An 88,470-nucleotide genomic window follows, 5' to 3' on the forward strand; every position below is an offset into this window, starting at 1 on the left:
ATCGCTCATGCGGCCGCGGCCCCACTGCCTGCTGAGATCGTCGCGCTCCGTGATGCAACCGGCCGGGTGACTGCCGTGCCCGTCACCGCGCGCATGGACCTGCCAGGATTCGACACAGCGGCCATGGATGGGTACGCGGTTGCCGGCCCAGGCCCGTGGAACATCGACGGCAGGGTCATGGCAGGTGGAGAAGCATGGACCACCCACCTGGTCCGGGGGCACTGCGTGGAGATCATGACCGGAGCAGCGGTGCCGGCAGGAGCCGACGCGGTGATCCCCTACGAGCAGAGCACCGTCGATGAAGCGGCGCACCTGACGGTGTCGGGGCAGGTCAGCACACGCACACATATCCGGCGCGCCGGCGAGGATTCCCGGCTGGGCGACCCGCTCGTCCCGGCCGGAAGGCTCCTGACGCCGGCGGTCTGTGGCCTTCTCGCCCAGGGCGGCGCCGACACGGTCCCGGTCCACCGGAGGCCCCGGGTGCGGTTACTCGTCACGGGCGACGAGGTGATTGCGGCCGGCGTTCCGGGGACCGGCGAAGTGCGAGACGTGTTCGGCCCGATGATCACGGCCCTCGTGGCCGCATGGGGCGGAAGCGTCACCGACCACCGGATCCTGCGCGACGATCCCGCCCTGCTCGCCGAGTCGCTCCTGGCCGCGGACGCCGAGGTCATAGCGGTCAGCGGCTCGTCGTCCGCGGGCCGGGCAGATCACCTGCGCCCGGTCCTCGACAAGATCGGCGCGCGACTGCTGGTCGACCAGGTGGCATGCCGCCCAGGGCACCCTCAGGTCCTCGCCTCGCTGCCCGGCGGGCGATGGCTCGTCGGGCTCCCAGGCAACCCGTTCGCGGGCCTTGTCGCCGCCATGACTCTGCTCCGACCGCTGTTAGGCGCGATGACCGGCTCCCCCATCGAGCCCGCGGGCCCGCCCACCCGGCCGGGCACCATCAGCCAGGCTGACGCCTCTGATCCAGCGGAGGGCCGCCGGGGTTCCACCCTTCTCCGGCTGCCCGTGATCGGTGACGTCCCGCTGATACCCGGCGTGACACGGCTCGTCCCTGTCGTGGCAGACGGTGACCGCGTCATCGTGGTGCCCGGCGCGCGTCCAGCCAGTCTCGCCGGCGCGGCTGCGGCGGACGCTCTCGCCATCCTCGAGTACGGCTGGACGACCGGCACGCCTGCCGACCTGCTGCCCTTGACCGGGCTCCTGTGACAACAAGCGAGGACACCGTGGACGACATCAGACAGTTACTCCGAGGCATTCCGGTCTTCGACGGCGAGCTTCCGTCGTTCGACGTAGACAGCGCACCCGAGCGTCCCGGCGAACTCTTCGTCGAGTGGCTCACGGCCGCGCTGGACGCCGGGGTCCGGGAGCCCCACGCGATGACCGTGTCGACCATCGGTTCGCACGGCACACCGGACGCCCGGATGCTGATCCTGAAGAACCTCGACGCGCGAGGCTGGCAGTTCGCCGCCCACGCCGACAGCCCCAAGGGCCGCGACCTGATCGCTACCCCCACGGCGGCACTGACCTTCTACTGGCCGCTGCAAGCCCGCCAGATCCGGGTACGAGGCCCGGTCACCCCCGAACCGGCCGAGCGCAGCGCCGCCGACTTCCTGGCCCGGCCCGCCGGCTCCCGGGCAGAGGCCTCCATCGGCAAGCAGAGCCAGACACTCCCCGACCGCAACGACCTGGAGACAGCGACAAAACAGGCACTCGCCACCATCGAGGCGACGCCCGGCCACGTGGTGCCGGAGTGGACCCTCTTCACCCTCGACGCGACGACGGTCGAGTTCTGGCAGGGCGACAAAGCTCGCAAACACACCCGCCTGCGCTACACCGCTACCGGCGAAGACCTATGGACCCGGGAGGAACTCTGGCCATAGCCAACTCCGCCGAAGGCGCAGGCTCCGGCACCTGGATACAAGGCGGCCAGACCCAGCAGCGGCCAGACCCAGCAGCGCACGGCACGGTGCCTGAGTGCGGTGGGCGGGCGCGGCGGGCCGGCGGGACGCGGCGCCGGGCGTTGCGGTGCGCGGGTGCGGGAGCGCGGTGCGGTGCGGGGGTGCAGGGGTGCGCGGGTGCGAGAGCGCGGTGCGGGGGTGCGGGAGCGCGGTGCGGTGCGGTGCGGGGGGCGGGAGCGCGGTGCGGTGCGGGGGTGCGCGGGTGCGGGAGCGCGGTGCGGGGGTGCGGGGGTGCGCGGGTGCGCGACGTGGGGCTATCCGGGATGAGGCCACACGACGGTGAGTCGCTCCCAGAGTGGGGAGGTCCGAGTGAGGCGGCCAGGGAGGGGCGGGGCGGGCGGGGCGGCCCGGGTGGGGCGCGCAGGGGCGTTCGTTAGGCTTTCGTGGTGAAGGTCCGGCGGTGGCGAATGGGAAGTGCACTTACCGCTGTGCTGGCTGTCGGGTTGGCTGGTGTGTTGTCGCTGCATCGGCTGGTGCCGGGGTGGCTGGGGACGGCTGTCGACAGTGGACTTCCCTGGCTCGGGGTGGCGCTGCCGGTGCTGATCGCGGTGTCGGCGGTGCGGAGGTCTGTGCGGGCGCTTGCTGTGTGCCTTGTGCCCTGTGTGGTGTGGGTGGTCATGTTCGGGCCGGTGCTGCTGCCTCGGTCGGGGGCCGATCATCATGATCTGCGCGTGGCGACGCTGAATCTCGGGGCGGGTAACGTCGAGCCGGAGGAGACGTTGCTGGCCGTTACGGCGACGGACCCTGACGTTCTTGTGCTGCAGGAGCTGACCGGTGTCAACCAGCTCGCCGCTACGAAGGCGCTCAAGCATGCGTGGCCTCATTACACGGTGTCCGGCACGGTCGGTGTGTGGAGCAAGGTGCCGCTGTCCGATGCCGCGCCGGTCGACATCGGGATCGGGTGGACGCGGGCGTTGCGGGTCACGGTGCCGACTGCGGACGGGCCCGTACGGATCTATGCGGCGCACCTTGCCTCGGCCAGGCCGGCGGCGACCAGCGCGAGGGACCGGACGCTGAGCGCGCTCGCCAAGGTCGTGGCTGCCGATGACAGTCCGCGGTTGCTGCTCGCCGGGGATCTGAACACGACGACGACCGATCGGGAGTTCCGCGAGCTCGCGCCGCTGAAGGACACCCAGGAGGAGGCGGGTTCGGGCTTCGGCTTCACGTGGCCGTCCAGGATTCCCCTCATCCGCCCGGACCACATCCTGCAGCGCGGCATGGCCACCGAACGTTCCTGGGTGGTCCGCGCCCCCGGCAGCGACCACCGCGCCGCGCTCGCCGAACTCGACACCGCCTGACAACGCGCTCACCGGCACCGCCACCGAGACCACGCCCACCCGAAACACAAGCCCCCAGCCCAGCCCAGCCCGAAAGTTTACGGTCGCAGCTGGGCGATGCGATGGCTGAGGAAAGCCCGTTCGGCCTCGTTGTCGGTGAGTGCCAGCGCCTCCGAATAGGCCGCGACGGCCGCTTCGGACTGCCCCAGGTCCCGCAGAAAGGAGCCCCGGGCGGCGCTCAGATATCCGTACGTTGCCAGGGCCGGTTCCTCCAGCAGAGGCTCCAGCGCCGCCAGTCCGGCAGCGGCGCCGTCGCGCATCCCGATCGCTATGGCGCGGTTGAGTTCCACCACCGGGTTCGGCCACAGGGTGCGCAGTACGTCGTACAGTCCGCAGATCTCGGGCCAGTCGGTTTCCGCATAGGAGACGGCGGACGTGTGAACGGCGGCGATCGCTGCTTGGACTGCGTACCGTGTGGGTGGCCGGCTGCTCAATGCCTTTATCAGCAGTGCGGTTCCTTCGGCGATCAGAGCGGCGTCCCATAGTTGCCGATTTTGTGCCTCCAGCAGCACCAGGGCGCCGTTCGCGTCCAGCCGGGAGGCGGATCGGGCCTCGGTGAGCAGCAGTAACGCGAGCAGACCCAGCACCGCTGGGTCGTGGGGCAGCAATGTGTGCAGCATGCGGGTCAGGACGATCGCGCTGCCGGTCAGGTCCTGACGGACGAGCTGGGAGCCGGCCGGCGCGACGTGGCCGGTGGTGTAGACTAGGTGGAGGACTTCGAGGACGGCTCCGACGCGTACCGGGAGATCGTCCGGAGCCGGCACCCGATAGGGGATCCGGGCCACCGCGATCTTTTTCTTGGCGCGGGTGATGCGGGCGGCCATTGTGCTTTCCTGCACCAGGAATGCTCGCGCCACGTCGGCTGTCGACAGCCCGCACAGCAGTCGCAGCGTCAATGCCACCTGCGCTTCGCGCCCGAGCGCGGGGTGACAGCACGTGAAGATCAGCCGAAGCCGATCGTCATTGACAACAGTGGGTGATGCCACCACGAGCAACGGCAGCGTCCGTTGCAGCACCGTTTCCCGGCGCAGCAGGTCGAGGGCACGATTGCGCGCGACGGTGGTGAGCCACGCTCCCGGGCGTACCGGAATGCCGTCCCTTTCCCAGACCTCCAGAGCTTTTGCGTACGCGTCCTGAGCGCATTCCTCGGCGAGGTCGATATCGCGCGTGACGCGCACCGTGGCAGCGAGCACGTGTGCCCATTCCCGGCGGTGCGCATCCGCGACGGCGTCAGCGATGCTCAAGACTTTCGGGAGACGATCGGCCGGATCTCGACTCCGCCGCCGCTCTCCGCGATCTCCGGGAGCATTCCGGCGAGGGCGACCGCCGCGTCGAGGTCGGGGGCCTCGAGCACGTAATACCCGCCGAGGACCTCTTTGCTCTCCGGGAAAGGCCCGTCGGTGGGCACCGCTCTACCGTCGGACAGCGTTCGCAAGGTCGTCGCAGTCGAGGCTGCCTGCAACTGTTCTCCGCCCAGGATCGCCGGGCCCGCGGCCGCCGCGAACGCACCGTGCGCCGCGTGTTTCGCGGTCAGTTCGGCCGGTGACGCCGAGTCCCATTCCTGCTCGTCGCCGTAGATGAGGACCAGGTACTTCGCCATGTCGGTGTCCATTCGTCCGGGGGCCTCGAGCGGCCCGTCCGCCTTCTCGACGAGCGAGCCGCCCCCGGAATCGACACTAACCTCGGAACTTATCTCCGGGCGTACCATCTCAGTAGCGCAGCGCCCACCGACATGCCGCCGCCGAAACCGGCGAGCAGGACCAGTTCTCCGTCGGAAAGGGCGCCCTCGCGGGCTGCCGCATCCAGAGCCACCGCGGCCGACGCACTGCCGGTGTTGCCAAATCTTTCCAGGACCAGATGGGTACGCGCTGAGCTCAGCCCCGCCGCCTCCACCAGTTCCTGAATCATCACGCCGTTCGCCTGGTGCGGGACGAAATGGTCGACCTGCCCGGGCGTGATCCCGGCCCGCCCGAGCAGATCGGCCAGCACGGGAGGCACACCGGCGATGACGAAATCGCGCACGCCGCGGCCGTTCATGCGGAAGAAGTGGTCGCCGTTCGCCACCGTTTCCGACGATGCGGGTAGCCGGCTGCCACCCGCCTTGATGTGGATCAGATCCTGGGCGTCGCCGCGGGTGACCAGTTCGCTGTCGATCAGGCCGTACGGCTCGGGAACCTCACCGATCACCGCGGCACCCGCTCCGTCGCCGAACAGGATCGCCGTGCGGCGGTCGTCGAAGTCGAGCACACGCGAGTAGATGTCGGCCGCGACCACCAGCACTTTCGCGCCGGGACGGACCGCGACAAGGCTCTGCGCGAGGGTGAGTCCGAAGACGAACCCGGCGCAGACCACGTTGATGTCGAAGCACGCTGCCCGGTGCGCGCCGAGGGCGTGCTGCACCAGCGACGACGTGGGCGGCTGGGGAGAGTCGGGCGTCGAGGTCGACACGATGAGGTAGTCGAGGTCGGCTGCGCTGAGCCCGGCGCTCTGCAGGGCGGCACCGGCCGCCTTCGCGGCCAGGTCGGAGGTCGCCTCGTCGGGGGCGGCGAAGCGGCGGGCCTCGATCAGGGTCTTGGTGGAGATCCACTCGGGGGTGGTGTCGGTGACCCGTTCGACGAGTGCCTCGTTCGTCACCTCATGCTCGGGCACGTAAGAGCCCGTGCCAAGGATCCCGGCGCGCGGTATCGGCTGCATGACCGCTCAGATCGGCGTCGCGGCGGCCCGGTTGAGGAAACGCGGAGGGTGGTGCCCCTGTGACGCATGTGCCCGGCGAGGCTCAGTGGAAGGGTCAGCCCGATACAGCGATAATCATGACTGTGACCAACTGGGAATACGCACGCCTCGAATACCGCGCGGCCGGCACGTTCGGCTCCGACCGGTACATGGACTGGACCGCCACCTTCAACCACCCCGGCGGGGTGTTGCGCTGGGGAACCGACGAGCGTTTCGACGACCTGCGTCATCTCAACCGCGCGGGAGCGGCGGGCTGGCAGGCGTACGACCGCGCCGCGATACATGTGGTCAACGAACCGCACCGGCTGCACGGGGTCACGTACTCCATGCGGAGGCCCATCCCGTAGACCGTCCCGCGCGCCCGCGCCGGTATCGGGCGGATGCCGCGGCGCGATCTCCTGGATCCCCCACGGCATCCCCGATACCTCAGCCGGCGACGTAGTCCTCCAGGAGCGCCGGGGTCAGCCCGGCCTTGCGGATGGCGCGCAGGGCAGCGAGGAAGTCCTCGACGAACGACGTCCGGAAATGCATCAGGATGATGTCCCCGGGCTGCACGCGGTGCCCCTCCTGATAGCGCACCTTGCCCTTGTTCACGGTCTCCTTCCACATGAACGCGGCCGTCATCCCGCAGTCGTGCGCCGCCCGCAGCGTCGTCTCGTCCTTGTCCCCGAAGGGCGGCCGGAAGAGCACGGGCCGGCGCGTGTACCACTTGCCGAGCTGGTCCGCCGAGCCGCAGATCTGATGCTTCTGGAACGCATAGGACTTGCCCCGCAGCTCGGGGTGGCTGATGGTGTGCGCCTCCACCACGGCCCCGGCGTCGATCAGCGGCCGGAAGTAGTCCGGGTCCTCCTTCACGGCGTCGGTCGTGAGGAAGAGCGTCACCGGTACGTGCGCGGCCGCGAGCAGTCCCGCCGCCTCCTTGTGCTTCACGTAGCCGTCGTCGATCGTGATGAACGCGACCTTCTGCTGCGTGGGCACCTGCTTCAGATAGATCACCTCACCGGGCTCCCCCGGCCCGACGACCCGCTCGGGCACGGGAGCCGGCGGGAAGACCGGGATGTCCGCCTGACTCCACCCCTTCCCCTTCGCGGCGGGCGCGAGGGAAACGGCCGGCCCGGGGCCCACGGGTGAAGCAACCACACCGGGTACGCCGGATTCCGAGGCCACCGGCCTCGGCCCGGCAGTCTGCGCCGCGCACCCCGCCGTCAGCAGGACAACGCCGGCCACCAGACATCGCAAGATCGACATGGTCCGACATCCTTGCCCACACCACGTCAGCCCAGTGTGAAGTGGCCCAGCGTGAAGGGGCCCGGTGTGAAGTGGCCCGGTGTGCGATCCGGAACCTCGGCGGTGGTCAGGTCAGCCGTGCTAGTGGGAGCACTCGCAGGAGTTTTTCCCGTTGCGGCCGGCGGACATCACCGCGCGGCGGGAACGCCAGGACATCACCGACACCAGGGAGGCAGCGGACAGCAGCGAGCCCACGCACAGCGTGGACCCGACCGACAAGATCGACGCGAACGACCCCACCGAGCCGATCGACAGCGCCGACCCCACCGAGCCGATGGACAGGACGGAATTCTTCGAGCCGATGCTGAGTACGGAGTTCTCCGAGCGGATGGACCACTTCGATCTCATGGCCCGATTCTGCCCTAACCACGCGCCCGTGGCACGGGGTCCGGCGGGAAGGTCAGGGAAGGTCAGAAGGTGATGGCGATGCCGATGAGGGGGTTGCGCTTGAGGTGGAGAACCCGGCTGAACCAGTTGCCGAGGCGCGAGGTCACGTAGCGGCGGGCCAGGAGGTCGCGGGCGGTCCGGGTTTCCGCGTCGTCGAGGAGGCGGGCCGTGCCGGGCAGGGGCTGGGCGCCCGGCGTGATCCGGCCGCGGATGTCGCAGGCGGTGACCTCGACGCCGGGGTTGTTGCGGATGCGTTTGACCTTCCAGGCCTCGGCCTCCGAGACGATGGTCATGGTGTCGCCCTCGGTCACCTGCCAGACCGGTGTGGAGACCGGGGTGCCGTCCTTGCGGTAGGTGGTGAGGCTTACCTGCTTGCTTCGCGCGATCTCCGCGGTGACGGTCATGGGTCTGATTCTATGACGGCCGGCGGGGGCGCAAGGCGCTGCACGCCGCAGCACGGGAAAGAACGGGGCGCGCGGACAAGGCGAGTCCGCGCGCCCCGCGGACGAGCGTGCGGATCAGCTGCTGAAGACCTGGAACTCGGAGGCGATCGCGTTGGTGGCGGCGGCGGAACCTGTTGCGCAGTCGGAGTTGCTGCGGGGGTCGTTCTCCTGATCGCCGGCGTAGAGCGGGTTGCCGATGCACTGGTTGGAAACGATGCGGAGTTTGACGTGGGTGGCCAGACCCGGGCGCACCGGGAAGGACTTGAGGATCAGGCTCGGGACCTTCGGGCGGAACTGGGCGGTGTCGAAGGCGTTGGCCGCGCTGGTGTAGGCGACCTTGTAGCCCGCGTCGGAGGCGCAGTCGGCGCCCGTGGCGGCGTTGCAGGTGAGGATCTCGAACTGGCGGACCGTGGAGTACATGGCCGAAGTGGTGGCGCCCGCGCCGGGGAAGGCGCTGACCTGCACCCGGGAGACGAGTTTGGCCGTGGTGCCGGGCAGGTCGACGGTGACCTGGCGGCCGGGAGCTCCGCCGGAGGCGGTCCAGGCCGTTCCCTCGGCGTCGTCGATGAGGCGGGACACCGTGGTGGCGCCGTCGCCGGTGATGGTGGCACCTGCCGTGGCCGAGGCCAGGTTGGCGGGCAGGACCGCGCCGACCTGGGTGGTGACGCCGGGGTAGATGGTCTGGGTGAAGCGCTTGTGGCCGAAGCCCGCGCCGATGGCGAGGAACTTGTAGGTGCCGGGGGCGAGCGTGACGGTTTCCGGGAGGGCGGTCGCCGGGTCGGTGTCCGCGATCGGGGTGGCGCCGAAGTCGTAGTCACCGATGTAGAGCCGGACCGGTTTGCCGGCTGCCTCGCCGAGCGCGCGGAACGTGATCTCGGAGTTCTCCGCGTACGGGCTGGCGAAGCTGGGCACCGGGTCGATGTCACTGACGCCGCTGGAGGCTCCGGCGCCCATGCCGCGGGCCGCGAACGCGTTCCACATGATGTCCTGGTCGGCGCCGTCAAAGCGCAGGGCGTCGGCGGTCAGCATGTTGTCGCGCATGTCGAGCATGCTGATCGAGCCGGTGGCGGCGAGCAGGAACGAGTCGAAGGTGAGCTGGGCCCAGCGGCGGTTGCCGGGGCACTCGGTGACCGGCGTGGTGCCCGCCGCGCAGGCTTCCTGCTGGGCCCGGGTGCCGGAGCCGTACCTCGTGACGAACGCGCGGCGGAGGTCGAAGTTCGTCGCGCTCCAGATCTCGCCGTCGGAGTGCACCGCCGAGCCGCGGTCGTAGCCGTAGTCGGAGTAGTTGAGCGGGCTCGTGCTCATGTCGTAGTTGCGGATACCTGTGGCGAGGTCGCCGGTGACGTACGCGCCGGTGACGTACGGCGTGTTGCCGCGCGGGGTGTAGCCGCTCTCGAACAGGTATTCCATGGCGACCAGGTCGGACCAGCTCTCACCCATGGCGCCACCCTGGGTGGAGCCGATGTTGCTGTCCGGGCCGGCGATCATGCGGTTGCTGATGGCGTGGGTGTACTCGTGACCGATGACCGTCATGTCGAAGTCACCGTCGACGCACGGCGGGTAGGCCGCGCCCGCGAACGGCTGCCACATGTACATGTTGGTCACCGGCTGGACGCCGTCCGGGCCGGTCGACTGGTTGGCGTTGTTGCGGGTGGTCGCGGTGGCCGCACCCTGCTGGGCGTTGCCGCGCTCGGCGTCGCCGCCCTTGCCGTACGGCAGCGTGTTGGTCTTCTGCAGGTTCCACGTGGCCTCGGTGAAGCCCAGTTCGTAGGACCAGTCGTGCATGCGGTTGTGCATCGCGAACAGGTTCGCGGTCGCCGCGTCGACGTCGGCCTGCTGCGGCGAGGCCAGTGATGCGGGGTCGCACTTGCTGGTGTTCCACTGGTTCGTGAACGGGTAGACGTACTCGCGGTCGGTTTTTGCCGTCGCGGGCGTGGCCGGGGAGCCGTCGCCCCAGAGGCGTACGGATTCCGCGGAGTTGCCGGTGGTCGTGAACGTCGGCAGCCCGGTGGTGGCGTCGACGTCCCAGGGCTTGCCGGTGGCCGGGTCGAGGACCTGCCGCGAGCAGCCGGTGGCGGCGACGGCGCACCAGGTCTGGCGGGTGTCGGTGCCGGCCGCGGTGGGCGTGGCCGGGAAGACCTTCCAGTGCGGGTCGTCCTCGGCGAAGTTGACGAGGTTCTCGCGCAGCAGCACCTTGCCGTCGATCGCGTCGACGTACGTGGTGTAGCCGAGGGGGTGCTCGGTGTCGTTGTTGAGCGCGACGACCTCGTACGCGGCGCGGGGTGCGGCGCCCGGCATGGGCACGGCGACGAGCCGGACACGCTGGTCGGAGACGTCGGCGCGGTCGATCTTCGCGTCGGCGAGCGCGGTCTGCACGGCGGCGTCGGCGCCGAGCGTGCTGGCGGCGGGTGCGTCGGTGCGCGGGCTGAGCGAGGACGTGACCCGAAGGACCTCGCCGCCCTTGACCGCGACGGCGACCAGGCCGTCGTGCGCGGCGGGCAGGTTGCCGTACTTCTGGCGCAGCAGCACGACCGAGCCGGCGCCGATCGGCGTGGACGCCACCAAATCAAGATCGTCAACAGAGAGAGCGGAGGAGAGGTACGCGCGAGCGACCGCCTCCGCGTCCCCCTTGAGGCCCTTGGCCAGCGAGGACCGCACCGGGGTGAGCGAAGCGGGCATACCCAGCTTGTTCCACCGCGTGACGACGTTGTCATCAGCAACGAGGGACGACCGGGGAGCGGCAGCGGGACCCCGGTTGTCGACGAACTCATATTCCCCGGAGAGCGGATCACCCGAAACGGGAGAGACGGGAGCGGCCTGGGCGCCGAGCGGCGCGGTGGCGATGAGAGTGGTAGCGGCGAGGAATCCGGCGACGGCGGACCGTCTGCGTATACGCACGCAAGCCTCCTGTGGACAGTCCGGAGGATCTCCCCGGGCTGCCCGCGACCTTACGGGAGGATAGACGACCGTGGATGAACTTTATGTTTCGGCCAAAGCTCGACGCAGAGCGACCGCCGGGTTACGTTGAGCCGGTGACGACACTGAAGTCGCTGGCCACCGCGTTGCGCGCCGACCTGGGCGCAGACCGGGTGATCGACGACCGGCAGGAGCTGCGCACGTACGAGTGCGACGGCCTCGCCCACTACAAGGTCACCCCGGGCCTGGTGGTGCTCGCGCGCGACACGGCGGACTGTGTGCGTACGGTCCAGGCCTGTTGTGAGGCCCGCGTGCCGTTCGTGGCCCGTGGAAGCGGGACCGGCCTCTCGGGTGGCGCCCTCCCCCGCGCCGACGGGGTGCTGATCGTGACCGCGAAGATGCGCGAGATCGTCGAGGTCTCCCCCGCGGACGAGCGTGCGGTCGTGCAGCCCGGCGTGATCAACCTGGACGTCAGCAAGGCCTCGGCCGCGCACGGCTACTACTACGCGCCGGATCCGTCGAGCCAGCAGATCTGCTCGATCGGGGGCAACGTCGCGGAGAACTCCGGTGGCGCGCACTGCCTGAAGTACGGCTTCACGACCAATCATGTGCTCGGCGCGCGGGTGGTCACCCCGGACGGCGAGGTGGTCGAGCTGGGCGGGCGGGCGCCGGATTCTCCGGGGTACGACCTGCTCGGCGCGTTCGTCGGCGCAGAGGGCACGCTGGGCGTCGCGACCGAGGTCACGGTACGGCTGACCCGGCTGCCGGAGTCCGTGCGTACGCTGCTGGCGGGTTTCGGGAGCCCGCAGCAGGCCGGCGCCGCGACCTCCGCGATCATCGCCGCCGGGGTGGTGCCGGCCGCCGTCGAGATGATGGACGCACTCGCCATCGAGGCCGCAGAGGCCGCCGTGGCGTGCGGCTACCCGCCGGGTGCGGGCGCGGTGCTGATCGTGGAGCTGGACGGCCCGGCCGCCGAGGTCGCCGCCCAGTTCGCCCAGGTGACGGCGCTGTGCGAGGCGAACGGCGCGACCGAGCTGCGGATCGCGCAGACCCCGGCTGAGCGGGCGCTGTTCTGGAAGGGCCGCAAGTCGGCGTTCGCGGCGGTCGGGCGGATCAGCCCGGACTACATCGTGCAGGACGGCGTGATCCCGCGGACGGCACTGCCCGAGGTGTTGCGGCGCATCGACGAGATCGCGGCCGTGCACGGCGTACGCGTAGCCAATGTCTTTCATGCCGGTGACGGCAACCTGCACCCGCTGGTCCTGTTCGACGCCGCGGTGCCGGGCGCGGACCTGCACGCCGAGGAGGCGTCGGGGGCGATCATCGACCTGTGCATCGAGTACGGCGGGTCGATCACCGGGGAGCACGGCGTCGGCGCGGACAAGGCGAAGTACATGCCGCGGATGTTCACCGACGACGACCTGCAGACGATGCAGCTGCTGCGCTGCGCGTTCGACCCGCTCGGGCTCGCCAACCCCGGCAAGATCTTCCCCACGCCCCGGCTCTGCGGCGAGGTCCCCCGCAGGCACAGCGCGAGCGAACCGCCGGCCGGAGCGGAGATCTTCTGATGTCCCTGCGGGCCACCGACGACGAGATCGCAGGGGTACGCGCACGGTTCGTCGCGGCGCCGGCCACGACCGAGGAGGCCGCCGCGGTCCTCCGTGAGGCGGCGGCGTCAGGTCTGACCGTGGCCATCCGTGGCGCCGGAACGAAGATCGATTGGGGCAACCCACCGCGCAGCGCCGACCTCATCGTCGACACGACCCGGCTGACCGGAGTCGTCGAGCACGCCGCCGGAGACCTGATCACCGTCGTCCGGGCCGGGACGCCCCTCGACTCCCTGGACTTCGGAACGCAGCAGCTCGCCCTGGACTCGCCGCTGCCCGGTGCCACGGTCGGCGGCACGGTCGCGGTGAACACCAGCGGGCCACGGCGCCTGCTCTACGGGACGGCTCGGGACCTGCTGATCGGGATCACGGTGATCCGGCCCGACGCCACGATCACCCGCTCGGGGGGCAAGGTCGTGAAGAACGTCGCCGGGTACGACCTGGGCAAGCTCTACACCGGCTCGTACGGCACTCTCGGCCTGATCACCGAATGCGTGTTCCGCCTGCACCCCGTCCCCGCCGCGCGGGCCTTCGTCACCGCCACCGTGCCCGCCCGGGACCTCGCCGCGCAGCTGGCCGCGATCCGGGCCGAGCAGGTGGTGCCGTCAGCCGTGGAGATCGACGCACCCGCCGACGGTCCCATCACGGTCGCCGTCCTGATCGAGGGCACCGCCGAGGGCGTCCACGACCGGGCGGCGCGGCTCGAGAAACTGCTCGGGGGCACGGTCTCCGGCGAGCCGCCGGCCTGGTTCGGGACATACCCCTGGCCCGCGGACGGGGTCGGGGTCAAGGTGGGCGTCGCGCTCTCCCGGGTGGCCGAGCTGCCTTCCGGCGTACGCGGCTCAGCAGCCACCGGTGTCCTCCACACCCACCTGACCGGTGACATCCCCGCGCGACTCGCCGCACTTCGGGCGGCAGCCGAGTACGCCGTCGTGCTGACCGCTCCCCCGTCCGTGCGCGACGAGCTCGACATGTGGGGACCGGTCCCCGGGATCGAGCTGATGCGCCGGGTCAAGGACCAGTTCGACCCGGACCACCGCTTCGCACCCGGCCGATTCGCAGGAGGCATCTGATGAGCGGGGCTTTCTGATGGATGGCGCGTTCGACGACGACCGGCCCCCGCGGCGCGAGCTCGTCGACGACTGCGTGCACTGCGGCTTCTGCCTCACGACCTGCCCGACGTACGTGCTGTGGGGCGAGGAGGCGGACTCGCCACGCGGGCGGATCCACCTCATGAAACAGGGACTCGACGGCGAACCGATGACCGATTCCCTGGTCAAGCATGTCGACCAGTGCCTCGGCTGCATGGCGTGCGTGACGGCGTGCCCGTCCGGCGTGCGCTACAACCTGCTGATCGAGGACACCCGGGCGCAGGTCGAGCGGCAGGCCACGCGGAGCCTCGCCGAGCGGGCACGGCGGGCGGCGATCTTCGCTCTGTTCCCGTACCCACGGCGGTTGCGGCTGTTGCGGGGGCCGCTCCGGGCGTACCAGAAGACCGGTCTTCGCAAGGTCGTGGCGCGAGTGCTCCCGCCCACCCTGGCCACCCTCGATGCCCTCGCCCCGACGCTGCGCAGCGTGCCGCGCCCGCCCAGGCTGATCCCTGCCCGCGGCAGGCGACGGGCAACCGTCGGCGTCCTGACCGGCTGCGTGCAGAGCGCGTTCTTCCCCGAGGTCAACGCCGCCACGATCCGCGTCCTGGCCGCCGAGGGCTGCGATGTCATCGTGCCACCGTCGCAGGGCTGCTGCGGCGCGCTGAGCGTGCACAACGGCCGCAGGGCGGAGGCCCAGGAATTCGCCCGCCGGACGATCGACGCCTTCGCCCGGGCCGCGGTCGACTACGTGGTGGTCAACGCCGCCGGCTGCGGATCATCCATGAAGGAGTACGGCGAGCTGCTGCCGTGGGATCCCCGCGCGACGCTGTTCGCCGAGAAGGTGCGCGACCTGTCGGAAATCCTGGTCGCGCTCGGCCCGGTCGCGAAACGCCACCCGCTGCCGATGACGATCGCCTACCACGACGCCTGCCACCTCGCGCATGCCCAGGGAATCCGCGCGCAGCCCCGCGCCCTGCTCGACGCCATCCCGTCCCTGGACGTCCGCGAGATCGCCGACCCGGACATCTGCTGCGGCTCGGCCGGCGTCTGGAACATCCTCAACCCCGAACCGGCCGCCGCCCTCGGCGAACGCAAGGCCCGCACGGTCCTGGACACCGGCGCGTCACTGCTGGTCACCGCCAACCCGGGCTGCCTGATGCAGATCGCCGCCGCCGCCCGCAAACTCGGCACCCCCATCGACGTCGCCCACACCGCCACCGTCCTCGACGCCTCGATCCGCGGCATCACCCTGTCGTGACGCACCATCCGGGGCCGCGACTCCGCGGGATCCGTTCTTCTAGTTGACGCTTGATAAAGCGGATGGTTGAGTAAGCGTCATGCAGAAGCAGCAGCTCGACGCGGTGTTCACCGCGCTCAGCGACAGCACCCGGCGGGACATCGTGGCGCGACTGAGCACGGGCGAGGCGACGGTCAAAGAGCTCGCCGAGCCGTACGCCATGAGCATGCAGGCCGTCTCCCAGCACATCCGGGTGCTCGAGCGGTCCGGGCTGATCAGCCAGGGCCGGCACCGCCAGACCCGGCCGTGCCGGCTCGAGCCCGCAGCGCTCGACGCCGCGCTCTCATGGATCGAGGAGAGCCGGCGCACCTGGTCGGAGCGCGTCGACCGGCTGGAGACCCGCCTCGCCGACCTGCAGCAGGAGGCAGACCAGTGATCATCTCCAGGAGGATCCTGCGCGCACCCCGCGACCTGGTGTGGCGGTGCCTCACCGAGCCCGCCGAGCTCGCGCACTTCTGGGGCCCGGCCGGCATGCACACGCCGGTCGACGGCATCGTCGTCGAGCTGCGTCCCGGCGGCCGCTTCGAGACGCTGATGATCGGCGAGCACGGCACCCACCGCATGGTCGCGACCTTCACCGAGGTCGTCGCCCCTTCCACGCTCGCCTGGATCGAGCCGGCGTCCGGGATGCACACCACGAGCACCCTGGCCGACCTCGGCGACGGCACCACCGAGCTCGTGATCCAGCAACGCCACGTGCCCGAAGCGATGCGTACGCCCGAAGCCCGCGCCGGGTTCCTCACCTCGCTCGACAAGCTCGAACAACACCTCGTCACCCGGCAGTGGGTCGCGGAGACCTACCAGGGCCTCGCCGAACTGCTCACCGCCGACGACGTCTGGGACAGGCCGTCGCTGTGCGAGAAGTGGCTCGTACGCCACGTCGTCGCGCATGTGACGATGCCGGTGCGGCTGACTCCGGCGCTGTTCGGAGCGAAGATGGCAGCAGCCCGCGGCGACTTCACCGTCCTCTCCGACACCGTGGCCGTCCGCGACGGCTCGCTGCCCGCCGCCGATCTCCTCGCCCAGCTCCGGTCACCGGACCTGCACGCCTGGCAGCCGCCGGGCGGGGGCGCGGCCGGCGCCCTCAGCCACGCCGTCATCCACTCCCTGGACGTGACGATCGCCCTCGGCCGGCCACCGGTCGCCCCGGCCGAAGCCGTCACCGCCGTCCTCGACCAGCTCACCGCCGCCAACGGCACGCTGTTCGGCGTCGACCTGACCGACACCCGCCTCGAAGCCACCGACATCACCTGGACCTGGGGAGACGGCCGCGTCACCCGCGCGGACAGCGGTTCCCTGGTGGCGCTCCTGAGCGGACGGACGCTGTGATCACGCCAGCATGGCCTTCGCGGTGCGGGCAGCCTTGCCGGAGCCGCGCAGGGTTCCGAGCCACGCGTGCAGGGCCGGGTCGTCGGCGGGGCGGACGTGCAGCCGCAACGATTCCTCGTGCAGTACCGTGACCAGCGCATGCAGGCCGGCGTACCCATTGTCCAGGCGTGGCAGCAGCAGCGTGAGCACCTCCACCACCTTGGGGGCAGTGTCCTGACCCGCGATCGCGGCGTCACGCAGCGACGTCGCCCAGCGGGTGGGTTTGCACGGCCCGCTCAGCTGGGCCATCGCCGCCGCCAGCTGCTCGTTCGTGATCCGGCCCGCGACGAGGACGTCGACGGCCCGGGTCCTGCCGACCGGGTCGCCGCAGGACAGACCCGACGCCAGGGTCGCCGCCGCCATCGGGCCCAGGCGGCCGGGGTGGGTCAGCAGGGCGTCGAGGACCGCGACGGTGTTGTGCTCGACCTCGGTCCCGATCGCGTCGAGCGTGGAACGCACGCCGCGGGCGAAGAACGGCTCGGCGTCGTGCGGCCAGGTCAGCGCGGCCCAGGCGACCCAGTCGGGGCCGCCGGTCCAGGAATCGTCGGGTGCCCCGTCGCTCCAGGGCCGGACCACTGTGGGCTGGTCGCCGGGGGTGAGCCGGTGCTTCCACGGCGGGTCGGTGGTCAGGCTCGCGCGCCAGTGCACGCCGAACTCGTAGCGGTCGGGGCGCAGGGCCAGCTCGTACGTCGCCGCCCGGCCCTGCCCCGGGCCGTCGAGACCGGCGGCGATCAGGTGCGGGTCGTCCGCGTACGGTGCACGGGCCCGGGCGGCGGCCACCCACCAGGCGTCCGTGCCGATCGGGGCCGGCGGGCCGCCCAGGGCGTACCGGACGACCTGGCCCATCTCGCCCGGAAGATCCCCCGCCGCTCGCAGGGCCTCGTCGCGTCCCTCGGGGGCGATCCGCAGCAGCGCGGCGACCAGGTCGTGGTGGCCGGGGGTCCGGTCCCGCAGCCGCCGCACCAGCGCCATCGGCGCGATCCAGCCCGCGGCGTCGGTCGGCGTGGCCACGGTCGGGCCCTGCTCCAACCGGGCGTGCAGCAGCGCCTGGGCCGGCATGCCGTACCGCGGATGCTCGATCCCACCGGCGGTCAGGACCAGCGACGCGAGATGCCCGCGCAGTTCCCAGCTGCTCTGATCTCCGCGCGCCACCGTCGACGCCCGCTTGACAATCGGACGCAACAGGTCTGACATTTCGGAAATGGCCGCGAGAAACAGCTCGACCTCGACCGGGTCCCGGGCATCCTCCATCAACGCCGCGGCGCGTTCCGTGAAGTCGTCAGCCGTCATAGCCACCAGCTCCCGGGCAGGCTCCTGGTACGCCGCCACCTCCCCGCCCGCCGCAGGGATCGCCGCAGGGATCGCCGCACCGAGCCACTCCGCCGCCACGCGCTGCACTGACGGCTCCAGGGCTTCCAGCCGACCGGCCACAACGTCCCTGGCGTCCAGCGACCGCAGCAACTCCAGGGCCTTGAGCTGCACGTCACCGTGGGCATGCGCGAGACCCCAACCAGCGGCCTCCGCAACCTCCCCCGGATGCCGTTTCGCCACAGCGGCAAGAAGCCGCAAGACTCCGAGAGCGGTCTTCTTGACCGGTACGCCCAACGCGGGCACACACGCCACCACGAACTCCGCGTCATCGAGCCGCCCAGCCTTGTCCAGCGTGGCCAGACAGCGCACCGCCATCCCGACCGTGGCGGTCACCTGACTCCGCAACAGGTCGAGCAGCAGCGCCTGATCCGCGGCCAGCTCGTCCACAGTGGGTGACAAGCTCTCGTACGTCGCCGAGAACCACCCGGCCCGGAACGCGCTGAAGCCCCGCCCCAGCGCCAGCAGACAGCTCCGCAGCACCCGCGCCCGGTCCAGCACGCCGTCCTCGATCAGGTCGGCGAACGCCAGGCGCCACCCCGCTCCCACCGCGACGTACTTGTCCAGCGCCGCGAGGCTCACCTCACCGCCGCCCTCGACCTCGAAGACGCGCCACAACGCCCGCTCGACCAGCTCCGGGTCGTCGCGCAGCAGGCCCCGCCGCCGCTGATCACCCCAGCGGTCACCGAGACCGGAGACCATCGCCAGCACATAGTCGTCGTCGGGCTCGAGCGTGACCAGGCCGAGGCGTTCCAGCGTGCGGATCTCGGTGAACGTGTCGCTCCCGATCGTGGAGGTGGCCAGCACCCGGACCCGCTCCCGGACCAGCCGCCCCACCCACGCGGGCGCCGCCGCCCCGAAAGGCGTCCCTCCCCCGCCGTCCTTCACAAGATCCGTGAAGGCCTCGAACAACGCCGGCCAGGTGCGCCGCTCCGGCTCCCACCGGGCAAGATCACGAACGAGATCTCCGCCGGGTACGCCCGACAGCTCCGCAAACGACGGAAGGTGATACGCCGTCACGGCCTCGCCCCGCGGATGAACTGGTCAACGGCGGTCTCGAGGAGCCCGTCGAGCAGCTCCGGCACGAGCAGACTACCGTTGATCAGCGACGCGATCCCGTGCAGCGTCGCCAGCAGCACGACCCCCACCCGCTGCGAGTCCCCGGCGGCGAGCACCCCCTGCTCCTGCCCCTGCACGATCAGGGCATCCATCAGCCCGAACGGCGCGGAGGCGGCCACGGCGATCCGCTCGGCACCCTCGCGATGCTTCCCGGCGAACATCAGCTCCAGCAACGCGGCATCATCGGTCGCAAACTTCAGGTACGCCGCGGCGATCGCATGCAGCCGCGGCACGAACTCCGTCCCGGCAACGTTCAGCGCCACCCGCAACGTCGCATCCAGCCGCGCGAACCCGGCCTCGACCAGCGCATCCAGCAACGCCTGCCGATCCGCAAAATGCCGCCGCGGCGCGGCATGACTGACCCCGGCCTCCCGAGCCAGCTCCCGCAACGACAGCTGCTCCGCCCCATCCTCCCGCAACCTGCGCTCAGCGGCATCCAGCAACGTCGTCCGAAGATTCCCATGGTGATAAGCAGGCACCCGACCACCCTAGTCCAATGTTGCCGCTGCCACCATTGTTGTCATCGCATACATCGTCGCTCATGCCAACGTTCTCCCCGCCTCCCTCACCGGCCGGACCGCCATCATCACCGGCGCCACCAGCGGCATCGGCCGAGCAGCAGCCCGCGCCCTCGCCACCCAGGGCGCCCACGTCGTACTAGCCGTCCGAACCCCCGCCAAAGGCCAGGCCGCCGCAGGAACCGCAGGCGAAATCGGCGGGACGCGGATGCATGACTTGCTCTATCGTCTGGCCGGATGCCGAACGTCGAACACCCCACCAGCCTCTTCGCCGGCTGCACCCAACGGGCCTATCTGTATTTCGCACGGAGTGTCGGCGCCGACGGCCCGCCGTACAACGCCAACGAGTTGGAGCTGATGGCGTTCGACCCGGGCGACGTCACTCTCATGGTGGGACTACAGCCGACGGACTCGTGGCAGCGCGGTGATCGACACCCCAGTCGACCGGAACCACGGCGTTTCAGCAGCTGGCAGTACGGACTGCCCAAGGTTCGAACGTTCTGCACCGAGGACGGGAGCATCCATGTCTCCATCGCCGCCATCACGTACACAGCCGAAACCGTCAAGCGTCTGGCGCGGCTCAACGCATCAGTTGATCACGACCAATACGTCTACCTGCCTGACTAAATGCCTCCGATACCGCCGATCGGCAGTGCCGCCTGGGACCGGGAGCTGACAACGCTCGGCATCGATCGCCCGACCGTCGACCGGGAGTTGCACAGCGCCGTCGAGGACGCCATCGCCGAAGGAACCGCCGAGCCCGACGGCCACGACGTGTACCTCAACGACGCGTCACCCGAGACCGCGGCCGTACTGGTCCTGTTCCATCAGAGCCACCCGTCGTACTCCGCGCTGATGTATCTGAGCTTCGCCTGGCACAACGCAGACGGCCGGCTCCGCGACTGGATCGTGCGCCAGTACGCCGCCATGCTCGTCCACGGCCCCCGGCCGGTCACCGACTCGGCCACGTACGGCCTGGCCATCGACTACTTCGAGGACCGCAAAGCGGCACCCGGCTTCTTCGCCGCCCTCCTGCCCCAGATCCCGACCGGCAACTGGGGCGGACTCCTGCGCGCCGCGGGCCCTCTGACATGGCCGATCAAGCGGCAGCTCTTCCTGACCGCCGCAGAGCACCCGGATCTCCACGAAGCCCTGGCAGAGGGAATGGCCGCGTCCTTCTTCGGCGTCTACGGCGACATCTCCGCCCCCGAGGCAGCCGACCTGCTGCAACACATCACCGTCGCCGACGACCAGACCCGAGCGGCCCTGACCGAAGCCACCACCCAACCGCTCCTGATGCAATCCGGCTCAGCGATCGTGGTGACCGACCCCCGCTGGACCCACCCCGACAGCTTCCTCCTGGAAATGACCGTCACCCACGGCCACCGACGATGGTCCCCTCGATCCGAACTGGTCATCAACGGCCAGGCCCACGGCCGGCTCGCCCACTGGTCCTTCCCGTTCCACCACGCATGGGACCACCTGACCCTCCCCGGGCGAACATTGAACAAGCCGCACCTGCACCGCATCGAAGGCACCCCCAGCGATGCCGCAGACCTCGTGGACCGGGAAATAGAGCTGTGGCTGCCCGGGTTACGCACCTACCTCGCCCAGCAACGCTGACCGGTCAGCTGGCGCCAGTCGGCGTGGGAAGGCCCAACTTCACGCTCGTCAACTGACCGTGAACGCGGGCGATCAGGGTTACGCGTAGCCCGTTGGCGAGCGTTTGCCATCGTATGTCCATGCTGAACAGTCGCATCGAAGAGTTTCGCGCCAGCCTGGCCGTGCACGACATCACCGGCCAAGAGCTGGACAACTGGCTGGAGTACGCACGTTTCTATGTCGTCCTGCCCGTGGTCCCGGAAGGCCCACCGCCGATCGACGGCCCCGTGGCGGGTCGCAAGGGTGGCCTCCCCCTGCTGCCGCCGGACATGCCCTGGCCCGTCGGCCCGTCCGGCCCGCTGCCGTTCCACGGACTGGTCGACTGTGCCGCCCTGCCGCGCAGTGAGCACCTCGACCTCCAGCTACCCGCAGACGGCTACTTCCTGTTCTTCGTCAACTTCGATGACACCATGATCAACTTTGAGGACTATGAGGGTACGGGTGACGGGTTCGGGCGCGAGCAGGAAGCCGCCCGCCTGATCTACGTGCCCGGCGGCACACCGGTGGAGGAGCGGGACGGCGAGGCGTTTCCGATCGTGGAGCTGCGGGCGACGATCAGCATTGATCCGCCGAGCTGGTCGAGCGGCGAGCCCAGTGCCGAGTTCGCCGAGCGGGTCCCGAACCACGAAAAGCTGGAGCGGCTGGCGGGAGAGTTCTGGCGGGGCTGGTACGGCGACCGCGACATCCGGCTCGGTGGCTTCACGCTCACCCCGCAGACCGAGCCCACCGACGTCATCGCCGAGCACCAGCAGCAGGTGACGGGTGGCGACCTGGACGAGTTGCGGCAGCAGGCGGAGCGCGAGTGGGTGCCGCTGGCTCAGCTCGGCTCCGAGGAGCCGGTCGAGTCGGCGACCCTCGCGCGCTTCATGGTCAAGCGGGCCGCGGTGGCAGCGGGCGACTTCAGCGAGGTCGTCTCGGTCGCCGAGTTCATGGAGTGACGCCGGTGGGCGTCAGTTGACGGTCATCTCGCCGAGCAAGGACCAGTCGTCCTGGTCGATCGACTGGCTGATGATGCGGGGCGTGGCCTGCAGGTGGGGCGGGAGGTCCCGCCGGGCCTGCTCGAAGTGGGCCGAGCCGACGTGTGCCCCGCCCGCGTCGCCGTCGCGGAAGGCCTCGACGAGGACGTATTCGTTCGGGTCGTCGAGGCAGCGGGACCAGTCGAACCAGAGGCAGCCCGGTTCGGCGCGGGTGGCGCGGGTGAAGGGGCCGGAGATCTCGGGCCACTGGTTGGCGTACTCCGGCTTGATCAGGAATTTGGCGGTAATGAAGATCATGGTGGACCTCTCCGGGTGGCCTAAACTGGGGCGGTGACCGAGTACGACGCGTCCATGATCCAGGTGCTGACCTTGGACGCCTCGGTGCGGAAACGGCCGGGGATGTATTTCCGGTTCGCCCAGGATAATCCGCTGCTGCCCACCCAGGTCCTCGCGGACGTGCTCGGCTCCGTCGATCATCCGCCGACCGCCGTGGCGCCGGTGCACTCCGCGGACGCCGTCGCCGAGATCACCGGTGACCTGGCCTTCACGGTCACGGACAACCTGCGCGCGCAGCCCGGGAAGAGCGGCTACTTCGACTCGCTGATCACACCGGACCGTCTCTGGTTCGCGGCGGCCGCGGCGCTCAGCACCGCGGTCCTGGTCGAGATCTGGCAGGACGGCCAGGCCTACCGCCAGCACCTCGCGGGCCTGCATCCGACCGGCCCCGCCGAGGAGTTCCCCGCCCCGCCCGGCGCGGGCGCCCGGTTCGCGTTCACCCTGGACACGACCTACTTCGCCCCGGGCGCTGCCATCACCACCGACCTGGCCACGATCGACCTGCACGGCCCCGACTGCGAAAAAGGCCACCGCACCGGTTCGGTCACCGTCCGGGACCTCCGCGGCCCTCAAGCGCCTCGAGAATTTCAGTACGCGTAAAGCTGTCGCGGATCCGACATAGTCCCCTCGTTCGCCGGCGTACCGTCGCCCGGGCGGCAGTGGCACGGGAGGAGCGGTGATGCGCACCACCCCCATGCGGCTGCTCGGCTTCCTGACCGCGTTCTCCGACGGCCGGCTGCCCGGCATCGGTGGCTCCTCGCTCGCCCGATGCCATCATCCCGGTTGTCGCTGGCGCGACTTCGTCTATCGCGTCGACGCCATGACCGGCTGCCGACTCCATCCCGGCGAATCACGCAAGGTCCGCAGCGGAACGCGCCTGTCGGTTCGATGTTTCGGCTCGCCGTCCTGCCAGCGCAAGTCGGTTGACGTCGTCTACAGCCGCGACCTGCACACCCGCGAGGACTTTCGCTGCTCTACCCACAGACAGGACCTCTGAGTGAGTACCGATGTCCTCGCTGACCTGCCCACCCGCTTCAAACTGGTCAACGCCCTGCCGGCCACGTTCTTTGCCGTTCTCACCGGGGCTCTGCTGCTGGCCGGAGCACCTGGGGAAGCACCCGGCTGGGACAACCTCGTGGAGCACGGGCGGCGTTACGGCTGGGTCGGTGCTGTAGGGGCAATGGCGCTGGTCACCGTGACCGCGTTGCTGCTGGAGCCGCTGGAACTGGCCTCGATCCGGTTGCTCGAAGGCTACTGGTCGGCCCGGGGTCCCCTGGGCCGTGCCGCCGAGTTCGGCCGCTGGATTCAGCGGCAACGCAGGGACAGAGTCGAGTTCCTCCTCGACGCCGCCCTTGTGCAGGGCATGCCGACCGAGGACCTGCAACTGCAGCTCGCCCTGATGCCGCAGGGCGAACTACTGCCGACGGCACTCGGCAATCGGCTCCGGTCCTTCGAGGAGAAAGCCGGTCGGGCGTACGGCTTGGAGTCCACCGAGCTGTGGCCACGGCTCTACTACGTGCTGCCCGAACCCGTCCTCGCGTACGTGGGCAAGGCCCGCAATCAGCTCGATACTGCGAGCCGCCTCTGCCTGACCTTCATCCTCAGTGCGCTCGTTTCGGCCGTGCTCTTGGCCGGTCACCCGCTCTGGTACGCACTCCCCGCTGGTTCAGCGCTCGCCGCCGCCGCGTCCTACCGGTCCGCGTTGGCCGCTGCCGACAGTTTCGGCATCGCGGTGACTGCCGCGATCGATGTATACCGGCTCCGGCTGCTCCAGGAGATGCGGGTCGACATGCCCGCTGACACCGCCGCGGAACGCCTGATCAACGAGACGTTGCGTGACCTCTGGACGGGCGACACGACAGCATCCGTGCGCTATGCACCCGCCGACAGCGACATTTTGGTCATCTTCAAAAATCTGAGATCCGGCAGGCGCCCTAGACCACGTTCCTGACCCGGAGCGAACTGTACGCGGACAGCACAACGATGCGTAAAGTAGGCGCCGACGCCGCCGTGGCAGCAACAATGACGTCTTGGCTCAGACCTGGGCCACGCGCATCGACCTGGACGGCGACCCCACGGGGAACTTCGACGTCGATACCCGAGAGCGCCCCGCGAATGTCCACCCGAGCCTGATCCGCCGTGGGGGTGGCGAGCACCTTCACTCGGTACCCGCCGATCAGGGTCCGCAGCACCAGCAGCGGCTGGACTCCCGGGTCCCAGTTGACCGGCCGAGTGAAACCCACCAGAGTCTCCCGGCGAACGATCGCGGCAGGGCCGGTCCGCACTACCGGCGCCGCCTTGCCGATCATGAGCAAGCCCATCCCGGCGGCAAGCAGCGCCAACGGCAACAGAAGAGGTCGCGCCCATTGCGGTAGAGGGTTGAGCGTGAACACCAGCGCCATAGTCCCCACCGAGAGCAACGCGACCGGCCCGATCAGCGTGTTCGCAGCGGGGAGCAGTCTGATGCCACCTGCGATGCCCAGACAGATCAGAGCAAGCGGCCACCAGCGCGCTGCGGTCCGGCTCAGCTCGGCACCGGGCACTGTCCGCTCGATGAGCAGAACCGTGCCACCCACCGCCAGCGCGGCCGCGAACACCCGCCGGGCCGGGCTCACTCCCCCGCCCACCCACGGCCGCACTGCAATGTCATGCGCGCATCCAATCATGCGCCGGCATCCGGTATTCCGACCACCGACCGGCAATAGAGCTCCGCGACCGACGGAGCTGATCGCTAGGCTCAGCGGATCAGCATGACGGTACGGTGGTGGGAGGGGGCGGGAGTGGCGAAGGAGACCGGGCGTAAGGCCATTGCGTCGAACAAGAAGGCGCGGCACGAGTACGAGGTGCTGCGGACGTTCGAGGCGGGGCTGGTGCTGGCGGGCACCGAGGTGAAGTCGTTGCGGGCCGGGTATGTGTCGATCGTGGACGCCTTTGCCGCGGAGCACGAGGGCGAGCTGCTTCTCTACAACCTGCACATCGCGGAGTACGGGTTCGGTTCGTGGACGAATCACGCTCCCCGGCGTACCCGTAAATTGTTGCTGCACAAGGTCGAGATCGCGCGCATCCTCGACAAGCTCAATGAGAACGGTATCGCCCTGGTGCCCTTGTCCCTGTATTTCAACGACGGCTGGGCGAAGGTCGAGCTGGCGCTGGCGCGGGGCAAGAAGGAGTACGACAAACGCCAGACGCTCGCCAAGCGGGACGCCGAGCGGGAGATCTCCCGGGCGATGGGACGCCACCTCAAGGGTCACCCGAGAGGGTGAATCCGTGAGATCCTGTGCTGCATGCTGGCAGCGGATCTCTGGCAACGGGCGGTCGCGGGCGGTGGGCCGGTGGTCTCGCCGGTGGATGCGCGGGGCCTGGTCGAGGTCAGCTTCGTGTGGCGCGGCGAGGCGGAGCGCACCTCGGTCGGGTGGGGTTCGCAGGAGCCGATGGAGCGAGCGCCCGGCACGGACATCTGGCATCGCACGTTCCGGTTGCCGGCGACGATGCGCACCATCTACTACTACTCGCACATAGCGGTCGAGGAGCATCGCACCCCGCCAGACGACAGCGGCTCCGGTCCCACCCACGTCGACCCGCTGAACCCCGACCGGATGCTGTTCCCCGGCGACCCCGGCGATCCCACCGACCGTGACGGCTGGGTGTCGGTGCTGACCCTGCCACGGGCCGCGCCCCAGACCTGGTGCCTGCCGCGGCCGGGAGTTCCTGCTGGGACGGTCGAGCGGGCGGAGCTGGACGGCGGCCATCGGGTCGCGGTCTACCGGCCCGCCGGCGAGCGGCGCACCGGGCTGCCCGCGGTGGTCGTCTTCGACGGTTATCTCGCGCGCACGATGATGGCGATGCCGGTGACCATCGACAACCTGATCGCCGCCGGGGAGATACCGCCGCTCGTGGCCATCTTCGTGGACGGCACCGACGAGACCCGGCTCGAGGACCTGGCGCCGTCATCGGAAAAGACGACCCGGTTCATGATCCGCGAGCTGATGCCGTGGGCGCGCCGGGTGCACGGGATCAGCCCGTACCCGCAGGATGTTGCCCTGGCCGGGATGTCGCTCGGTGGTCTCGCCGCCGCGGCGCTGGCGCTGCGGGCACCGGAGGTGTTCGGCGCGGTGATCAGCCATTCGGGCAGCTTCTGGTGGCCGGCGCCCGCCGACGGCGACCCGGAGTGGCTGACCCGCGAGGTCGCCCGCCGCCCCCGCGCCGGCGTGCGGTTCTATCTCGACATCGGCGACCGGGAGCGGCAGATCTTCCTGCCCGGCGTGCCCGACCAGGTGACGGTCAACCGGCGGATGCGTGACGCGCTGCGGGCGAAGGGCTACCCGGTCACGTACGCGGAATACCCGGGCGAGCACGACTACGTGAACTGGCGAAACACGTTCGCCGACGGCCTCCGCGCGGTGTTCGGGCATACCCCCACCGGATAGACGTCAGCCCACCAGATAGGAGCGCAGCACCCAGTCGTCCTCGACGTAGTAGATGCGGCCGTCCGTGACGACCGGATGGGTCCGGGGCCGCCCGACGACCGGGACGTCGAGCCGCCGATTGCCGGTGTCCGGGTCCACGAACGTCGTGCCGACGTAGAGCTGGTCGCGCGCGTAGACGGGCTGCTGCGCGGCCGCCGGTAACCCGTGGTAGACCTTGACCAGCTGCCCGGTGACCTCGCGGACCTCGACCTTGCCGCTGCGGGAGACGAAGAGCTGGTTCCCGCTGATCGTGAACGGTCCTGCGGGGAAGCCGCTGCCCGCGTACGCCTTGCCGGTGCCGGACCGCACCCGCACGATCCGGTCGCCTGCCCGGGCGTAGAACACGGACGGGCTCCCAGCGAGCACCGACCACTTCTTCGCCGTACGCCACAGGATCCTGCCTGTCGTCATGGCCAGCGCATACGCACCCCGCCCGTCACGCCGCGTCACCAGGATCGTCCCGAGGGCTGCCACCGAGCGGGTCCAGCCGTCGGTGCGCCGCCACAGCTTCGTGCCATCACTGATCCGGTACGCGGTGACGTTGCTCTGCTTCGCCGCCCACCCGCTGACCAGGGCGATCCCCCGATCGGCGACCAGCTCGAACGTCGACACGGGGAGCCGTACCCGCCACCTGCGCGCGCCGGTCAGCTCGTTCACCGCGGTCAGGTACGACGGTGAACTCCCGGCCTTGCGGCAGGTCGTGGTGAGCGTCAGCAGCATCCCGCCGGCGACCACCATCGCCCCGGCCCGCTCCCGGTCGACCGCCCGCGGCCCCCAGTGCCCGAGCCGCCAGCTCCACAGTTTCTTCCCGGTGCCCCCGTCGTACGAGTCGACGCTGTGCCCGGTCCGCACGAACATCCGGCCCGCATGCACGACGGGCGCGCCGAACTGGGTGCAGACCTCGTTGTCGGGCGCCAGCTGCACTGACCAGCTCAGGCTCATCCCGGTGAAGCGGGGCGGCTGCTCGTAAGGGTTGTAGAAGTTCGCGTACGGGCTGCCGCCGTCATGGGTCCAGTCCGCCTGTGCGGGCCCGGCCAGCAGGCTCGTCGCGAGGATTCCGGTCAGCGCCGCCCTGATGATCTTCACACCAGGCACAACGACCGGCTCGCTATTCCGGCATCGGCAGCTCGGCGGCCTCGCCGGTCGCGGGCGCGGCGGAATGCTCGGGCGCCGCGAGCAGGCTGCGGGTGTAACGGCCCTGCTGACGCGTCACGGGCAGCGTGATGAGGTGAATCGGCGGCGGCGGCTCGACGAACCGTCCCGTCCCCCACCGGATCCAGAACGGCAGCCGCCCCTCCTCCGCCTCGGCGAGCAGCTTGTCGACGGTCCGCTGCCGATGCGTATGGTCGACCTCGACCACGATCGGCGGCCCGTCCTCCCGCGCCAGCGCGACATCCAGCACCGAATGCTGCCGCTCCATCGGCGGCGGCAACGTCACCACACTCGCCGCCCGCCGGTAGACCCGCCACCCGTGCGCCTCACCCCACTCACCGACCGTATCGATGATCAGGGCGGTCACCTGCTCCTGGGTGAGCCCGGTGAACGTCAGCGCGGCGAGCCGGGGCGCCAGGTCGTCCATGCCCGGAATCGTAGTTCGCCCCCTCCCCGCCCTTGCGGCCAGCCTTCGGGACGAGAGACGCAGCCTTACGGGACGAGATCGGCCGGTCTGCGTGACGGGTTCAGTCGGCGGGTGTGAGAACGGCGCCGGTGATGACGATTGTGCCGTTGGGGTCGCTGCACTGCACCCGGAGCGTGAGCTTCTCGGCGTCGTCGATCGTCGCGGTCAACTGCTGTGCCCGGGCGGCGGTGGCCTGCTGCTGCTTGCCGACCTCGGCGGTGACCAGGTCACCGTCCCGCTGCAGCGTCCCTGTGAGAGCGGTCACGTAGGTGGCCGACCGTTGATCGGCGTCCGGCGGATAGTACGGCCGGACATCGGCCCGGAACTCCGTATAGCGGCCCCTCACCGGATAGGTGATGCTGTGCTCCTGGTCGCCGGTCTCGTTCGACGGGCAGCTGATCGCGATGGGCCGGTCGGTCCAGCCATCCCTGCCCCGCACCGGTCGCGGCACCGCGACGAGGAACGCGGCGCCGGATTCCGCGGTGAAGTCGAACAGATATTCCCCGCTCGCAGCCGGCGTCGGCCCGCTCGGGCTTTGTGGCACGCTGGACGTCCCCGGTCGGGGGGCCGTCCCATGAGCCGCGGACGGCGCGGACCCGGCGTCGGCGGACCCGGCGTCGGCGGTGACTGCGTCGGCGGGCCCGGGGCCCGGCGGGGACTTCGGCCACTGCCAGGCCACGAATGCCACGAGAAGGCTGAGGATGCCCGCGACGGTGCCCAGCACGGTCGCCCGGACTCCCGTGTCCCAGCCGCGCCAGCCACGCGGCTCGGGGACATTGCGGGCCTCCGGGGTGGAAGTGGTGCTCACGATGTGCCACCCGAGGTTCAATACCGCCACATTGGCGGGGGTACATCATTCCGCATCAATTCATGATCGGAATTCAGATCGTCTGACACATTCACGACACACGCGAGCCAATTCCGGCGTACTAAGGTGCGGCCGGTGAGTCCAAAGATTACCGTCCGCAAAACCATGTCGATCATTTCCGTGATCGCTTTGATCCTTTTCGCCTTCACCGCTTTCTTCTCCTGGCGCGCACTGGGCAGGGCTGACGACGCCCTCGCTCAGGTGAATGCCCTCGCGTCCGCCCGGGCAGCCGAGACTCCCCCGCAGGTGGCCGCCGACCCGACCGTTGCCACTACAACCACCGATCCACCGACGTCCGTAGCTTCGGACGATCCCACCGCAGAACCGGCCGCGACGGTGCCGAGCCTCGACGCCCAGACGCAATACAAGACCCGGTACACCGGCCAGACACTGCGTATCCCGCCCAGCTGCAACAGTTCCGTCTACATCGATCTCGACGAGCCCCGGGTGCAGACGGAATCGAACGTGGCTGAACTGATCTACAACAATCCGTGCGGTGTAGGCACCGCACAGTTCAGCCTCCGCAACGACGTGACCGCGAGCGCCGTCCCCTCCGAGGCCGTGACCCCGATCGAATGCGCCGAGCAGATCCGTACGAGCCCCCTGGGCACCGCGGACGAGCCGATCCGCCGCGGCTCGGTCTACTGCGTCAAGACCTCGCCGAACGACGCCCAGGCCACCGGCATCACCTGGAAGATGGTCATCCTTGCCGTGACCGCGACAGCGCAGGACGGGACGGTCACGCTGAAGGCGTCAGCCTGGGACATTCCCCAGTAGAGGCCGGCCACGACGATCCGGGTGCGTCGTGGTGTCGCCGGACAGCCGCTCAGACCCACTGCACCACGTCGTCGTGCTCCAGGCGCGGCAGCCTGCCGAACCAGGGATTCTCACCGGGGTGGCCGATGTTGACGACCAGGATCGATCGGTAGCGCCCGTCGGGGAAGAACTCGGCGTCGACGCCCGCCGGGTCGAATCCCGCCATCGGCCCGGCGGCCAGGCCGTGGGCGCGGACGGCGAGAATGAAGTAGCCGGCCTGCAGGGTGGCGTTGAAGATGGCGGTCCCGGTGCGTTTCGCGTCGTCCGCGGCGAAGACGTCCTTCAGCTCCGGCCGGAACGGCAGCACCGTCGGGATGTGCTCGTGGAACCGGGTGTCCATGGCGAGAACAGCCACCGCGGGAGCAGCCGCCGTCTTGGCCCGGTTGCCTTCGCTCATGTGCTTGAGCAGCCGGTCGCGGCCCTCGCCCGGCCGGACGTAGAGCACGCGCAGGGGCTGGGAGTTGGCCGACGTCGGCGCCCATTTGGCCAGCTCCCAGATGTCCGACAGCTCCGCGTCGGTCACCGGCGTGTCCGCGAAGGTGTTCGCGGTCCGCGCCCCGGTGAACAGCAGGTCCTTTGCCTTGGCGTCCAGAAGGTCGAGCGAGCGATCCATGTCCGGTTCCTCACGACAGCACTTGGTTAACGTGTGAACCAAACGTACGACGCCACTGGTTCACACGTCAACCAAAGGTAGAGTGACGCCCATGACAGAGGTGCCGTGGCTGGACGACGAGGAACAGCGAGCCTGGCGCGCCGTGATGACGATGCAGGACGACCTGGCAGAGTTCCTCGACCGGCAGATGCGTAACCGCGACGGGCTCTCCAAAGCCGATTACGAGGTCCTGGTCCATCTGTCCGAGGCACCCGGGGGCCGGCTCCGCTCGTTCAGGCTCGGCGAGCTGCTGCGCTGGGAGAAGAGCCGCCTCTCGCAGCACCTCGGGCGGATGGAGAACCGCGGCCTGGTGATCCGCGAACGCTCGCTCGCCGACCAGCGAGGCGCGGACGTCACCATCTCCCGCCGCGGCACCGACCTCATCACCGCCGCCGCCCCGAGGCACGTCGCCGACGTCCGCGCCGCGTTCTTCGACCATCTCACCGCGGCGGAGCTGCAGACCATCACCACCATCGCCGCCAAGGTGAAGGAAGGGCTCGCGAAGCTACAGCCCTGAGCGTGGTCTCAGGCGAGCGGGACCACATAGGAGTCGACCCGCGCGATGAGGCCGTCGCGGAACGTGAAGAGGTCGTTGAAGCCGAACCGGAACGGGCCGTGCTCGACGGTGACACCCCGGCCCTCGCCCGTCGTGACGACGACGGGGCCGTCCTCGTAGACACGCTGGACGTCGAGGTCGGGGCTGCCGGTGAAGGCCGGGTTCTCGATCTCGCCGTCGAAGTCCGCCTTACCTCGCGTGGTCCGGTGGCCATGGATGACCCATTCCACGTCATCGGTCAGCGTCGCGAGGATGCGAGGGTGGTCACTCGCCCGGAAGCCGGCGAAGTACTGGTCGACGAGTTCGCGCTGCGTCGGTGCGGTCATGGTGTGCTCCTGTCGAGCTGCAGGTAGATGCCGAGGGCGTCGAGGATCGAGCCGAGCCCGGTGGCCGCCCGGGCCGTGCGGAGCTCGGGGGGAAGCCGGCGCTGGTGCACCGTCAGATGGGTGCCGTCACCGGAGCTCCGGACCGTGACGGTGGTCCGCAGACCGGTGACGGGCTCGTCGAACACCAGCTCGTGCGGCGCGGTGACGCTCACGTAGACGAACGTGAGCCGACGGGTGGCGCCGTCCGGCGCGCGGGTGTCGAGGGCGAACTCACCGCCGGGGCGAAGATCGAGGGTCACGGATCCCGGGGGAACCGTGGCGTGCGCGCCGCCCCAGAAGCTCGCGATGCTCACCGGCGAGGTGAAGGCGGCCCAGACCCGTCCGGGGTCGGCGGCGTAGTGCCGCTCGGCGATCAGCTCGTCGCCGCGCAGCTCCGCGGCCCCGCTCACGGCGCCTCCTCGGACTCGGCCTCCAGGGGGAAGCCGGCGCCGGGCTCGGGCTCAGCCGCCAGCGGGAAGCCGGCGCCGGGCTCGGTGAGGTGCTTGCCGAGGGCGTCGAGGCGGTCGTCCCAGGCGCGGCGCTGCTCGTCGACCCACGTGCCGATCAGGGCGAGCTGATCGGCACGGAGCCGGCAGGGGCGGCGGGTCCCTTCGCGGCGCTGCTCGACGAGACCGCATCGCCGCAGGACGCCGACGTGGTGGGAGATCGCCTGCGGGGTCAGGTCGAACGGCCCGGCGAGCTCCCCCACCGTCGCGTCCCCGTGCGCGAGCCTGGTGACCAGGGCCCGGCGCACGGGGTCACCGAGGGCGGCGAAGGCCATATCGAGATCGGGTGGCATGACACCACCCTAACGCAAACGTACGCTTGCACAAGCGTGTGTTTGCGAATACTTCAGGACGTGCAGGTCAGGGTGCCGGCGCGCAGGGCGTGGCCGGCGTCGTTGGTGTCGTCGGACCAGAGGACCGGCTTGAGGCCGCCGGTGCAGGCCGACTGGGGTGCGATGGCGAAGCCCTCGTTGTTGTAGTTGGGCATGCCGGAGGGGCGGTCGGCGGTGCGGGTGACGGCGAACGTGCCCTGGACGTTGAGGTCGAGCGTCGCGGTGCGGCCCTGGCAGGTGTCGTCGCAGGCGGCCCACAGGTGACCGGTGGCCGGCTCGAACTCCAGGTCCATGACGGCGGGGAAGCCACTGCTGAACGTGGCGACGCGGGTGTAGGCGCTGCCGCTCTGGGTGAGGGCGTACGCGTACACCATGCCGTTGTTCTCGACCCCCGCGAAGAACAACCCGCTCCCGTGCCCGGGGTAGCTCGCCGGGGCGTACGCGGCGCCGGTGTGCTCGTCGCGGAAGCCGTGCGCGGTCAGGAACGTGTCCGGGATCCAGGAGACGGCTTCGGGCCCGGCGTTGGCGGGCAGGCCGGGAAGATCGGCGGTGAGGTTCCACTCGGCGGCCGCGTTCAGCGTCGCCGCCGTGGACGTGGTGTCGAAACGCAGGATCTTCGGTGCACTGGACGAGCCGTTGTTGTCGCGTTCGGTGATGACGAAGGTGCCGTCGGGCGTGACGACCACCCCTTCGGCGTCGGGGTCGCCGCTGCCGCCGGCGAAGCGCAGGGTCTTGCCGGACGCCCAGCCCCCGGCCGGGTCCGGGCGCCACGTCGCGCCGTTGGGCACCAGGCGGTACAGCGTGCCGGGTCCGTTGCGCACGGCCCACAGCACGGTCGCGCTCTCGTAGGACAGTCCGCTGAGGTTGGTGCCGAAGACGTTCGACCCGTCCGCGACGGTGACAGCGGTGCCACCCGGCCAGGTGGCGCTCGACGGGCTGCTACACGCGTTCGCGGCACCCCTGGTCGCGGCGACGGTGGTCGTGAACGCGCCGGTTCCGTCGGCGCACCGTCCGTACGTGGTGGTGGCGTGGCTGGTCCAGGCGTAGGAGTCCACGAGCGTCGAGCCGTCCGCGGCGTACAACCGTGCGGAATCCGCGCTGCCCAGCCCGTACGCCGATTCGACGTCCAGTGCCAGGAACGCACCCGGTCCCAGCGACGTCCCGGAAGCAATCTTGTACGAGTGGGAGTTGTCGTCGTCCTTGACGATCCACTTCGACACGTCGACCGCGACGGTCCCCGTGTTGACGAGCTCGACCCAGTCCCCGGGGCTGCCCCCGCTCGACTCGACCTCGTTGATCCGGACCGTGGACGTGTCCTGCGCCGAGGCGGGCGCGCACGCCAGCCCGAGGCCGAGCACAGCAAGGGCAGCAACGACAGAGGCATTTCTACGCGTACGCAATGTGGCCGGTCCTTCGTCCAGAGGGTCTCTCTGCGAAGCGTCAGCCACCCGGGCAGCCACGAATTGAACACCTCACCAACGGCGCGGTAACTCACCGCCGTGACTGGGGAGCGGAGCGTCAAGCCGCCAGCGAACCCAGTGGGTGCAGGCGGGACGGGCCGGGCGGGCATTCCAGGACGCGCAGCGCGCCGCCGGGGTGATCGCGGCTTAGTACGCTCAGCCTCCACATCGCCGCCGCGTCGGCGAGCGGCCCGCCGGAGATCTGCTAGAGCAGGGTCTCGATCGCGCCGAGGATCTCGGCGTCCGCGCCGAGGGAGGTGGGGACGACGGTCAGGCCGGCGGTGGCGCTCGGGGAGCAGTGCCGCAGCAGGGCCTCGCGGACGCCGTCCACCACGAACGGGCCGGCCGTGGCGAAGCCGCCGCCGACGACGACCACCGCCGGGTTGAGCACGTTGCAGACCGAGGCCACCGAGCGGCCGATCAGGCGGCCGGCGTCGGCGAGGGCGCGCTGGACCGGGCGGTGGTCGGCCGCGGCGAGGGCGAGCAGATCGGCTTCCGTCGGGCGGGTGGTGGCGGCGCCGTTGTCGAGCAGCGCGGCGAAGTAGGCCGGGGACAGATAGACCGAGAGGCATCCTCGGCTGCCGCAGACGCAGAAGGGGCCGACCTCGCGGACATTGAGATGACCGACCTCGCCCGCGTAGCCGATCGCGCCGCGGTGCATGCGGCCGCCGGCGATGATGCCGGCTCCCGTGTACTGGTCGGCGCGCAGGTAGAGGAGGTCGCGGGCACCTTTCGCGGCGCCGTGGCGGGTTTCGGCCAGTGCGGCGAGGTCGGCGTTGTTCTCGACGGTGACGGGTACGCCGAGCACGGCCGTGATCTCGTCGCCCGGGTTGAAGCCCGCGAACATGGGGAGCACGCCGCGCGCGCCGAAGCGGCCGGTCGTGGGGTCGACGGGCGACGGGACGCTCACCGCCGCCGCCCGTAACTCCGACAGGTCATGACCGTGGCGCAGCAGCAGGTCACGGCCGAATTCGGCGGCGCGGCGCAGGTGGGTGGCGCCGGACAGTCCGATGGGTACGGCGTCCGTGTCGTCATGGCGTACGGTGCCGGCGCCGTCCGTGACGACCGCCCGGATGCCGGAAGCGGTCAGCGCGAGTCCCATCAGCAGTCCGGGTGGCGCGGCGATCCGGAAGTGGGGCGACGGACGGCCGGCGCGGCGTTCCCCGACCGGCGCGGTGGTCTCGACGATGCCGTCGTGGTCGAGCTCGGCGAGCAGTTCGATCACCGCCGCGCGGGGCAGCCGGGTGAGCTTGACGATGTCACTGCGTTCGACCGTTCCCCGCGCACGCAACAGATCCGTGATCATGCGTCGCCGGACAGCGCGCTCCCGCACGGTGGGGGACGCGCCATCGGGGGCAGCGTCGAAAACGCGGCTGCCGCGGGCGGCAGGGGTGGCGTCGACCGCCGCGGAGACGGCGCCGAGGATCGGGGCGCGGCCGTCGAGAGCGCTGGCCCGGACCACCGTGGTGTCGGCGACCTCCGGCTGGGCGTAGCGGCGCAGCGACTCCCGGACGCCCTGGATGATGGTGCCCTCGGGTTCGATCAGCGGGCCGTCCAGCACCACCAGCGACGGGTTGATCGTGTTGGCGAGGTCGGCGACCACCCGGCCGATCATGCGCCCGGCGTCGGCGAGGACCCGCTCGGCGGTGGCGTCGTGCCGGGCGATCTCCGTGACCCGCTCCGCGGTGAGGTTCTCGCCGTACGTCACGGCCAGCATCGCGAGGATCTCGCGGGGTGAGGCGATCGTCTCGAGGCAGCCCCGGTTGCCGCAGCGGCACAGCGCGCCGGTCTCGTCGACCTGGACGTGGCCGATCTCGCCGGCGGCACCGGTCGCGCCGTGGTGCACGTGCCCGTCGAGCAGCAGCCCACAGCCGATGCCGGTGGAGATGCGCAGGTAACAGACGTTGCGATGGCCGCCGGCCGCGCCGTGGGCGACCTCGCCGATCAGGCTCAGGTCGGCGTCGTTGCGCACGGTGACGCGGTGCCCGAGGCGTTGCTGCAGCTCGGTAGCGGGGACCACGCCGCCCCAGCCGGGCAGGACGCTGCTCGCGACGATCGCGCCGGTCGAGGTGCCGATGGGTGCCGAGAAGCCGACGACCGTGGACCAGATGCGGCCCCGTTCGGTGCCCGCCTCCGCGACGCAGTCCCGGATCAGGGCGGCGACCGCGTCGAGGGAGCCGGTGACGTCGGAGGTGTCGAGGTCACGGTCGTGCTCCACGAGGATCGCGCCGGTCAGGTCGGCGACTGCCACCCGTACGCCGGGACCGCCGACCACCGCACCCACGACGCAGCCGGCGGCGGGCCCCAGGGTGAGCATCCGGGCGGGCCGCCCCGGACCCGCCGCGACGGTCGCCGCGCCCTCCGCGAGCAGCCCGGCGGTGAGGAGCTCCGCGACCATGCCGTTGACGGTGACCCGGGCCATGCCGGTGCGCCGGACGAGCTCGGCGCGGCTCAGCTCCCCCGCCCCGCGGACGATGGAGAGCAGGTAGTCGCGGCTCACGACGTGCACACGCCGGCCGCCCGGGCGGGGCGTCATGGCTCCACCCTACGCCTGGGTTATTGACGTAAACAGACTTAATCCTGCTGGCATGTAACGCGCAAACCACCCAGGAAGCAGGAAAAGGAGGCTCGGATACGAAACGCATAGCTAATTCAAAGGAAACTCAGCCGTCATTTGGGCTTGGTTTAGCGTCAATCCGATCGATAACTTCGAGGGACGAGGTCGCCGGTGGGAGGCGTCCCGTCCACGTCACATCGAGGTGCGCCATGACCACACTGAACCCCGCGACAGCGGTCCGAACCGTCCCCACGGACACCCCCGCCCCCAAGCCGGACGCGCCGGCCCGGCTGATCGCCGCGATGGCGCTCGCCCAGCTGGGCACGTATGTCGCGGTGCTCACCCCGGTTGTCGTGACGCTGTCCATCCGCGTCGCCGAGATCGCCCCGGACAACCGCAACTCGGCGCTGAGCTCGGTGCTGTCGGTCGGCGCGCTGCTCGCCCTGATCGGCAACCCGTTCTTCGGCGCGATGTCCGACCGCACGACGTCGAAGTTCGGCAAGCGCCGCCCGTGGCTGATCGGCGGCATCCTGCTCGGCGCGATCGGACTGCTGATCGTCGCGACCGGCAGCAGCGTGCTGGTGCTGACCGCGGGCTGGGCGCTCGCGCAGCTCGGCATCAACGCCACACTCGCCACCGTCACCGCCCTGCTGCCCGATCAGATCCCCGCGCATCAGCGGGGCCGGGTCGGCGGCATCCTCGGCCTGATGACCTCGATCGCCATCCTGATCGGCACGGGGCTCGCGTCGCTGCTGTCCGGCAACACGTTCCTGATGTTCATGGTCCCGGCGGTGATCGGGGTGCTGTCGGTCGGCACGCTCGTGGTCATCCTCAAGGACAAGCCCGCCGTGAAGGGCACGTTCGGCAGGTACACGTTCCACGAGTTCCTGCGGACGTTCTACATCAGCCCGCGCCGGCACCCCGACTTCGCGTGGAACGTCCTCAGCCGCTTCCTGGTCTGGATGGGCATCGCGTCGCTCACGTCGTACCAGGCGTACCTGCTGATCGACCGGTTCGGCTACACGACGGACAACGTCGCCGACGCCATCCTGGTCGCCACCGTGCTCACCACCGCCGGCATGCTGATCGGCTCGACCTTCGGCGGCTGGCTCTCCGACCGCACCGGGCGCCGCCGTCCCTTCGTGTTCGCCGCCGGCGCCGTGATCGTCGTCGCGCTGCTGATCATCGGATTCAGCCACAGCTACGGCGTGTTCCTCTTCGCGGCTGCGGTGTTCGGTCTCGGTGAGGGCCTCTACCTCGCCGTCGACCTGGCGCTGGCCACCGACGTGCTGCCCAACCCCGACGACGCGGCCAAGGACATGGGCGTCATGAACATCGCCAACGCCCTGCCGCAGTCACTCGTCCCCATCATCGCCGCCCCGATCCTCGCGATCGGCGCCGGCTCCGGCAGCAACTACGCCGCGCTGTTCCTGTTCGGCGCGATCGTGGCGGCCGTCGGCTCCACCCTGGTCCACTTCATCCGCGGCGTTCGCTGAAAGGCCCGGCCATGTACCCGTACGAGAATCCCGAACTGACCGTCGACCAGCGCGTCGACGACCTGCTGGACCGGCTCACCCTGGCCGAGAAGGCCGGGCTGATGTTCCACACGATGGCCGCGGTCGACCCGGACGGCACCCTGCACGAGCCGGACGGGCCCGGCGAGATGTTCCCGTCGACGTCCTGGCTGGTCACCGAGAAGCTGATCAACCACGTCAACATCCTGACGCTGCGGCCCACGCCGCCGACGCTGATCGCCGAGTGGCACAACCGCATCCAGGAGCTCGCCCGCGGGACCCGGCTCGGCATCCCCGTCACAGTCTCCACCGATCCGCGGCACGGCGTGCTCGACAACCCGGCGACCAGCGCGGCGGCGGGCGGCTTCTCGCTGTGGCCCGAGCCGATCGGGTTCGGCGCGATCAAGGACCCCGAGGTGATGCGGCGCTTCGCCGACGTCGCCCGGCGCGAATACCTCGCCGTCGGCATCCGGGTCGCGCTGCACCCGATGGCCGACCTGGCCACCGAGCCGCGCTGGGCCCGCACGAGCGGCACCCTCGGCTCCGACGCCGACGTGGTGTCCTCGCTGATCAAGGCGTATGTCGAGGGTTTCCAGGGCGCTTGTCTCGGAGATGACAGCGTCGCCGCGATGGTCAAGCACTTCCCCGGTGCCGGGCCGCAGATGAACGGCGAGGACGCACACTTCCCGTACGGGCGGGAGCAGATCTATCCCGGTGGTCAGTGGGACCTGCACCTCAAGCCGTTCGAGGCGGCGTTCGCCTCGGGGGTCGCGCAGGTCATGCCCTACTACGGGATGCCGGTCGGCACCGAGTACGAGGAGGTCGGCTTCGGCTTCAACCGCGAGGTCATCCAGGGCCTGCTGCGCGACCACTACGGCTTCGACGGCGTGGTCTGCACCGACTGGGGCCTGGTCACCGACGCCGACAACGTCATGGGCTCCCCGATGCCCGCCCGCGCCTGGGGCGTCGAGAGCCTCTCCCGCGTCCAGCGCGTCGAGAAGATCATCAACGCCGGTGCCGACCAACTCGGCGGCGAATACTGCCCGGAACTGATCATCGAGCTCGTCCAGGACGGCCGCATCTCCACCTCACGCATCGATCTTTCGGTACGCCGGATCCTGCGCGACAAGTTCCGACTGGGCCTGTTCGACGACCGCCGGTTCGTCGACGCCACCGCCGTCGCGGGCAGCGTCGGCACTCCCGAGTTCCTCGACGCCGGTCTCGATGCCCAGCGCAAGTCGGTCGTCGTCCTGCAGAACGAGTCGCTGCTCCCGCTCGCCGAGGGCACCACCGTCTACCTCGACGGCGTCGACCCCGCCGTCGCCGCCCGCTACGCCAAGGTCGTCGACACCCCGGCGGAGGCGGACGTCGCGATCGTGCGGCGCACCGCACCGTACGAGCAGCGCGGCGGCGGTTTCGAAGCGTTCTTCCACGCCGGCCGTCTCGACTGGACCGCCGACGAGCTCGCCCCGGTGCTGTCCGTCGCGGCCGAGGTGCCCACCGTGGTCGACGTGATGCTGGACCGCCCGGCGGTGCTCACCGCGCTGCTCCCGGCGACCCGGGCGCTGACCGGTACGTTCGGCGCGAGCGACGAGGCCCTGCTGGACATCCTGTTCGGCCGCTTCCCCGCCACGGGCACGCTGCCGTTCGAGCTCCCGTCGTCGATGGCGGCCGTCGAGGCCTCCCGCGAGGACGTGCCGAACGACACCGTGGACCCGCTCTTCGCGTACGGTCACGGCCTCCCGAACCAGTAGCTCAACGCCTCCTGGAGCCCGTCGGTGGTGTCGCCCTGCCAGGCGACATAGCCGTCGGGCCGCACCAGCATCCCCGCCGGGGCCGCTCCCGCCCCTTCTCCCGCCCCGACCGTGTCCACCCGGCCGGCGAACGGTCCCGGCGTCAGGTTCCCGGCCGGGTCGATCAACAGGGGGCGACCCGGCCGGGTCAGCTCCCGCAACCCGGGAAAATCGGGGGCGAGCCGGCCGACCAGGGGACCTTCCGCCGGGCCCATGTCGTAGACGACATCGGTCCCGGCCATCAGGTCCGCGATGTGTTTGCGGGTCGACGGCATCGTCATCAGCTCACCGAACAACTCCCGCAGCGCGGTCACCTCGGCACCGGGTCCGATCAGGACGGACTGCGCCTGGGTGTGCATGGTCACCCTCGCAGCGGCAGGCCGGCGCTCCGACTCGTACGTGTCGAGCAGTCCTTCCCTGGCCTTACCCAGCACCGCCGCCGCGAGTTTCCAGCCGAGATTGACCGCGTCCTGCAGCCCCAGATTGAGCCCCGGCCCCCCGATCGCGGAATGCACGTGCGCGGCATCCCCGAGCAGCAGCACCCGCCCTTCCCGGTACCGCTCCGCCAGCCGCGTGTTACCCCCTTCGAGCCGGCGCATCAGATGCGGCCCCGGCCCGGCCGGCGGCCCGAGCGTCACCGGCACCCCGACAACCCGGCTCGCACTGGCCGCCAGCTCCCCGAGCGACGCCTCCGGCTTGTCGGTGCGATCCCACTCCGCGGTGTTGAGCATCGGCACCTGCCCCGGCGCCCACGTGATCACCCCATGATCGGTACGCGTGTGCTGGAACGGCGGCACCTTTCCGTACCCCTCGATGATCAGCCCGCCATCCTGCGCGACCATCCCGTCGGGAACGCTCACATGCCCGGACAACCACACCGACGTATCGGTGGTCACCCCGGGGAACCCGATCCCCGCGAGCTTCCGCACGGCACTGCGCCCACCATCCGCCCCCACCAGGTACGCGGCCTCGATCGGCTCACGGCCCATGATGTGTACGACGACGGACTTCTCGCCCTGCTCCAGCCCCACCACCTCGTGGTCCCGCAGGATCTCGACGCCCAGCTCAGCCGCCCGCCCGGTCAGCATCGCCTCGATCCGCCGCTGCGGCACCATCACCGTGAACACATCGTTCTTCGGTACGCCACGCAGGTCCAGCGGGAACGCCCCGAAGATGAAACCCTCCGCCGGGGTAGGCGGGCCGTCTGCCTGCACCAGGCGCTCGTAAAGACCCCGGCGATCCAGCACGCGGACCACCTGGCCGACGAGGCCGTTCGCGCGCTGCTCGGTGGTCGGGCCGGTCAGTCGTTCCAGGACCACGGGGCGGACGCCGGCCAGGGCAAGCTCGCAGGCCAGCATCAGACCGTTCGGTCCGGCGCCGGCAATCACTACGTCAATCATGACAAAACCCCTTTCGGAGGGCATGGGTCATCGGCCCGGCACCAGCCGGGCGGCAGTTACTGGTCAGATCGGTCCGGGGACAGCGCGGCGTGGCCGCTGATCGAGCCCCCGCCCGGGCTTCGCCGGTCGAGCCCGGGCCTTGGGCGGTCGGTGCGAGGAGCTGGTCGGTGCGAATGGCCTGAGTGGATGCGGGATCGGCCGGAGATTGTGTGTTTCAGGCGCGGAAATGATTGACCGCGTTTGACAGCCGAGGACTTGAGAAATTGCGGCATCCCGGGCTTGGGCGCAACATCCCACCACTGCTCGCGACCTCGGTGCCACGCTGGTCACTCTTGGTTACGCACGATTTGTTGTGCCTGCAGTCTTTCGCTCTCAGGCAGGCGGCGGCGAGCTCTGGTCAGACGGGCACGCAACGGGAGGTCAGCTGCGGCGTACTCAGTTCGGGTGGGCGGCGGAAGGTCGGCTGCGCCGTTCTCAAGGTCAGGCGAGCGGCGGCTTCGGGGGTCAGGTGGGTGGTGGGAGGCCGGCTGCGGCTCGGGTGAAGGCTTCGGGGAGCAGGGTGTCCATGCGGACCGGTGGGTCGGCGCGGAGGTAGAAGGCCACGGTGGCCGCGTTGATCGCTGTGACGGTGGCCGCGACGAGGTTCGGGTAGAAGTCGTGTTTGACGTCGGTGCCGGTGCGCTCGGCGATGGCGGCGGCCAGCTCGGCCTCCGCGACGGCGCCGGCGCGCAGGAGCTCGCCCTGCAGGACCGGCTCGGCCATCATCAGGCGCAGGCCGACGGTCCATTGGAGCTGGTCGGGCACGGGATGTGCGAGCACCTCGGGGCCCGGCTGGAACTGGGCCATCGCCGCCGCCGTGATCGCCGTCCAGAGTGACTCCCCCGGCGGCCGGCGCCGCAGCTCGGCGGAGACCTCCAGGAACCGGTCGAGCTGACGGGCCGCGATCGCCTCCGCCTTGCTCGAAAAATAATTGTTGAACGTACGCGGAGACACCCCCGCCGCCGCCGCGATGTCCTCCACTTTGACCTCGTCGTACCCGCGCTCCACGGTGAGCCGGATCGCCGCCCAACTCAGCGCCGCCCGCGTCGCCACCTTCTTGGATTCCCGCAGCCCCATGCCCCCACCCTACCCGAACTTGCGCGCCCCGCAAAGATGCATGCCCCGCAATTTTCCGCCGGAACCCGACCGCTGAGCGCTCCCGCCCGTACCCGTGGTTGGCACCCGACCTGGAGGCAACACCATGCCTGCACTTCCCGAGTCCGACCCGCACCCCGACTGGCCCCCGGCCGACACCCCCCGCCCGGAGGAGGAACCCACCGCCGAACTCCCCGTCATCAAGGCCCGCAAGCCCGGCTGGAACGGCCCCACCCTGGCCCAGGCCGCCCTCTCCATGGCCTTGACCAATCACAGGTCCTCCACCCCGGATCCCCAGGAGGCAGACCCTCCCCTTGCCGACCGGACGCCGGCGCCGGAGCGCTCGGTGGACGGACACCCTGACGATCCCCGGGCCGGAAGACCCCCCGCCGCCAGGAACCCCACCACGCCGGCTGCCACACAACCCGCAGCCACCGGGCAAGGCGGATTCGGCTCACCCGACGGGCAAGACCGGCTCGGGTCAGCCGACGGGAGAGACGGGTCTGAGGCGGTCGGCGGGTCTGAGGCGGTCGGCGGGGAAAGTGGGTCTGCAGTGGCCGGCGGAGAACCCGGAGCCGGGGCTGCCGGCGGGGAACGCGGATCCGGGTCAGCTGGGACATCACGAGAAGCCGGGTCGGCTGAGGCCACGGTCGGGGAGAGCGCTCCCCCGGCGGCCGGGACGACCGAATCGGCCGGAACGTCCGGGACAGCCTGGGCGACCGGGGCAGCTGGGGCGGCCGGGGGAATGGCTGGTCTTCCGATGGAACCACCGCCTGCCGCCGGGCCGCTGATGTCGTCGGGTGCCTGGCCGTCGTGGACCGAGGCGTCACAGACCGAGGCGTCGCGGACGGGGCAGGCGTCACGGACGGGGCAGGCGTCACGGACGGGGCAGGCGTCGCGGCTTGTCGCTGCGGCCTCCGCGTTCGGCGACGACCTTGACGCGTCATCGTCGGGTTCCTTGGGTGAGCCGGGCGCAGTCCCCTACGCGGAGACGGGCAGGCCGGACGGCGGAACGGGAACGGCTGCGTCGCCTCATGCGGGAACCGGCGCAGCGGCACGCGTCGGTGAGTCCGTGGATGTCGAGGCGGCGAGGTGGGAGGCCACGCCGGTGTTCGTCAGTGGTCGGGCGGCCGGTGACGCGAACGGCAGCCTCGACGCCGCGGACAGCGAGCTCGCGGGCCGCGACAGCACAAGGGCGATCGGTATCAACCCGCGGCCGCTGGACGGTGCGGGGACGTTTGATCGTGAGGGTGACGGCGGGGATGGGGACGCCGGGTGGCTTCTGCCGGGGACGCCGCATGCGGATGATGGCCGGGTGGTGGACCGGAGCGAGGAGGCTGCCGGGGACGGCGGGCCGGGGCGGCGGTGGCTGGTCGGGGCGGGTGTTGTGGCTGTTGCGCTGGTGCTGGCCGGGGTTGCGGTTGTCGTGGTGGGGCACGGCGGGGAGGGCTCCGGGGCGGACAGCAGGCAGTGGGCTCCGCCTGCTGCGGCTGGTGGGGGCAGGCAGGGTGCCGCGGGCCAGCAGAACGGCGCGGGCCAGCCGGGGGCGGGAAGCCAGAGCGGGCAGCAAGCCGGGCAGCAGAGCGACCAGCAAGCCGGACAGCAGGCAGGGCAGCAGAGCGGGCAGCAGCGGGGGGACGGTGCGGGCGGGCAGCCTGGCAACGTGGCTGGGGCGCATGTGGTGGAAGGGGTGCGCTCCGGGCGTACCGTGGCGGGATTTGATCTGGTGGATGGGGCTCGGAGTGTGACGCTTCGGACGGCTGATCTCGGGGATGGGCTCTATCGGGTCAGTACGCCTGTGGGGCAGGCGGCTGTGCCGCTCAGTGAGGAGCGGGACGGGCGGGTTCAGGTGCGGATGGCCGGGGATGCGGAGGCGGTCGACATCACGCTGAGTTCGCGGGTGCGGTGGGATCTGCGGGTCGGTGGGGGTGCTGACAGCAGCGTCATCGATCTCAGTGGAGGGCGGGTCGGCGGGGTGGATCTCAGCGGTGGGGCCACCCGGATCAGTCTGGTGCTGCCGCCGCCGGACGGGACGCTGAACGTGCGGATGTCGGGTGGGGTCAGTCTGCTGGATGTGCGGACCGCGGCGGACGTGCCGGTGCGGGTGCGGGTGGGGCGTGGGGCCGGGCAGGTGGTGCTGGACGGGTTGACGCATTCCGGGGTGGCGGCGGGTGGGACGTTCAGTTCGCCGAGCTGGGACACCGCGGCGGATCGGGTCGATCTTGACGCGGTGGCGGGGCTCGCGGCGCTGACGGTGGCGGCCGGCGGGCTCTGAGGGGGGGTGGAATACCTCAAGAGAAGGTCAAGGGCGCCGAACAGCAGGACTGTGCGGAGAATCGCGGACCGATGGTGGGCGATCTGGCCGGTGCTGGGTCTGGCCGGCTGCCTCGTCTATCTGACGCTGCCATCGGGGGCGGTTCCGGCCGCGTTCTCGGCTGCGGTCGGCTATCTGGCCGCTCTGGTGACAATTCTCGGGGTACGCCGTAACAGGCCGCCCGATCCCCTGGCGTGGCTCGTGTTCGCGGCGGGTCACGTGTTCTGGGCGACCGGGGACATCGCGTACGCCGCGAACTCGCATCTGCTGGGCTATCAGCCGTACCCGTCGTGGGCGGACGCCTCGTACCTGTGCGCGTACCCCTTCTTCGTCTTCGCCCTGTTCCGGCTCGCCCGCGGCCGGCGGGCCGGCTGGTCGCGGCTGATCGACGCCGGGGTGAGCATCACCGGGCTGGGGCTGGTCTACTGGGTGTTCGTGATCGGGCCCATCGCCGGTGACACCTCGCTGCCGCTGCTGGGCCGGATCGCGACGATCGGGTACCCGACGGCCAGCGTGCTGATGCTCGCCGCGGTGCTGCCGCTGATCGTCCGGGCCGGGCGGCGCAGCCCGAGCGGGTGGATGCTCGCCATGGGCTGCGTGACGGTCCTGCCGGGCAATGTCGTGTACACGCTCTTCCCCGGGTTGCTGGCCCAGTACGGCGCTCTTGTCTACGGGGCGTTCGTCTGCACGTACATCTGCTGGGCGGGTGCGGCTGTGCACTCCTCGTCGCGTACGCCCGATGCCGGCCCGGAGCGCACCGGATCCCGCAGGCTGGCGATGCCCGCGGCGGCGACGATGCTCGTGCCCGTGGTCCTGTTCGTCGAGGGTGGGCGGGCACCGGACCACGTGGACTGGCTCGCGGTCGGGATCGGCTCGACGCTGCTGGTGCTGCTGGTGATGGCGCGGCTCGTCGGCTTCGTGTCGCAGGTGCAGTCCCAGGCCGTGCAGCTGGAGGATCTCGCGTTGCACGACGCGCTGACCGGGCTGCCGAACCGGCGGGTCTTCGAGGAACGGCTCGAAGTGGCGGTGGCCACCGGGAGCCCGCAGGTCGCGATGCTCGACCTGGACGGCTTCAAGGACGTCAACGACCGGCTCGGGCATGCGATCGGTGACCGGCTGCTGACTGTGGTGGCGCAGCGGCTGGCGGCGGCGCTCGGCAACGACGGTGGTCTCGTCGCACGGATGGGCGGTGACGAGTTCGCCGTGCTGGTGGGCAACGGCATGGACGGTGTCGTCGCGCGGATCTGCGCGGAACTGGACCGGCCGATCGAGGTCGCCGGGCACGAGCTGCTCATCGGTGCGAGCATCGGCACCGCCGACGGCGCGGACACCGGCGACGCGGGCGAGGTGCTGCGGCGCGCGGACGTCGCGATGTACGCGGCGAAGCACGCCGGGGTGCGGCACCGCCGTCATCACAGCGAGCTGGACGTGGTCGCGGGCGAGCACGCGCTGCTCGCGGCGGAGCTGCGCGCCGCTCTGGACACCGGTCAGTTCCGGGTCGTCTACCAGCCCATCGTCTCGCTTCCCGACGGGCGGATCGTGTCGGTGGAGGCGCTGGTCCGATGGGATCATCCGACGCGCGGCTTCGTCAGTCCGGTCGAGTTCATCCCGGTCGCCGAGCAGAACGGGCTGATCGTGGAGCTGGGTGCGTGGGTTCTGCGTACGGCGTGTGCGCAGGCCGTCATGTGGCGTAACGAGCTGGGCGAGGCAGCGCCGGAACGTATGTCTGTCAACGTTTCCGCGCGCCAGCTGGCCGAGCCGGGCTTCGCCGACGTGGTCGCCTCGGTGCTGGCGTGGACCGGTCTCGGCGCCCGGCACCTGATCGTCGAGGTGACCGAGACCGCGGTGTTCGGCGGCGGTCAGACCGTGCAGACGGTCAAGGACCTGCACGAGCTGGGCGTGAAGATCGCGCTCGACGACTTCGGCACGGGACACTCGTCGCTGGGGCTGTTGCAGACGATCCCGGTCGACATGCTCAAAGTGGATAAATCATTCGTGGACGGGATCACGATGGCCGGTCGGCACGCGGTCATCGCCACCGCATTGATCCAAGTCAGTAACGGTTTGGGGTTGATGGCGGTCGCCGAGGGGGTAGAGACAGCGGAACAGGCAGCGGAGCTCCACCGGCTCGGGTACCGGCTCGCGCAGGGCTACCATTTCGGCCGACCGGTGGCCGAACCGGACTTCACCGGAACCCGGGTCGCTGTGGTGTGACACAACGGATCGGCGGTGCGTGAACGTGGCGACGCAGCTCTCCCCTATGATGCGCGCTACAACTTCACCCGAAGCCGTCCGGAGGCATGCCGTGGCATCAGTCCTTTCCCTCGTCGGCGGGCTCGTGGTCGGGGTGATCGCCGGCTGGCTCATCTGGGGCAGGAAATCCGCCCCGGCCGTTCCCGCCGGCACGTCGGCACCGGCGACCCCGCCGGCCGCCGAGCCGATCCCCGACCCGAGTCCCGCCGCCGACGCCGCCGTCTCCGACCCGGAGCCGGCCGCCGAGCCCTTCGCCGAGCCCCTCAGCACGACCGCACCGGTCGCCGGGGAGCCCATCGTGGAGCCCGTCGCCGCCGGTCAGCCGGCACCGGCCGACGTCACGGAACCGGAGCCGGCCTTCGAGCCGGAGCCGGACCCGGTTGTCGTCGCGGAGACGGACACGGTCACCCTCGTGGAGACCGGGTCCGAGCCGATTCTGGTAGCGGAGACGGAAACCGTCTCCGTGGTGGAGACCGAGACGGAGCCGGTTCTCATCGTCGAGACCGAAACCGTCGCGATCACGGAGGCCGAGCCGGTCGCGCCCATCGCCGCGACCGAACCCGAGCAGGTTGCCGAGCCGGTTGCCGAGCCCGCGCTGTTCACGGAGCCGGCACCGGAGCCGTTCGCGGAGCCCGAGCCGGTCGTGATCCCCGCCCAGGCCGCTGCCCCCGCCGTGGAGCAGACGACCGGCGAGCCGCACGAGATCCTCACGCACGAGCCCGACGATCTGACCAAGATCGCCGGCATCGGCCCGAAGATGGCGATGGCCCTGGCGGCCGGCGGCATCACGACGTTCGCGGAGCTCGCGAACACCGACGTGGCCACCCTGCGCACGATGATCTCAACGGCCGGCATGCGGCTCGCCCCGACCATCAACACCTGGCCGGAGCGCGCCCAGGCCCTCGTGGGCACCAAGTAACCAGCACCACCCGCAGGGCCCGGTCGTCGTCGACGACCGGGCCTCTGCTTTGTGCCCGGCAAGTGCGGTCCACCGCGACCGGCGATGAGCACGCGGTGCTGCGCCTGATGACCGGGGAGCCGTGGCACGACTCGGGGTTGCCGATCACCGACGACCCGCGCCGGAGCCGGTTCGAGCGGCGGCTGGAGATGATCATCACTTCGTGAATCCCGCGCGCCGTCGCAGAAGCGGCTCAATTGCCAATACTGTGCAACTACACACGTTGGCCAATATGCTGCGAGGGACCGTGGCGCGTTCCTGGGGAGGAATCGATGGACGACGTTCAGGCGATGCACATCGCCAACGGGATCGTGGACGGGCCGGTGTCGGCACTGTTCGCCGTCCTCGCCGTGCTGGCGCTCGCGTTCTGCGTGTGGCGGGCGCGGGCCGACCTCGACGACCGGCTGGCGCCGATGGCGGGGCTGGTCGCCGCGTTCATCTTCGCGGTGCAGATGCTCAACTTCCAGGTTCTGCCGGGCGTGTCCGGGCACCTGCTCGGCGGCGCGCTCGCCGTGGTCCTGGTCGGGCCGTGGGTCGGTGCGCTCTGCGTCTCCACCGTGCTGATCGTGCAGTGCCTGCTGTTCGCGGACGGCGGGCTCACCGCCCTGGGGCTGAACATCACCAACATGGCGCTGATCGGCACCGCCGCCGGTTACCTGCTGGTCGCCGCGCTGATGCGGTTCCTGCCGAAGACGCCGGGCGGCGTCGGCGCGACCGCGTTCATCGCGTCGGTGGTCGGCGTGGTCGTCGCGTCGCAGGGCTTCGTCCTCGAGTACTGGCTGGGCGGCACGACCCAGCTGTCGATGACCACGATCGCCGGGACGATGGCCGGCGTACACGTGCTGATCGGTCTCGGTGAGGGCCTGATCGCCGCGACAACGGTCGCCACCGTCGCCCGGGTCCGCCCCGACCTGGTGTACGCGCTGCGCCGCTACCGCAAGACCGTTCCCGCAGTAGAGATGGCTGATGCCTCATGAGCAAGCGACTCGGATGGTTCCTCGCCGGCGGGCTGCTGGTCGCGCTGCTGCTGGCCGGGGTGGTCAGCAACTTCGCCTCGGGCAGCCCGGACGGGCTCGACGCGACGGCGCGGCAGGGCTGCACGTTCGATGCCGATGACGAGATCACCGGCGGCACCTGCATGCTCCAGCAGGAGCAGGGCCATCAGATGGACGGCAGCCCGCTCGCCGGTTACGGCATCCGGGGCATCGACAACGAATGGCTGTCGACCGGACTCTCCGGGGTTCTGGGTGTGCTGCTCACCTTCGGCATCGGCGGCGGCGTGTTCTGGCTCGCCCGCAAACGTAAGAGCCCCGAGGAAGCAAACACCTGATGGGAGCCGGGCACGCACATCCGCTGTATCTCGACCGGTCCGGTCCGGTGCACCGGCTCGCGCCGGAGGTGAAGATCCTCGCGACGTTGCTGTTCACCGTCGTGGTGGTGGCGACCCCGCGCGAGGAGTTGTGGGCCTTCGGCGGGTATGCGGTGCTGCTGGCGGTGGTTGCCGGCGCGGCGGGCGTACCGATGAAATGGCTGGCCAAGCGCGCCTCGATCGAGCTTCCGTTTGTCCTTCTCGCCGTTGCCCTGCCGTTCGCGGGGCACGGCGAGCGGGTCGGCTGGCTGGGGATGTCGCTGTCGGTGGACGGGCTCTACGGCGCGTGGAACATCGTCGCGAAGGGCACGCTCGGGGTGGTGGCGTCGCTGCTGCTCGCCGCGTCGACCACGATGCGTGACCTGATCGTCGGGCTCGACCGGTTGCGCTGCCCGGCGGTGTTCACCCAGATCGCGACGTTCATGCTGCGCTATCTCGACATCCTCGCCGACGACGCGCGGCGGATGCGGATCGCGCGGCTGTCGCGGGGCTACGATCCGAGGTTCCTGTGGCAGGTCAGGGCGTTCGCGGTGAGCGTCGGGTCGCTGTTCCTGCGGGCGTACGAACGTGGTGAAAGGGTTTACCTGGCAATGGTGTCGCGTGGCTACGACGGGCGGTTGCCCCGGCCCGACGCGGGCGGCGCGACGGCCGCGCAATGGGCGCAGTCGGCGGTGCTCCCGGTGGCGGCCGCGGCCATCGCGGTGACAGCGGTCCTGCGGTGAGCCTGTCCATCAGCGGGCTGACGTTCGCCTACCCCGACGGCAGTGTGGCGCTGCGCGGCGTCGACCTGTCCGTCGCCGAGGGTGAGCGGGTGGCGCTGCTCGGGCCGAACGGCGCCGGCAAGACCACCCTGGTGCTGCATCTGAACGGCATCCTGCACGGCGGTGCGGGCAGCGTCGAGGTCGGCGGGTTACTGGTGGACGGCGGTGACCGGGCCCGGCTGAGCGAGATCCGCCGCCGGGTCGGGATCGTCTTCCAGGACCCTGACGACCAGCTCTTCATGCCCACGGTCGCGGAGGACGTGGCTTTCGGCCCGGCCAACCTGGGCGTACGCGGTGCGGAGCTCACCACCCGCGTCGACGAGGCCCTCGAGGCTGTCGGCATGGCCGCGCACCGCGATCAGGTGCCCCACCACCTTTCGTTCGGCCAGCGCCGACGGGTCGCGGTGGCAACGGTGCTCGCGATGCGGCCCGATCTGCTGGTGCTCGACGAACCGTCGTCCAACCTGGACCCCGCGAGCCGGCGGGAGCTCGCCGAGATCCTGCGGACGCTGCCCGTGACGGTGCTGATGGTCACGCACGACCTGCCGTACGCCATGCAGCTGTGTGCCCGTTCGGTGATCCTGGACGGTGGCCGGATCGTCGCCGACGGTCCCACCGCCGAGATCCTGGCGGACGAGACCCTGCTGCACGCGCATCGCCTGGAGCTCCCCTTCGGATTCCATCCGGTCCACCCTTAACGACGCGCGACGATGGCGTCGTACCAGGCGTCGGCGATCTTGTGGTAGCCGTGGTCCGTCGGGTGGACCTGGTCGCTGAGATCGGCGGCGGTCATCACGGCGTGCTGGTCGACGTAGACCACGCCGTAGTGACCGGCCACCAGCGCGGGCAGCCGGGCGTTGAAGGCGTCGATGCGGGCGTTCACCGCCGGGACGGAGCTGCAGACCAGCGACGACACGTAGACGGTCACGCCCGGGTCGGCGGCCACGATGTGGTCGGCGAGCGCGACGACGCGATCGGGGGCCGTCGCCGACCGGTAGTCCTGGATCATGTCGTTGGTGCCGAGATGCATGACCACGATGTCCGGGTGATAGGTGGCCAGCCAGCCGTCGGCCCGGGCCGCGATCTGGTCGATGCGCCAGCCCGGATGGCCCTCGTGGTCGGGGTCCGGGGCGGTGCCGGAGCGCTGCGAGCCGACGAAGTCGACGCTGAGGCCGGCCTCCCGGGTGAGCCGCTCGTAGAGGACCCCGCGGTAGCCGTTGCCGTCCGTCGAGCCGTACCCGTGGGTGATCGACGCCCCCAGGGGCAGGAGCACCACCGGCTCGGACGCTGACGCGGGCGTCATCCCCGCGGCAACCGCCACCACGCCCAGCAATCCTGCCGCCACCCATCGCCCTGTTCGCACGGTGTTCTTTCTAGCGCCCCTGCGCAAGCAACCGGGAGAGGCGTACCACTAGATACTTGGCCAGCCACACATCTCCGTTACGTTAGGTGTCTAGCCACATAAATGGTGTGGCAGGCTGAGGAGTCATCGTGAGAGCAATCGTTTTTGACCGGTTCGGCGGCCCGGACGTACTGCACGAGGCGAATGTTGAGGTCCCGCAGCCCGGCCCCGGCCAGGTCCGGATCCGGGTGAAGGCCGTCGGGCTGAACGCGCTGGACGGCAAGATCCGCTCTGGAGCGATGGCGGCCGTCCGCGCGACGGCCTTCCCCGCCGTCCCCGGTGCCGAGCTCGCAGGTGTGGTGGACGCCCTCGGTGAGGGTGTGAGCGAGGTGGGGGTCGGCGATGAGGTGCTGGGCTGGTCGGACACCGGCTCGGGGTGACTGCCGGCGAGACCGTGCTGATGCACGGCGCGTCCGGAGCGGTCGGAACCCTGGCGATCCAGCTCGCCACGGCCCGCGGCGCACGGGTGATCGCCACCGCGGGCACCGCCAACCAGGACTACCTCACATCGCTCGGCGCCTCCGCGACTCTTTACGGCGATGGCCTGGTCGAGCGGGTGCGGGCGCTGGCCCCGGACGGTGTGGACGCGGTGTTCGACCTGGCCGGGAAGGGAGCTCTCGAGGACTCCATCACTCTGCGGGGCGGTACCGGGCGCATCGTCACCATCGCCGACTTCGGTGCACGGCAACTGGGCATCACCTTCTCCCAGGGGTCCCCGCAACACTCCGCCGTCCAGCTGGCCGCCGTGGCCCAGGACGCCGCGGCCGGCAAGCTCGTCGTCACCGTCACCGCCTATCCGCTCGGTGAGGCGGCCACCGCCCAACTGGTCAGCGATGCCGGACACGTGCGGGGCAAGCTCGTCCTGACCGTCGACTGAGCACGCCCGCCGCCGCCTCCCCGACCACCTGCCGCCTCATGAGGAACCGAACCATGGCCACCCCCGAACCCCGCATCCCCACGACGGCCGGCGCAGGACCGATGAGCTACGCGATCTTCCAACTCGCCCGCGCCCACCGCTCCTACGCCGCCACCCTGCTGCGCGCGATGGACCTGCATCCCGGGCAGGAGCTGCTGCTGATGCACCTTTTTGACCGGGACGGCCAGTCCCAGTCCGAACTGCTCGAACGCCTCGGCGTGGACCACTCCACCATTTCCAAGGCGCTGCGCCGCATGCAGGACGCCGGCCTGGTCATCCGCGAGCCGGCCGCCCATGACCGGCGCGTCATGGTGGTCCACCTCACCGACAAGGGCCGGGCGATGCGCGAGCCCGTCACGGCCCTGTGGCAGTCCCTGGAACAGACCTCCGTCCGGAACCTGTCGCAGCAGCAGGCAGAGTCCTTCGTCGAGACCGCCCACGCCATCACCGAGGCGATCGGCAGCCGCGTACTTCCCGGCGAACATGGCAATCGGTTGCCAGGAAAAGCGGGGCTTTGACCGGAGAAAAGTGGTCTCGACCGGTTTCCGAAAAACGAAGACTGCTCGTATAAGTCCGTCTTAGGGTTCGCTCGTGGCGACACCCGTGCTCAAAATGATGAAAAAGGTGGCCTTAGCGGCCGTCGTGCTGCTGCTTGTCGCCCTGGCCGGGCCCCCGATCGCCGCCTACGCGGCCGTCGGCCCGATCAACACGACCGCGCAGGCCGCGAACATCACCGTGAAGGTGCTGGGCGGGCTGATCCCGGTGACGATCGCGCTGCCCGACCCGGCGAAGACCTGGTCGACCGGTGGCGCGGCGAGCACCAGCAGCACCCTGGGCACGACCATCCCCGGGGTGCTGAACCTCGGCGCGGTCAACACCTCGGTGGGCCCGGTCACCGGTGGTGGCACGGCGTCGGCGGGTACTGCCGGGCTCGGGGTGCTGAGCGCCCTGTCGGTGGGCGCGGTCCAGACGAGCTGCACGATGAGCGCGTCGACCATCAGCACGACCACGGACATCGCCAACCTCAACGTCGGCGGGACCGCGATCAACCCGCAGGTCAACCTGCCGCTCAACGTGGCCGGCGTCCTCACTCTGACCGTCGACCACCGCATCGCCACGTACAACGCGGGCACCGGGCGGCTGAACTACACCGTCCGCGCTCTGGACATCGGGCTGCTTCCGGGCGGCGCGGTGCTGGAGGGCTCGGTCATCGTCGGCCAGTCCACCTGCTCGGGCATCGTCAAGCTCGGCGCGGTGAACCTCGCCCCCGCCACCCTCGCACCGGGCGAGAACGGCACGCCGAAGGTCACCGTGACCAACACCGGTGACGTGGCGGCGCCGAGCACCACGATCCGGATCCCGATGCCGCCGACCGGCTACACCCTGGGCACGCCGACGGTGACCGGTGGTGGCACGTGCACGACCAGCGCCACGTTCATCACGTGCACGGGTGTGACCGTGCCCGGCTCCGGCAACGCCGTCGTGTCGCTGCCGGTGTCGCTCGCCGCGTCGGCGACCTCCGCCGCGGACTGGGCGCCCGCCGCGAGCACGATCACCGCGGTCAGCACCCCGATCCCCGGGGTCACCGACACCACGATCAGCGTGAACGGCGGTGGCACCCTGGTGAACCGGGCCGCGCCGAAGAGCACCGGCGGCTCGATCACCGTGACGCCGATGAGCCTCGCGGCCGGCAAGGCGGCCACCACCCCGGTGACGGTGTCCAACGACGGCCCCTCGGACGCGACCACGACGGTGACCATCCCGCTCGCGGACAAGCCCGCCGGTGTCTCGATCGTCTCCGCGACCGTCGCCGGCAACCCCTGTTCGGTCAACGCCAGTGCGATCACCTGCACCGGCGTCGTCGTCCCGGGCGGTGGCACGTCGACGATCAGCCTGCGGGCCGCCGCCACGACCACGACGGCCCCCGGGACCGTCTGGAACGTCACCGGCATGGCGGCCACGCTCAACGGGACCGCGATCAGCGGCGCGGGCCGGGTGCTCACGGTCAGCGATCCCGACGTCAACCTCGACACCGGCGTCAGCATCACCCCGGCCACCGCCGTGCCGGGTGACGGCGTGGCGACGCCGACAGTCCGGGTCCGGAACCTCGGCATCATCCCCGCGACCGGCACCACCATCACGCTGCCCGCTCCCCCGGCCGGCTACACCGTCGGCACCGTCACCACGACCGGCGGCGGCACCTGCACGACGACGAACGGCATCCGCTGCACCGGTGTCACCGTGCCCGCCACCGGGACCGTCACGGTCTCCGTCCCGGTCACGCTCGGCGCGGGGGTCACGGCCGGGTGGTCGGCCGCGGCGGGTGAGCCGGTGACGGCCACGAGCGGAGATTCCACGGGTACGGCGACCGGTACGATCGTCACCGCCGATCCCCAGTGGACACTCGGAGTGACGGCGACGGGACCGGCGGCGCGCACCGTGCGCCCCGGGCAGACCGCCACGATGTCGGTGACGGTCTCCGACAACGGCCCGTCCGACGCCCGCGCCGCGAGCTATGTGGTGGTGGCGCCGCAGGGCACCACGTTCGGGACGCTGACCGGCACCGCTGCGGCGTGCACGCAGCTGTCCCCGACCACGCTGCGCTGCACGAACGACATCCCGGTGGCCGGGCCCGCGGTGACGCTGACCCTGCCGCTGGTCGTCTCCGCGCAGGCCGATCCGGCGACGCCGCTGACCGGTGGCTGTGTGAGTCTCAACAACGACACGAGTTGCGGTGACCCGGTCGACAAGCCACTGCCGGCGATCGAGTTGCGTACGCCCATCGCGAACCGCCTCACCGTGACGACCACCCCCGCGACGATCGTGCCCGGCGAGAACGGCACCGGGCGGGTGCGCCTGACCTCCACGCAGTCCGAGGACGACCTGTCCGTCACGATCCCCGTCACCGGGCTGCCGACCGGCTTCACGGCCACCGGCGCCACGGGCCCGGCCGGGTCCACGTGCACCTTGGGCGCCGCCGCGATCACGTGCGAGGGCGTCGACCTGAGCGCGGGACAGGCGGACAGCATCGCGGTGGCGGTCGCGGTCGCCTCCTCGGTGACCCCGCCGGTGACCTGGAACGTCAGCCCGATCACCGTCTCGGACGGCGGCGAGCAGATGACCTCCAGCGGTCCCCTGGCGAATGCAGGCACTCCCGCGTACCAGCTGACGGCCACGGTCACCGGCCCGCCCGACAACACCGTCGAGCCGGGGCAGACCACCGACCTTTCTTTGACCGTACGCAACACGGGCCCCTCCGACGCGCCGGCGACCCCGTTCGGCGTGATCCCGCCGACCGGCACGACGTTCGGCACACCCACCGGCCCGGCAGCCACCGCCTGCACGGTCGCCCCGGACGGCACCAGCGCCTCCTGCACCGTCACCCTCGCCGCCGGGGTGAGCAGCCCGCAGCTGACCCTGCCGGTGAGCATCCCGGCCGGCGCGGACGTGAACACCCCGCTCGGCGGCGCCTGCGTGGACCTGAACAACAACGGCAGCTGCGGCGGCGCGCCGGACAAGCGCTTCGACCCGATCCTCCTGAAGGTGCCGTTCGCGCAGCGGGTCACGATCACGGCGACCCCGGTGACGGTCACGCCCGGCTCGTCCGGCAGCGCCACGGTCAGCGTCAACGCCGTACACGGCGCGGTGAGCGGGCTGACGGTGACCGTGCCGCTGATGCTGCCGACCGGGCTGTCGGTGACCAGCGCGACCCTGACCGGGACGACGTGCACCATCGGCGGCGGGAACATCACCTGCCCGAACGTCAGCATCGGCAACGGCGGCACCGCCGCGATCAGCGTCGTCGTCGCCGCGACCGCCGGCACCGCGCAGGGGACGGACTGGACCGCGACCGGCATCACCGTCTCGGACGGCACCGATCAGATCACCGCGGACAAGCAGCTCGCGACCGTGGGCGCCGCCAGTTACCGGCTCGCCACCACGATGACCGTGCCGGACGAGGGCGAGCTCGAACCCGGCGACACCGGTGACCTGGGTGTGGAGGTCGACAACCTGGGCCCGTCCGACGCCACGGGTGCCCGCATCGGCGTCCTCGCGCCGTCCGGGGTGACGTTCGAGCCGCTGGCCGACCCCGACACCGTGGCTGCCTGCACGCTGACGGACGCGACCCACGCGACCTGCCTGTTCGACCTGGCCGAGGCCGCGACGCCGCTGAACTTCCTCTTCCCGATCAAGATCGACGCCGGCGCGGACCCCGACCAGCCCGTCGACGGCGGCTGCGCCGACCTGGACAACGACGGCGTCTGCGGGCCGGGCGATCCCGGGATCCCCGACATCTATCTGGCGACCCCGCTGGCCCAGGTCGTCACCGTCGGCACCAGCCCCGGCACGATCGTGCCCGGTCGCGCCGGCACCGGCCAGGTCGCCCTGCGCTCCACCCGGCCCGAGACCGGGCTGACCGTCAGCATCCCGCTCGCCGACCTGCCCGCCGGGTTCACCGCGAGCGCCGCGGCCGTCGACGGCGGCACCTGCACCGTCAACGGGACCACGGCGATCACCTGCACCGGCGTGGCCCTCAGCACCGGGGTGACGAAGACCGTGGACGTCCAGGTCGCCGTCGCGTCGTCGGTCGTGCCGCCGCAGACGTGGAGCACCACCGTCACGGTCACCGACGGCACGGACAGCGTCGACGGCACCGGCCCGATCGCCACCGCCGGTACGCCCGCCGACGCGGTCACCGTCACCGTCACCGGCCCCGCCGACGGCACGGTCACGGCGGGCAGCACCACGAACCTCACCGTCGTCGCCACCAATGCGGGGCCGTCCGACGCGACCGGCCGTACGTTTGTCGTCACCGCCCCCACCAGCACGACCTTCGGCACCCTGACCGATGCCGCCGCCGTGGCCCGCTGCACCCGCGCCGCTGACGGGCTGTCGGTCTCCTGCACGGTCACGCTGCCCGCCGGGACCAGCACCCCGGATCTGCTGCTGCCGCTGGTCGTCGACGCGAACGCCGACCCGTTCACGCCGGTCACCGGGGGCTGCGTCAATCTGTCCGGCACCGCGGGCTGCTCCGGCACCGGCGACCGGCCCGTGCCGGCGATCGTGCTCAAGGTGCCGTTCGACCAGCGCGCGCAGCTCGTCACCGCCGCCGCGACCGTCACGCCCGGCACCCAGGAGACCGCGACCGTGGGCGTCAGGGCGCTGCACGGAGCGCTCAGCAACCTGACGCTGACCGTGCCGCTGGGTGCCGTACCGGCCTCGCTCACCGTCACGCCCGCCGACGCGGGCTGCACGGCGGCCGCGGGGCAGATCCGGTGCACCGGGATCAATGTCGCCGACCAGCAGACGACGAGCGTGACTCTGCGCGTACGGGCGAATGCCGGAGCTGCCGAGGGCACCACCTGGACCGCCACCGGGGTCACCGTCGACGCCGGCGGTGGCAACCAGATCAGCGGCGACCCGCAGCTCGCCGTCGTCGGGCCGCCGCAGGCAGCGCTCGATGCCGTCGTGACGCTGCCGCAGCCGGCGATCCTGCCCGGCGGTTCGGGCACGCTCACCGTCGACGTCGACAACCTCGGCCCGTCCGACCTGGCGACCGCCACGATCGGCATCGCCGTCCCGACGGGCGCCACCCTGGGTACGCTCACCGCCCCCACCTCGACCCTGTGCACCGCGAACGCCGCCCGCACCCGGTTGACCTGCACGTTCGGGCTGACCGCCGACGCGACCCCGCTGCGGTTCCCGGTGCCGCTGAACGTGCCCGCCGGGACGAATCCGCGTACCCCGCTGCCCGGTGGTTGTGTCGACCTGAACAACGACGGCACCTGTGCCAACCCGCCCGACCGGCCGATCCCGCCGATGCCGCTGTCGACGCCGTTCAACCAGCAGCTGACCATCAGCACCACGCCGGCCACGGTGACGCCCGGCCGGAACGGGATCGCCCGGGTGACCGTCGCGACCGATCCGGCGCAGAGCAGCCTGACCATCAGGGTTCCGCTGAACGACAAGCCCGGTGACGTGTTCGCCGGCGCGCCCAGCGTGGCCCCGAGCGGTTCGTGCACGGTGCAGTCCGCGTTCATCGAGTGCACCGGCGTCGACATCGCCGCGGGTACGGCGGCCACCGTCACCATCCCGCTGTCGGTCACCGCCGCCGCGGCGAACGGGACCTGGACCGCGACCGGCATCACCGTCACGAACCCGGGCGGCGACACCGCGACCGCGAACGGCGTCCTGCTGACCACCGGCACCGCGAGCTACACGCTCACCGCCACGACCAGCGGCCCGGCACCCGGGACCGTGCTGCCGGGCGAGACCACGTCCGTGACGATGACCCTCGACAACACCGGGCCGTCCGACGCCGTCAACGCGCCGGTCACGCTCAACGCCCCGGTCGGAACGTCCTTCGCCACCCTCGACGGCGCGATCGCCCAGTCCTGCACCGCCGCGTCGGCGAGCACGCTGACCTGCCGGGTCACCCTCGCCGCTGACGACCAGCCCCTGGTCTGGGCGCTGCCGATCGTCATCCCCGCGAACGCCGACCCGGCCGACGCGGTCACCGGTGGCTGCGCGGACCTCGGCGGCGACGGGGCCTGCGGCGGCACCGGCGACGTGGTCCTGCCCGACATCACGCTGCGCGCGCCGCTCGGCACCGTACTCACCGTGAGCGCCGACAACCCGTCCCTCACTCCGGGTACCAGCGGGACGGCCACGGTGAGTGTTGCCGCTTCCGCTACCCGGACCGCTCTGACCGTACGTGTCGACACGGGTTCCCTTCCCGCCGGCCTGACCCTCACCGGGGCCACGACCTGCGCCGTGCAGACCGGATTCGTCGAGTGCGCCGGGGTGGACATCGCCGCGGGCGGGACCTACGGAATTCCGCTCGCGCTGAGTGCAGACGCGGGGGCCGCCCAGGCCGTCTGGACACCCGCGGTCACCGTCACGCAAGGCTCGGAGACCGTTACGCGTACGCCGGGAACCGCCACGATCGGCGCCCCCGTCCACCCGCTCAGCGTCGCCGTGACCGTCCCCGCCCCCGGCACCCTGCTGCCCGGCGCGACCGGTGACCTCGGCGTGACCGTCACCAACGCCGGCCCCTCGCTCTACCGCCAGGCCCGCGTGCAGTTCAAGGCCCCGAGCGGCACCACGTTCGCCGCGCTGACCACTCCCGCCGACGGCTTCTGCACCGCGACCGCCACCGTGGTCACCTGCGTGCGCGACCTGCCCAAGGGCGACCTCGCGTTCCCGCTGCGGATCGTCGTCCCGGGCACCGCCGACCCGGACGTCGTGCTCGACGACGGCTGCTACGACGCCAACCTCGACGGCGACTGCACCAACCCGCCCGACGGCTACTTCCCGCCGATCACCCTGGACTCGCCGCTGAGCGCCGACGCCCGGATCAGCACCGAACCCGGCACCGCCGTCCCGGGTGGCCCCGGCGCCCCGGGGTACGTGGTCGTCGACGCCGACCGCGCGATCTCCGGCCTCACCGCCACCATCCCAACGAACACGCTGCCGGCCGGCCTCACCATCACCGGCGCCACCGGCCCGAGCGGCTCGGCCTGCACGTTCACGACCGATGTCGTCTGCACCGGCGTCAGCCTCACCACCGGCAGCCGCCGGGTCATCACCGTCACCGTCACGGCGGCGTCCGACCTGGGCACCGGGATCAGCTGGACACCCGGACCGATCACGATGACCGACGGCTCGGGGCAGAGCACCCAGGCCCCCAACGGCACGCTGATCACCACCGGCGACCCGATCGCGGCGGTCACCTACGAGACCTCGCTCCCGCCCGGTCCCGTCGAGGTCGGCGGTACGACCACCCTGACGGTCACCGCGACCAATGCCGGCCCGTCCGACGCCATGCACGTCGTGACCAGCATCCTGGCGCCGCCGTACACGACGTTCGGCCCGCTCACCGGCCGGGCCGACGACGACTGCATCCTCGCCGACGGCAACGTCCGGATCGACTGCGACTTCTCCGTGCCGATGACGGCGCCCCAGGTCGTCTGGTCGGTGCCGGTGCAGGTCGCCCCCGACGCCCCGCCGGCGATCGTCCTCACCGGCGGCTGCGTCGACAAGGGCTCCGACGGCGCCTGCACCACCGGCGACCCGGCGCTGCCCGACATCCCGACGACCCGCACCCTGGACCAGGCCGTCACCGTCAGCGCCGACAACAAGACCATCACCGCGGGGAGTACGGGCACCGCGACCATCACCGTCGAGTCCGCCGATGCTCGTACCGGCCTGACCGTCACTGTCCCCCGCGCCGGGCTGCCCGCCGGAAGCGCTGTGGTCTCGGCCCGTCAGGGTGGCACCACCGACTGCGTCATCAGCACCGACGCCGTCACGTGCTCCGGGGTGGACCTCACCGCCGACGGCAGCACCGACATCGCGCTGGCCCTGACCCCCGTCTCGTCCGCGACCCCGGGCACCTGGACCCCGGCGATCGTGGTCGCCCAGGCCGCCAGGACCATCACCCGCAACGTCCCCACCGCGACGATCGTGACCGCCGCCAATGCGTTCACCGTCACGGTCGTCGCGCCCGCCGCCGGCACGGTCCTGCCCGGCAGCACCGCCAACCTGGCGGTCACCGTCACCAACACCGGACCGGCCACCACCAGGAGCCTGGCCTTCACGGCCCCGAGCGGCACCACCTTCGGCACGCCCTCGCTCGCCGGCTGCAGCATCGACACCCCGACCGCGGTGACCTGCCCGGTCGCCGTGGCCGCCGGCGGAACCCTGCGGTTCACCCTCCCGGTCGCCGTCCCGCTCGGTGCGACGTCCCCGGTCGGCGGCGGCTGCGTCACCGTCTCCACGACCTGCCAGCCGCTCCCCGCCATCGAGCTGGCGACCCCGCTGAGCAGCCGGGTCACCCTCGCGACGGTGCCGGTCACGATCACACCCGGCCAGAGCGGTACAGCTGTCGTCCGGGCCACCGCCACCAGCGCGATCCCCGGCACCACGGTGACCGTCCCGCTCACCCTCCCGTCCGGGCTCGTCGTCACCGGCGCCTCCGGCCCCACGGGTTCCACCTGCACCCTGGCCTCCACTCAGGTGACCTGCACCGGCGTGAACCTCGCCCAGGGCACGACCAGCGCGGTCTCGCTCGTCGTACGCGCCGCCTCCGCCCTGCGCAACGGCGTCACCTGGACCGCGAGCGGCATCACCCTCACGGTCAACGGCGAGTCGGTCCCCGGCGGCGGTCAGCTCGCCACCACGGGTACGCCGTCGAGCCAGCTCGCCGTGGCCGTCAGCGGCCCGTCCGGCAACGTCGAGGTGGCCGGCACCACCACGATGTCGGTGACGGTCACCAACCCGGGCCCGTCCGACGCGATCGGCGTCACCGCGACGGTCTCGGCCCCGACCAACAGCACGTTCGGCGCGCTGTCCGGCCAGGCCGCCCTCGACTGCAACCCGTCCAGCACCGTCCTGCTGAGCTGCACGATCACCCAGGCCGTAGGCGCCCCCGCGAAGATCTGGAACCTGCCGGTACTGGTCTCCAGCACCGCCGTGGACGGCGACATCGTCGGCAACGGATGCTTCACCCGCGACGGCGTCAGCACCTGCGGTAGCTCGGCGACGGTCGTCGCGTTCGCCTCGGACCGCCCGCTCAAGGACACCGCCACGCTCACGATCAGCCCGAAGACGATCCCGGCGGGCACCACCGGCAACGCCACGATCAGCGTGGTCTCGACCGCCGACAAGACCGGGGTGACGCTGACGGTGCCGCTCACCGGCCTCCCTGCGGGTATGACCGTCACCAGCGCCACGGTCGGCGACGCGGACTGCACGGTCACGGCGGGAACCGCTGTAGCCTGCCGCGGCTTCAACCTCATCGCCAACCAGGCGGTGACCGTGACCCTCGCGGTGACGGTGGACGGCTCGGTCACCACCGGCACCCTGTGGAGCGTCACGGGCGTCACGCTCAGCAACGACGCCGACAACACCGACGTCCTGACCGCCCAGGGCACCGTGGTCACGACCACGACGGCCGACTACACGGTCACCGTGAACGTCGGGACCCCGTCGGTGCCGCGCCCCGCGCCGGGTCAGACCACGATCCTGCCGATCACGCTGACCAACAGCGGGCCGCAGGACGCGGACCCGTACACGGCGACGTTCGTCCTGCCCACCGGCACCACCCACGGCACCCTGCCCACGGGCTGCTCCGAAGGGTCCACGGCCCGCATCGTGACCTGCACCCTGGCGATCGCCGACGGCGAGACCACCGAACTGGACCTCCCGCTGATCATCGACCAGGGCGCAACGGTCGGCTCCACGATCAGCGGCGGCTGCGTCGACGGCGGCAACACCGGCACCTGCGGCGCCGCCGACGACCTCGCCCTGCCCGCCCTGACGGTGTCGGCCCCCACGGTCGACCTCAACATCGACTACAGCAACCCGACCCCGTCGGCCACCCAGGGCAAGGCGATCCTGCTGAAGCTCCCGTACAGCAACAACGGCTCGCAGAGCGCCGCGGACGTCAGCTTCCTGATCAACCCGCCCGCCGGCACCACCCTCACGAAGGCCGTCGTCCTGCTCGACGCCGCCACCGCCGACTTCACCGCCGCCGCCACCGAGGCCGACACCGTCGAACTGACCTGCGACCCGGCCCCCGACGTCGACAGCAACGCCGTCACCTGCACCGGCCCGGAAGCCCCGGTCGGCTCCAGCAGCGAACTCTGGCTCTACCTCGCGGTAGCCAAGACCGCCAAGGCCGGCACCTTCCCGGTCACCGTCACGATCAGCACCACCAGCGCAGAAGGCAACACGGTCAACAACACCGCCACCGCCAACCTCACCATCGCCTCAACCCCCACCGACACCGACACCGACGACCCGACCGACCCCACCACCACCCCGCCGACGGACAACTCCGACACCACCACCGGCTCCGGCAACCTCCCCAAGACCGGCCAGGACCTGACCGGCCTCCTCCTCCTCGCCATCCTCATGATCATCGGCGGCGGCGCCGCCCGCCTCGCCGCCCGCAAGGGCCGCACCCGCTGACCGTCCCGGCCTCCGCCGCTGCCCGGCCTCCGCCGCTGCCCGGCCTCCGCCGCTGCCCGGCCTCCGCCGCTACCCGCCTCCGCCGTTGCCCGCCTCTGACCGGCCCGACATCCGGGCCGGTCACGAGCCAGAAGCCGGACGCCGCAGCGACCTGGAGTCCTGCAGCGACCGACGGTAAGAGGGGGCTCGCAATGACCACCCTGGAATGACACCCGGCACCTTCCGCCATCGTCGTCACGGTCCGTCACCTCGGCCAGACCTATGTGCCCTGTGCTGAGACGTGATTGCCACGCGCTTGACGACTTCTGCGACCAAAGATTGTGACATCCGGTGCTTCAGCGCAATGTCCGGCGAATCTTCCGTCCTCGTAAATAGGCGACTATCAAATCAACGAAGGAACAACACGAACTGTCACCATTCCATGGTGCGTCGATGACGTTTGGGGAGCGGCGTCGCACGACGCATCCCCGTCGGCGACGAGCGACGTGACGGCGACGAAGTCGGCAAGAAAGTCCGTTCGAGTATCGCGGCTCCGCTGCACCCGATGACACCCCGTGTTGCACTCTTGAGAACCGGCCGGAGACTTTCCACAGCGGGATAAAAGTCGACCATAATTGCGTTGAAACCCTGAATGCCGCAACATTCTGGAGCGCCGACTGTCAAACACGCGGCAATCATGTCTCAGCACATAACATATACATTCTGGCCTGGATAACTGACTGTGACATATGTGGCGCACCCTTCGCTGACAGCACCGACCACCTCGACGATGCCGACATCAGCGGGTGCGCCTGCCCGTGCGGCGGCGAGACGTTCGCCGCCGGTTTCGCCATGACGGACGACGAGGTGCGCTGGATCAGCGTCGGCCTGTCAGCGGACCTTGATGACGGTGAAGCCGGCCGGGGCGGGGCCGTCCATGGCGGCGAGCGCCGCAGGGGCGTCGGGCAGCGCGATCTCGTGGGTGATCAGCTCCGCGGGGCGCAAGGTGCCGGCCTCGATCATGGCCATCATCGAGGGGTACGCGTGAGCGGGCATCCCGTGGCTCCCCACGATCTCCAGTTCGTGGGCGACGACGAGCTCCATCGGCACCGCGGGGCGCCCACCGGCAGCAGGTGGGAGCAGGCCCACCTGCACGTGCCGGCCCCGTCGCCGCAGTGACTCGATCGAGGCTGTCATCGTGACCGCGCTGCCCAGGGCGTCGAGGGAGACGTGTGCTCCGCCGTCCGTCACGTCACGGATCGCCGCGGGGACGTCGGGCGTCGTTCGGGCGTTGATGGTCACCGACGCGCCGAAGCGGGTGGCCAGGTCCAGGGCTGCGGGGTTGACGTCGACGGCGATGACGCGGGCGCCTGATGCGGCGGCGATCATGACGGCGGAGAGGCCGACGCCGCCGCAGCCGTGGACGGCGAGCCAGGTGCCGGGGCGGGTGCGGCCCTGGGTGACGACGGCGCGGAACGAGGTGGCGAAGCGGCAGCCGAGGGTGGCGGCCTCGGCGAAGGCTACGGCGGGCGGGAGGCGTACGAGATTGATGTCGGCCTGGTGGACCACGACCTGGTCGGCGAACGAGCCCCAGTGGGTGAATCCTGGCTGTTGCTGGCGGTGACAGACCTGCTGGTCGCCGGCGAGGCAGGCCGGGCAGGTGCCGCAGGCGCAGATGAACGGGGTGGTGACGCGGTCGCCGGGGTGCCAGTCGCGGACCCCGGCGCCGACGGCCGCGACGACCCCGGCGAACTCGTGGCCGGGGACGTGCGGCAGGCGGATGTCGGGGTCGTGGCCGCGCCAGCCGTGCCAGTCGCTGCGGCAGACGCCGGTCGCCTCGACGGTGACCACCACGCCTCCCGGTGGCGGGGCCGGATCGGCGACCTCCGCGAGAGTGGGGAGTTCGCCGAACTGTTCGTAGAGGACCGCGCGCATGCGCTGATTCTGCCCTCAGAGGCCCAGGCCGCGCCGGCCGGTCTCGTTGAGCTGGGCGGGCTGGAAACGGTCCGGCCAGGTGCGCTCGTAATGTTCCTCGGGGAAGTCGCTCGGGCTCGAGCCGGTCTCGAAGGCGGCGCGTACGTCAGCGGCGTACCGTTCGTTGCGCGGGCACCAGGGTGCCGCCGGGATGTACATGACGTTGCCCCAGCCCTGCTGGTCCCGCACCGGGGCGACGCTGTGGATCATGTCGGCGTGCCACCAGACCGAGTCGCCGGCGCGGACGTCCGGGATCGCGGTGAGGGCCTCCATCAGCAGCGGGTGCCATTTCTCGCTCGCGGGGAAGACCTGGTTGACGGTGACGCCGCACATGTCGTCGTCGGGGACGTCCGGGAGCAGCGGGCGCAGCATCAGGTAGGCCATCGCCTCGGGGATCGGGACGGTGTGCAGGACGCCCTGGTCGTGGGCCATGTCGGACAGCGCCGTCCAGCCCTGGAACGTGCGGAACGCCGAGCACATGGTGCTGCCCGGGTACTGCGGACCGGCCGTGCGGTGGGCGGCGTCCCAGGGGTCGTACTGTTCGATCGTGCCGTCGAAGAGGTGCCGGAAGGCCCGCTGGTAGGACTCGGTCATCCAGAGGTCGAGGGTGCCCGGGTCGAGATGGGTGCCGAGCCCGCCCGAGTCGGCACCCTCGGGACGGCGCCGGATCCGGTCGGGGTAGAGCGAGTCACGCGACGGGTCGAACCACTGGACACCCTCGGACTCGTGCTTCCACTGCCCGTTGAGGAACGCCTGGACGTTCGCCATGCGGTCGCTCTGGCGGGCCTGCATCTGCGCCGGTGACCAGTAGATCGGGTAGATCTCGGGCTTCGAGCCGACGCTGCCGAAGAAGTCGTCACCGGGGCCGCGATAGTTGTCGAAGAACGCGTTGCCCTCGACGTAGTCGACGATCTCCCGGTCCCAGCCGAGCGCCTGCCCCCGCTCGAAGTGACCCCGCACGACGAGGCAGCCACGACGGCGTACCAGGTCGAGCTGCTCTGCGGAAACCGTGCCTGCGGCGATGTCCGCGTACGAAATGGTCGGCCAGACGGCCTCGCCCCGCCGCTTCGCGGCCACGATCTCACTCACAGCGACCCGCACACGCTCTTCAGCAACAGCGAAAACCTCTTCGACGGTACGCCCGGAGCCCGCGATCCTTGCTCGCAGAGCCCCCTTGACCTCCCGGATCGCGGCCTTGAGGTCGCTCGGGGTCTGCTCCCAGTGCGGCAGCGGCGGCAACTCTTCACTCGTGTGCGGGCCGGGGATGACGGGTGCCGACATGGCGCGACTCCTTCTAGTCAGGTCTCCTTATTTAGAGGACGGTACGGGTCGGCCACGTTCAAGGCAAGAGTCCTGCCTAGAATCGTCGGGTGGATCCCGCCAAGCCGTCCCTCGACCTGCTGCGCACCCTCACCGACGAGCACGTCCTGCGCGGCCTCATGCGTCACCGCCGCCTGACCAGGGCGGAGCTGGCCACCGAGACCGGCATCTCGAAACCGACGATCGGCGAGAGCGTGCGCCGGCTCACCGAGCTCGGCCTGCTGGCGGACACCGGCGAACGCACCCCCGGCGGTCGCGGCCGAGGCCGGGTGGGCTCCTACTACGCACTGACAGCTTCAGCCGGGACAGCGCTCGCGGTGAGCATCGGCCCGGACGGCGTCATCGCCGAACGCATCGACGTCTACGGCGAGACCCTCGCCCGGGCCACCCACCCGCTCGACACGCCGGCCACCCCCGACCAGATCGCCACCGCCCTCGACACGGCCGTCACCGGTTGTAACGGCGACCAGCCGGCCCGCCTGGCCGTGGTCAGCGCCGCCGACCCCGTCAACCGGCACACCGGCCGCATCATGCGCCTCCCCGACGCCCCGTTCCTCCTCGGCGACCTCGACCCGGTCGCCGTCCTCACCCCCCACGTCACCGGCCCGATCACCGTCGACAACGACGTCAACTGGGCAGCCCGCGCCGAACGCGACGCCGCCCTCAACGCGGAACTCGATGCCGGCCTCAACGCCGGGCCCGATGCCGCGCTCAATGCGGGACTCGACGCCAGGCGTGATCCCGGACTCAACACCGGGCCAAATGCGGGCCTCAACGCTGGGTTCGATGCCGGGCGCGATGCCGCCCGTGATCCCGGGCGCGAACCCGGGCTCGCGCAGCCGGCCGACTTCGCGTATCTCCATCTCGGCGAGGGTCTCGGCTGCGCGATCGTCAGCGACGGCGAGGTCCGCCGTGGCACGGACGGCCTGGCCGGCGAGATCTCCCACCTGGTCACCAACGGCCCGCACGGCAACGCGACGACATTCATCCAGGTCTTCGGCGAACTGGGCCTGCGCATCGCCACCTCCACCGCGATCGACACCGCCCGCCTGATCGCCGCCGCCACGGCCCCCGGCGCACAGGCCACCGCCGTCCGCTCGACCATCTCCCGCGCGGTCGGCGGCGTGACAGCCGCGATCGTCGCCCTCACCAACCCCGCGGCCATCGTGATCGGCGGTTCCTGGGGCACCCACCCGGCCCTGCTCTCGGCCATCATCGCCGTGGTCGCCCACCTCCCCCGCCCCGTCCCGGTCCACCCCGCCACCATCCCCACCGAACCCGCCCTGACCGGCGCCCGCACCGAAGCCATAGCCCTCCTCCGCACCGCCGTCGTCGCAGCAGCCGCCCGCTAGCCGGCCGTAGCTGCCGCCCGCCGGAAGCTCCGCCGCCCGCAGGCCGGCCGTAACTGCCGCTCGCCGGAAGCTCCGCCGCCCGGTACCGGCCCGTAACTGCCGCCCGCCGGGAGCTCCGTCGCCCGAGCGGGACACCCTGGAGCGGTGGGGGTGTCCTACCATCGGCCGCTATGAGTTCAGTGAGCGGACAGGTTCGTGAGGCGGTGCGGCGTGGTGACCTCGTCTGGCTCTCCGCGCACCTCGGCGTGCCGGAGTGCACTCCGGCCGTCCTGAAGCTGCTCGTCCGTCACGACGACCCGCGGCTGCGGCACTGGGGCCTGGAACGGCTCGCCGCGCGGATCGCCACGTCCCGGGTCGAGGAGTCCGAGCGGGCCGAACTCGCGGGGTTCCTCCCGCAACAGCTGGACGGGCCGCCCGAGACAGCGCTCGTCCTGGCCCACATCCACCAGGTGCTCTGGCGGCACGTCCCGCAGCAGCGCCGACCCCAGTGGCGCGCCGCCGGGCTCCCGGCCCGTGTGCAGATCGCCTGGCTGCGGGCCGAGCTCCTCAACCAGCCGGAGAGCGTACGCACCGAACCGGTGGGTGAGCTGCTCTACCAGGCCGTCGCAGGGCTCACCGCCGCAGACGCCGCTCACCCCGACGACCTGGTCCGTGAGCTGGCGGCGAGCAGCGACCAGGTGATGAGGGACGCCGCACTGCGGCTGGCCCGCGAGGGGCTTCACGCCGCGCTACTGGCCCCCGCCCGGGCTCGCGAGCACATCGGCCGGCTGCTCGACTCCCCGCATGCCGGTGTGGCCGTCGCGGCGTTGCGGGAGCTCGCCGAGCCGTGGGCCGCGTTCGCTCCGTTCCCCCGGGAGCGCCTGATGCCGTTCCTCCGCGCGACGGAGCCGGCAGTGGACCTCGCCGGGATCGATGCCGCGGTGACGGTCGCGGCCCGGCATGGTCACGGCGATCTTCTGCGGGACATCGTCGTGGACGACGCGGTACCGCCGCGGTCCCGGCAGACAGCGTTGCAGGTGCTCGGGGAGACGGCTGCCCGCGACGACATTCCCGCCGTCCTGGCCATCGCGGCCACGGACCCGCTGCTGTACGGGCGATCGGCGATCGCATGCCTGCGGTCGATGCACCGCCGGGGCCTGTTCCCGAGCGGCGACGACGCGGCATTGATCGTGGATCTGGCGCTCGCCGATCACAGCATCACCGCGGCCGAGGCTGCCACGATCATGTTCACGTGCCGCCACGAGGCGTTCCGCGCGCTGGTGGTCGACGACGCCGCGGACGTGACGTGGCCGCGGCGCCTGGAGCTGCTGGTCGGCCTCGCACGGCAGGGCAGCGGCGACCTTCCGGCCGGCGAAACGGTCACAAGGCTGCTCCCGGCGGCGTCGCGCCCGGAGCCCTTCCTGGCCGCGATCCGGGCGCTGCGCCATCTCCCGGCCGAGGCGGCGGTCATCGACGTGTTGCCACGATCTCCCGCGGCGGCGCTGGACGCTCTCGAGGCCATCGGCGGCCGGTTGACCGTTGCGGCGCTGGAGGACGGGCTCGGTACGGTCATCGCGCCGCACCTGCGTACCGTACGCAACCGCGCCCTTGAACTGCTGTGGCATCTCACCGACGATCCTGACCGGCGGCGAACGATCCTCGCCCGCCTCAACCCCCGCGATCTTCCCCGGCGCATCGCGACGGACCTCGGCGCGGCCGACCGCGGGGAACTGGCCGTGCTGAGCGCCGGGTTCGATCCCGCCAGCCCCGCGGAGGCGCTGATCGCGCTCGCCCGCAACGGCGACGCCGCCACCCTGGAAACCATCGCCGAGCTTCTGCTGCGCATCGTGGCGGACCTCGCGGCGTCCGACGAGCCCGGCGACCCCGACGAGGTCGTGTCGGCCATTCAGGCGCTGGGCGCCCGTCTCCACCAGCGCGGAAAGCTCCGGCCGTTCTGCCTGCGCGAGGCGGGCACCGCCAAAGAAGCGGGCCATGCACTCGTCGCGACCATCGTGCTCGACCTGCTCGACCGCCCGGGGTTGTCCCCCGGCGAGCAGGCGGTCCTGCTCGCCATGCTGCAGCAGGCCCCGTACGCCGGAACGCGCGCCCGGGTCCACCGGCTGCTGCGTCACCGCGACCGCCACGTCCGCAAGCAGGTCATCGCCCTGCTGGCCGCCGACACCACCGGTGACGACGCCGAGGCGCTGTCGGCGAGCCTCATCGTGCTGACCGCCGCCCGCGACGCGCAGACTGTCCGGCAGGCGCTGCTCGCGCTCGGTCATGTTCAGGCCCACTGGGCTGCACCCGCGATCGCGAAGTGTCTCGGGCATCCCACCATGAACGTCAAGAAGACCGCCGCCTCGGTCCTGGTTCACACAGGTACGCCGGCCGTCGTGCCCGAGCTGCTGTTCTGGCTCGGCAACCACGACAACCCGGGCCTGCGCGCCACCCTCATCGAGGCACTCCACGCGGTCCTCGGCGACTCCTGTGCCGCCACCGTGCTGGCCGCCGCCGAACAGGCCCCCGACGACCGGACCCGCGAGCTGCTGCTCGACGGGCTCGGCTGCACGCTGTCGGCTCGATCGGTCAACGCCCTCGCCGAGCAGGGCTCACCGATCGCACCCGCCCTGCTCACGCTGATCGCCGCGGGCCGGATCCGGCTCGGCTCCGGGGACGTCGAGGATCTCGCAGCGCAGCTGACGGCGTACGGCATCACTGCACCGGCCGGACGGGACCCCGCTCCCGGCAACCGGAGCGACCACGATGTCGACGCCCTCGCCCTGGACGGCTGGGACACCGAGATCGCCCGGCGTGTCATGGACCATCCGCTGAGCGCCGGCCAACTCACCCGGCTCCGGCCGATGCTCGCCGACTGGCTCGACCTGGCCGAGGTCGCCCCGGCAGCCCTCCGGTTCGCTCTGCGGATCTGCCCCGCGCCGTGGCCGGCCCACGAGATCAACGCCTTCACCCGGGCGGCCCGCACGCTTGTCGACGGCCTGGCCGGCGCCACCGGCGACGATCGCGACGATCTCCTCGCCGTCCTCGAAGCCGTCGCACCGGGCCTCGACGCCCAGGCCCTCGACATCGTCACCCGCATCCGGGCCCTCCCGCCCACCGCCGCCGGACGCCGCTCGACGCTGCCGTTGCTCCGCCGATGCGGCGCGGTCCTGACCCGCGCCGACCTCGAGCACGCACTGACCGCAGCCCGGCTCGGCCCCGACCCCTGGCTCGCCGAACCCGCCCTGCTCCGCGACGCCTTCGCCGTCACCACGACGACTTCCCGGGAGCACCTCAACGCACTCATCGAAGCATTCCCGTCGACCAGCCAGGACGAACGGGCCGCGCTCCTCGACCGCATGGAGGCCCTGCAGCCCCTCGACGCACCGGCGTGGACGATCACCGAGAACACCCATCTGCCCACCGACGTCCCACGAACACCACAGGACGGTGACCTGGACCAGCCCCGCTCAGCCGCGCAACGCGAACGGCTACTCACCGCTCTCGACGCGCCCGAGGCGGACCGGCGCAACGCGGCGGCCGCAGCGCTGCGGGACTGGCCCGAGCCGGAGACCACGCAGGCCGTGCTCCGCGCGTTCCTGCACGGACGCGCCGAGGTGACGATCACCCCGGGCCTGGCCCACGCCCTGACCACCATGGACGAAACCGAGCTACGAGCGGGCGACGCCGTCCAGGAACGAGTGGCCCGCGCCGCGTTCCACCTCGACCCCGCCGGCCTGCAGCGGCTGCTCCCGTTGCTGCTGGAATGGTGGGAACACGGCGATCCCGCAACACAGGCATCAGCCGGACGCACGCTGCGCCAGTTCCCGGAACTCGCCGACACCATCGCCGAGAGCCTCCGCAGCCGCCTCGACGCCGGAGCGTGGGGGCTGCTCGACCTCATCATCGGCCGCAGCCTGCTCCGCACCCCCGCCCTGACCGAAACCTGCCGGCGCCTGCACGCCGAAGGACGCGACGACCTCGCCGAGAAAATCATCCTCGTGGACGGCCCTCTCGCGGGCAGCAAGGTCGCCGCACTCCAGGAGCGACCCCAGGCCGACGCGGTGAGCCGCGAACCGTCCCGGCCCGAGCTGATCACCCTGATCCACACCGGTCACCCGGACCAGATCCGCCGCGCGCTCACCACCCTCGCCGAAACCCTCGAGGACACCAACGCGGCACAGGACCCCGAGCTGGAGGACCTGCTGGCCGAGCTCCTGCACCACCGCGAGTCCCGGATCCGCCTGCACGCCCACCGCATCGGCCGCAAGCTCCTGGACCGCCCGACCTACCTACGGCACACCGCGATCCTGCTCGACGACGCCGAACCCGACGTGGTCCGCTCAGCGATCAGCACCGTCGGGCATGCCGCCTACGAGCCCGCGATCCCCGCCGTCGTCGGCCTGCTCACGCACCCGCACTCCACCGTCCGCCGGACCGCCGCCGATGCCCTCGTCCACATCGGACCACCCGCGGCCTCCGCCCTCACGTACGCGGCCCGCCACGCCCGGCCGGACAAACGGCACCACTACAGCGAAGTGCTCAACCGGATCACAGGGCCGTGGAGTCCGGACGCAGAAGGTGCTCGAGCACCGTGACCACGCCGTGGTCGCGGTGCGAAGGGGCGCGGTAGCGGGCGCGGCGCAGGACCTCCGGGTGGGCGTCGGCCATGGCGAACGACAGGTCCGCCGCGTCGAGCATCTCGAGGTCGTTGAGGTAGTCGCCGAACACCGCCGTCTGTGCCGCCGTGATGCCCAGCTCGGCCTGGAGCCGGCGAACGGCGGCACCCTTGTCGGCGGACGCGCTCATCAGGTCGATCCAGTGCGGCCCGGACACCACGACGCGGTGCGTGCCGTCGTGGAAGCGGGCGAGGTGCGGCGCGGTGTCGCGCTCGGCGTTCCCGAAGTCGTAGACCGCGATCTTCAGCACGTCGTCCCCGATGGCGAGCAGATCGGCAACCGGTTGCAACGCGGCGTAGTACCGTTCGGCCTCGTCCAGGAACGGCCGGTCGGTGCGCTCGATGTAGGCGGACCGCTTCCCGCAGACCACAACACCGAGGTCGGCACCGGCCTCTGCCAGGGCACGCAGGGCGAGGACCACTGACCGTACGAAATCGGCGCCCAGTATGTCGGAACTCAGCTCGACCCCGTCGCGGACCACGTAACTGCCGTTCTCCGCGATGATCGGCATCCCTTCCGCAGCATGCGCGACGTCGCGCAGCAGCGTCGCGTACTGCCGGCCACTCGCCGGGACGAAGACCACACCCCGCTCCCGCATCCGGTCGAGCAGCGGCCACAACCCGTCCGGCACCCGCCCGTGCTCGTCGAGCAGCGTCCCGTCCATGTCCGCGACCACCAGCCGCAGATCGGCCGGCCCGTCCGGCAGAGCGTCGGCCGTCGTCACTGCTGCGGTCATGAACTCCCCTTACCGAGCCGGCCCACCAGAATCCCCGACGCTACTGACCGGCCCTCTGCCCACCGTCGCCGCATCGCCAACAGGTGAGCCACGCCGCACCCGCTATATCGTCCTAGGTTGCTGGGATGAAAACCCGTCCAGTGAAAAGGAAGTCGCGCTCCATAACCTCGACGGCACCACGAGATCAGGAGTTATCGATGAAAAAACGCGCATTCGGCGTAGCTCTGGTAGTGACCGCGAGCCTGGTGGCGGTGCCCTCGGCCGCCCAGGCGGCGTACACCTGCCAGTCCGGCGAAGTCTGCATCTTCCAGGACTACGACCTCAAGGGCTCGGTCCTCATCATCTACAGCGGAACGCACAACTTCACCAGCAACTGGGTGTTCGCCAACGGCGATCCCGTCAACGACAACGCGTCGTCGATCATCAACCGGACCAGCCACGTCGCGTTCGCCTACGAGGAGTTCGACAAGCAGGGCCTCCAGATCTCCGGCATCTGGCCCAACGGCCAGATGAACTTCAAGGGGCGGGGCATCCTCCAGGAGCTCCGCAACGACAGCATGTCGTCGATCTATATCCAGCCGTAACCCCGACGTGCGCGGGTCACAGGGTCGCAACCGGCAGGTACGACCCCGCACCGGACACGATGAGTGATCCCCTCCCCGCCGACGCGGGATTGCGCCTACGGTGCGCGGTCGACCCCCGGACCACCAGCCGCACCGGCAGCGCATCGGTGGCGGCAGATCCGGACCCGTCAAGCAGACCCAGCAGATTGTGTACGCCCAGAGCGCCCATCGCCCGCAACGGCGACGCCACCGTCGTGAGCCCGGGCGTGATCAGCGCGGAGGCGGCGACGTTGCCGAAGCCGACCACGCTCACCTCCTGCGGCACGAGGATCCCCCGCGCGGTCAGGGCCCGGATCAGCCCGATCGCGATCAGGTCGTCATAGGCGATGACCGCTGTCGTGGGCCGCCGCAGCAGCTCCCCCGCCGCGGTCATCCCCCCGGCGATCGTCGCGGGGAACGGCCCGATGCGCCGTGACTGCACGCCGTACTCGCAGCCTGCCTGGCGCAGGCCCCGCCGGCGCATGCCGTCCGCCCACGCGTCGGCCGGCCCCGCGACGTAGGTCACCATCTCGTGGCCGAGCTCGGCGAGGTGGGCCATCAGCCGCCGCATCCCGTCCGCGATGTCCGGGACCACGCTCGGCAGCCCGTCCAGCATCCGGTCGAGCAGGACCGCCGGGCGCTGGGCCACCAGCGAGCGCAGCGCGGTGTCGGGTGCGTGCGGCGCGGCGACCACCGCGCCGTCGACCGTGGACAGTGCCCGTTCGAGGGCTTCGCGCTGCGGCACGCCGTCGTCCTGGGCGTCGGACACGACCGTCGTGAATCCCGCGGCGCCCGCGGCCTCCTGGGCACCGCGCAGCAGCTCGGCGGTGGCCGGGTCGGTCACGTCGGTGACGATCAGGGCGATCATCGAGGTACGCCCGGTGGCCGTCGCCCGCGCCACGGGGTTCGTCCGGTAGCCGAGCTCGGTGGCGGCGGCCCGGATCCGGTCGGCGGTGCCCGCGGCGACCCGTCCCGGGCGGGAGAAGGCGCGCGAGACAGTGGACGCCGCCACACCGGCCCGGCGGGCGACGTCGTAGATCGTGGGCGCCCGATTTCCGGCCATCGCGCTCAGGTTATCCCTCGAAAGGCGCTGTTCAGGGCACTTTTGGCGACAACGAGCTGCGGATCCGGGCGGCCTTCACGGCTTCCTTGAGGGTGGCGACGTCGTACGCGCCGTAGTGGCGCCGCCCGTTGATGAAGAACGTCGGGGTGCCCGAGACCCCGCTCAGGTCGGCGGAGTCGACGTCCTGGGCGACGCGCTCGGCGTACGTGTGGTCCATCAGCTCGTCGTGGAAACGGTCGACGTCGAGGCCGAGCTGGTCGGCGTACCGAAGAATGTCCATGATCCGCAGGTGGTCCTGATGGTCGAGCATCAGGTCGTGCATCTCCCAGAACTTGCCCTTCTCCGCGGCGGCCTCCGCGGCCTCGGCGGCGAGCTGGGCGAGGGGGTGCACGTCGGTCAGCGGCAGGTGGCGCCAGACGTAGCGCAGGTCGGCGTCGACGATCAGGGCGCGGGCGGCGGGCTCGGCCTGGCCGCAGTACGGGCACTGGAAGTCGCCGTACTCGACCACGGTGACGCTCGCGTCGAGCGGGCCCCGGCAGTGGTCGCGCTCCGGATCGACCTCGGGGATGAGATCGATGATGCCCTCGGTGTCGCCGAGCAGCGCCCGCGCCCGCCGCTGCTTCGGCAGCAGCCGGGTGGCCCGGAAGACCGCCCAGGTCAGCACCGAGGCCCCGGCCGCCGCGGTGAGCACGCCGATCTTCGCCTCGGCGAGCTCGGGGCCCTCGAAGGCGAGCGCCGCGATGAGCAGGGACACGGTGAACCCGATGCCGGCGATGGTGCCGCTGCCGAGCACGGAGGCCCAGCCGACCCCCGGCCGGATCCGGCCCCTGCTCATCCAGGTCAGCGCGGCGGAGACCCCGACGACGGCGATCGGTTTCCCGACGAGATAACCCAGGATCACCCCCCAGGTCACCGGCGAGGTGTACGCCCGGACGAGAAAACCCCCGTCGACAGTGATCCCCGCGTTGGCCAGGCCGAACAGTGGAACGATCACGTAACTGGACCACGGATGGAACCGCCGCTGCAGCCGGTCGTTCGGCGACAGGGTCTCGATGACCCCGATCGCGGCGGAACGGGCGATCTCCGGGGTCGGCTGCTCGCGGAACAGCTTGAACAGCCCGCTGGCCTCCTCGAGGCGTTCCCGGGCCGGGGTGTACGCGACCGCGGTGAGCCCCATCGCGAGCCCGGCCACCACGGGGTCGACGCCGCTGGCCAGCATCGCCGCCCACAGCACGATGCCGACGAGCGCGTACACAACGCTGCGTTTGACCCGGAACACCCGCAGCGAGACGAAGACGCCGAAGGTGACCACGGCAACGGCCAGCGGCATGAACTCGATGTCCTCGCTGTAGACCAGCGCGATGACCACGAGGGCCACCAGGTCGTCGACGACGAAGACGGTGAGCAGGAAGACGCGTACCTGGTCGGGCACGCCCCTGCCGAGCAGCGCGACCAGGCCGAGGGCCAGCGCGGTGTCGGTGGACATGGCCACACCCCAGCCGTGCGCGCCGGGCCCGCCCGCGGTGACCGCGAGGTAGATCAGCACCGGGATCAGCATGCCGACCAGCCCGGCCAGGGCGGGGAGCACGAACCGGCGCCGCTCACGCAGATCGCCGAGGTCGAACTCGCGCCGCGCCTCCAGCCCCACGACCAGGAAGAACAGGGTCATCAGACCGCTGTTGACCCAGGTGCGCAGGTCCTCGGAGATGCCGTAGGCGCCCAGGTCCACCGAGAACTCGGTGTGCCACAGCGCTTCGTACGACCCGGTCGCGACGTTCGCCCAGACGAGGGCGACAGCGATAGCGGTGACGAGCACCCCGGCGCTGCCGGCCTCCGTCCGCAGGAACGCGCGCAACGGAGCGCCGAGCTGCCGCGCCCACGGGGTCCGGCCCTGCATCGCGTTGCTCACGGGGGTAAGCGTGCTGATCAACGCCGCACCGCGCAAGATCGACGGCCGGTGGATCAGCCGGCGCTGCCCTCCACGGGCGCCGGGGCGCCGGGGGCCGGAACGCGGGGGGCCGCAGCGGGCTGCGTCTCGAACGGGTGACGCAGGCGCGCCATGTTCTCGTCGCTGTGGTCGGCCGGAGCGTTGTCCGGGGCCGCCTCGTCGCGACTGGTGTCGGCGACGAACTGCGGGTTGGAGAGGTTCTCGGGAACCATGTTGTGCGGCTCCAGCTTGGGATCGGGGGCAGGGACGGATCGGGATCTACCCAGACACCGCGGAACTATGCCGCACATCAGGCCGCACATCGGCAGGCCGGCATGCGGCAGCCGCGAACCGGCTATTTCACTCAGCGGCGGAGAGGTAGGACACGATCATATCGGCCAGCATCGTGCGGTAGTGCAACCGGCGGTCAGGATCGACGAGATCCCGGCCGAAAATCGCCCCGAACGTGTGCCGGTTCGCGACCCGGAACACACAAAAAGCACTGATGGCCATGTGTACGTCGAGTGCGTCGGCCCCCGCCCGGAACAGCCCCTGCCCGCGGCCGCGCTCGAGGATCTCGCCGAGCAGATCCACCGCCGGGGTGTTGAGACCGACGAGGTCGGCCTCGGGCATCCGCGCGATGTGCTCACCCCGGTGGATGTTCTCGATGCTGACGAGCCGGATGAAGTCGGGGTTCGCCTCATGGTGGTCGAACGTCACCTCCGCGATGCGCCGGATCGCCGCCACCGGGCCGAGATGGGCGACGTCGACCTCCTGCTCGGCCGCGCGGATCCGGGCGTACGCGGCCTGCAACGCCGCCACGTACAACTGCTCCTTGCCACCGAAATAGTAGTAGATCATTCTTTTCGTCGTACGGGTACGGGCCGCGATCTCGTCCACGCGAGCCCCGGCGTACCCCTGATCGGCGAACTCGGCCGACGCGACCTCGAGGATCTCGGCCCGCGTACGAGCGGCGTCCCGGCGGCGCCCGGTGTCCATGCCTCCTCCTTGCTGGGTCTCCCCCTTGCCGGCGCGACCGGGTCGCGCGCTTCCCGGCGCGATCCAGCGCGCGACCGGTCGCGATTCAGCGCGCGCACCGGCGCGATTCAGGTTGTGTGCAATTTAGTTGTGCACAATTAAATTGCACACAACCTAGTTGTGCGCGTGGAAGTGTCCCATGCAACGCGTCGTTGACCGCGGACCCCCGGGCTGACTACTGTACGAAGCTAACTAACGTACTGGTTCGTACATTAGTGGGAGGTGCCGATGTCCGAGCGCTACCTCGTGGGTCTCATCGGCGCCGGTATCGGCGCGTCGCTGAGCCCGGCCCTGCACGAACGCGAGGCCGACCGCCTCGGGCTGCGCCTGTTCTACCAGCTGATCGACCTGACGACGCTCGGCGCGGCCCCGGACGACATCGGCGACCTGGTCCGCGACGCGCGGCGGCTCGGCTTCCGCGGGCTGAACATCACCCACCCGTGCAAGCAGGAGGTCGTCAAGCACCTGGACGCCCTCTCCCCCGGCGCCGCCGAGCTGCAGGCCGTCAACACCGTGGTGTTCCACGACGGGCGCGCGACCGGGCACAACACCGACCGCGACGGGTTCGCGGAGGGGTTCCGGCAGGGACTGCCCGGGGCACGGCTCGCCGAGGTGGTCCAGCTGGGTGCGGGCGGCGCCGGCCACGCAGTCGCGTACGCGATAAGCCGTCTCGGAGTCGGACGGCTGACCCTGATCGACCCGGACGAGGGCCGCGCCGAAGGTCTCGCCCAGGCGCTGCGAGAACGTGGGCTGCCCGCCCGCAGCGCCACCCCCGATCGGCTCGGCGCCCTGCTCGCCGACGCGGACGGGCTGATCAACGCCTCCCCGGTCGGGATGGCCGCGCACCCCGGCCTGCCGGTCCCCGAGGAGCTGCTGCATGCCGGCCTGTGGGTCACCGACATCATCTACAGCCCGCTGCGCACCGGGCTGCTACGGGCCGCGGCGGCGCTGGGCTGCCGGACCCTGAACGGCGGCGGGATGGTCGTGCACCAGGCCGCCGCCGCCTTCGAGCTGTTCACCGGTCACCGGCCCGACGTGGCCGCGATGACCGCCGACTTCACCGCCCTGGCGGCAGAAGAACTGGCAGCAGAAGAGCCGGCACGACAGGAGCCGTACCGTGCGTAAGTCGATCGCCACGGTGTCGCTCAGCGGCACCCTCGAGGAGAAGCTCGCCGCCGCCGCGCGGGCCGGTTTCGACGCCGTCGAGATCTTCGAGGCCGACCTGATCAGCGCCGCGAGCCCGGCGCGTGACATCCGGGCCATGTGTGCCGACCTGGGGCTCGGCATCGACATCTACCAGCCGTTGCGTGACTTCGAGGGTGCCGCCCCCAAGACCTTCCGGGCCAATCTGCGCAGGGCCGCGGGCAAGTTCGAGCTCATGCGCGAGCTCGGCACCGACCTGCTGCTCGTCTGTTCCAGCGTCGCGCCGCGGGCCGCCGGCGATGACGGGCTCATCGCCGAGCAGTTGCACACGCTCGCGGAGCTCGCCGCCGGGCACGGGTGCCGGGTGGCCTACGAGGCGCTCGCCTGGGGACGGCACGTCAACGACTACCGCCATGCCTGGAAGCTGGTCGCCGCCGCCGGGCACCCGAGCCTCGGCGTGTGCCTGGACAGCTTCCACATCCTGTCGCGCGGGCACGACCCCGCCGGCATCCGCGAGATCCCCGGCGACAAGATCTTCTTCCTGCAGCTGGCGGACGCGCCGCGGATGCTGATGGACGTGCTGCAGTGGAGCCGGCACCACCGCTGCTTCCCCGGTCAGGGCTCGTTCGGCCTGGCCGGGTTCCTGCGCCACACCCTCGCTGCCGGGTACGCAGGCCCGCTGTCCCTGGAGGTCTTCAACGACGTCTTCCGGCAGGCCGACGCCGAGCGGACCGCCACCGACGCCCTGCGCTCGCTGATCGCGCTCGAGGAGGCGGTCCTGCCGGAGTCACCGGTGGCCCCGCCCGCGCCGCTGCGGGGCTTCTCGTTCGCGGAGATCGCCGTCGACCCGCTCGGTGGGGTCGCGGCCGAGCGGATGCTGCGCGCCCTGGGGTTCACCCGCGCCGCCCGGCACCGCACCAAACCCGTCCACCTCTGGCAGCAGGGCGACGCCCGGATCCTGGTCAACGCCGCCCGCCCGGCCCCGGCCGACCGCCGCCGTGGCGACGCCGCCGTGTCCGCGGTGGCCGTGGACAGCGCCGATCCAGCGCAGTCCGCCGCGCGTGCCGAGGCGTTGCTAGCCCCCGGCGTACCGCGCAGCTTCGGACCCGGCGAGGCCGAGCTGACCGCGATCACCGCCCCCGACGGCACCCTGGTCTTCTTCTGCGGCACGGAATGGCTCGGCGACTTCAGCGAGCTCGACACGCCCCCGCCGGGCGCGGCCGGGATCACGACCATCGATCACATCGCGCTCTCCCAGCCCGCCCACCATGCCCAGGAGGCAGCGCTGTTCTACCAGTCGGTGCTGGGCATGCGCCGGCACGACCCGGTGGAGATCGCCGACCCGTACGGCCTGGTCCGCAGCTTCGCCATGACGAGCCCCGGCGGCGCCGTCCGGCTCGCGCTGAGCGTCCCGGCCCTCGCCGGTGACCCGCTGCCCCAGTCGGCCGGGCACCAGCACGTCGCGTTCGCGTGCACCGACATCTTCGCCACCGCCCGCGCCGTGCACGCCGGCGGCGCGAGCATCCTGCCGATCCCGGCCAACTACTACGCCGACCTGGCCACCCGCACCGACCTCGGCACCGATTTCCTCGCCGGCCTGAGAGAAGCGAACATCCTGCACGACCGCACCGAGGACGGCGAGTTCCTGCATTTCTTCACCACGATGCTCGGCCGCCGCCTGTTCTTCGAGGTCGTCCAGCGCATCAACGGCTACGACGGGTACGGCGCCGCGAACACTCCCGTACGCATGGCCGCGCAGTATCGCCTCGCATAAAGCTTCAAGAGGGACCGCCTCGCATAAAGCGGCTCGCACTATAGAAGTACAGCTTCTGGGCCTACTGCTACAAAAGGTGCCATGCGGCACTATGGCATCACCCGGATCATGGTTGACGGCGGCCGCGAGGTCTGCGTCCGGCTCTTCGGCGACGTCGACGGCGACGCCCGGGACGAGCTGCGCCGCGAGCTGCACGACGCGGTCGTCGACAACACCGCCCCGCTGTTCGTGGTCGACCTTGACGAGACCCGGTTCCTGGATTCGGAGGCGGTCGGGGCGCTGCTCGAGGGGTGCCTGCACGCCCGGGAGGCCGGAAAACAGGCGGAGATCATCAATGCACGCGGTGTCGTGCGTGCGGTGCTGACCGTCACCGGTGTGCTCGACCTGTTCGGAGCGACCCCGTCCGGCCCGAACGTCGTGCCGCTGCCCGCCGAGCGTGGTAGGCCCGATTGGCCGCACCGCCGCGCTACGTGATCAGTTTCCCGGAGCCGGTGCCGAAGTGCAGTGTGTGAGGTGGAGCCGACGCGGGACGGCGGTGCTGCTGGCCGCCGTCGTGCTGCTGGCCGGCGGCGTGGTCTCGGCGGTCGTCGGGTACGCCCTGGCCCGCAGCGAGCAGCGCTACGCCTCGCAGTCGATGGACCGCTACACCAGCGACGTCTCGGCGGCCGTGACCGCCGAGGTCAACCGGTACGGCGCGACCCTCGCGGACATGTCCCGGGCGGTCGCCGCCCAGAGCGACCTGAGCCGCGACGACTTCCGCGACATCACCGACGGCCTCGACGCCGACCGCCTGCCCGGCGCCAGCGGCCTGTCGTTCGTCGTCGAGGTCGCCCGCGAGGATCTCACCGCCGTCCAGAACTACTGGCGGGCCCACGGGGCCATCGGCCTCACCCTCAGGGCCGCCGGCCCCGGCACCTCGCACGAGTTCGTCATCTACTCCCGCTCCGTCGACGGCGTGCCGGTCAACCCCGGGCAGGATGTGGACACCGTCCCCGTGCTCGCCGAAGCCCTGGCCACCGCGCGCTACGGCGGCGCGCTCGCCGCCACCAGCACGTACGTCCTGCTCAAGGATCGCGCGCAGGCCGCCACCCGGCACGAGGCGTCGTTCAGCCTGGTCTCCCGCGTGCAGACCCGCACCGGGAGGTTCCGGGGCTGGCTCGTGATGGGCGTGCACGGCGCGGACTTCCTCGACCGGACGATCAGCGATCACTCCCAGGGCGTCGTCCGGGTCGCCGTCAACGACCCGTCCGGCACCGACACCATGGTCATCGCCAGCACCGGCGCCGGCGCCGAGGACCCCGACCCTGCCCTGGTCCGTGAACGGGCGATCAGCGTGGGCCAGCGGGTCTGGCGGCTCACCCTCTACCCCACCGAGCATCTGCTGAGCGGGACCGACCACACCCTGCGTACGGTGGCGATCGGCTCCTGTCTCGGCATCTCGCTCGTTCTGGCGGTGCTGGTCGGTGTCCTCGCCGGCGCCCGCAACCGCGCGATCACCCAGGTCGAGCACGCCACCGCCGAGCTGCGCCGCGACATCGCCCACCGCGAGGAGGTCGAGCAGCGCCTGCGCGAACGCGAGAGCCAGCTCGAGCATCTCGCCTTCCACGACCACCTGACCGGCCTGGTCAACCGCAGCCTCTTCCACGAACGCGTCACCCAGGCCCTGATCACCCACGCGGCCGCGGACGAGTCCTTCGCCGTCATCTTCATCGACCTCGACGGCTTCAAACAGGTCAACGACCGCCTCGGCCACGCCGGCGGCGACGACCTCCTGCGCCAGGTCGGCGGCCGCCTCAGCGCCTGCCTGCGCGCCGGTGACACCATCGCCCGTTTCGGTGGCGACGAGTTCGCCGTCCTCACCGAACACCTCGCCGACCCCGCCGACGTCCGCGTCGCCGCCACCCGCATCGTCGAAACGGTCGGCCGCCCCTACCTCCTCGACGCCGGCCCGGCCGGCGTCACCGCCAGCGTCGGCATCGCCCTCAACCGCCCCGGCAACGACGCCGACGACATCCTGCGCGAAGCCGACCTCGCCATGTACACCGCGAAGAAGGCCGGCAAGGCGCGCTTCGTCGTAGCCGGCTGAGCCTTACCGTGGGTCATGACCGACGCGAACGCCTACCTCGACGGGCAGGCCCTCGCGATGATCACCGGCCGCTGCTGGCCGGCCATGACGGCGTCCGTCCCCGGCTTCCACGCCATCCCCGACGACCGGGTCCTGATGATCGGCACCCGCGCCCTCGACGAGCTGGAGGTCGGGCCGTTGAAAGACAGCGACATCACGACGCTCGACGCCGCCCAGGCCCGCGACAGCAGCGCCGCCGTCACCGCGCTCGCCGCCCGGGTCGACGCCGTCCACATCCACCTGGACCTCGATGCGTACGACCCGTCCATCGCCCCGGCCAACAGCTACGCGGCACCGGACGGCCTCTTCCCCGCCGACGTCGACGCCGTCCTGCGCGAGCTCAGCGGCCAGACCCGGATCAGCTCGGCCACCCTCGCCTCCTGGGACCCCGCCCACGACACCGATCACCGCCTGCGCGACGTCGCCCTCGACGTGGTGGACCTCCTGGCCGCCCTGGCCCGTTCCGACCGGTAGCACCCCGGCCCGAGGCGGGGGTCAGGCCGAGCCCCGGACGAGGAGCCGGGTCTCCAGGAACACCGGGCCGGGCTGGGTGCCGTCGAGCAGGTGCTGGGCCTGGGCGACGGCGAGCTCGCCCATCCTGCGTTTGTCGATGTGGACCGTGGTGAGGGGCGGGTCGAGGATCTCGCCGACGGTGAGACCGTCGAACCCGACGAGGGCCAGGTCGGCGGGGATGTCCAGGCCAAGGCGACGGATCGCACGGTACGCACCCAGCGCGATCAGATCGTTGAAAGCGAACACCGCCGTCAACCCGGGATGGGCGGCGTGCAACGTCTCGAGGCCGGTCTCGCCGCCGGTCATGGACTGCTCGACGTCGACGATCGCGTCCGCCGGGAGGTCGTGGGCTGCCATCGCGGCCAGGAACCCGCTGCGGCGGGCCGGGTCGCAGGCCGGCGGGCAGTCGAGCATCCCGATGCGGCGGTGTCCCTGCGCGACCAGATGGTCCACGGCGGCGTGCACGCCGGGTGCCACGTCGAGGTCGACGGCAGCGAAGATCGTCTCGGCCGGGCGGCGGTTCATGACGACCAGGGGGACGCCCTCGATCGCGGCGGTGATGACGTCGTCGGTCTGGAACAGGTAGCCGATCATGGCGTCGACCTGGCCGGCGAGGCCGCGTAGCAGGTCCGGCTCGCGGGAGGTGTCGTCCTGGGAGCTGGCGACGACGATCTGCCAGCCACGGGCCTGGGCGGCGTCGATCACGCCGGCGATCAGCTCGGGGAAGAACGGGTTCACGACGTCCGGAACGATCAGCCCGACCGTGACGGCCCCGGGGCGGACCAGGCCGCGGGCGAAGCGCGACGGGCGGTAACGCAGCTCTTTGGCCGCCTCGAGGACCCGGCGGCGGGTCTCGGGGTCGATCTCGCCCTTGTCGTTGATGGCTCGCGACACGGTCTGGTGCGAGACACCGGCCAGCTTCGCCACGTCCCGCAGCGTCACCCGCCGGGCGGCACCACCGGCCCCGGTCTCGTCCTCGGCTTTGTCTTTCACGATCCCCGCATCGTAATCCGAACCCGGTTGACGGCCGGGCAGCACGGGGTGCAGACTCCCGTTAACGGTCACGTGACCGTTAACGGGAGCCACGGAAGGGTGACTCATGGACTTGTCGGCATTGCTGCTGAGCGTCCGGGCGGCTCAGGACGAGGCGCGGTCGGCGCTGCCCGACGCGAAGGTCAGGCCGCCCCGGCGCGGGTGGTGGCGATTCGGGAGAAGGCCTGGTGGACGAGACCGCGCCCGATGAGCCGGAACTTGTCGATCCTGCGCGGCTCGTTGTAGATGAGGAAGTCGTCGAAGCGGTGCACCCCGCGCCGGCCCTGCACGGCATGGGCGGCGTCCCGCACGGCCCGCAACTGGTCGACCGTCATCTGCGGGGCGCGCTCGTCCGGCTGGCGCGGCGCACCGATCGGGTAGTCGCGCCCGGGCCGGGTGCGCATCTCGACGTGACAGCCGAGCACGTGCGTCACCCCGCGGGTCTCGGCGACCTCCACCAGGCGGTCGAGGGTGGCCACGAACGCCTGGGCGTCGGCGACGTACAGCCGGCCGGGCAGGACCGTGTCCCCGGTGAGCAGCAGGCCGGTGCGGGGGTCGAAGACGCTGATCGCCGCCGCGTGATGACCGGGCGACCCGGCGATCTCCAGAACCCGGCCGCCGAGATCGAGCGACACGGTGCCGGCAGGCCAGTCCGGCCCGAATCCGAAGTACGCCCGGACGTCGTCGACGCCGTGCCCGACGACGGTGGTGCGCGGCCGGCCGGCGAACTGCCCGTCAGCGGCGACGTGATCGCCGTGCGGGTGGGAGTGGGCGACGATCAGCTCGTACCCGTCAGGAAGGAGGTTGTCGATCGTCTCCCGCAGGGGAAACAGCTCCGGGTGGGCGGTCGCGCCCGTGTCCAGCAGCAGCGCCCGCTCGTCGCCGATCAGCAGGACCAGGAACGGCGCCTCGTAGTTCACCGCCCGGCTCTGCCGCAGGATGACCGTACGCTCATCGTAGTGGTGGATCTGGATCGCGGGATCACCCTTCCCGCCGTGGCCCCACGTGACGTCGAAACTCATTGCTTCTCCCCCTCGGTCCCGGCCACGAACGGCGTGGCCGCCATGAAAAAGCGGACGTGGCGCGCTCCCGGCCGGTCCCCGTCGGCCCGCCCGAGGTACGGCTCGAGCAGCGCCTTCCACCTCGTACGCAGCTCGGCCACCTCCTCCGGCGTCACCGACGCGACCGCAGCGACCATCCCGAGGCCATCTGCCCCACCGGCCCGATCCGCGTACGCCCGGATGGCCGCGGTCTCCCGTTCGACGACGAGGCGCTCGAGCTCCCGCCCGGCAGCCGCACTCCCGTCGACGCGCAGATCGGGCGCGGGCGTCACCACGCGCCACTGCCGTTCCCGCCGGTCGGGGCCGGGCGACGACTCCTCGACGTAGCCGTACTTCGCTAACTGGCGCAGATGGAACGAGCAGTTCGCCTGGGGCACACCGAGGACCCGGCCGCACTGGGCCGCGGTCGCCGGGCCGGTGGCCCCGAGCAGTTCGAGAAGGTTCAGCCGCAGCGGGTGGGTCAGGGCCCGGATCGCCTGCGGATCGGGAACGCGCATATGCCAAAGGTTACTTTGACACTTGGATTTGTCAAAGCTTTCTTTGGCTTATGATCAGGCCGGCAGCCGCCGCCTTCCGGCGAAGCCGAGGTCGAGGCGGTGGTACCAGTCGAGTGAGGTCTCGCCCTCCAGCCAGCACAGCAGGACGGGTACGCCGTCGAGCTCGGCCGGGTAGTCGACGAGTAACGGTGCGATGCCCTTGAGCTCCGCGCCGGTCTGCTGGACCTGGGTCATGAGCTCGTCGAGGCGGGCCTCCGCGGCCTTGCGCTCGGGCAGACCACCCAGGTCGGTGGGGGTGCCGCCGGGGTTGAGGCCCGCGGTCAGCTCGACCACGTCGGCCCGGACGACGACGATCTCGTCGAGCAGCGGAAGCAGCGTGGCGAGCTCCGCGCGCGCCTCCGCGACGGTGAACAGAGCCATGCGCGTCAGTCTGTCATCCGGGCAATACGTCACTGCCGCAGGTGCCGTGCGGGCCCGAGCGGCTACGGTTCATCCCATGACGTCCTACTCGGGCCCCGCGACGCTGATCCTCACCGACGGCGCGCGCGTGGCAGGCATGGCAACGCTCAAGACGAACGAGCGTGGTGATCTCAAGGGCTGGACCGGGTCTTTCCGCCCCGACCAGGCGAGCACGGAGGTCCGCAACGCGAGTGACGGACTGCGCCTGGAGCTGCCCTACGAGGAGATCGGGGAGGTGGATGTCACGGGCGTGCGGCGCCTGCTGGCCACCCAGGTCCTGATGTCGCTCGTGGGCAAGGGTCCGGCACCCTTCTAATCAGAGCGAGGCGAGCAGTCCCTCGGTGCGGTCCCAGAGGTCACGGGCCAGGGCGGCATCGAGGGCCTGTGGATTCGGCCGCCGAGCCGGGTTGCGCCGCTCGTAGTAGGTGCCGGAGACCCAGTCGGTGCCGGGGCGGCCCTCGGCCAGCCAGACGAGCTGATCGGCACCCTTCTCCGCGGTGATGTAGAACCTGCGGACGAGCGGGTTCCCGGTCATGAACCGCATCAGCGGGCTCGTGGTCTCGGAGCCGAAGCTGCTCGCGACGTTGCCCGGGTGGAACGCCGCCGCGGAGATGCCCCGGTCGTGGTAGCGCCGGTGCAGCTCCTTGGTGAACAGGATATTTTCGAGCTTGGCGGTGCCGTAGGCCCGGACCGGCGTGTAGTCCCGGTCGTGGTCCAGATCATCGAGCACGACCTTGCCGCCGATGCGCGCGGCGATGCTCGAGGTCTGCAGCACCGACGCCCCGCTCGCGACGAGCTTGTCCATGAGCAGCTCGGTCAGCAGGAACGGCGCCAGATGGTTGATCTGGAACGTCTTCTCGAACCCGTCGACCGTCTTCACACGGTCTCCGAAGACACCGCCGGCATTGTTGGCGAGAACATCGATCCGCGGGTACGCCGCGTCGAGCTCGGCCGCCAGCGTGCGCACGTCGTCGAGGCGGGTGAAATCGGCGAGGTGGTACGGCACGCCGAGCTCGCGGGCAACAACTCGGGTCTTGTCGGGCGAACGGCCGACCACGACGACGTGATGGCCCCTGGCGTGCAACTGCCGCGCGGCGGCCGCCCCGATCCCGTCGGAGGCCCCGGTAATGATGATGGTCTTGGACATGCCGTCAGCGTACGCCTAACCTGTCAGTCGCTGTCAAGTTTGTCTTCAGCCGCTACTATGGGCAGATCATGAGCGAGAGTTTGCGAGAGCGCACCCGGCGCGCGGTGCAGCGCGAGATCGGCGACGCGGCCCTGGCCCTGTTCGCGGAGCGCGGCTACGACGCCACGACCATCGACGACATCGCCGCCGCCGTGGGCATGTCACAACGCAGCGTCTTCCGCTACTTCGCCACGAAGGAGGAGATCGTCGTCGGCAAGCTCGAGCTCGCCGTCGACGACATGCTCGACGTCCTGCGCGCCCGCCCAGCCGGCGAGCCGGTGTGGACGTCCCTGCGCCGAGTCTTCGACGTGGTGGATCATTACGGGGACCAGCCGGAGTTCGCGGCGCTGATCCACCGCATGGTGTTCGACACCCCGGCCCTGTCCGCCGCCTACCTGCACCGGCTCCAACTGATGCAGGACGCCGTCGTCGCGGTGCTGATCGTGCGTGCCGCGGAGGCCGGGAGCCCCTACACCGCAGACGATCCGGCGCCGCGCGCGCTCACGGCGTCGGCTTTCGGCTGCCTGGTCGCCGCGCAGCACTCATGGCTGGCCTCCGGCACCACAGGCACCTTCGCCGAGGCCCTCGACCGAGCCATGGCCACCCTCGTCCCCCGCGTCTAGACGAGTAAGTCCTAACT

75 protein-coding genes and 3 pseudogenes (1 of these 78 cut by a window edge) are annotated in these 88,470 nt (G+C 70.9%); 43 read left to right on the forward strand and 35 right to left on the reverse strand.

Annotated elements, in window-relative coordinates; translation table 11 throughout:
• The 3 genes from Aco04nite_RS11480 to Aco04nite_RS11490 form a co-directional block, all read left to right on the forward strand.
• On the forward strand, window positions 1–1,212 hold the 3' portion of the coding sequence (locus tag Aco04nite_RS11480; RefSeq protein WP_212997174.1) for a molybdopterin molybdotransferase MoeA. The gene continues 48 nt to the left of window position 1, outside the view; the window shows 1,212 of its 1,260 coding nt (coding positions 49–1,260); its start codon lies beyond the left edge, outside the window; it ends in the stop codon at window positions 1,210–1,212.
• 17 nt (window positions 1,213–1,229) lie between these two features.
• Window positions 1,230–1,886 (forward strand): pyridoxine/pyridoxamine 5'-phosphate oxidase, encoded by a 657-nt coding sequence (locus tag Aco04nite_RS11485; RefSeq protein WP_244875893.1) that lies wholly within the window; start codon window positions 1,230–1,232, stop codon window positions 1,884–1,886.
• Window positions 1,887–2,635: 749 nt separating this feature from the next.
• Window positions 2,636–3,262, forward strand: a complete 627-nt coding sequence (locus tag Aco04nite_RS11490; RefSeq protein ID WP_212997176.1) for an endonuclease/exonuclease/phosphatase family protein — start codon at window positions 2,636–2,638, stop codon at window positions 3,260–3,262.
• Between the two features lie 77 nt (window positions 3,263–3,339).
• Here Aco04nite_RS11490 and Aco04nite_RS11495 read toward each other — a convergent pair whose 3' ends face one another.
• The 3 genes from Aco04nite_RS11495 to Aco04nite_RS11505 all read right to left on the reverse strand — a co-directional run bounded on the left by Aco04nite_RS11495 (window position 3,340) and on the right by Aco04nite_RS11505 (window position 5,995).
• On the reverse strand, window positions 3,340–4,545 hold the full coding sequence (locus Aco04nite_RS11495; protein ID WP_244875894.1) for an RNA polymerase sigma factor: 1,206 nt from the start codon (window positions 4,543–4,545) through the stop codon (window positions 3,340–3,342).
• Window positions 4,542–4,901 carry a YciI family protein gene (locus Aco04nite_RS11500; protein ID WP_212997177.1) on the reverse strand — a complete coding sequence of 120 codons (360 nt, stop codon included), beginning with the start codon at window positions 4,899–4,901 and terminating at the stop codon, window positions 4,542–4,544. The genes Aco04nite_RS11495 and Aco04nite_RS11500 overlap by 4 nt, the downstream gene beginning before the upstream one ends.
• Before the next feature lie 89 nt (window positions 4,902–4,990).
• The gene (locus Aco04nite_RS11505; protein ID WP_203835421.1) at window positions 4,991–5,995 is read right to left on the reverse strand and encodes a 3-oxoacyl-ACP synthase III family protein; all 1,005 of its coding nucleotides are present in this window, start codon (window positions 5,993–5,995) and stop codon (window positions 4,991–4,993) included.
• A 116-nt stretch (window positions 5,996–6,111) separates the two neighbouring features.
• Between Aco04nite_RS11505 and Aco04nite_RS11510 the strand changes: the two genes are divergently transcribed.
• On the forward strand, window positions 6,112–6,381 hold the full coding sequence (locus tag Aco04nite_RS11510; RefSeq protein ID WP_239158659.1) for a hypothetical protein: 270 nt from the start codon (window positions 6,112–6,114) through the stop codon (window positions 6,379–6,381).
• 79 nt (window positions 6,382–6,460) lie between these two features.
• On the opposite strand, the gene Aco04nite_RS11515 is transcribed toward Aco04nite_RS11510, so the two are convergent.
• The 4 genes and pseudogenes from Aco04nite_RS11515 to Aco04nite_RS11530 form a co-directional block, all read right to left on the reverse strand.
• On the reverse strand, window positions 6,461–7,282 hold the full coding sequence (locus Aco04nite_RS11515; protein WP_212997178.1) for a polysaccharide deacetylase family protein: 822 nt from the start codon (window positions 7,280–7,282) through the stop codon (window positions 6,461–6,463).
• A 162-nt stretch (window positions 7,283–7,444) separates the two neighbouring features.
• A pseudogene (locus Aco04nite_RS11520) lies at window positions 7,445–7,669 on the reverse strand (hypothetical protein); the annotation flags it as partial.
• A gap of 62 nt (window positions 7,670–7,731) precedes the next feature.
• On the reverse strand, window positions 7,732–8,112 hold the full coding sequence (locus Aco04nite_RS11525; protein WP_212997180.1) for a PPOX class F420-dependent oxidoreductase: 381 nt from the start codon (window positions 8,110–8,112) through the stop codon (window positions 7,732–7,734).
• Between the two features lie 114 nt (window positions 8,113–8,226).
• Window positions 8,227–11,049, reverse strand: coding sequence for a M36 family metallopeptidase (locus tag Aco04nite_RS11530; RefSeq protein ID WP_212997181.1), 2,823 nt, complete (start codon window positions 11,047–11,049; stop codon window positions 8,227–8,229).
• A gap of 134 nt (window positions 11,050–11,183) precedes the next feature.
• Here Aco04nite_RS11530 and Aco04nite_RS11535 point away from each other — a divergent pair, with 134 nt between their 5' ends.
• The 5 genes from Aco04nite_RS11535 (at window position 11,184) to Aco04nite_RS11555 (ending at window position 16,391) form a co-directional block, all read left to right on the forward strand.
• The gene (locus Aco04nite_RS11535) at window positions 11,184–12,635 is read left to right on the forward strand and encodes an FAD-linked oxidase C-terminal domain-containing protein (protein ID WP_212997182.1); all 1,452 of its coding nucleotides are present in this window, start codon (window positions 11,184–11,186) and stop codon (window positions 12,633–12,635) included.
• Window positions 12,635–13,747 carry an FAD-binding oxidoreductase gene (locus Aco04nite_RS11540; RefSeq protein ID WP_212997183.1) on the forward strand — a complete coding sequence of 371 codons (1,113 nt, stop codon included), beginning with the start codon at window positions 12,635–12,637 and terminating at the stop codon, window positions 13,745–13,747. The genes Aco04nite_RS11535 and Aco04nite_RS11540 overlap by 1 nt, the downstream gene beginning before the upstream one ends.
• A gap of 16 nt (window positions 13,748–13,763) precedes the next feature.
• Window positions 13,764–15,023 (forward strand): (Fe-S)-binding protein, encoded by a 1,260-nt coding sequence (locus Aco04nite_RS11545; protein WP_212997184.1) that lies wholly within the window; start codon window positions 13,764–13,766, stop codon window positions 15,021–15,023.
• Between the two features lie 79 nt (window positions 15,024–15,102).
• Window positions 15,103–15,438, forward strand: a complete 336-nt coding sequence (locus Aco04nite_RS11550) for an ArsR/SmtB family transcription factor (RefSeq protein ID WP_203835194.1) — start codon at window positions 15,103–15,105, stop codon at window positions 15,436–15,438.
• Window positions 15,435–16,391, forward strand: a complete 957-nt coding sequence (locus Aco04nite_RS11555; protein ID WP_212997185.1) for a maleylpyruvate isomerase family mycothiol-dependent enzyme — start codon at window positions 15,435–15,437, stop codon at window positions 16,389–16,391. The genes Aco04nite_RS11550 and Aco04nite_RS11555 overlap by 4 nt, the downstream gene beginning before the upstream one ends.
• Here Aco04nite_RS11555 and Aco04nite_RS11560 read toward each other — a convergent pair whose 3' ends face one another.
• Both Aco04nite_RS11560 and Aco04nite_RS11565 read right to left on the reverse strand, forming a co-directional pair.
• A complete protein-coding gene (locus Aco04nite_RS11560) occupies window positions 16,392–18,818 on the reverse strand; it encodes a DUF6493 family protein (RefSeq protein WP_212997186.1) in 2,427 nt (808 codons plus the stop codon).
• The gene (locus Aco04nite_RS11565; protein ID WP_212997187.1) at window positions 18,815–19,396 is read right to left on the reverse strand and encodes a TetR/AcrR family transcriptional regulator; all 582 of its coding nucleotides are present in this window, start codon (window positions 19,394–19,396) and stop codon (window positions 18,815–18,817) included. Before Aco04nite_RS11565 ends, Aco04nite_RS11560 begins: the two co-directional genes overlap by 4 nt.
• Window positions 19,397–19,523: 127 nt before the next feature.
• On the opposite strand from Aco04nite_RS11565, the pseudogene Aco04nite_RS50225 reads away from it, so the two are divergent.
• From Aco04nite_RS50225 to Aco04nite_RS11580, 4 genes and pseudogenes are all read left to right on the forward strand, one after another.
• Window positions 19,524–19,577: pseudogene (locus Aco04nite_RS50225) on the forward strand (hypothetical protein); the annotation flags it as partial.
• Window positions 19,578–19,672: 95 nt separating this feature from the next.
• Window positions 19,673–20,062: a DUF4279 domain-containing protein gene (locus tag Aco04nite_RS48760; RefSeq protein WP_244875895.1), complete on the forward strand. Its 390-nt coding sequence runs from the start codon at window positions 19,673–19,675 to the stop codon at window positions 20,060–20,062.
• A complete protein-coding gene (locus Aco04nite_RS11575; RefSeq protein ID WP_212997188.1) occupies window positions 20,063–21,058 on the forward strand; it encodes a hypothetical protein in 996 nt (331 codons plus the stop codon).
• A 119-nt stretch (window positions 21,059–21,177) separates the two neighbouring features.
• The gene (locus Aco04nite_RS11580) at window positions 21,178–22,035 is read left to right on the forward strand and encodes a DUF1963 domain-containing protein (RefSeq protein WP_212997189.1); all 858 of its coding nucleotides are present in this window, start codon (window positions 21,178–21,180) and stop codon (window positions 22,033–22,035) included.
• Window positions 22,036–22,047: 12 nt separating this feature from the next.
• On the opposite strand, the gene Aco04nite_RS11585 is transcribed toward Aco04nite_RS11580, so the two are convergent.
• Window positions 22,048–22,371 carry a putative quinol monooxygenase gene (locus Aco04nite_RS11585; protein ID WP_212997190.1) on the reverse strand — a complete coding sequence of 108 codons (324 nt, stop codon included), beginning with the start codon at window positions 22,369–22,371 and terminating at the stop codon, window positions 22,048–22,050.
• Between the two features lie 33 nt (window positions 22,372–22,404).
• Here Aco04nite_RS11585 and Aco04nite_RS11590 point away from each other — a divergent pair, with 33 nt between their 5' ends.
• The 3 genes from Aco04nite_RS11590 to Aco04nite_RS11600 all read left to right on the forward strand — a co-directional run bounded on the left by Aco04nite_RS11590 (window position 22,405) and on the right by Aco04nite_RS11600 (window position 24,361).
• Entirely contained in the window at window positions 22,405–23,010 is a 606-nt protein-coding gene (locus tag Aco04nite_RS11590; protein ID WP_212997191.1) for a DNA topoisomerase IV subunit B family protein, read from the forward strand.
• A 79-nt stretch (window positions 23,011–23,089) separates the two neighbouring features.
• Window positions 23,090–23,407, forward strand: coding sequence for a hypothetical protein (locus tag Aco04nite_RS11595; RefSeq protein WP_212997192.1), 318 nt, complete (start codon window positions 23,090–23,092; stop codon window positions 23,405–23,407).
• The gene (locus Aco04nite_RS11600; RefSeq protein WP_212997193.1) at window positions 23,408–24,361 is read left to right on the forward strand and encodes a hypothetical protein; all 954 of its coding nucleotides are present in this window, start codon (window positions 23,408–23,410) and stop codon (window positions 24,359–24,361) included.
• On the opposite strand, the gene Aco04nite_RS11605 is transcribed toward Aco04nite_RS11600, so the two are convergent.
• Window positions 24,345–25,025, reverse strand: a complete 681-nt coding sequence (locus Aco04nite_RS11605) for a hypothetical protein (protein ID WP_212997194.1) — start codon at window positions 25,023–25,025, stop codon at window positions 24,345–24,347. The genes Aco04nite_RS11600 and Aco04nite_RS11605 overlap by 17 nt on opposite strands.
• 165 nt (window positions 25,026–25,190) lie before the next feature.
• On the opposite strand from Aco04nite_RS11605, the gene smpB reads away from it, so the two are divergent.
• The gene (smpB, locus tag Aco04nite_RS11610) at window positions 25,191–25,673 is read left to right on the forward strand and encodes an SsrA-binding protein SmpB (protein ID WP_212997289.1); all 483 of its coding nucleotides are present in this window, start codon (window positions 25,191–25,193) and stop codon (window positions 25,671–25,673) included.
• 21 nt (window positions 25,674–25,694) lie between these two features.
• A complete protein-coding gene (locus Aco04nite_RS11615) occupies window positions 25,695–26,837 on the forward strand; it encodes an alpha/beta hydrolase-fold protein (RefSeq protein WP_212997195.1) in 1,143 nt (380 codons plus the stop codon).
• A 3-nt stretch (window positions 26,838–26,840) separates the two neighbouring features.
• Here Aco04nite_RS11615 and Aco04nite_RS11620 read toward each other — a convergent pair whose 3' ends face one another.
• The 3 genes from Aco04nite_RS11620 to Aco04nite_RS11630 form a co-directional block, all read right to left on the reverse strand.
• Window positions 26,841–27,962: an outer membrane protein assembly factor BamB family protein gene (locus tag Aco04nite_RS11620; protein ID WP_212997196.1), complete on the reverse strand. Its 1,122-nt coding sequence runs from the start codon at window positions 27,960–27,962 to the stop codon at window positions 26,841–26,843.
• Window positions 27,963–27,984: 22 nt separating this feature from the next.
• Window positions 27,985–28,455, reverse strand: coding sequence for a hypothetical protein (locus tag Aco04nite_RS11625; RefSeq protein ID WP_212997197.1), 471 nt, complete (start codon window positions 28,453–28,455; stop codon window positions 27,985–27,987).
• Window positions 28,456–28,555: 100 nt separating this feature from the next.
• A complete protein-coding gene (locus tag Aco04nite_RS11630; protein WP_212997198.1) occupies window positions 28,556–29,302 on the reverse strand; it encodes a hypothetical protein in 747 nt (248 codons plus the stop codon).
• Between the two features lie 135 nt (window positions 29,303–29,437).
• On the opposite strand from Aco04nite_RS11630, the gene Aco04nite_RS11635 reads away from it, so the two are divergent.
• Window positions 29,438–30,139: a hypothetical protein gene (locus Aco04nite_RS11635; RefSeq protein WP_212997199.1), complete on the forward strand. Its 702-nt coding sequence runs from the start codon at window positions 29,438–29,440 to the stop codon at window positions 30,137–30,139.
• A gap of 49 nt (window positions 30,140–30,188) precedes the next feature.
• On the opposite strand, the gene Aco04nite_RS11640 is transcribed toward Aco04nite_RS11635, so the two are convergent.
• Window positions 30,189–30,791, reverse strand: coding sequence for a malonic semialdehyde reductase (locus Aco04nite_RS11640; RefSeq protein ID WP_212997200.1), 603 nt, complete (start codon window positions 30,789–30,791; stop codon window positions 30,189–30,191).
• 91 nt (window positions 30,792–30,882) lie between these two features.
• Here Aco04nite_RS11640 and Aco04nite_RS11645 point away from each other — a divergent pair, with 91 nt between their 5' ends.
• Window positions 30,883–31,347: a MarR family winged helix-turn-helix transcriptional regulator gene (locus tag Aco04nite_RS11645; RefSeq protein WP_212997201.1), complete on the forward strand. Its 465-nt coding sequence runs from the start codon at window positions 30,883–30,885 to the stop codon at window positions 31,345–31,347.
• A gap of 8 nt (window positions 31,348–31,355) precedes the next feature.
• Here the strand turns inward: Aco04nite_RS11645 and Aco04nite_RS11650 are convergent, their stop codons facing one another.
• The 5 genes from Aco04nite_RS11650 to Aco04nite_RS11670 form a co-directional block, all read right to left on the reverse strand.
• Complete coding sequence (locus tag Aco04nite_RS11650; RefSeq protein WP_212997202.1) at window positions 31,356–31,712, reverse strand: nuclear transport factor 2 family protein; 357 nt, start codon at window positions 31,710–31,712, stop codon at window positions 31,356–31,358.
• The gene (locus Aco04nite_RS11655) at window positions 31,709–32,161 is read right to left on the reverse strand and encodes an SRPBCC family protein (RefSeq protein ID WP_212997203.1); all 453 of its coding nucleotides are present in this window, start codon (window positions 32,159–32,161) and stop codon (window positions 31,709–31,711) included. Before Aco04nite_RS11655 ends, Aco04nite_RS11650 begins: the two co-directional genes overlap by 4 nt.
• Entirely contained in the window at window positions 32,158–32,550 is a 393-nt protein-coding gene (locus Aco04nite_RS11660) for an ArsR/SmtB family transcription factor (protein WP_212997204.1), read from the reverse strand. Before Aco04nite_RS11660 ends, Aco04nite_RS11655 begins: the two co-directional genes overlap by 4 nt.
• A gap of 53 nt (window positions 32,551–32,603) precedes the next feature.
• The gene (locus Aco04nite_RS11665; protein WP_212997205.1) at window positions 32,604–33,989 is read right to left on the reverse strand and encodes a lamin tail domain-containing protein; all 1,386 of its coding nucleotides are present in this window, start codon (window positions 33,987–33,989) and stop codon (window positions 32,604–32,606) included.
• A 265-nt stretch (window positions 33,990–34,254) separates the two neighbouring features.
• On the reverse strand, window positions 34,255–36,585 hold the full coding sequence (locus Aco04nite_RS11670; RefSeq protein WP_212997206.1) for an ROK family transcriptional regulator: 2,331 nt from the start codon (window positions 36,583–36,585) through the stop codon (window positions 34,255–34,257).
• Window positions 36,586–36,815: 230 nt separating this feature from the next.
• Here Aco04nite_RS11670 and Aco04nite_RS11675 point away from each other — a divergent pair, with 230 nt between their 5' ends.
• Window positions 36,816–38,102 carry an MFS transporter gene (locus Aco04nite_RS11675; RefSeq protein ID WP_212997207.1) on the forward strand — a complete coding sequence of 429 codons (1,287 nt, stop codon included), beginning with the start codon at window positions 36,816–36,818 and terminating at the stop codon, window positions 38,100–38,102.
• Window positions 38,103–38,113: 11 nt separating this feature from the next.
• A complete protein-coding gene (locus Aco04nite_RS11680; RefSeq protein WP_212997208.1) occupies window positions 38,114–39,874 on the forward strand; it encodes a glycoside hydrolase family 3 protein in 1,761 nt (586 codons plus the stop codon).
• Here the strand turns inward: Aco04nite_RS11680 and Aco04nite_RS11685 are convergent.
• A complete protein-coding gene (locus Aco04nite_RS11685) occupies window positions 39,853–41,313 on the reverse strand; it encodes an FAD-dependent monooxygenase (protein WP_212997209.1) in 1,461 nt (486 codons plus the stop codon). The two genes, Aco04nite_RS11680 and Aco04nite_RS11685, sit on opposite strands and share 22 nt — an antisense overlap.
• A gap of 504 nt (window positions 41,314–41,817) precedes the next feature.
• Window positions 41,818–42,429 (reverse strand): TetR/AcrR family transcriptional regulator, encoded by a 612-nt coding sequence (locus Aco04nite_RS11690; protein ID WP_212997210.1) that lies wholly within the window; start codon window positions 42,427–42,429, stop codon window positions 41,818–41,820.
• A 1,090-nt stretch (window positions 42,430–43,519) separates the two neighbouring features.
• Between Aco04nite_RS11690 and Aco04nite_RS11695 the strand changes: the two genes are divergently transcribed.
• From Aco04nite_RS11695 to Aco04nite_RS11730, 8 genes are all read left to right on the forward strand, one after another.
• Window positions 43,520–44,722 (forward strand): hypothetical protein, encoded by a 1,203-nt coding sequence (locus Aco04nite_RS11695; RefSeq protein WP_212997211.1) that lies wholly within the window; start codon window positions 43,520–43,522, stop codon window positions 44,720–44,722.
• A 51-nt stretch (window positions 44,723–44,773) separates the two neighbouring features.
• A complete protein-coding gene (locus Aco04nite_RS11700) occupies window positions 44,774–46,975 on the forward strand; it encodes a putative bifunctional diguanylate cyclase/phosphodiesterase (protein ID WP_244875896.1) in 2,202 nt (733 codons plus the stop codon).
• 91 nt (window positions 46,976–47,066) lie between these two features.
• Window positions 47,067–47,933 carry a helix-hairpin-helix domain-containing protein gene (locus Aco04nite_RS11705; protein WP_212997212.1) on the forward strand — a complete coding sequence of 289 codons (867 nt, stop codon included), beginning with the start codon at window positions 47,067–47,069 and terminating at the stop codon, window positions 47,931–47,933.
• Between the two features lie 62 nt (window positions 47,934–47,995).
• Window positions 47,996–48,139, forward strand: a complete 144-nt coding sequence (locus Aco04nite_RS11710; protein ID WP_212997213.1) for a hypothetical protein — start codon at window positions 47,996–47,998, stop codon at window positions 48,137–48,139.
• 105 nt (window positions 48,140–48,244) lie between these two features.
• Entirely contained in the window at window positions 48,245–48,949 is a 705-nt protein-coding gene (locus tag Aco04nite_RS11715; protein ID WP_212997214.1) for an energy-coupling factor ABC transporter permease, read from the forward strand.
• Window positions 48,946–49,302, forward strand: a complete 357-nt coding sequence (locus tag Aco04nite_RS11720; RefSeq protein ID WP_212997215.1) for a PDGLE domain-containing protein — start codon at window positions 48,946–48,948, stop codon at window positions 49,300–49,302. The genes Aco04nite_RS11715 and Aco04nite_RS11720 overlap by 4 nt, the downstream gene beginning before the upstream one ends.
• A complete protein-coding gene (gene cbiQ, locus Aco04nite_RS11725; protein WP_212997216.1) occupies window positions 49,302–50,063 on the forward strand; it encodes a cobalt ECF transporter T component CbiQ in 762 nt (253 codons plus the stop codon). Before Aco04nite_RS11720 ends, cbiQ begins: the two co-directional genes overlap by 1 nt.
• Window positions 50,060–50,800, forward strand: a complete 741-nt coding sequence (locus Aco04nite_RS11730) for an energy-coupling factor ABC transporter ATP-binding protein (RefSeq protein WP_244875897.1) — start codon at window positions 50,060–50,062, stop codon at window positions 50,798–50,800. The genes cbiQ and Aco04nite_RS11730 overlap by 4 nt, the downstream gene beginning before the upstream one ends.
• Here the strand turns inward: Aco04nite_RS11730 and Aco04nite_RS11735 are convergent.
• On the reverse strand, window positions 50,797–51,465 hold the full coding sequence (locus tag Aco04nite_RS11735) for an SGNH/GDSL hydrolase family protein (RefSeq protein ID WP_212997218.1): 669 nt from the start codon (window positions 51,463–51,465) through the stop codon (window positions 50,797–50,799). The genes Aco04nite_RS11730 and Aco04nite_RS11735 overlap by 4 nt on opposite strands.
• A 128-nt stretch (window positions 51,466–51,593) precedes the next feature.
• Between Aco04nite_RS11735 and Aco04nite_RS50000 the strand changes: the two are divergent.
• From Aco04nite_RS50000 to Aco04nite_RS11750, 3 genes and pseudogenes are all read left to right on the forward strand, one after another.
• Window positions 51,594–52,381, forward strand: a pseudogene (locus Aco04nite_RS50000) (NADP-dependent oxidoreductase).
• A gap of 53 nt (window positions 52,382–52,434) precedes the next feature.
• The gene (locus Aco04nite_RS11745; protein ID WP_212997219.1) at window positions 52,435–52,938 is read left to right on the forward strand and encodes a MarR family winged helix-turn-helix transcriptional regulator; all 504 of its coding nucleotides are present in this window, start codon (window positions 52,435–52,437) and stop codon (window positions 52,936–52,938) included.
• Between the two features lie 73 nt (window positions 52,939–53,011).
• A complete protein-coding gene (locus tag Aco04nite_RS11750) occupies window positions 53,012–63,394 on the forward strand; it encodes a beta strand repeat-containing protein (protein ID WP_212997220.1) in 10,383 nt (3,460 codons plus the stop codon).
• Between the two features lie 870 nt (window positions 63,395–64,264).
• Here the strand turns inward: Aco04nite_RS11750 and Aco04nite_RS11755 are convergent.
• A complete protein-coding gene (locus Aco04nite_RS11755) occupies window positions 64,265–65,308 on the reverse strand; it encodes a zinc-dependent alcohol dehydrogenase family protein (RefSeq protein WP_212997221.1) in 1,044 nt (347 codons plus the stop codon).
• Window positions 65,309–65,323: 15 nt separating this feature from the next.
• A complete protein-coding gene (locus tag Aco04nite_RS11760; RefSeq protein WP_244875900.1) occupies window positions 65,324–66,628 on the reverse strand; it encodes a DUF1479 domain-containing protein in 1,305 nt (434 codons plus the stop codon).
• 89 nt (window positions 66,629–66,717) lie between these two features.
• Here Aco04nite_RS11760 and Aco04nite_RS48775 point away from each other — a divergent pair, with 89 nt between their 5' ends.
• Together Aco04nite_RS48775 and Aco04nite_RS11770 are read left to right on the forward strand one after the other, a co-directional pair.
• On the forward strand, window positions 66,718–68,019 hold the full coding sequence (locus Aco04nite_RS48775) for an ROK family transcriptional regulator (protein ID WP_244875901.1): 1,302 nt from the start codon (window positions 66,718–66,720) through the stop codon (window positions 68,017–68,019).
• A gap of 170 nt (window positions 68,020–68,189) precedes the next feature.
• Window positions 68,190–72,593: a HEAT repeat domain-containing protein gene (locus Aco04nite_RS11770; protein ID WP_212997222.1), complete on the forward strand. Its 4,404-nt coding sequence runs from the start codon at window positions 68,190–68,192 to the stop codon at window positions 72,591–72,593.
• Here Aco04nite_RS11770 and Aco04nite_RS11775 read toward each other — a convergent pair.
• A complete protein-coding gene (locus Aco04nite_RS11775; RefSeq protein WP_212997223.1) occupies window positions 72,547–73,410 on the reverse strand; it encodes a Cof-type HAD-IIB family hydrolase in 864 nt (287 codons plus the stop codon). The genes Aco04nite_RS11770 and Aco04nite_RS11775 overlap by 47 nt on opposite strands.
• A 197-nt stretch (window positions 73,411–73,607) precedes the next feature.
• Here Aco04nite_RS11775 and Aco04nite_RS11780 point away from each other — a divergent pair, with 197 nt between their 5' ends.
• Complete coding sequence (locus Aco04nite_RS11780) at window positions 73,608–73,994, forward strand: peptidase inhibitor family I36 protein (protein WP_212997224.1); 387 nt, start codon at window positions 73,608–73,610, stop codon at window positions 73,992–73,994.
• 16 nt (window positions 73,995–74,010) lie between these two features.
• On the opposite strand, the gene Aco04nite_RS11785 is transcribed toward Aco04nite_RS11780, so the two are convergent.
• The 4 genes from Aco04nite_RS11785 to Aco04nite_RS11800 all read right to left on the reverse strand — a co-directional run bounded on the left by Aco04nite_RS11785 (window position 74,011) and on the right by Aco04nite_RS11800 (window position 78,001).
• Window positions 74,011–75,075: a LacI family DNA-binding transcriptional regulator gene (locus tag Aco04nite_RS11785; protein WP_212997225.1), complete on the reverse strand. Its 1,065-nt coding sequence runs from the start codon at window positions 75,073–75,075 to the stop codon at window positions 74,011–74,013.
• Between the two features lie 31 nt (window positions 75,076–75,106).
• Complete coding sequence (gene nhaA, locus Aco04nite_RS11790) at window positions 75,107–76,984, reverse strand: Na+/H+ antiporter NhaA (RefSeq protein WP_244875902.1); 1,878 nt, start codon at window positions 76,982–76,984, stop codon at window positions 75,107–75,109.
• Window positions 76,985–77,037: 53 nt separating this feature from the next.
• The gene (locus tag Aco04nite_RS11795; protein WP_212997226.1) at window positions 77,038–77,235 is read right to left on the reverse strand and encodes a hypothetical protein; all 198 of its coding nucleotides are present in this window, start codon (window positions 77,233–77,235) and stop codon (window positions 77,038–77,040) included.
• Between the two features lie 127 nt (window positions 77,236–77,362).
• A complete protein-coding gene (locus Aco04nite_RS11800) occupies window positions 77,363–78,001 on the reverse strand; it encodes a TetR/AcrR family transcriptional regulator (protein ID WP_212997227.1) in 639 nt (212 codons plus the stop codon).
• Window positions 78,002–78,268: 267 nt separating this feature from the next.
• Here Aco04nite_RS11800 and Aco04nite_RS11805 point away from each other — a divergent pair, with 267 nt between their 5' ends.
• From Aco04nite_RS11805 to Aco04nite_RS11825, 5 genes are all read left to right on the forward strand, one after another.
• Window positions 78,269–79,165, forward strand: a complete 897-nt coding sequence (locus Aco04nite_RS11805; protein ID WP_212997228.1) for a shikimate dehydrogenase — start codon at window positions 78,269–78,271, stop codon at window positions 79,163–79,165.
• On the forward strand, window positions 79,158–80,957 hold the full coding sequence (locus tag Aco04nite_RS11810) for a bifunctional sugar phosphate isomerase/epimerase/4-hydroxyphenylpyruvate dioxygenase family protein (RefSeq protein WP_212997229.1): 1,800 nt from the start codon (window positions 79,158–79,160) through the stop codon (window positions 80,955–80,957). The genes Aco04nite_RS11805 and Aco04nite_RS11810 overlap by 8 nt, the downstream gene beginning before the upstream one ends.
• Window positions 80,958–81,038: 81 nt before the next feature.
• Window positions 81,039–81,431 (forward strand): STAS domain-containing protein, encoded by a 393-nt coding sequence (locus Aco04nite_RS11815; RefSeq protein ID WP_212997230.1) that lies wholly within the window; start codon window positions 81,039–81,041, stop codon window positions 81,429–81,431.
• 34 nt (window positions 81,432–81,465) lie between these two features.
• A complete protein-coding gene (locus Aco04nite_RS11820) occupies window positions 81,466–83,043 on the forward strand; it encodes a sensor domain-containing diguanylate cyclase (RefSeq protein WP_212997231.1) in 1,578 nt (525 codons plus the stop codon).
• 15 nt (window positions 83,044–83,058) lie between these two features.
• Window positions 83,059–83,556: an arginase family protein gene (locus Aco04nite_RS11825; protein WP_212997232.1), complete on the forward strand. Its 498-nt coding sequence runs from the start codon at window positions 83,059–83,061 to the stop codon at window positions 83,554–83,556.
• Between the two features lie 21 nt (window positions 83,557–83,577).
• On the opposite strand, the gene Aco04nite_RS11830 is transcribed toward Aco04nite_RS11825, so the two are convergent.
• The 4 genes from Aco04nite_RS11830 to Aco04nite_RS11845 form a co-directional block, all read right to left on the reverse strand.
• The gene (locus Aco04nite_RS11830; RefSeq protein ID WP_244875903.1) at window positions 83,578–84,588 is read right to left on the reverse strand and encodes a LacI family DNA-binding transcriptional regulator; all 1,011 of its coding nucleotides are present in this window, start codon (window positions 84,586–84,588) and stop codon (window positions 83,578–83,580) included.
• A 182-nt stretch (window positions 84,589–84,770) separates the two neighbouring features.
• Window positions 84,771–85,649 (reverse strand): MBL fold metallo-hydrolase, encoded by an 879-nt coding sequence (locus Aco04nite_RS11835; RefSeq protein WP_212997234.1) that lies wholly within the window; start codon window positions 85,647–85,649, stop codon window positions 84,771–84,773.
• Window positions 85,646–86,185: a winged helix-turn-helix domain-containing protein gene (locus Aco04nite_RS11840; RefSeq protein ID WP_212997235.1), complete on the reverse strand. Its 540-nt coding sequence runs from the start codon at window positions 86,183–86,185 to the stop codon at window positions 85,646–85,648. Before Aco04nite_RS11840 ends, Aco04nite_RS11835 begins: the two co-directional genes overlap by 4 nt.
• 54 nt (window positions 86,186–86,239) lie before the next feature.
• Window positions 86,240–86,605: a DUF2203 domain-containing protein gene (locus tag Aco04nite_RS11845; protein WP_212997236.1), complete on the reverse strand. Its 366-nt coding sequence runs from the start codon at window positions 86,603–86,605 to the stop codon at window positions 86,240–86,242.
• A 76-nt stretch (window positions 86,606–86,681) separates the two neighbouring features.
• Between Aco04nite_RS11845 and Aco04nite_RS11850 the strand changes: the two genes are divergently transcribed.
• On the forward strand, window positions 86,682–86,960 hold the full coding sequence (locus tag Aco04nite_RS11850) for a hypothetical protein (protein ID WP_203835142.1): 279 nt from the start codon (window positions 86,682–86,684) through the stop codon (window positions 86,958–86,960).
• On the opposite strand, the gene Aco04nite_RS11855 is transcribed toward Aco04nite_RS11850, so the two are convergent.
• On the reverse strand, window positions 86,961–87,791 hold the full coding sequence (locus Aco04nite_RS11855) for an SDR family NAD(P)-dependent oxidoreductase (protein ID WP_212997237.1): 831 nt from the start codon (window positions 87,789–87,791) through the stop codon (window positions 86,961–86,963).
• Window positions 87,792–87,859: 68 nt separating this feature from the next.
• Here Aco04nite_RS11855 and Aco04nite_RS11860 point away from each other — a divergent pair, with 68 nt between their 5' ends.
• Window positions 87,860–88,453, forward strand: a complete 594-nt coding sequence (locus Aco04nite_RS11860) for a TetR/AcrR family transcriptional regulator (protein ID WP_212997238.1) — start codon at window positions 87,860–87,862, stop codon at window positions 88,451–88,453.
• The last annotated feature ends 17 nt before the right edge of the window (window positions 88,454–88,470 follow it).

Source organism: Winogradskya consettensis (assembly GCF_018332715.1).
GTDB lineage: Bacteria > Actinomycetota > Actinomycetes > Mycobacteriales > Micromonosporaceae > Actinoplanes > Actinoplanes consettensis.

What these genes read in the sequence shown, in the direction of transcription:
- Aco04nite_RS11840 (WP_212997235.1), bottom strand. Translation starts at nt 86,185, where the DNA reads ATGCGCGTTCCCGATCCGCAGGCGATCCGGGCCCTGACCCACCCGCTG.
- Aco04nite_RS11755 (WP_212997221.1), bottom strand. Translation starts at nt 65,308, where the DNA reads ATGCGCGCGGTCCTCTACGAACAGTTCGGCGAACTCCCCACTCTCGCG.
- Aco04nite_RS11815 (WP_212997230.1), top strand. Translation starts at nt 81,039, where the DNA reads ATGCGGCACTATGGCATCACCCGGATCATGGTTGACGGCGGCCGCGAG.
- Aco04nite_RS11580 (WP_212997189.1), top strand. Translation starts at nt 21,178, where the DNA reads ATGCTGAACAGTCGCATCGAAGAGTTTCGCGCCAGCCTGGCCGTGCAC.
- Aco04nite_RS11825 (WP_212997232.1), top strand. Translation starts at nt 83,059, where the DNA reads ATGACCGACGCGAACGCCTACCTCGACGGGCAGGCCCTCGCGATGATC.
- Aco04nite_RS11805 (WP_212997228.1), top strand. Translation starts at nt 78,269, where the DNA reads ATGTCCGAGCGCTACCTCGTGGGTCTCATCGGCGCCGGTATCGGCGCG.
- Aco04nite_RS11525 (WP_212997180.1), bottom strand. Translation starts at nt 8,112, where the DNA reads ATGACCGTCACCGCGGAGATCGCGCGAAGCAAGCAGGTAAGCCTCACC.
- Aco04nite_RS11860 (WP_212997238.1), top strand. Translation starts at nt 87,860, where the DNA reads ATGAGCGAGAGTTTGCGAGAGCGCACCCGGCGCGCGGTGCAGCGCGAG.
- Aco04nite_RS11720 (WP_212997215.1), top strand. Translation starts at nt 48,946, where the DNA reads ATGAGCAAGCGACTCGGATGGTTCCTCGCCGGCGGGCTGCTGGTCGCG.
- Aco04nite_RS11585 (WP_212997190.1), bottom strand. Translation starts at nt 22,371, where the DNA reads ATGATCTTCATTACCGCCAAATTCCTGATCAAGCCGGAGTACGCCAAC.
- Aco04nite_RS11845 (WP_212997236.1), bottom strand. Translation starts at nt 86,605, where the DNA reads ATGGCTCTGTTCACCGTCGCGGAGGCGCGCGCGGAGCTCGCCACGCTG.
- Aco04nite_RS11645 (WP_212997201.1), top strand. Translation starts at nt 30,883, where the DNA reads ATGACAGAGGTGCCGTGGCTGGACGACGAGGAACAGCGAGCCTGGCGC.
- Aco04nite_RS11745 (WP_212997219.1), top strand. Translation starts at nt 52,435, where the DNA reads ATGGCCACCCCCGAACCCCGCATCCCCACGACGGCCGGCGCAGGACCG.
- Aco04nite_RS11795 (WP_212997226.1), bottom strand. Translation starts at nt 77,235, where the DNA reads ATGGTTCCCGAGAACCTCTCCAACCCGCAGTTCGTCGCCGACACCAGT.
- Aco04nite_RS11545 (WP_212997184.1), top strand. Translation starts at nt 13,764, where the DNA reads ATGGATGGCGCGTTCGACGACGACCGGCCCCCGCGGCGCGAGCTCGTC.
- Aco04nite_RS11670 (WP_212997206.1), bottom strand. Translation starts at nt 36,585, where the DNA reads ATGACGCCCCGCCCGGGCGGCCGGCGTGTGCACGTCGTGAGCCGCGAC.
- Aco04nite_RS11550 (WP_203835194.1), top strand. Translation starts at nt 15,103, where the DNA reads ATGCAGAAGCAGCAGCTCGACGCGGTGTTCACCGCGCTCAGCGACAGC.
- Aco04nite_RS11650 (WP_212997202.1), bottom strand. Translation starts at nt 31,712, where the DNA reads ATGACCGCACCGACGCAGCGCGAACTCGTCGACCAGTACTTCGCCGGC.
- Aco04nite_RS11685 (WP_212997209.1), bottom strand. Translation starts at nt 41,313, where the DNA reads ATGATTGACGTAGTGATTGCCGGCGCCGGACCGAACGGTCTGATGCTG.
- Aco04nite_RS11760 (WP_244875900.1), bottom strand. Translation starts at nt 66,628, where the DNA reads ATGTCGGCACCCGTCATCCCCGGCCCGCACACGAGTGAAGAGTTGCCG.
- Aco04nite_RS11850 (WP_203835142.1), top strand. Translation starts at nt 86,682, where the DNA reads ATGACGTCCTACTCGGGCCCCGCGACGCTGATCCTCACCGACGGCGCG.
- Aco04nite_RS11515 (WP_212997178.1), bottom strand. Translation starts at nt 7,282, where the DNA reads ATGTCGATCTTGCGATGTCTGGTGGCCGGCGTTGTCCTGCTGACGGCG.
- Aco04nite_RS11675 (WP_212997207.1), top strand. Translation starts at nt 36,816, where the DNA reads ATGACCACACTGAACCCCGCGACAGCGGTCCGAACCGTCCCCACGGAC.
- Aco04nite_RS11625 (WP_212997197.1), bottom strand. Translation starts at nt 28,455, where the DNA reads ATGGACGACCTGGCGCCCCGGCTCGCCGCGCTGACGTTCACCGGGCTC.
- Aco04nite_RS48760 (WP_244875895.1), top strand. Translation starts at nt 19,673, where the DNA reads ATGCCGAACGTCGAACACCCCACCAGCCTCTTCGCCGGCTGCACCCAA.
- Aco04nite_RS11505 (WP_203835421.1), bottom strand. Translation starts at nt 5,995, where the DNA reads ATGCAGCCGATACCGCGCGCCGGGATCCTTGGCACGGGCTCTTACGTG.
- Aco04nite_RS11640 (WP_212997200.1), bottom strand. Translation starts at nt 30,791, where the DNA reads ATGGATCGCTCGCTCGACCTTCTGGACGCCAAGGCAAAGGACCTGCTG.
- Aco04nite_RS11770 (WP_212997222.1), top strand. Translation starts at nt 68,190, where the DNA reads ATGAGTTCAGTGAGCGGACAGGTTCGTGAGGCGGTGCGGCGTGGTGAC.
- Aco04nite_RS11690 (WP_212997210.1), bottom strand. Translation starts at nt 42,429, where the DNA reads ATGGGGCTGCGGGAATCCAAGAAGGTGGCGACGCGGGCGGCGCTGAGT.
- Aco04nite_RS11680 (WP_212997208.1), top strand. Translation starts at nt 38,114, where the DNA reads ATGTACCCGTACGAGAATCCCGAACTGACCGTCGACCAGCGCGTCGAC.
- Aco04nite_RS11595 (WP_212997192.1), top strand. Translation starts at nt 23,090, where the DNA reads ATGCGCACCACCCCCATGCGGCTGCTCGGCTTCCTGACCGCGTTCTCC.
- Aco04nite_RS11540 (WP_212997183.1), top strand. Translation starts at nt 12,635, where the DNA reads ATGTCCCTGCGGGCCACCGACGACGAGATCGCAGGGGTACGCGCACGG.
- Aco04nite_RS11855 (WP_212997237.1), bottom strand. Translation starts at nt 87,791, where the DNA reads ATGTCCAAGACCATCATCATTACCGGGGCCTCCGACGGGATCGGGGCG.
- Aco04nite_RS11715 (WP_212997214.1), top strand. Translation starts at nt 48,245, where the DNA reads ATGGACGACGTTCAGGCGATGCACATCGCCAACGGGATCGTGGACGGG.
- Aco04nite_RS11785 (WP_212997225.1), bottom strand. Translation starts at nt 75,075, where the DNA reads ATGGCCGGAAATCGGGCGCCCACGATCTACGACGTCGCCCGCCGGGCC.
- Aco04nite_RS11510 (WP_239158659.1), top strand. Translation starts at nt 6,112, where the DNA reads ATGACTGTGACCAACTGGGAATACGCACGCCTCGAATACCGCGCGGCC.
- cbiQ (WP_212997216.1), top strand. Translation starts at nt 49,302, where the DNA reads ATGGGAGCCGGGCACGCACATCCGCTGTATCTCGACCGGTCCGGTCCG.
- Aco04nite_RS11660 (WP_212997204.1), bottom strand. Translation starts at nt 32,550, where the DNA reads ATGCCACCCGATCTCGATATGGCCTTCGCCGCCCTCGGTGACCCCGTG.
- Aco04nite_RS11835 (WP_212997234.1), bottom strand. Translation starts at nt 85,649, where the DNA reads ATGAGTTTCGACGTCACGTGGGGCCACGGCGGGAAGGGTGATCCCGCG.
- Aco04nite_RS11775 (WP_212997223.1), bottom strand. Translation starts at nt 73,410, where the DNA reads ATGACCGCAGCAGTGACGACGGCCGACGCTCTGCCGGACGGGCCGGCC.
- Aco04nite_RS11780 (WP_212997224.1), top strand. Translation starts at nt 73,608, where the DNA reads ATGAAAAAACGCGCATTCGGCGTAGCTCTGGTAGTGACCGCGAGCCTG.
- Aco04nite_RS11615 (WP_212997195.1), top strand. Translation starts at nt 25,695, where the DNA reads ATGCTGGCAGCGGATCTCTGGCAACGGGCGGTCGCGGGCGGTGGGCCG.
- Aco04nite_RS11575 (WP_212997188.1), top strand. Translation starts at nt 20,063, where the DNA reads ATGCCTCCGATACCGCCGATCGGCAGTGCCGCCTGGGACCGGGAGCTG.
- Aco04nite_RS11500 (WP_212997177.1), bottom strand. Translation starts at nt 4,901, where the DNA reads ATGGCGAAGTACCTGGTCCTCATCTACGGCGACGAGCAGGAATGGGAC.
- Aco04nite_RS11800 (WP_212997227.1), bottom strand. Translation starts at nt 78,001, where the DNA reads ATGGACACCGGGCGCCGCCGGGACGCCGCTCGTACGCGGGCCGAGATC.